Annotated in this window: 108 protein-coding genes, 7 tRNA genes and 3 rRNA genes (1 of these 118 running past the window's edge); 57 read left to right on the forward strand and 61 right to left on the reverse strand. The window is 48.9% G+C overall.

Translation table 11 applies throughout. The features are described from left to right. Nucleotides 1-61 precede the first annotated feature (61 nt). The 9 genes from mreC to hisF all read right to left on the reverse strand — a co-directional run bounded on the left by mreC (nt 62) and on the right by hisF (nt 8,041). The gene (gene mreC / locus WS_RS00265; protein WP_011138025.1) at nt 62-838 is read right to left on the reverse strand and encodes a rod shape-determining protein MreC; all 777 of its coding nucleotides are present in this window, start codon (nt 836-838) and stop codon (nt 62-64) included. Nucleotides 839-848: 10 nt separating this feature from the next. After that, a complete protein-coding gene (locus tag WS_RS00270; protein WP_011138026.1) occupies nt 849-1,883 on the reverse strand; it encodes a rod shape-determining protein in 1,035 nt (344 codons plus the stop codon). Nucleotides 1,884-1,910: 27 nt separating this feature from the next. After that, nucleotides 1,911-3,164: an ATP-dependent protease ATP-binding subunit ClpX gene (gene clpX, locus WS_RS00275; protein ID WP_011138027.1), complete on the reverse strand. Its 1,254-nt coding sequence runs from the start codon at nt 3,162-3,164 to the stop codon at nt 1,911-1,913. Continuing rightward, nucleotides 3,157-3,957, reverse strand: coding sequence for an acyl-ACP--UDP-N-acetylglucosamine O-acyltransferase (gene lpxA, locus WS_RS00280; protein ID WP_011138028.1), 801 nt, complete (start codon nt 3,955-3,957; stop codon nt 3,157-3,159). Before lpxA ends, clpX begins: the two co-directional genes overlap by 8 nt. Further along, nucleotides 3,954-4,409, reverse strand: coding sequence for a 3-hydroxyacyl-ACP dehydratase FabZ (gene fabZ, locus WS_RS00285; protein ID WP_011138029.1), 456 nt, complete (start codon nt 4,407-4,409; stop codon nt 3,954-3,956). The genes lpxA and fabZ overlap by 4 nt, the downstream gene beginning before the upstream one ends. A gap of 81 nt (nt 4,410-4,490) precedes the next feature. After that, entirely contained in the window at nt 4,491-5,603 is a 1,113-nt protein-coding gene (locus tag WS_RS00290; protein WP_011138030.1) for an epoxyqueuosine reductase QueH, read from the reverse strand. A 62-nt stretch (nt 5,604-5,665) separates the two neighbouring features. After that, nucleotides 5,666-6,745: a dual-specificity RNA methyltransferase RlmN gene (rlmN, locus tag WS_RS00295; RefSeq protein ID WP_011138031.1), complete on the reverse strand. Its 1,080-nt coding sequence runs from the start codon at nt 6,743-6,745 to the stop codon at nt 5,666-5,668. Beyond that, nucleotides 6,729-7,277 carry a phosphorylase family protein gene (locus tag WS_RS00300; RefSeq protein ID WP_011138032.1) on the reverse strand — a complete coding sequence of 183 codons (549 nt, stop codon included), beginning with the start codon at nt 7,275-7,277 and terminating at the stop codon, nt 6,729-6,731. The genes rlmN and WS_RS00300 overlap by 17 nt, the downstream gene beginning before the upstream one ends. Further along, nucleotides 7,277-8,041, reverse strand: coding sequence for an imidazole glycerol phosphate synthase subunit HisF (gene hisF, locus WS_RS00305; protein WP_011138033.1), 765 nt, complete (start codon nt 8,039-8,041; stop codon nt 7,277-7,279). Before hisF ends, WS_RS00300 begins: the two co-directional genes overlap by 1 nt. Nucleotides 8,042-8,235: 194 nt before the next feature. On the opposite strand from hisF, the gene rsmA reads away from it, so the two are divergent. The 6 genes from rsmA (at nt 8,236) to rimI (ending at nt 13,799) form a co-directional block, all read left to right on the forward strand. Next, nucleotides 8,236-9,054, forward strand: a complete 819-nt coding sequence (rsmA, locus tag WS_RS00310) for a 16S rRNA (adenine(1518)-N(6)/adenine(1519)-N(6))-dimethyltransferase RsmA (RefSeq protein WP_041571660.1) — start codon at nt 8,236-8,238, stop codon at nt 9,052-9,054. Next, on the forward strand, nt 9,029-11,074 hold the full coding sequence (locus WS_RS00315; RefSeq protein ID WP_011138035.1) for a ribonuclease J: 2,046 nt from the start codon (nt 9,029-9,031) through the stop codon (nt 11,072-11,074). The genes rsmA and WS_RS00315 overlap by 26 nt, the downstream gene beginning before the upstream one ends. Before the next feature lie 10 nt (nt 11,075-11,084). After that, a complete protein-coding gene (locus WS_RS00320) occupies nt 11,085-12,053 on the forward strand; it encodes a KpsF/GutQ family sugar-phosphate isomerase (RefSeq protein ID WP_011138036.1) in 969 nt (322 codons plus the stop codon). A 16-nt stretch (nt 12,054-12,069) separates the two neighbouring features. Further along, on the forward strand, nt 12,070-12,309 hold the full coding sequence (locus tag WS_RS00325; protein ID WP_011138037.1) for a DUF2443 domain-containing protein: 240 nt from the start codon (nt 12,070-12,072) through the stop codon (nt 12,307-12,309). Between the two features lie 69 nt (nt 12,310-12,378). Further along, complete coding sequence (locus tag WS_RS00330; RefSeq protein ID WP_011138038.1) at nt 12,379-13,359, forward strand: DUF2156 domain-containing protein; 981 nt, start codon at nt 12,379-12,381, stop codon at nt 13,357-13,359. Nucleotides 13,360-13,388: 29 nt separating this feature from the next. Beyond that, nucleotides 13,389-13,799 carry a ribosomal protein S18-alanine N-acetyltransferase gene (gene rimI / locus WS_RS00335; protein ID WP_011138039.1) on the forward strand — a complete coding sequence of 137 codons (411 nt, stop codon included), beginning with the start codon at nt 13,389-13,391 and terminating at the stop codon, nt 13,797-13,799. 5 nt (nt 13,800-13,804) lie between these two features. On the opposite strand, the gene rny is transcribed toward rimI, so the two are convergent. Together rny and WS_RS00345 are read right to left on the reverse strand one after the other, a co-directional pair. Beyond that, the gene (rny, locus tag WS_RS00340) at nt 13,805-15,376 is read right to left on the reverse strand and encodes a ribonuclease Y (protein ID WP_041571662.1); all 1,572 of its coding nucleotides are present in this window, start codon (nt 15,374-15,376) and stop codon (nt 13,805-13,807) included. Continuing rightward, on the reverse strand, nt 15,285-15,947 hold the full coding sequence (locus WS_RS00345) for a 5-formyltetrahydrofolate cyclo-ligase (protein ID WP_011138041.1): 663 nt from the start codon (nt 15,945-15,947) through the stop codon (nt 15,285-15,287). The genes rny and WS_RS00345 overlap by 92 nt, the downstream gene beginning before the upstream one ends. 85 nt (nt 15,948-16,032) lie before the next feature. Between WS_RS00345 and WS_RS00350 the strand changes: the two genes are divergently transcribed. The 7 genes from WS_RS00350 (at nt 16,033) to WS_RS00380 (ending at nt 21,881) form a co-directional block, all read left to right on the forward strand. After that, nucleotides 16,033-16,590, forward strand: a complete 558-nt coding sequence (locus tag WS_RS00350; RefSeq protein ID WP_011138042.1) for a TlpA family protein disulfide reductase — start codon at nt 16,033-16,035, stop codon at nt 16,588-16,590. Further along, the gene (ftsY, locus tag WS_RS00355) at nt 16,591-17,493 is read left to right on the forward strand and encodes a signal recognition particle-docking protein FtsY (RefSeq protein ID WP_011138043.1); all 903 of its coding nucleotides are present in this window, start codon (nt 16,591-16,593) and stop codon (nt 17,491-17,493) included. Further along, nucleotides 17,468-18,811, forward strand: coding sequence for a DNA repair protein RadA (radA, locus tag WS_RS00360; protein WP_011138044.1), 1,344 nt, complete (start codon nt 17,468-17,470; stop codon nt 18,809-18,811). Before ftsY ends, radA begins: the two co-directional genes overlap by 26 nt. A 65-nt stretch (nt 18,812-18,876) precedes the next feature. Then, nucleotides 18,877-19,353, forward strand: a complete 477-nt coding sequence (locus WS_RS00365) for a DUF1104 domain-containing protein (protein WP_011138045.1) — start codon at nt 18,877-18,879, stop codon at nt 19,351-19,353. 39 nt (nt 19,354-19,392) lie between these two features. Further along, on the forward strand, nt 19,393-20,061 hold the full coding sequence (locus WS_RS00370; protein ID WP_011138046.1) for a response regulator transcription factor: 669 nt from the start codon (nt 19,393-19,395) through the stop codon (nt 20,059-20,061). Continuing rightward, nucleotides 20,051-21,283: a sensor histidine kinase gene (locus WS_RS00375; protein ID WP_011138047.1), complete on the forward strand. Its 1,233-nt coding sequence runs from the start codon at nt 20,051-20,053 to the stop codon at nt 21,281-21,283. Before WS_RS00370 ends, WS_RS00375 begins: the two co-directional genes overlap by 11 nt. Then, complete coding sequence (locus tag WS_RS00380; RefSeq protein ID WP_049770601.1) at nt 21,276-21,881, forward strand: DUF4405 domain-containing protein; 606 nt, start codon at nt 21,276-21,278, stop codon at nt 21,879-21,881. Before WS_RS00375 ends, WS_RS00380 begins: the two co-directional genes overlap by 8 nt. Here WS_RS00380 and WS_RS00385 read toward each other — a convergent pair. Both WS_RS00385 and WS_RS00390 read right to left on the reverse strand, forming a co-directional pair. Continuing rightward, on the reverse strand, nt 21,868-23,112 hold the full coding sequence (locus WS_RS00385) for an apolipoprotein N-acyltransferase (RefSeq protein ID WP_011138049.1): 1,245 nt from the start codon (nt 23,110-23,112) through the stop codon (nt 21,868-21,870). The genes WS_RS00380 and WS_RS00385 overlap by 14 nt on opposite strands. After that, on the reverse strand, nt 23,078-23,581 hold the full coding sequence (locus WS_RS00390; RefSeq protein WP_041571946.1) for a YajQ family cyclic di-GMP-binding protein: 504 nt from the start codon (nt 23,579-23,581) through the stop codon (nt 23,078-23,080). Before WS_RS00390 ends, WS_RS00385 begins: the two co-directional genes overlap by 35 nt. Before the next feature lie 120 nt (nt 23,582-23,701). On the opposite strand from WS_RS00390, the gene WS_RS00395 reads away from it, so the two are divergent. Genes WS_RS00395 through WS_RS00420 form a run of 6 tightly spaced genes read left to right on the forward strand, consistent with a single transcriptional unit; the run spans nt 23,702 to nt 29,873 of the window. After that, on the forward strand, nt 23,702-24,259 hold the full coding sequence (locus WS_RS00395; RefSeq protein ID WP_011138051.1) for a CvpA family protein: 558 nt from the start codon (nt 23,702-23,704) through the stop codon (nt 24,257-24,259). A gap of 24 nt (nt 24,260-24,283) precedes the next feature. Next, the gene (lysS, locus tag WS_RS00400) at nt 24,284-25,807 is read left to right on the forward strand and encodes a lysine--tRNA ligase (RefSeq protein ID WP_011138052.1); all 1,524 of its coding nucleotides are present in this window, start codon (nt 24,284-24,286) and stop codon (nt 25,805-25,807) included. Continuing rightward, entirely contained in the window at nt 25,804-27,054 is a 1,251-nt protein-coding gene (locus WS_RS00405) for a serine hydroxymethyltransferase (RefSeq protein WP_011138053.1), read from the forward strand. Before lysS ends, WS_RS00405 begins: the two co-directional genes overlap by 4 nt. A 42-nt stretch (nt 27,055-27,096) precedes the next feature. Further along, on the forward strand, nt 27,097-27,642 hold the full coding sequence (locus WS_RS00410) for a DUF1882 domain-containing protein (RefSeq protein ID WP_011138054.1): 546 nt from the start codon (nt 27,097-27,099) through the stop codon (nt 27,640-27,642). Nucleotides 27,643-27,667: 25 nt separating this feature from the next. Next, on the forward strand, nt 27,668-28,447 hold the full coding sequence (locus WS_RS00415) for an SPOR domain-containing protein (RefSeq protein WP_011138055.1): 780 nt from the start codon (nt 27,668-27,670) through the stop codon (nt 28,445-28,447). A 7-nt stretch (nt 28,448-28,454) separates the two neighbouring features. After that, the gene (locus tag WS_RS00420; protein WP_011138056.1) at nt 28,455-29,873 is read left to right on the forward strand and encodes an anthranilate synthase component I family protein; all 1,419 of its coding nucleotides are present in this window, start codon (nt 28,455-28,457) and stop codon (nt 29,871-29,873) included. 10 nt (nt 29,874-29,883) lie between these two features. On the opposite strand, the gene WS_RS00425 is transcribed toward WS_RS00420, so the two are convergent. The 8 genes from WS_RS00425 to WS_RS00460 all read right to left on the reverse strand — a co-directional run bounded on the left by WS_RS00425 (nt 29,884) and on the right by WS_RS00460 (nt 39,200). After that, nucleotides 29,884-30,417, reverse strand: a complete 534-nt coding sequence (locus WS_RS00425) for a DUF2393 domain-containing protein (RefSeq protein WP_011138057.1) — start codon at nt 30,415-30,417, stop codon at nt 29,884-29,886. Nucleotides 30,418-30,423: 6 nt separating this feature from the next. Beyond that, the gene (gene hisIE, locus WS_RS00430) at nt 30,424-31,113 is read right to left on the reverse strand and encodes a bifunctional phosphoribosyl-AMP cyclohydrolase/phosphoribosyl-ATP diphosphatase HisIE (RefSeq protein WP_011138058.1); all 690 of its coding nucleotides are present in this window, start codon (nt 31,111-31,113) and stop codon (nt 30,424-30,426) included. Between the two features lie 4 nt (nt 31,114-31,117). Further along, a complete protein-coding gene (locus WS_RS00435; protein WP_011138059.1) occupies nt 31,118-32,263 on the reverse strand; it encodes a prohibitin family protein in 1,146 nt (381 codons plus the stop codon). Nucleotides 32,264-32,278: 15 nt separating this feature from the next. Further along, complete coding sequence (locus tag WS_RS00440; RefSeq protein ID WP_011138060.1) at nt 32,279-33,196, reverse strand: branched-chain amino acid transaminase; 918 nt, start codon at nt 33,194-33,196, stop codon at nt 32,279-32,281. Nucleotides 33,197-33,386: 190 nt separating this feature from the next. Beyond that, on the reverse strand, nt 33,387-34,238 hold the full coding sequence (locus WS_RS00445; protein WP_011138061.1) for a TIGR01777 family oxidoreductase: 852 nt from the start codon (nt 34,236-34,238) through the stop codon (nt 33,387-33,389). Between the two features lies 1 nt (nt 34,239). Beyond that, complete coding sequence (locus WS_RS00450) at nt 34,240-36,234, reverse strand: methyl-accepting chemotaxis protein (RefSeq protein ID WP_011138062.1); 1,995 nt, start codon at nt 36,232-36,234, stop codon at nt 34,240-34,242. A gap of 12 nt (nt 36,235-36,246) precedes the next feature. Beyond that, nucleotides 36,247-36,729 carry a chemotaxis protein CheW gene (locus WS_RS10515; RefSeq protein ID WP_011138063.1) on the reverse strand — a complete coding sequence of 161 codons (483 nt, stop codon included), beginning with the start codon at nt 36,727-36,729 and terminating at the stop codon, nt 36,247-36,249. 77 nt (nt 36,730-36,806) lie between these two features. Beyond that, complete coding sequence (locus WS_RS00460) at nt 36,807-39,200, reverse strand: FtsK/SpoIIIE family DNA translocase (RefSeq protein WP_011138064.1); 2,394 nt, start codon at nt 39,198-39,200, stop codon at nt 36,807-36,809. A gap of 221 nt (nt 39,201-39,421) precedes the next feature. Between WS_RS00460 and WS_RS00465 the strand changes: the two genes are divergently transcribed. Both WS_RS00465 and WS_RS00470 read left to right on the forward strand, forming a co-directional pair. Further along, nucleotides 39,422-40,129: a phosphate signaling complex PhoU family protein gene (locus tag WS_RS00465; RefSeq protein WP_011138065.1), complete on the forward strand. Its 708-nt coding sequence runs from the start codon at nt 39,422-39,424 to the stop codon at nt 40,127-40,129. A gap of 81 nt (nt 40,130-40,210) precedes the next feature. Continuing rightward, a complete protein-coding gene (locus tag WS_RS00470) occupies nt 40,211-41,131 on the forward strand; it encodes an AEC family transporter (protein ID WP_011138066.1) in 921 nt (306 codons plus the stop codon). Here the strand turns inward: WS_RS00470 and WS_RS00475 are convergent. The 5 genes from WS_RS00475 to WS_RS00495 form a co-directional block, all read right to left on the reverse strand. After that, nucleotides 41,128-41,361, reverse strand: a complete 234-nt coding sequence (locus WS_RS00475; RefSeq protein ID WP_011138067.1) for a hypothetical protein — start codon at nt 41,359-41,361, stop codon at nt 41,128-41,130. The two genes, WS_RS00470 and WS_RS00475, sit on opposite strands and share 4 nt — an antisense overlap. Beyond that, a complete protein-coding gene (lpxD, locus tag WS_RS00480; protein WP_011138068.1) occupies nt 41,358-42,314 on the reverse strand; it encodes a UDP-3-O-(3-hydroxymyristoyl)glucosamine N-acyltransferase in 957 nt (318 codons plus the stop codon). The genes WS_RS00475 and lpxD overlap by 4 nt, the downstream gene beginning before the upstream one ends. A 20-nt stretch (nt 42,315-42,334) precedes the next feature. Then, on the reverse strand, nt 42,335-42,805 hold the full coding sequence (gene ilvN, locus WS_RS00485; RefSeq protein ID WP_011138069.1) for an acetolactate synthase small subunit: 471 nt from the start codon (nt 42,803-42,805) through the stop codon (nt 42,335-42,337). Nucleotides 42,806-42,808: 3 nt separating this feature from the next. Beyond that, complete coding sequence (locus WS_RS00490; RefSeq protein WP_011138070.1) at nt 42,809-44,497, reverse strand: acetolactate synthase large subunit; 1,689 nt, start codon at nt 44,495-44,497, stop codon at nt 42,809-42,811. A 72-nt stretch (nt 44,498-44,569) separates the two neighbouring features. Continuing rightward, nucleotides 44,570-45,475: a Ppx/GppA phosphatase family protein gene (locus WS_RS00495; RefSeq protein WP_011138071.1), complete on the reverse strand. Its 906-nt coding sequence runs from the start codon at nt 45,473-45,475 to the stop codon at nt 44,570-44,572. A gap of 100 nt (nt 45,476-45,575) precedes the next feature. Here WS_RS00495 and WS_RS00500 point away from each other — a divergent pair, with 100 nt between their 5' ends. The 4 genes from WS_RS00500 to WS_RS10520 are packed head-to-tail and all read left to right on the forward strand — an operon-like array spanning nt 45,576 to nt 50,193. Next, nucleotides 45,576-46,364: a pyridoxine 5'-phosphate synthase gene (locus tag WS_RS00500; RefSeq protein ID WP_011138072.1), complete on the forward strand. Its 789-nt coding sequence runs from the start codon at nt 45,576-45,578 to the stop codon at nt 46,362-46,364. After that, nucleotides 46,361-47,284 carry a 4-hydroxythreonine-4-phosphate dehydrogenase gene (gene pdxA / locus WS_RS00505; RefSeq protein WP_011138073.1) on the forward strand — a complete coding sequence of 308 codons (924 nt, stop codon included), beginning with the start codon at nt 46,361-46,363 and terminating at the stop codon, nt 47,282-47,284. The genes WS_RS00500 and pdxA overlap by 4 nt, the downstream gene beginning before the upstream one ends. Nucleotides 47,285-47,324: 40 nt before the next feature. Further along, the gene (locus WS_RS00510) at nt 47,325-48,089 is read left to right on the forward strand and encodes a hypothetical protein (RefSeq protein ID WP_011138074.1); all 765 of its coding nucleotides are present in this window, start codon (nt 47,325-47,327) and stop codon (nt 48,087-48,089) included. Nucleotides 48,090-48,096: 7 nt separating this feature from the next. Beyond that, nucleotides 48,097-50,193 carry an EAL domain-containing protein gene (locus tag WS_RS10520; RefSeq protein WP_011138075.1) on the forward strand — a complete coding sequence of 699 codons (2,097 nt, stop codon included), beginning with the start codon at nt 48,097-48,099 and terminating at the stop codon, nt 50,191-50,193. A gap of 24 nt (nt 50,194-50,217) precedes the next feature. Here WS_RS10520 and WS_RS10955 read toward each other — a convergent pair whose 3' ends face one another. The 3 genes from WS_RS10955 to prfB all read right to left on the reverse strand — a co-directional run bounded on the left by WS_RS10955 (nt 50,218) and on the right by prfB (nt 52,310). Beyond that, the gene (locus WS_RS10955; RefSeq protein WP_158305193.1) at nt 50,218-50,364 is read right to left on the reverse strand and encodes a hypothetical protein; all 147 of its coding nucleotides are present in this window, start codon (nt 50,362-50,364) and stop codon (nt 50,218-50,220) included. Between the two features lie 77 nt (nt 50,365-50,441). Then, entirely contained in the window at nt 50,442-51,194 is a 753-nt protein-coding gene (locus tag WS_RS00520) for an ABC transporter ATP-binding protein (RefSeq protein WP_011138076.1), read from the reverse strand. 9 nt (nt 51,195-51,203) lie between these two features. Next, on the reverse strand, nt 51,204-52,310 hold the full coding sequence (gene prfB / locus WS_RS00525) for a peptide chain release factor 2 (RefSeq protein WP_011138077.1): 1,107 nt from the start codon (nt 52,308-52,310) through the stop codon (nt 51,204-51,206). Between the two features lie 107 nt (nt 52,311-52,417). Between prfB and panC the strand changes: the two genes are divergently transcribed. Both panC and WS_RS00535 read left to right on the forward strand, forming a co-directional pair. Continuing rightward, on the forward strand, nt 52,418-53,242 hold the full coding sequence (gene panC / locus WS_RS00530) for a pantoate--beta-alanine ligase (RefSeq protein ID WP_011138078.1): 825 nt from the start codon (nt 52,418-52,420) through the stop codon (nt 53,240-53,242). Between the two features lie 98 nt (nt 53,243-53,340). Then, on the forward strand, nt 53,341-54,693 hold the full coding sequence (locus WS_RS00535) for a coproporphyrinogen III oxidase family protein (RefSeq protein WP_232013699.1): 1,353 nt from the start codon (nt 53,341-53,343) through the stop codon (nt 54,691-54,693). 7 nt (nt 54,694-54,700) lie between these two features. Here WS_RS00535 and WS_RS00540 read toward each other — a convergent pair whose 3' ends face one another. Next, nucleotides 54,701-55,702: an AraC family transcriptional regulator gene (locus WS_RS00540; protein WP_011138080.1), complete on the reverse strand. Its 1,002-nt coding sequence runs from the start codon at nt 55,700-55,702 to the stop codon at nt 54,701-54,703. Between the two features lie 188 nt (nt 55,703-55,890). Here WS_RS00540 and phsA point away from each other — a divergent pair, with 188 nt between their 5' ends. Genes phsA through psrC form a run of 3 tightly spaced genes read left to right on the forward strand, consistent with a single transcriptional unit; the run spans nt 55,891 to nt 59,723 of the window. After that, a complete protein-coding gene (gene phsA / locus WS_RS00545; RefSeq protein WP_129545342.1) occupies nt 55,891-58,182 on the forward strand; it encodes a thiosulfate reductase PhsA in 2,292 nt (763 codons plus the stop codon). A gap of 15 nt (nt 58,183-58,197) precedes the next feature. Further along, entirely contained in the window at nt 58,198-58,773 is a 576-nt protein-coding gene (locus WS_RS00550; RefSeq protein WP_011138082.1) for a 4Fe-4S dicluster domain-containing protein, read from the forward strand. Continuing rightward, nucleotides 58,770-59,723 carry a periplasmic polysulfide reductase anchor subunit PsrC gene (gene psrC / locus WS_RS00555; protein ID WP_011138083.1) on the forward strand — a complete coding sequence of 318 codons (954 nt, stop codon included), beginning with the start codon at nt 58,770-58,772 and terminating at the stop codon, nt 59,721-59,723. The genes WS_RS00550 and psrC overlap by 4 nt, the downstream gene beginning before the upstream one ends. Before the next feature lie 59 nt (nt 59,724-59,782). On the opposite strand, the gene WS_RS00560 is transcribed toward psrC, so the two are convergent. The 6 genes from WS_RS00560 to WS_RS00585 all read right to left on the reverse strand — a co-directional run bounded on the left by WS_RS00560 (nt 59,783) and on the right by WS_RS00585 (nt 66,584). Beyond that, a complete protein-coding gene (locus WS_RS00560) occupies nt 59,783-60,454 on the reverse strand; it encodes a response regulator transcription factor (RefSeq protein ID WP_011138084.1) in 672 nt (223 codons plus the stop codon). Then, nucleotides 60,454-61,626 carry a PAS domain-containing sensor histidine kinase gene (locus tag WS_RS00565; RefSeq protein WP_011138085.1) on the reverse strand — a complete coding sequence of 391 codons (1,173 nt, stop codon included), beginning with the start codon at nt 61,624-61,626 and terminating at the stop codon, nt 60,454-60,456. The genes WS_RS00560 and WS_RS00565 overlap by 1 nt, the downstream gene beginning before the upstream one ends. Before the next feature lie 9 nt (nt 61,627-61,635). Then, on the reverse strand, nt 61,636-62,277 hold the full coding sequence (locus WS_RS00570; RefSeq protein ID WP_011138086.1) for a NapC/NirT family cytochrome c: 642 nt from the start codon (nt 62,275-62,277) through the stop codon (nt 61,636-61,638). Continuing rightward, nucleotides 62,274-62,714 carry a cytochrome c3 family protein gene (locus WS_RS00575; protein WP_011138087.1) on the reverse strand — a complete coding sequence of 147 codons (441 nt, stop codon included), beginning with the start codon at nt 62,712-62,714 and terminating at the stop codon, nt 62,274-62,276. The genes WS_RS00570 and WS_RS00575 overlap by 4 nt, the downstream gene beginning before the upstream one ends. Next, nucleotides 62,714-64,261 (reverse strand): flavocytochrome c, encoded by a 1,548-nt coding sequence (locus tag WS_RS00580; RefSeq protein WP_011138088.1) that lies wholly within the window; start codon nt 64,259-64,261, stop codon nt 62,714-62,716. Before WS_RS00580 ends, WS_RS00575 begins: the two co-directional genes overlap by 1 nt. A 91-nt stretch (nt 64,262-64,352) precedes the next feature. Further along, complete coding sequence (locus WS_RS00585; protein ID WP_011138089.1) at nt 64,353-66,584, reverse strand: EAL domain-containing protein; 2,232 nt, start codon at nt 66,582-66,584, stop codon at nt 64,353-64,355. 125 nt (nt 66,585-66,709) lie between these two features. On the opposite strand from WS_RS00585, the gene WS_RS00590 reads away from it, so the two are divergent. Together WS_RS00590 and WS_RS00595 are read left to right on the forward strand one after the other, a co-directional pair. Further along, the gene (locus WS_RS00590; protein WP_011138090.1) at nt 66,710-68,773 is read left to right on the forward strand and encodes a molybdopterin oxidoreductase family protein; all 2,064 of its coding nucleotides are present in this window, start codon (nt 66,710-66,712) and stop codon (nt 68,771-68,773) included. A 1-nt stretch (nt 68,774) separates the two neighbouring features. Next, on the forward strand, nt 68,775-69,677 hold the full coding sequence (locus WS_RS00595; RefSeq protein WP_011138091.1) for a DMT family transporter: 903 nt from the start codon (nt 68,775-68,777) through the stop codon (nt 69,675-69,677). 2 nt (nt 69,678-69,679) lie between these two features. Here the strand turns inward: WS_RS00595 and WS_RS00600 are convergent, their stop codons facing one another. The 6 genes from WS_RS00600 to WS_RS00625 form a co-directional block, all read right to left on the reverse strand. Beyond that, a complete protein-coding gene (locus tag WS_RS00600; protein ID WP_011138092.1) occupies nt 69,680-70,759 on the reverse strand; it encodes a methyl-accepting chemotaxis protein in 1,080 nt (359 codons plus the stop codon). A 102-nt stretch (nt 70,760-70,861) separates the two neighbouring features. Then, a tRNA-Ser gene (locus WS_RS00605) sits at nt 70,862-70,949 on the reverse strand. Between the two features lie 44 nt (nt 70,950-70,993). After that, a tRNA-Cys gene (locus tag WS_RS00610) sits at nt 70,994-71,067 on the reverse strand. A gap of 23 nt (nt 71,068-71,090) precedes the next feature. Continuing rightward, nucleotides 71,091-71,178 (reverse strand) — tRNA-Leu (locus WS_RS00615). 80 nt (nt 71,179-71,258) lie between these two features. Continuing rightward, nucleotides 71,259-71,333: transfer RNA gene (locus tag WS_RS00620), tRNA-Gly, on the reverse strand. Between the two features lie 86 nt (nt 71,334-71,419). Then, nucleotides 71,420-72,718, reverse strand: coding sequence for a Na+/H+ antiporter family protein (locus WS_RS00625; RefSeq protein WP_011138093.1), 1,299 nt, complete (start codon nt 72,716-72,718; stop codon nt 71,420-71,422). Nucleotides 72,719-72,865: 147 nt separating this feature from the next. On the opposite strand from WS_RS00625, the gene ilvD reads away from it, so the two are divergent. The 11 genes from ilvD (at nt 72,866) to WS_RS00680 (ending at nt 84,264) form a co-directional block, all read left to right on the forward strand. Beyond that, complete coding sequence (gene ilvD / locus WS_RS00630; protein ID WP_011138094.1) at nt 72,866-74,545, forward strand: dihydroxy-acid dehydratase; 1,680 nt, start codon at nt 72,866-72,868, stop codon at nt 74,543-74,545. A gap of 5 nt (nt 74,546-74,550) precedes the next feature. Next, nucleotides 74,551-74,988 (forward strand): CoA-binding protein, encoded by a 438-nt coding sequence (locus tag WS_RS00635; protein ID WP_011138095.1) that lies wholly within the window; start codon nt 74,551-74,553, stop codon nt 74,986-74,988. Further along, nucleotides 74,985-76,196 carry a threonine ammonia-lyase gene (gene ilvA, locus WS_RS00640; protein WP_011138096.1) on the forward strand — a complete coding sequence of 404 codons (1,212 nt, stop codon included), beginning with the start codon at nt 74,985-74,987 and terminating at the stop codon, nt 76,194-76,196. Before WS_RS00635 ends, ilvA begins: the two co-directional genes overlap by 4 nt. A 6-nt stretch (nt 76,197-76,202) precedes the next feature. Continuing rightward, nucleotides 76,203-77,396, forward strand: coding sequence for a hypothetical protein (locus WS_RS00645; RefSeq protein ID WP_011138097.1), 1,194 nt, complete (start codon nt 76,203-76,205; stop codon nt 77,394-77,396). Further along, the gene (locus WS_RS00650) at nt 77,380-78,072 is read left to right on the forward strand and encodes a type II secretion system protein (RefSeq protein WP_041571665.1); all 693 of its coding nucleotides are present in this window, start codon (nt 77,380-77,382) and stop codon (nt 78,070-78,072) included. The genes WS_RS00645 and WS_RS00650 overlap by 17 nt, the downstream gene beginning before the upstream one ends. Nucleotides 78,073-78,512: 440 nt before the next feature. Then, nucleotides 78,513-80,012: ribosomal RNA gene (locus WS_RS00655) — 16S ribosomal RNA — on the forward strand. A 109-nt stretch (nt 80,013-80,121) separates the two neighbouring features. Continuing rightward, nucleotides 80,122-80,198 (forward strand) — tRNA-Ile (locus tag WS_RS00660). Between the two features lie 2 nt (nt 80,199-80,200). Next, nucleotides 80,201-80,276: transfer RNA gene (locus WS_RS00665), tRNA-Ala, on the forward strand. A 290-nt stretch (nt 80,277-80,566) separates the two neighbouring features. Beyond that, a 23S ribosomal RNA gene (locus WS_RS00670) occupies nt 80,567-83,448 on the forward strand. A gap of 130 nt (nt 83,449-83,578) precedes the next feature. Beyond that, a 5S ribosomal RNA gene (rrf, locus tag WS_RS00675) occupies nt 83,579-83,694 on the forward strand. Together the 16S, 23S and 5S rRNA genes with 2 tRNA genes alongside form the textbook arrangement of a ribosomal RNA operon. Before the next feature lie 327 nt (nt 83,695-84,021). Further along, nucleotides 84,022-84,264 carry a ComEA family DNA-binding protein gene (locus WS_RS00680; protein ID WP_041571666.1) on the forward strand — a complete coding sequence of 81 codons (243 nt, stop codon included), beginning with the start codon at nt 84,022-84,024 and terminating at the stop codon, nt 84,262-84,264. Between the two features lie 30 nt (nt 84,265-84,294). Here the strand turns inward: WS_RS00680 and larB are convergent, their stop codons facing one another. From larB to WS_RS00700, 4 genes are read right to left on the reverse strand one after another with little or no spacing between them, the layout of a single operon-like run. Continuing rightward, nucleotides 84,295-85,041, reverse strand: coding sequence for a nickel pincer cofactor biosynthesis protein LarB (larB, locus tag WS_RS00685; protein ID WP_011138100.1), 747 nt, complete (start codon nt 85,039-85,041; stop codon nt 84,295-84,297). Beyond that, nucleotides 85,020-85,835 carry an ATP-dependent sacrificial sulfur transferase LarE gene (gene larE, locus WS_RS00690; RefSeq protein ID WP_011138101.1) on the reverse strand — a complete coding sequence of 272 codons (816 nt, stop codon included), beginning with the start codon at nt 85,833-85,835 and terminating at the stop codon, nt 85,020-85,022. Before larE ends, larB begins: the two co-directional genes overlap by 22 nt. Then, nucleotides 85,811-87,001 (reverse strand): nickel pincer cofactor biosynthesis protein LarC, encoded by a 1,191-nt coding sequence (gene larC / locus WS_RS00695; RefSeq protein WP_011138102.1) that lies wholly within the window; start codon nt 86,999-87,001, stop codon nt 85,811-85,813. The genes larE and larC overlap by 25 nt, the downstream gene beginning before the upstream one ends. 9 nt (nt 87,002-87,010) lie before the next feature. Next, a complete protein-coding gene (locus tag WS_RS00700) occupies nt 87,011-88,267 on the reverse strand; it encodes a lactate racemase domain-containing protein (RefSeq protein WP_011138103.1) in 1,257 nt (418 codons plus the stop codon). 253 nt (nt 88,268-88,520) lie between these two features. Here WS_RS00700 and WS_RS00705 point away from each other — a divergent pair, with 253 nt between their 5' ends. Beyond that, nucleotides 88,521-89,444 carry a bile acid:sodium symporter family protein gene (locus WS_RS00705; RefSeq protein WP_011138104.1) on the forward strand — a complete coding sequence of 308 codons (924 nt, stop codon included), beginning with the start codon at nt 88,521-88,523 and terminating at the stop codon, nt 89,442-89,444. 2 nt (nt 89,445-89,446) lie between these two features. Here the strand turns inward: WS_RS00705 and WS_RS00710 are convergent. Then, nucleotides 89,447-89,523: transfer RNA gene (locus WS_RS00710), tRNA-Ile, on the reverse strand. Beyond that, nucleotides 89,514-90,626 carry an FtsW/RodA/SpoVE family cell cycle protein gene (locus tag WS_RS10795; protein ID WP_011138105.1) on the reverse strand — a complete coding sequence of 371 codons (1,113 nt, stop codon included), beginning with the start codon at nt 90,624-90,626 and terminating at the stop codon, nt 89,514-89,516. Before WS_RS10795 ends, WS_RS00710 begins: the two co-directional genes overlap by 10 nt. A 99-nt stretch (nt 90,627-90,725) precedes the next feature. Here WS_RS10795 and WS_RS00715 point away from each other — a divergent pair, with 99 nt between their 5' ends. The 11 genes from WS_RS00715 (at nt 90,726) to WS_RS00765 (ending at nt 100,860) form a co-directional block, all read left to right on the forward strand. Beyond that, entirely contained in the window at nt 90,726-91,688 is a 963-nt protein-coding gene (locus WS_RS00715) for an RluA family pseudouridine synthase (protein WP_011138106.1), read from the forward strand. Then, on the forward strand, nt 91,636-92,880 hold the full coding sequence (locus tag WS_RS00720) for a fibronectin type III domain-containing protein (RefSeq protein WP_011138107.1): 1,245 nt from the start codon (nt 91,636-91,638) through the stop codon (nt 92,878-92,880). Before WS_RS00715 ends, WS_RS00720 begins: the two co-directional genes overlap by 53 nt. Further along, nucleotides 92,880-94,046, forward strand: coding sequence for a tRNA (guanosine(46)-N7)-methyltransferase TrmB (gene trmB / locus WS_RS00725; protein WP_011138108.1), 1,167 nt, complete (start codon nt 92,880-92,882; stop codon nt 94,044-94,046). Before WS_RS00720 ends, trmB begins: the two co-directional genes overlap by 1 nt. After that, the gene (locus WS_RS00730) at nt 94,043-94,714 is read left to right on the forward strand and encodes a cell division ATP-binding protein FtsE (RefSeq protein WP_011138109.1); all 672 of its coding nucleotides are present in this window, start codon (nt 94,043-94,045) and stop codon (nt 94,712-94,714) included. Before trmB ends, WS_RS00730 begins: the two co-directional genes overlap by 4 nt. Beyond that, complete coding sequence (locus WS_RS00735; protein ID WP_011138110.1) at nt 94,701-95,507, forward strand: FtsX-like permease family protein; 807 nt, start codon at nt 94,701-94,703, stop codon at nt 95,505-95,507. Before WS_RS00730 ends, WS_RS00735 begins: the two co-directional genes overlap by 14 nt. 5 nt (nt 95,508-95,512) lie before the next feature. Further along, complete coding sequence (locus tag WS_RS00740; RefSeq protein ID WP_011138111.1) at nt 95,513-96,739, forward strand: murein hydrolase activator EnvC family protein; 1,227 nt, start codon at nt 95,513-95,515, stop codon at nt 96,737-96,739. Nucleotides 96,740-96,800: 61 nt separating this feature from the next. Beyond that, entirely contained in the window at nt 96,801-97,187 is a 387-nt protein-coding gene (locus tag WS_RS00745; protein ID WP_011138112.1) for a FlaG family protein, read from the forward strand. 37 nt (nt 97,188-97,224) lie between these two features. Beyond that, the gene (gene fliD, locus WS_RS00750) at nt 97,225-99,273 is read left to right on the forward strand and encodes a flagellar filament capping protein FliD (protein ID WP_011138113.1); all 2,049 of its coding nucleotides are present in this window, start codon (nt 97,225-97,227) and stop codon (nt 99,271-99,273) included. Nucleotides 99,274-99,291: 18 nt separating this feature from the next. Further along, nucleotides 99,292-99,681: a flagellar export chaperone FliS gene (gene fliS / locus WS_RS00755; RefSeq protein WP_011138114.1), complete on the forward strand. Its 390-nt coding sequence runs from the start codon at nt 99,292-99,294 to the stop codon at nt 99,679-99,681. Further along, a complete protein-coding gene (locus WS_RS00760) occupies nt 99,659-99,910 on the forward strand; it encodes a hypothetical protein (RefSeq protein ID WP_041571668.1) in 252 nt (83 codons plus the stop codon). The genes fliS and WS_RS00760 overlap by 23 nt, the downstream gene beginning before the upstream one ends. Nucleotides 99,911-99,960: 50 nt before the next feature. Then, on the forward strand, nt 99,961-100,860 hold the full coding sequence (locus tag WS_RS00765) for a DUF2156 domain-containing protein (RefSeq protein WP_011138116.1): 900 nt from the start codon (nt 99,961-99,963) through the stop codon (nt 100,858-100,860). Here the strand turns inward: WS_RS00765 and WS_RS00770 are convergent. From WS_RS00770 to WS_RS00790, 5 genes are read right to left on the reverse strand one after another with little or no spacing between them, the layout of a single operon-like run. Continuing rightward, nucleotides 100,857-101,867 (reverse strand): hypothetical protein, encoded by a 1,011-nt coding sequence (locus WS_RS00770; protein ID WP_011138117.1) that lies wholly within the window; start codon nt 101,865-101,867, stop codon nt 100,857-100,859. The two genes, WS_RS00765 and WS_RS00770, sit on opposite strands and share 4 nt — an antisense overlap. 22 nt (nt 101,868-101,889) lie before the next feature. Beyond that, complete coding sequence (gene dksA / locus WS_RS00775) at nt 101,890-102,240, reverse strand: RNA polymerase-binding protein DksA (RefSeq protein WP_011138118.1); 351 nt, start codon at nt 102,238-102,240, stop codon at nt 101,890-101,892. A gap of 33 nt (nt 102,241-102,273) precedes the next feature. Beyond that, a complete protein-coding gene (gene rlmH, locus WS_RS00780) occupies nt 102,274-102,738 on the reverse strand; it encodes a 23S rRNA (pseudouridine(1915)-N(3))-methyltransferase RlmH (protein WP_011138119.1) in 465 nt (154 codons plus the stop codon). After that, complete coding sequence (gene accD, locus WS_RS00785; protein WP_011138120.1) at nt 102,710-103,579, reverse strand: acetyl-CoA carboxylase, carboxyltransferase subunit beta; 870 nt, start codon at nt 103,577-103,579, stop codon at nt 102,710-102,712. The genes rlmH and accD overlap by 29 nt, the downstream gene beginning before the upstream one ends. Before the next feature lie 2 nt (nt 103,580-103,581). Continuing rightward, nucleotides 103,582-104,316, reverse strand: a complete 735-nt coding sequence (locus tag WS_RS00790) for an inositol monophosphatase family protein (RefSeq protein ID WP_011138121.1) — start codon at nt 104,314-104,316, stop codon at nt 103,582-103,584. Nucleotides 104,317-104,426: 110 nt separating this feature from the next. On the opposite strand from WS_RS00790, the gene recO reads away from it, so the two are divergent. Further along, nucleotides 104,427-105,050, forward strand: coding sequence for a recombination protein RecO (gene recO / locus WS_RS00795; RefSeq protein WP_081454332.1), 624 nt, complete (start codon nt 104,427-104,429; stop codon nt 105,048-105,050). Here the strand turns inward: recO and WS_RS00800 are convergent. From WS_RS00800 to WS_RS00815, 4 genes are all read right to left on the reverse strand, one after another. Continuing rightward, on the reverse strand, nt 105,047-105,886 hold the full coding sequence (locus WS_RS00800) for a peptidylprolyl isomerase (RefSeq protein WP_011138123.1): 840 nt from the start codon (nt 105,884-105,886) through the stop codon (nt 105,047-105,049). The two genes, recO and WS_RS00800, sit on opposite strands and share 4 nt — an antisense overlap. Nucleotides 105,887-105,894: 8 nt before the next feature. Then, complete coding sequence (locus WS_RS00805; protein WP_011138124.1) at nt 105,895-106,662, reverse strand: 2,3,4,5-tetrahydropyridine-2,6-dicarboxylate N-succinyltransferase; 768 nt, start codon at nt 106,660-106,662, stop codon at nt 105,895-105,897. A 48-nt stretch (nt 106,663-106,710) separates the two neighbouring features. Then, nucleotides 106,711-107,679, reverse strand: a complete 969-nt coding sequence (locus WS_RS00810) for a tRNA dihydrouridine synthase (RefSeq protein ID WP_041571670.1) — start codon at nt 107,677-107,679, stop codon at nt 106,711-106,713. 80 nt (nt 107,680-107,759) lie between these two features. Further along, the gene (locus tag WS_RS00815; RefSeq protein ID WP_011138126.1) at nt 107,760-108,971 is read right to left on the reverse strand and encodes an FprA family A-type flavoprotein; all 1,212 of its coding nucleotides are present in this window, start codon (nt 108,969-108,971) and stop codon (nt 107,760-107,762) included. Nucleotides 108,972-109,087: 116 nt separating this feature from the next. Between WS_RS00815 and ppnP the strand changes: the two genes are divergently transcribed. Further along, nucleotides 109,088-109,402 (forward strand): pyrimidine/purine nucleoside phosphorylase, encoded by a 315-nt coding sequence (gene ppnP, locus WS_RS00820; RefSeq protein WP_041571671.1) that lies wholly within the window; start codon nt 109,088-109,090, stop codon nt 109,400-109,402. On the opposite strand, the gene WS_RS00825 is transcribed toward ppnP, so the two are convergent. The 4 genes in view from WS_RS00825 to WS_RS00840 are tightly spaced (at most 37 nt apart) and all read right to left on the reverse strand, a layout consistent with a single transcriptional unit that may run on beyond the window. Further along, a complete protein-coding gene (locus tag WS_RS00825) occupies nt 109,390-109,725 on the reverse strand; it encodes a GlpM family protein (RefSeq protein ID WP_011138128.1) in 336 nt (111 codons plus the stop codon). The genes ppnP and WS_RS00825 overlap by 13 nt on opposite strands. Then, nucleotides 109,726-110,865: a carboxynorspermidine decarboxylase gene (nspC, locus tag WS_RS00830; protein ID WP_011138129.1), complete on the reverse strand. Its 1,140-nt coding sequence runs from the start codon at nt 110,863-110,865 to the stop codon at nt 109,726-109,728. Continuing rightward, nucleotides 110,862-112,055 (reverse strand): saccharopine dehydrogenase family protein, encoded by a 1,194-nt coding sequence (locus WS_RS00835; protein WP_011138130.1) that lies wholly within the window; start codon nt 112,053-112,055, stop codon nt 110,862-110,864. Before WS_RS00835 ends, nspC begins: the two co-directional genes overlap by 4 nt. 37 nt (nt 112,056-112,092) lie before the next feature. Further along, nucleotides 112,093-114,556, reverse strand: partial view of an efflux RND transporter permease subunit gene (locus tag WS_RS00840; protein ID WP_011138131.1) — the 3' portion only. Its footprint extends 686 nt past the window's final position; 2,464 of the gene's 3,150 nt are visible here — the last part of the coding sequence; the start codon falls outside the window, past its right edge — the gene reads right to left on this strand; the stop codon is at nt 112,093-112,095.

A 114,556-nucleotide genomic window follows, 5' to 3' on the forward strand; every position in this document is an offset into this window, starting at 1 on the left:
ACCTTTGCCGCGAAATGGAGAAAAATCGCTAAAGGATAATAAATTTTCTATAAAGTCTGGATTAAGGCTGGGGGGGGGTGTCGATGAGCCAAAAGTATCGAGGGTGGAGCGAATCGGCATAGGGACGAATCTCTGCCACTAAATAGCCTTGGCTTTGACGGATGGAGGTGACTCTGCCCACTTTGATGTTTTCAAAAAAGATTCCATCTAGGCCGCTAGTGACGACTTCGTCGCCCTCTTTAACGTCAAGCCATGAGGGAATAAAGTCCGCTACGATTCGACCTTCTCCTAGAGCTTTGATGATTCCGGGGGCTTTGAGCTCACCCACATAGACGCTATAGCTACACCTTTCATCGCCATTGAGCAGACCCATGGCGCGACCTTTGTGGTTGGTTACGATGCCTGCGGCAAAGCCGTTTTGGATGAGTCCAAAGATCTTTTCGGGCGGGAAGAGAGAAAGGTCGTGCTCCAGCCATACCTTGTGGTAGTCTCCAATCTCGGCGTAAGAGAGGGTTCGGACGAGTTTAAAATCGGGATAGCGCACCTCAAGATTGGAGGCAAGGAATCGGAGCAGTCTTTTTAGCTCAGAATCGAGTGCCATGACGGTCATTTGGAGTTTCTCTTTATCATGCAACTCTTTGGTGAGGAGCTTGATCTCTTCGACTTGGTCAAAGTGTCGACGAGCGTGCCGTATGACTCCTTCGCTGGCGTTAAGAAATCCCACCTTGATGGCATCGCTGAGATAGAGAAGACGGGGGTGAATTTCGCCGCTAAGCTTGAGGGAGCCAATAAAGACTCCCGCGAGGAAAAGCAACCAAAGTAGCGGCTTTTTGATCATCGAAGGAGACTTATTCGTAGGCTAGTTGCTGGAGTAGATCGATCTCTTCGAGGGCTTTGCCTGTTCCCTTGGCGACGGCTAATAGGGGCTCTTCGGCGACATAGACAGGGAGCTTGACAATATCAGAGAGGTATTTATCCAATCCTCGAATAAGTGCTCCGCCGCCAGTGAGGACAATTCCATTCTCTACAATATCGCCCGCCAGATCAGGGGGCATCACCTCTAATACATCCTTGAGGCTATCGCTAATCTCTTTGAGGGGCTCTTTCATTGCCTCGCGAACATCTTCACTGGTGAGCTCAATGGTATTGAGGAGTCCGCTCACCTGATCGCGCCCTTTGACCTGCATGGTGAGGGGCTCATCGAGGCTGATGGCTGAACCGATTTGGATTTTGATCTCTTCGCCCGTTCTTTCGCCGATGAGAAGGTTGTATTTGCGCTTCACATAGTCCACAACCGCCATATCAAGCTTGTCTCCAGCGGTTCGGATTGATTTGCTGATGACAAGACCCCCTAGAGAGACCACACCAATTTCCGTTGTTCCTCCGCCAATATCGACCACCAAGCTTCCTTTGGGGTCTTTGATGGGTAGTCCCGCACCAATGGCCGCTGCCATGGGCTCTTCGATCAAGAAGACCTCTCTAGCGCCAGCGCTCATAGCCGATTCTCGAACCGCTTTTCGCTCAACGCCTGTGAGACCATACGGAACGCAGACGATAATACGAGGGCGCATGAGGGCTTTGCGTTTGTGTGCCTTTTCGATGAAGTGGCGAATCATCTTCTCGGTCATATCAAAGTCCGCAATGACGCCATCTTTCATGGGGCGGATAGCATGGATGCTGCCGGGGGTTTTCCCAACCATCTCTTTGGCTTCCTTGCCCACCGCCAAAATTTTGCTTTTGCCATACTTGTCCGTCTGCACCGCAACGACCGAGGGCTCGTTGATGATGATTCCCTGTCCTTTGGCGAGCACGATGGTGTTGGCGGTGCCAAGGTCAATGGAGATGTCATGGGAAAACCAGCCGATAATCTTATCTAGTATCATTTCTTGAAGCCTTCGTTGTTGGGATTTTTAGGCGCTTTTTTTGCCGTTTTTTTTCTTCTTGATGAGGAGGGGCTTGGCGTCACGATTCTCAACGCACTCTTTCGTAATTATAACCTCATACTCTTTAAGCTCAGGAAGGTCATACATCAAATCAAGCGTCACTTCTTCAATGATGGCTCTCAAACCTCTTGCACCCGTTTTTCGCTTGATGGCTAGCTCAGCGATCGCCTCGAGCGCCTCAGGCTCAAAAGAGAGCTCCGCTTCATCCATTGTAAAGAGTTTTTGATATTGTTTAACAAGGGCGTTTTTGGGCTTGGTGAGAATCTCTAGCATCGCCTCTTTGGTGATCTCATCCAGCGTGGTGATGACATGGAGGCGGCCGATGAGCTCGGGGATGAGTCCATAACTAACCAAATCATCAGGCTCGACAAGATGCAACAAGGCACTCTCTTCGCTTTTGCCCTTTTTGTCTCCATGAAAGCCTAAGCTATTACCCCCCATTCTTCGTTTGATAAGTTCGATCATGCCATCAAAAGCACCACCGCAGATGAATAGAATCTGGCTGGTGTCGATCTGGACAAAATCTTGGTTGGGGTGTTTGCGACCCCCTTTGGGAGGGACATTGACCACGCTCCCTTCGATGATCTTCAAAAGAGCTTGCTGGACACCCTCGCCTGAAACATCTCGCGTGATGGAGCGATTCTCCGAGAGGCGAGAGATTTTATCAATCTCATCGATAAAGACGATTCCTCGTTCTGCTTTTTTCACATCACCCTCGGCCGCTTGAAGGAGTCGAGTGAGGATATTTTCAACATCTTCACCCACATAGCCTGCCTCCGTGAGGCTGGTGGCATCGCAGATGGCGATGGGAACATTGAGGAATCGGGCTAAAGTCTGCGCCATGAGTGTCTTGCCGCTTCCTGTGGGCCCAATGAGAAGGATGTTGGATTTGGAAATTTCAGTCTCATCCTCCTCCTCAAGAAGCTCTTTTTTGAAGATTCGCTTGTAGTGGTTATAGACCGCTACAGAGAAGACTTTTTTGGCGCGCTCTTGTCCGATGACATATTCATCTAGAGCACTTTTGAGTTCTTTGGGTGTAGGGATGTAGTCTATACCCTCTTCCTCTTCAGGCAGAGGATCGCTCTCTCGTTCCATCTCTCCAAAGAGAATCTTATAGGCGGAGATGACACAATTTTTACAAATATAGACACTGTTGCCCGCGATGAGGGGATTGGTTTTGGTCTCTTTGGCGCGGCAGAAGCTGCATTGTCGGCTATTCATTGGAGTTCCTTGCAAAGGGGATGCCTCTTTTTGATTCTAAAATAAAGCGGCACATATATTCGACATTGGGATCTTGTCCTGCATTTTTCTCTAGTTCGGCTTGGGCAATCTCTTTGAGGGGAGCAGAACCCGAGAAGAGTCTCTTGTAGAGTGAGGAGATTCGATCAATCGATTCTCTATCCATGATCTGTCTTAGGCGATGGCGATTGAGACCACGGACGATGGCTCGATTTCCTTCAGCCATACAAAAAGGGGGAATGTCTTGGGAGAGCGCGGAGGCTCCGGCAACCATGGCGTAATCTCCGATGTGGACGAATTGGTGCACGGGGGTGAGTCCTCCAATATTGACGAAATTGCCCACATGGATGTGCCCCCCAAGGGTCGCTCCATTGGCAAGAATGCAACGATCTCCTACGACACAGTCATGGGCGATGTGAGTATAGGCCATGAAGAGGTTATGATTCCCGATGATGGTTTTGCCAAGATCGCCTGCGGTGCCTGGATTGAACATGGCAAACTCGCGGATGAGATTTCCATCCCCAATAATGAGCTCGGTTTGCTCTCCCGCGTATTTGAGATCTTGAGGTTGAGTTCCTAGGACGGCTCCTGGAAATATGGTGTTATTCTTGCCGATTGTGGTTTTCCCTGCGAGGGTGACATGGTTGTGCACTTTTGTCCCTTCACCGATCTCTACATCGGCTCCAATAACACAAAAGTGACCGATTTCGACATTGTCAGCGATTTTGGCGCCCTCTTCTATGATGGCGGTGGGAGCTATTTTTTTCAAGATCATTTTTCCTTGTCAGCGACCATGGCTTTGAGTTCGGCTTCGGCGACGAGTTTGTCATCAACATAAGCGCGTCCTTCGAGAATCCAAATGCTCCCTTTGTGCTTAAGCACATTGAGGCGATAGACGAGTTTATCTCCTGGGGTGACGGGCACGCGAAACTTTGCCTTGTCAATACTCATGAAGTAGACGATTTTTTCATCGTGATTGCTCGCCTCTTCGCCAAACATACTTACAAAAGCCAGCACGCCTCCTGCTTGAGCCATACCTTCAATGACGAGTACGCCAGGATAGACAGGCTTGATGGGGAAGTGGCCTTGAAACACCTCTTCGTTGATGGTGATATTTTTGTAGGCCTCGATGCTCTCTTCGGAGGTGAGTGCCGTAACTCGATCAACCAATAAGAAAGGGAATCGATGGGGAAGAATCTCTTTAATCTTTTGCACATCGTATAGCATGATATAAAACCTTCGGGGAGAGTTGGAATCGTTTTAAATGGTTCGATTCTAACAAAAAGTAGCTAAAGTTTACAAGCCGTCTTAAAGCTTCCAAACCTTTTCGACACTTTCCTCTTGCCAAAGGGAGTGTATCGTGAGTTTGCAAGACTCTCCTAGGGGTGGAAGCTCTTTGAATACAAGCAGGGGTGAGGTGCTAAGAGGAGAGTCACCGAGCTCTTCTCTTAGTCGTAGCTCCTCTTTGATGGAGAGCGGGTGGTAGATGAGCTCTTGGATGGAGCTCTGTTTTTGGAGGGTGAGTCGTCTCCAAAGCTTTAGATCCATCGCTCTTACTCCCTCTTTGTCAAAGTAGGCCATTCCTTTATGGTGGAGTTCAACTCTAAGAGAGAGGGGGCGAGAGAGGAGAGAGGGAGCGAGAGCATGGCAGGGAATCGATGCTCCTTTAGAATCTTGGAAACGCGTGAAGAGATTTTGCCAAAAGATTCTCTTCTCTTTGCCAAAGAAGTAGGGCTGCCCACTCTTTTCAAAAAAATCTCGCCTCTCTAAAGCGTGACGCCTTTGGGCAAAGATTCCCTCTTTGGCTCTTTGAGGGCTGAGGGGAGAGAGAAGCTCTAGGGGGCGTTTTTGGAGTTGTTCTCGCTGGGCTTTGAGTGCGTAGAGGCATCCGCAGTAATTTTGGCGATAGAGGTGGCTGGCTTTGGCAAGCTGCTGTTGGCGTGCACTTCCTCCGTGAGATCGAGTGTCTAGAGGATAGAAACGAATCCCCCATGTTTGCTCTAGCTCTTTTCCTTGAGAGAAAAGTTGGGGAATGGATTTCATGGGGCTGGCAAGCAAGGTGGTGGTGAAGGAGTCGCATCCAAGTTCAAGTGCTTTTTGTGCGGATCGGTTGAGGCGGAAGTCGAAGCAGAAACTGCAACGCTCACCCTTTTCGGGACAGTGTTCCATTCCAATGCTTTCATGCAGCCAATTTTTGGGGTCATAAGATTCTTCTAGAAGGGGAATTCCTAGCAATTGAGAGCTTCGTCTGACATCCATGAGGCGAAGCTGATACTCCTCTTCGGGGTGGATATTGGGGTTGTAGAAATAGGCAATCAATTTGGTTTCGGGAAGTAGGGCGCGAAGTTCGCTTAAAAAATGATGACTGTCCACACTGCAGCAGATGTGGACGAATAGGGTGCGGGGATCACTTGTAGGCATAATAGAGGAAGGCTCCCATGCCAATAATGACCACTAATGCTAAAAAGATGGTTAGGCTCCAATCAACGATTCCCACAATTTTCCTCCTTGATGATTTTCTCTCTCAATTGCCCACAGGCGGCGCTGATATCGATTCCTTTGGATTCTCGAATCGTGCAAAGCAATCCTCGATCGGTCAAATACTTTTGAAAAGCGACCATCTTGGATTCAAGCGGGCGTTCAAATTCGCTCCCTTCGTGGGGATTGAAGTAGATTAGATTCACTTTGGACTTGATTCCATTGAGTAGCTTGAGTAGGGTTTTGGCGCTCTTTTCATCGTCGTTTACTCCTTTGATAACAAGATACTCAAACATCACACGCTTGCGACTGTCGATGGGGAATCGCCTCACGGCCTCAATAATACTGGCGATATTGTAGGCTTTATTCATGGGGATGAGGCGCGTTCGCAACTCATCATCGACTGCATGAAGAGAGATGGCGAGTTGCACTCCTAGGTCAAGTGCACCTAATTTTTCAATCTTGGGGGCGATTCCGCTAGTGGAGATGGTTTGTCTTTTGGTTGAGATGGAGAGGCCATCAAGTTCTGAGAGAATGCGAATGGCTTGGATGAGGTTTTCGAAGTTATCCAGCGGCTCGCCCATCCCCATATAGACAATATTGACTCGTTTTTCGGGAGCCAAAGCATTGAGACGCTTGAGGGCGACGATTTGATAGACGATCTCTCCCGCACTTAGATTCCTTACGAATCCTCCCTTGGCCGTGAAGCAGAAACTGCATCCCACCTTGCATCCCACTTGAGAAGAGACGCAGATAGTGTATTTTTCTCCTTCGACGATTCGTCCCTCTTCATCCTCTTTTTTCTCTTTCATCTTAAGGAGAACGGCTTCGTAAGTGAGCCCATCGTGGGTTTGGAAAAGGTATTTTCGGCTGCCATCCTCGCTCACCTCTTCTCTAACCACTTTTGTGAGAGTGGCGGAGTAGTCTTGGGTGAGCTTTTGGCGAATCTCTTTGGAGAGGTTGTGCATCTTCTCAAATTCCTCTTCATATCGGTGGTAGAGCCAATGGTAGAGCTGTTTTGCACGAAAAGGAGGATGAAGGCGCCTCTTAAGCTCCTCTAGGGTGTAGTCATAAATATTGAGCATAGCGTTCTCTCACATAAGATTCGAGGCGCTGAAGTGCCTCTTGGTGATGGGCAATGAAGCTCTCGTGAGCTTTTTCGTTGGTGTAATTGGTGATGCAAAAAATTCCTTTAGCGCTTAGGTGAAAGTGCTTTGCCACCTCCAAGAGGGCGTAAAATTCCATGTTTTCTAGGGAGATTCCCATCTCATGTAGACGCCTACCCAGTCGCGCATTGGTAGTGATGTAGTTGCTAGAGTTGACAATCAGGGGTGAGATTGTTTCATGTGAAACATCTTCTAAAGAGGTAACATTATCCAGAGGGGTATAGGAGTGATTCTCCAAACAGGAGAGCTCGATTTGTGAGGCGGCGACACTCTCTTTGATGGAGAGCAGGGGTGTGTCAGGATCGTAACTTCCTGCGGTTCCGATAAAAATGAGCCAAGAAGGATTCTTCTCTAGCACCAACTGAGTCAGCCCAATAGCACTCTGAATGAGTCCAATTCCTACGGGTTTGGCAAAAGAAAAACTTTCCATGGAGCCAGTACAGACAAACATTAGAGTCTCACCTCGATTCCCTCGGAGCGAAGATAGCGCTTGAGATCCATGATATCAATCTCTTTGTAGTGAAAAATGGTCGCAGCAAGGGCGGCATCGGCTCCACTCAAAAACGCCTCTTTGATATGCTCCATTGTGCCTGCTCCGCCGCTAGCAATCAGGGGGATATCGACTAGCTTGGAGAGTGTCTGGAGCTGTTCACAGTCATAGCCTGCCTTTGTTCCATCGGCATCCATGCTAGTGAGGAGAATCTCTCCTGCGCCTCGCTCATAGACCTCTTTAGTCCATTCAAGAAGATCGATTCCTGTGTCGATTCTTCCGCCATTAATATAGACATTCCAGCCACTCTTATCCGCCCTAGACTTGGCATCAATGGCTACAACAATGCATTGGCTCCCAAAACGCTTCGCCCCTTCGTCAATAAGCGAAGGATTCTTGATGGCCGAGGAGTTAATGCTCACTTTGTCGCAACCCGCGTTAAGAAGTGTGTACATATCTTCAAGTTTGCGGATGCCTCCTCCAACGGTCAATGGGATAAAGACCTCTTTGGCAACCGCCCTTACAATATCACACATCGTGTCACGCCTCTCGTGAGTGGCAGTGATGTCGAGGAAGGCGATCTCGTCTGCCCCCTCTTCATTGTATCGCCTAGCCACTTCAACTGGGTCTCCCGCATCCCTCAATCCAAGGAAATTGACTCCTTTCACGACTCGACCCTCTTTGATATCAAGACAGGGAATGATGCGTTTGGCGAGTGGATTCATGGGTGGAGCTCCTTTTAGCGTTGATGCCTCATGGGTAACCCCCGAAAGAGTCCCCAGAGAGTCTAGGATTTGGAGGGGAATCATAGCCCAAGGATAGAAAAAAAGCCCTGAATTTAAGAAGAAAAAGCGACTTGTTGTGCTACAATCGAGAGATTTCCTGTTGGGTTTGAGTTCATCAGAAGAAAGGGTTTCCTATCACGCATAAGGCGAAAAAACAGTTCGGACAAAACTTCCTTAAAGATGAGCACTATCTCCATCAAATCATCGAATCGATTCCCGAAGAGGCACGCAAAGTGGGCGTGGTTGAGGTCGGGCCTGGATTGGGTGATTTAACCAATAAGCTGCTTGGCTTTTGGGATGTTTTAGCTTTTGAAGTGGATACGGATTTGCGTCCGCATCTAGAAAAAAGATTCCAAAAAGAGTTGTCCATCGGACGCTTTGAGATTCGCTTTGGCGATGTGATGGAGGAGTGGAGAGAGAAGAGGAGTCTTATCCCAAGACCCTACGTGCTTGTTTCCAATCTCCCCTATTATGTAGCTACGGCGATTATCCTCAAAGCCCTTAAAGATCCGATGTGCCACTCTTTGGTCGTGATGGTTCAAAAAGAGGTTGCAGAGAAGTTCTGTGCCCGAAGCGGCGAGAGTGACTTCTCTGCTCTCTCTGTAATCACGGAGAGTTATGGGGAATCGGAGCTTCTTTTTGAGGTTCCTCCTCAAGCCTTTGAACCTGCACCCAAAGTGACCTCGGCTGTGTTTCGTGTTGTGAAACACCATGGAGAGGTTGCCGAAGGATTGGAAGAGCTGCTGCGGCTGGCGTTCTCCGCTCCTCGCAAAAAGGTGTTAAAGAATCTAGCCTCAGGCTATGAAACTTCACGATTAAAGGAGGCTTTTGGCGCTTTGAATCTCAAAGAAGAGGCGCGCGCCCATGAGCTAGAGACATCCCATTATCACCGACTTTTGAAAATTTTGAATAAAGGCGGAAACCATAATGGAAGAGAAGAACAGATCAAGTAATCCTGAGCGAGAGGAGCCTAGGGAGCCTAGGGAACCCCGAAGAGAAGAGGGAGCGGGAGCTCCTGCAGAGCCTCGCAAGGAGGGGCAGGAGCAGAGAAGTCGCCCCCGAAGACGAGGAGGGCGCAATCGCTCTAGGACACCTAGACCCGATCAGCCCAATGGTGAACGGCCCAGTGGCGAAAATCCTCAGCCAGAGGGGCAAGAGGGGAATGGGGAGCGCCGCGATAGGGGCGAGAGGAATCATTCCCAAAATCAAGGGGCTAACGCGGGGTTTTATAAAGACTTAAAGCGTGGCGTGGAGGTGAATGACCGCATCCAGAAGAGCCGTCTTAATCCCCATCATAAGCTTGATTTGCAAACCAAAGCCAAAGTGAGAATCACTCCTCTTGGAGGCTTGGGAGAGATTGGCGGGAATATCACCGTCATTGAGACCGAAAATAGTGCTATCGTTGTGGATGTGGGCATGAGCTTCCCTGATGATGAGATGCATGGCGTTGATATTTTGGTGCCTGATTTTAGCTATCTTGAGGCAATCAAGCATAAAATCGCAGGAGTGGTGATCACTCACGCCCACGAGGATCACATCGGAGCGGTGCCCTATCTTTATAAGCAGATGCAATTTCCCCTTTATGGAACCCCGCTGCCTTTGGGGATGATCGGAAGTAAATTTGATGAGCATGGACTTAAGCGATTCCGTTCACTTTTCCGTGTGGTGGAGAAGCGTAAACCGATCAAAATCGGCGATTTTGAGGTGGAGTGGATTCATATGACACACTCCATCATTGATGCCTCTTCTTTGGCGATCAAAACCGAGGCGGGAACCATCATTCATACGGGAGATTTTAAGATCGATCACACTCCTATTGATGGCTTTGCGGCTGATTTGCATCGTCTGGCTCACTATGGCGAAGAGGGAGTGATGCTAATGCTAAGCGATTCGACGAACTCTCATCGCCCTGGGCATACCGAAAGCGAAGCGACCGTAGGACCCACTTTTGATAAGCTCTTTATGTCGGCTGAGGGGCGAGTGATCATGTCCACCTTCTCTTCTAACATACACCGCGTCTATCAGGCGATTCAGCATGGAATCAAATATGGTCGTAAAGTGGCGGTGATCGGTCGCTCCATGGAGAAAAACCTTGAAATCTCCAGAGAACTAGGCTATATCTCTATTCCTCAAAATGTCTTTATTGATGCACACGAAGTGGCTAAATACGCGGACAAAGAGGTGCTTATTGTGACCACAGGAAGTCAAGGGGAGACCATGAGCGCTCTCTATCGTATGGCAACCGATGAGCATCGCCATATCAAGATTAAGCCCACGGATACGATCATTCTCTCAGCCAAGGCGATTCCAGGGAATGAAGCCTCCGTCTCTTCGGTGCTCAACTTCCTCCTTAAGGCGGGCGCTAAAGTTGCCTACCAAGATTTTAGCGAGATCCATGTGAGCGGACACGCCGCTCAAGAGGAGCAAAAGTTGATGCTAAGATTGGTCAAGCCCAAATTCTTCTTGCCTGTGCACGGAGAGTATAACCACCTCGTCAAACATAAAGACACGGCAATGAGATGTGGAATCCCAGAGAAGAATATTTTGCTCATGGAGGATGGGGATCAAATCGAAGTGGCCCCAACCTACATTCGCAAAGTCCGTAGCGTGAAGACGGGCAAAGTCTTTATCGACAATCAAATCAATAAGCAGATTGACAATGATGTCGTGTTGGATCGTCAAAAGCTTGCCACCGATGGTATCGTCTCCATCATCGCCCAAGTCTCCCCCGCGCAGCAAAAGGTGATTGACAAGCCGAGGGTGACTAGCTTTGGAATTGTGGGTGATCGCGAGTCTCGAGCTTTTGCCAAAGAGATGGAAGAGGTGCTAGAGCATTTCCTTAAAAACTGTAAAAAAGAGTTTTTGCAAAGCTCACGAGCCGCGGAAAATGAGATTCGTCAAGTGGTACGAAAGCATATTTTCCGAAAAACCAAAAAATACCCCATGATTGTGCCCACTATCTTTTTCGTGTAAGGAGTGAGATTTGAACATCGATGATATCAAGCAGGCCAAGGCGGTTTTGCAGTTAGAAGCTCAAGAGATGCTAAGGGCGGCAGAGGGAATCTCCACAGACTTTAGCAAGGCGCTTGATCTGATGCAGTTCTGCCGAGGCAAGGTGATCATCATGGGGGTGGGCAAATCGGGGCTTATTGGTGCCAAGATCGCCGCTACGCTGGCGAGTACGGGGACTCCGAGCTTTTTTATTCATCCCACTGAGGCGATGCATGGCGATTTGGGAATGATTGGCAAAGAAGATGTAGTGTTGGCGATCAGCTATAGCGGCGAAAGCGGTGAGTTGGTGGCGATTCTCCCCCATCTAAAGCGCTTTGGGATTCCCCTCATTACGATGAGTCAAAATCCGCAAAGCTCACTCTCTAAAGTCGGCGATGCCTTTATCTCCATTTGGATTGAGCGCGAGGCTTGTCCGCTCAATGCTGCCCCTACCTGCTCCACCACGCTCACGCTTGCACTAGGTGATGCGCTTGCGGTCTGTCTTATGGAGAGGCGAGGATTCAAGGAGTGTGATTTTGCCTCTTTTCACCCGGGGGGCTCTTTGGGGCGGCGCCTCTTTGTGAAAGTGACCGATTTGATGCAGAGTGAAAACCTTCCTCTCATCCCTCCTCATCTTCCGCTCAAAGAGGCGATCGTGAAGATGAGTGATGGTCGATTGGGGAATGCGATCATTGTTGATGAGGAGGGGCGACTCACTGGAGTGCTTAGTGATGGGGATTTACGGCGTGCAATGATGAGAGAAGAGTTTAATCTCTCCGCTAAAGCGATTGATTATGCGACAAAGAATCCTAAGTATTGTGACGATGAAACTATTCTCGCTAGCGAAATTTTACGCTATATTGAGGAGAACAAAATCCAACTGCTTGTCATCACCGACAAAGAGAAGCGCGTGAAGGGAGCTGTTCATCTCCACAAGCTGATTGAGGCGGGAATCAAGTGAGAGAGAGGAGCGATTGATGTTTGAGAAGATAGATCTTATTTTGCGAGGAATCGAAGCTTCAAGAGAAGAGATTGAGATATTGCTTAACATGGCAAAAATCTCTTTTGTGGACTATATCATGATCAAGCGCGGATCGATGGATATGCCTGAGCATCTAGGGGTCTGGAATCTCCAGCAGATCGACACAGAGGTCGCCAAGCTCAAAGAGCACATTGAGGCGCTCAACAAAATCAAAAAAGAGGTCTTGAACTGGTAAAAAAGGAGTATAATCCCACCGCTTAAATCCAGCGCCCCCTAAAGACGCTCAAGAAAAAGAGGTGGGAATATGTCCGCACTCACGATTCTTAGCCACAAACTCAAGCACTTCGACCTCTCCGCCAAAGAGAAGATGGAGCGCTACCTCCAAGAGGTGCATGTCGATGTCAGCGACTACACCTTTGCTGCCAACTATATCTGGCTCTCCAAATCTAGCGGTTTTTTCACTATTATTGATGACACTTTTTGTCTCTTTGTGTTGAATGGAAGCGAGCTCTCCATGCTTCTGCCGCCTTTAGGGAGGAGTGAAAATGTCTATCGAGCCATCTTTAAATGTTTTGATATCATGAATCAAAACAACTCTTCTAACTACTACTCCAAGATCGAATATGTTCACGAGACTATTCTAGAGGGCTTCATGAATTATATCGAGGAGGGCGCTATGCTCTTTGATTCGATGGAGAGCTATGTGGTGGAGAAGAAGCTGGTTGATTATGTCTATCGGTGTGATGATTTGATTGAGCTCAAAGGAAACGCTTTTCACGCCAAGCGCAATGAGATCAATAAGTTTAAAAATGCCAACCCTGATTTTCGAATCGAGCGACTTGATAGTCGCAAGCATGAAGAGGAGATCACGCTACTTTTCAACAAGTGGGTGGGGGATCGAATCAAATATATGCCCAAAGAGGAAGCGGATATCTTTTTGGATGGAATCTATCAAGAGAGACTCGCTATCAAACGAATGCTCAAAGATTACTCGGAGCTGGAGCTTTTGGGGATTGTGATCTATATTAAAGAGGATCTCAAAGGTTTCACGGTGGGCGAAAAAATCGATGAGAGCACCGCCAGTATCCTTGTGGAGAAGACCGATTTTGAGGTTCTAGGATGCGCACAGTTTATCTTTAGAGAGTTTTGCAAGCTCCTTAAGAATGAATTCCGTGTGGAACATATCAATGTAGGCGATGACATGGGCTTTGAGAATCTCAAAAAAGTGAAGATGTCCTATCGTCCTGAACGCCTCATTCCTAAATACACTCTTTACCAAAAATGATCTCTTTAAAAAGAGCTTCGCGCGAGGATTTGCCAGCGCTAGAGCGTCTAGAGCAGGAATCTTTTAGCGCGAGCGACTATCCTTTGAGTCGTGCCAATTTCCTCTACCACATCAAGCGAGAAAACCCCCTCTTTCTTGCCTATGAAGAGGGATGGGTTTTGGGGTATGCCCTAGGCCTTCTTCGTCCTAAAAGTCTTCGGCTCTATTCACTGGCCGTAGGGATTGAGTATCGCCATCAAGGGGTGGGCAAAAGGCTTTTAGAGGGAGTCATGGAAGAGGCGATGAGGCTTGGCAAAAAAGAGGTGACCCTGGAGGTGCGAGAGAGCAACCAAAGGGCGAGGATTCTCTATGAAAAGGCGGGCTTTGAGCTTTGGAAGCGGCTGGAGGGATATTATCCTGACGGGGAGGCGGGGGTGAGGCTGAGAAAAGCCCTCTCTTAAGAGGGCTACTTCGCAAACTCCACTGCCCGAACCTCACGAATCACGCTCACTTTGATTTCGCCTGGATATTGGACTTTGGTCTCAATCTCTTTGGCGATCTCTTGGGCAAGCAAAACGCTCTCTTCATCGTTGATGAGGTCGGCGTTGACGATGACTCGAACCTCTCTTCCTGCATTAATCGCGTAGGCTTGGCGCACACCCAGCTTCTCCATCGCAATCTTTTCAATCTCTTGAACACGCTTAAGGAAGCTCTCTAGCACCTCGCGTCTAGCTCCAGGTCTAGCCGCTGAGAGGGCATCAGCCGCGCAGACAGCGGCACTCTCGATGCTCTTGGCCTCTTCGTGACCATGGTGGGCAAAGATGGCGTTGATCACCACGGGGTGCTCTTTGTAGCGACTGCACACCTCCGCGCCCAAGTCGACATGGCTTCCGCCAAAGTCATGGGTTAGAGCCTTGCCAATGTCATGCAACAAACCTGCCCTTTTGGCGAGTTTCACATCACCTCCAAGCTCTCCAGCGATCACACCAGCGAGGTTAGCGACTTCGAGGGAGTGGCCTAGGGCATTTTGCCCATAGCTGGCGCGATATTTGAGGCGGCCAATGAGCTTTTTGAGTTCGGGGTGAACATAGCCAAGCTCCATATCCAAAACAATACCCTCACCCTCTTCGAGGACCTTCTCTTCAAACTCTTGTTCTACTTTTTTATAGACCTCTTCGATTCGAGCAGGCTGGATTCTTCCATCTTCCACCAACGCCTCAATGGTGCGAGTGGCGATGGCGCGCCGATAGAGGTTGAAGCTGCTAAGCACGATCGCCCCAGGAGTATCATCGATGATTACATCCACGCCTGAGAGCATTTCGAGGGTCTTGATGTTGCGCCCCTCTTTCCCAATGATGCGTCCTTTGAGTTCATCATTGGGGAGATTCACCACATTGATGAGGCGCTCAGCGGCAAACTCTCCAGCAAAGCGGGTGGTTGCCTGTGCCAAAATATAGTTGGCGCGCTTGCGCCCCTCTTCTTTGGCCTCGCTCTCATATTTTCGTACGATCTGCGCGATCTGCGCTCTTGATTCTTCGGTGGCTTTGGCAAGGGCAAGCTCTTTAGCCTCTTCCTGGGTGAGGCCTGCAACGCGAGAGAGAATCTCTAGCGATTCGGTGAGTTTTGACCTGTAGTCGCCCTTGAGCTTCTCTAGCTCTTCAATCATGCCAGAGAGAGAGGCTTGCTTGTGATTGATTCTTCGCCGCTCCTCTTCAAGCTGTTGCGTTTCACGCTCTAGGCGTTGTTGATTTTTTGCCTCTTGTTTCTCTAGCTTGATGAGATAGCTCTCGTACTCCTTGATGACCTTGGAGGTCTCGTTTTCATATTTGCTTTTGGCGCCAATCTCTAGCTCTTTGGCGCGAATCTTTGCCTCTTGGAGAATCATCTCCGCTTCATGCTCTATCGCTCTTGCCCTAGCTTTGGCCTTTTCAAGATGAATCTTGTAGTTAGCATTGCTTACCTTTTTGTAAACAAGGTAGGTTCCGCCCCCTGCTAAGAGCGCGGAGGCGAGGGAGCTTAATATAGTCCACTCTATCATGTTGATTACCCTTTAAAAGGGCTCCATCGCCGGTGATGATTATGTCGGCTTGAACGTCATATCCTTGCGTGATAATCTGGGGAGAAAAAAAGAGGCTACGGGCAATGAAAATAGTGATTGGTTTGTTCTGGAGGCGGGAGAAGAATCGATCATACATCCCCTTTCCGTAGCCTATTCTTCGTAAACTTCGGTCAGTCCCGACTATCGGAACCACGACGACTTCAACCCTGTGATGATTAAAATGTGAGAAAGAAGGCTCTTTTACGCCGAATTTTTTAGTGAAAAGCGGCAACCTCAATGGTACCATCTTAAAGCTGACATCTTGCATAAAGGGAAGATAAAGGCGCACGCGCTTTTGGCGGCGAAAAAGAGCGATGGTGGGGCGAATGTCTGGCTCTAGGGGCAAGGGATAAAAAAAGAGAATCGAATGGGGATCAAGCTCTTTTAGGAGAGTTTTTAAGGCATGGTTGACCTTGGCGTCTAGCGCCCTTTTAGAGGGAGAGAGGGCGGCCTTTTTGAGGCCTTTGAGGGCGAGGGTCCTGAAGGCACTTTTGAGCTGCTCTTTTTTCATGCAAAGCCTCTATGGGGTGGAGGATTAAACTCTTTTTATTATAATACAGGCGAACCAATTTTGCCTAGGCGACAAGGAATAGATGATGACAAAAACGCTACTAAGCTCCCTGGCGCTGGTCACCCTTTTGGTGCTGGCGGGGTGTGATGACAAAGAGGGAATCAAGAGTGAAGTGATCTCTCAAAAGCGTGACACTGAGGCGACTAAATTCTCTTTGGAGCTCACCGATGGACACAAGCTCAAAGTGGATCGACACGAAAAAGGACTCCATTTTGAGGGCGAAAAGGGAAAGGTGGTGCTCTTGAACTTCTTTGCGACTTGGTGCCCTCCTTGCAAGGCAGAGATTCCTCATCTTGTCAATCTCAAGAGCAACTATAAAGACCAATTTGAGGTGGTTGGAGTGCTTATGGAGGATAGCAAGACCAAAGGCGAGATTCAAAAATTCATCGATACTTTTGACATCAACTTCAAAATCGCCATCTCTAATGAGAATCAAAAGTTAGCCAAGGCACTTGGAGGAGTCAAGAGCATCCCCTTTATGATTCTCTATGACCCTCAAGGGAACTATTTCACCCATTATGTGGGGGCGGTTCCTGAAGAGATGATTGAGTTTGATATCAAGCGTGCGATGGAGAAGCAGTAGATGATTTCATTACTCAAAAAAACCCTTGGCAAGACGATTGAAGCGATCGAATTGCTTGCCCCTAAGCGCGCTTCAAAGATTTCTAAAGAGCTTTTGGAAGAGATTCTTATCACTTCAGATATGGAGTATGAGCTTGTCGAATCGCTCCTAGAGCCTCTGGGTGAAGAGGTGAGCCAAAGGGAGCTTGAGGTGGCGCTGCATCGATTCTTTCGAGGAGAGAGCTATTATGATCGAATCGCCCCCAAAAGGATTGAGGCAAGACCCTGCATCACCTTGGTGATGGGGGTCAATGGTGCGGGCAAAACCACCACGATCGCCAAGCTCACCTCGCTCTATCAAAGAGAAGGGAAGAGTGTCCTTTTGGGTGCAGGAGACACTTTTAGGGCGGCGGCAATTGAGCAGCTCAAGCTTTGGGCGGAGCGCCTCAATGCAGGGATCGTCTACACTCAACAAGGGCATGACCCCTCCGCCGTCGCCTACGACACGATCATCTCTGGGGTGGCTCGCAAAGTGGATCATGTCATCATCGACACCGCTGGACGACTTCATAACCAGACCAACCTCAAAAATGAGCTCATCAAAATTGCCAAGACTTGCGATAAAGCGTTCTCTGGTGCTCCCCATCAGAAGCTTTTGGTGCTTGATGGCACCCAAGGGAGCTCCGCCATCGATCAGGCGAAGATTTTTCATGAGACGCTTGGCGTGGATGGAATCATCATCACGAAGCTTGATGGCACCTCCAAGGGGGGCGCACTCTTTTCGATTATGCAACGCCTCAGAGTGCCGATTCTCTATATTGGCGTAGGGGAGAGAGCGGAGGATTTGATTCCTTTTAGCGAAGAAGAGTATGTTAAAACCCTGCTAGGGGCGATTTTTGATGAAGAAAAAAAATCCACTCTTTGAGTGCCAGCACTGTGGATTCCAAAGCCCCAAATGGCTAGGGAAATGCAGTCAGTGTGGGGCATGGGAGAGCTTCATCGAGCTTAGCGCCTCTCAAATCTCCACCCTTAAATCCCTCTCGCCCTCCTCGCCCAAATCGACTCCGATTCCCATCACACAGATCGAGCAAGAGAGAGTGGATAAATTCTCCTCCTGTGAGGAGGAGCTGGATATTGTCCTTGGCGGAGGAATCGTTCCCGGAGGGCTCTATTTAGTGGGAGGAAGTCCGGGGGTGGGCAAATCGACGCTACTGCTTAAAATGGCGGGAAATCTCGCACGCTCGGGGCGACCTATCCTTTATGTGAGTGGCGAGGAGAGTTTGGGGCAGATTCGAGCGCGCGCTGAGAGGCTAGGCGTGATGAGCGATGCGCTCTATCTGCTCAATGAGATCGCTTTAGAGAATATTTTGGAGGCGCTAGAGACAAGAAGTTTTGAGCTGATGGTCATTGATTCGATTCAAACGCTCTACTCCCAAAAAGTCTCCTCCGCTCCTGGAAGCGTTTCGCAGGTGCGTGAGGTGACTTTTGAGCTGATGCGACTGGCTAAAGAGAGGGGAGTGAGCGTTTTTATCATTGGTCACATCACCAAAGAGGGCTCCATTGCAGGGCCTAGAGTGCTAGAGCATATGGTTGATTCGGTGCTCTATTTTGAGGGCGATCCCTCTAGAGAGCTAAGGATGCTTCGGGGATTTAAGAATCGCTTTGGCACCACCAGCGAAGTGGGAATCTTTGAGATGACCCAAGGGGGATTGGTGAGCGCTAAAGATGCCTCTAGACTCTTTTTTAAAAAGCGCGCCCCTCAAGCAGGAAGTGCAGTGACGGTAGTGATGGAGGGGAGCAGGGCGCTGGTTTTGGAAGTGCAAGCGCTGGTGGGCGAATCAAGCTTTGGTGCACCCAAGCGGGTGGCTACAGGATTTGATGGGAATCGACTCAATATGCTCTTGGCGCTTTTGGAGCGGAAGCTAGAGATTCCCCTCAACCGTTATGATGTTTTTGTCAATATCGCTGGAGGAATCAAGATCATGGAGACTTCGGCGGATTTGGCGGTGATCGCGGCGGTGGTTTCAAGTTTTAGGAATCGTCCCTTAAGCCACACGACCGTCTTTATCGGCGAGGTGAGTCTCACGGGGGATGTGCGTGAGGGGAATCGAATCGATCTTAGGCTCAAAGAGGCAATCTCTCAAGGATTTGAACGCGCTCTAGTTCCCCAAAAACCGCAACAGCCCTTGGGAATTAAATGCTTTGAGGTGAACGAGGTGACCAAAGTGATTGATTGGATGTGACTTCACGGAGGTTTCACATTGGGGCTTTACAATGGGGATTGAAATTCAATCACAAGGAGCATCCAATGAAAAAGTTAACAACCCTATGCCTTGGAAGTCTTTTGGCTTTCTCTACCCTTATGGCGGCCGATTTCTCTAAAAAGAGCAATGCTGAGCTTCAATCTATGGCGGGGAGCGTCGCTCCTAAAGAGGTTTTGGATTTTAAATCTGAAATCCATAAACGAACTCAAAAGATGACGGTGGCTGAGGCGCGAACCTTCCATCAAGGAATGCAGAAAGCCATGCAAGAGAAGATGAGCAAGATGACCATGGAAGAGGCGCAAAAATATCACAATGAAGTGCGCCTTGAGGTGCAAAAGCAACTCGATTCCATGACCGTAGAAGAGGCTCAAAAACGAGGTTTTCTAGGGGGAATGATGGGCGGTGGTATGGCCATGATGGGTGGAGCGCCTATGATGGGCGGCAAACAAGGTCATGGGCACAAAGGTGGAATGAAGGGACAAGGTACGGGCTATCCTTGCATGATGATGCCCCCCTCCTGAGGTCAGTAACTAAAACTCGTGAAATCTTGGGGGTGGAATTTGGCGGTTAGAATCCTCGTGGTCGAAGATGACCCTCTGCTAGGGGAGATGATGGAGGAGTTTTTGAGTGAGCAAGAGTTTGAAATCACTCTTGCCTCAAACGCCAAAGAAGCCCTCGATTTGGCCTATGAGAGGCCTTTTGATCTTTGGATTTTAGATGTGAAACTCCCTGGCGGGGATGGGTTTAGCCTGCTTAAAAGCCTTCGAGAGGCTGGCAAAACCACCCCCGCTATCTACACCACCTCGCTCCACACCCTCCAAGACCTAGAGAGTGGCTATGAGAGCGGATGTGATGACTATCTCAAAAAACCTTTTGAGCTCAAAGAGCTTCTGGTGCGCATCAAAGCGTTGCTCAAGCGCCGCTTTGCTCACAAACAGGAAGAGTTTGAAGAGCTTGGAGGGGGATGGAGATTCTGCCTAGGGAGCAAACGGCTCTATCAAGGTGAGGATCTCTATTCTCTAGCCTCCAAGGAGATCGAGCTTTTGAGTCTCTTCCTCCAAAATAAAAATCGGCTCCTCTCTCATGAGGAGATTTTCGATCGGCTCTGGAGCTATGGGGAGAGTCCTAGTGAGATGAGCCTTCGCGCCTATGTCAAAAATCTTCGCAAAATCCTTGGCAAAGAGAGAATCCTCAACCAAAGGGGAGAAGGGTATCTCTATGTCGGATAACTCTAGGGGCGTCATTGCCAAAATATTAGCCCTCTACCTAATCACTTCAGGAATCTCTCTTTTGCTCTTCTTGGGGCTCTTTTATGCCAAGCAAGAGGAGTTGTTGTTATTGGAGGGAGCGGAGAGGCTTAAAGAGGCTCGTGGCGCCATCTTTGTCACGCTCAGAGAGAGGGGCGTGGAGGGATTAGCCCCTTTGAGTGAGGATTTGGGACTCAAAATGGCTCTTTTGCATCCCACCAAAGGAATCCTCTACTCCAATCTCAAAGAGATTCCCCTATTTGAGCGCGAAGGATTACAGGAGCGCTCAGGCAAGGTCTATCTTCACCTCCGATTCCCTTTGGGACGCGAGGGGATGATGAAGGGAGGGGGAAGACATCATGACGAGATGGTGGAGCGCTTTCGTAGGGGAGCGGGAGAGGCGGTCTTGATTTTGGAGGGGGAGGATATTCAAAGGGCTCTCCTTTGGCTTAGATGGAAGCTTTTAGGTGTCTTTTTGGGCGCATTAGTGATGATTGGTGCTGTGGCCTATTTCCTTGTGAAGCTCTCTTTGCGACCCCTCCATGAGAAGATTGAGACGCTCAATCGATTCATCAAAGATTCCACGCATGAGATCAATACTCCTTTGAGCGTGATCATGATGAGCATTGAAACGATGGAGCGCGAAGGACTCTCGGCTAAAAACGAGAAGAAGATTCGTAATATTGAGCTAGCCGCCAAAAGCCTCTCGCATCTTTATGAAGATCTAGTCTGTCTCAACTTTCCTCACGCCATTCCTCAACACCGTGAAGAGATTTTCATGGAAGGGCTATTGAGAGAGCGCGTGGATTACTTTGCACCCTTTGCCTCTAGGCGTCAAGTGCGATTCTCCTTAGAGATTGCCCCTGCGACCTTAAGAGGAAATCGATATAAAATTTGTCGCATGATGGATAATCTCATCTCCAATGCGATTAAATACACTGGAGCTGGAGGGGAGATTACGCTTAGGCTCTCGAGTGGAAAATTAGAGATTATCGATGAGGGAGAGGGGATGAGCCAAGAGGAGCGCTCCAAAATGTTTGAGCGATACACACGGTTTAATCGTGATCAGGGTGGCTTTGGCATCGGGCTCTCCCTTGTGAGGGAGGTCTGCTTGGAGCATCAAATCTCGCTAGATTGCGAAAGCGAAAAAGGAAAAGGAACCAAATTCACCCTAGCATGGGAAGAGGAGAAAAACAATGGTTAGAAAAGTGACTTCACTAGTGATGTTGTGGTCGTTTATCGCTCTCACTTACACAGGAATCGGGCTCTATGTGGCTCCGCATGGGAGGACATCAGGTTGGATCGCTTGGAGCTTTTTGGGGCTGGATAAGAAGGGACACGCCGAGATTCATACCACCTTCATGGTGCTATTCTTCGTGGCTACTTTTTTGCACCTCTACTACAATTGGCGCCCCTTTATTGGCTATCTCAAGAATCTGAGCCGGCGCGTGGTGATTCTCACTAAAGAGATGCTCATTGCGACGGGAATTTCCCTCCTTTTTGTGTGGGGCACGCTCGCTGGATGGCATCCTTTTAGCGATGTAGTGGAGCTTGGAGCGACCCTTAAAGAAGGATGGGAGAAGAGCTATATGCAACCCCCTTTTAATCGCGCCGAAGCCCTTCCCCTCAAACAGCTTGCCACTAGGGCTAAACTAGAGCTCTCTAGTGCTCTAGAGAGTTTGGAGGCATCAGGCTACAAGGCTTCTGGAGAGGAGAGCCTTGAAGAGATTGGCTTGCGATACAAAGTGGCTCCCGCGAAGCTTTTTGAGATCATCAAAAAGGGAGAGGCTAAGGGGCAATGATTCCACTAGGGGAGCGATTAGCGGCATGGAGGATGGTCGTGCGGTGTTCTCTGGCGTAGTAGCCCAGCAAAAGGCGTTGCAAGGCGGGTTCGATGCTTGGATAAAACCAAGCGTTGTTGCTCCCCACGACCATAAACTGAGGCGAGCCCTCATAAAGAATCGCACTAGTGGCCTCATAGCAGATTGCATTGCGAAGCTTCACCCCATGGAGCTCAAAATCCACAGGCTTAGAAGCGCTCGCCCTATAGTCCTGTGCCCCGCCAAAAAAGAGCCGATTGAGAGGTTTGACCAGAAAGTCTGGCAGGGGAATCTTCTCTCCAAAAGGGACTAAGACGATCTTATCGGCCACTTCGATTCGGCCTTGGTGAAAAAAGTAGGTGGAGTTATAAATCTCTCCCTCCTCCGCCCTTAGTGCACCCGTGATGATAGCGATCTCTTGGCTCTTTTGCGCCAGATGCTCCAAAACCCAATCCTCCTTGTTAAGAAGCAAAGGGAAAGCGGTCTCAGGAAAGAGAATGAGTGCCTTTCCTTCTAAAATCGCTGCGTCGATTCTCTTTAGATTCTCTTCAATGATTCTAGCTCTCGCCTCCCTCTCCCAACGAATCTCTTGGGGGATGTGCGTCTCAATGATCTCCACCTCAAAAGGGGGCAAAGAAGGCGAGAAGGGCTTGGAGTAGAGGGTGAAGGGGAGCAGAAGAAGGGGGAGGGGCTTGAGCCATCTTTGAGGCAAAAGCCAAAAAAGGCTAAGCGAGAGGAGAATGAGCCCAAAGGAGAGCTTTGAACTATCCAAGAGGCTAGGAACAAGCATCACCTCAGGCACCATCCAGTCAAATCCAAAGGGTTGCACATGACTCAAAAGCCAAAGCAAGAGGGCTCGAACCAAGGGATTTTTGAGGTAGAGAGCCATCGAAAAGAGCACCCCATAGACTCCCCCGATTCCCAAAAGAATGAAGGGGATGAGGTAGGTGAGCTCATAGTAGCGAAAGCTAAGTGCCATCCAATAAAACCACGCGATTCCGACCCAAAAGCCAAAGGCAAACCCCGATTCTCTGGGGAGTTTGAGATAGAAGGCGAGGGCTAGGAGGGCAAGAAGGGAGTAGAGGAGGGGCGAGGTGATTCCAAAGTGATGGAGATAGATAAAAAGAGAAAAGAGAATCGCACCAAAGAGTGCGATTCCTAGGCTTTTGGGGCGAAAATCACCGAAAATTGCCAAAATGGAGCGGAACTTCAAACTCTAACTTCCTTAAGTGGGTGATGACTGCTTGGAGATCATCAATATTTTTGGACTTAACCCGAATCTCATCCCCTTGGATGGCGGTCTGGACTTTGAATTTTTGATCTTTGATGATCTGCACGATCTCTTTGGCGATCTCTTGGTTGAGCGTGTCGTTGATGGTGTAGATCACTCTCACGCTCCCGCCTGTAGCGCTCTCTTTGCGACTCTTTTTGAGGCATTTGATGGGGAGCTCTCGCTTGATGAGTTTGCTATGGAGCACGTCTTTGATTGCATCGATTTTGTTGTCGCTGCTGGCGTGCAGAGTGAGCGTCTTCTCTTTTTCATTGAGGGTGAGCTCTTTGAATTTATCCTCTTTGAAGTCAAAGCGGGTGGAGATTTCGCGCTGGGTTTGATCAAGAGCGTTTTTAAACTCTTGTATGTCGAGTTTGGCGGAGATGTCAAAGATGTGTTCTTTGGCGGCCATGCTAGACTCCTTGAGAGCGGTTTTTTGTGTCAAAAGCTTGATTTTATCATAAAACATTTTAGGATAGATGTAGTAGAATCGCCCCTATCACCTTTTTTATCTTCTTCATAAAGCGGGTTAATGGAAGGAATCAATTATATCGACATTGTCGTGTTGGCATTAGTGGTCTTGCTCGGTCTCAAGGGAATCGTCAATGGCTTCATTCGTGAATTTTTTGGGCTGAGCGGGATCATCGGCGGCGTCTATGTCGCCTCTCGATACGCCGATTCCATGGGAATGTGGGTGAGCAAGAATCTCTACGCTTTTGAAAATCAGGCTGCCATCTCCTTGGCGGGATTCGTGCTGATTCTTGCCTCAGTCTGGATTGCTTCGCTGATTTTTGCCGAGATTGTCGTGAGGCTAGTGAAGCTGAGCGCTCTTGGCACGGTGGATCGGATATTTGGTTTTATCTTTGCTTCGGGGAAGATTTTTATGATCTTCTCCATCATTGCCTACGCCCTCTCTAGCGTGGAGATCGTCAGCTCTAATTTGAAGCGCTACACTGATACAAGTTTTGTCTACCCCCTTCTAGTGAAGGCAGGCGGAGAGGTGGTGAAAATCGATTCGGTGAGCTCTTTGACTCAAAAAGTCCAAGAGAGCGAGCTTCCCACATTGGATGAGCCCAAAAGCGCGAATTAGCATTTGATCACAAAGGATTGAATTTTGTTTTTTTCTAATCAGTATATCAAGCAGAGAATCCAAAAAGGGGAGGAGCTAAGGGAGCTTGGACGCAACCCCTATGATAATCAACTCATGCGCACTCTCACCCATGCGCAATTTTTGCAAAAGTTTGAGGCGCTTAAGAGCTTAGAGAGTGAAGAGAAGCGCGATGAAAGCGCCAAAGAGAGCATCGCGGGTCGGATTAAATTTCTTCGTCATATGGGAAAGGCGGCCTTTGCTAAAATTGAGGATGAGAGCGGAATCCTTCAGATTTACTTCTCCCAAAATGAGCTTGGCGAAGATTTTAAGATGCTCAAAAAGCTGGCCGAGGTGGGTGATATTGTGGCGGTGAGTGGCTTTCCTTTTGTCACCAAAACGGGCGAATTGAGCCTCCATGCGTTGGAGATGAAGATTCTCACCAAAGCCATCGTTCCTCTGCCTGAGAAGTATCATGGGCTCGTGGATGTAGAGCTTCGCTATCGTCAGCGCTATCTTGACCTCATTATGAACCCTGAGGTCAAAGAGACCTTCAAGCTCCGCAGTCAAGTCGTCTCTAGTGTGCGAAGATTCTTTGAGGAGAGGGGATTCTTGGAGGTGGAGACTCCCATGATGCACCCCATTCCTGGTGGCGCCAATGCCAAGCCCTTCATCACGCACCACAACGCCCTAGGGGTTGATAGGTATCTAAGAATCGCTCCAGAGCTCTACCTTAAACGCCTTGTCGTGGGGGGGTTTGAGGCGGTTTTTGAGATCAATCGAAACTTCCGTAATGAGGGGATGGATCACTCTCATAACCCTGAATTCACTATGATTGAATTCTATTGGGCCTACAAAACCTATCACGAGTTGATGAGCCTCACCGAGGAGCTTTTTGGCTACCTCTTTGAGCGCTTGGGCTTGCCCAAGATTCTTCCCCATGGTGAGGAGATGATCGACTTCTCCCTTCCCTTTAGGAGGATTCCCTACAAGAAAGCGCTTCATGAGATCGGAGGGGTGCCTTTGGAGGTGATCGAGGAGAAGGAGAAGCTTCGAGCCTATTTGATCGAAAAAGGGGTGAGGCTAGAGGGCGAGATGGGAATTGGAAAGCTTCAGGCGGAGGCGTTTGATGCCTTTGTTGAGGAGAAGCTTATCAACCCCACTTTCATCACTGAATTCCCCATCGAGATCAGTCCACTAGCTAGAAGAAGTGATGAGAATCCCCAAATTGCTGATCGTTTTGAGCTTTTCATCGGCAAAAAAGAGATCAGTAATGGCTTTAGCGAGCTTAATGATCCCCTTGATCAGCTTGAGCGTTTCAAGGCGCAGGTGGCGGCCAAGAATGCGGGTGATGAAGAGGCTCAACATATGGATGAAGACTATGTTTGGGCTCTAGGACATGGACTGCCTCCCACGGCGGGAGAGGGGATCGGGATCGATCGCCTTGTGATGTTGCTCACCAATAACCGCTCCATTAAGGATGTAATCCTATTCCCTGCGCTCAAAGTTCAAAAGAGCGACTACACCATTTTGAAGGAAGAAGAAGCATGAATTACGCACTAGAAACCAATGACAAAGAGATTTTTGACCTCATTCATGAAGAGCTTGATCGACAAAACACCCACCTTGAGATGATTGCCAGCGAAAACTTCACCTTTCCTGCGGTCATGGAGGCGATGGGGAGCGTGCTCACTAATAAGTATGCTGAGGGCTATCCCTATAAGCGCTATTACGGCGGTTGTGAGTTTGTTGATAGAGTCGAAGAGATTGCGATTGAGCGAGCCAAGAAGCTCTTTGGATGTGGTTTTGCCAATGTTCAGCCCCACGCGGGGAGCCAAGCCAATGTCGCAGTCTATAATGCTCTACTTAAGCCCTACGACAAAATTTTGGGAATGGATCTAAGCCATGGGGGACATCTCACGCATGGAGCCAAAGTGAGTGTGACGGGTCAGACCTATCAGAGCTTCTTTTATGGGGTGGAGCTGGATGGCTATATCAACTATGACAAGGTTGAAGAGATCGCTAAAATCGTGAAACCTCAGATGATTGTCTGCGGATTTAGTGCCTATGCCAGGGAGCTTGATTTCAAACGATTCCGAGAGATTGCCGATAGCGTGGGCGCTCTGCTCTTGGGTGATGTGGCGCATGTGGCGGGATTGATTGTGGCGGGTGAGTATCCCAATCCCTTCCCCCACTGCCATATTGTCACCACCACCACCCACAAGACGCTTCGAGGACCTAGGGGTGGGATGATTCTCACCAACGACGAAGAGATCGCCAAGAAGATTGACAAGGCGGTATTCCCTGGAATGCAAGGGGGGCCTTTGATGCATGTGATTGCAGCCAAGGCGGTGGGCTTTGGAGAGAATCTTAAGCCTGAGTGGAAAGAGTATGCCAAGCAGGTCAAAGCCAATGCCAAAGTGCTCGCTAAAGTGCTCATGGCCAGAGGCTACACGCTCGTGAGTGGAGGCACAGATAATCATTTGATTCTAGTCTCTCTGCTGGACAAAGAGTTTAGCGGCAAAGATGCCGACAGGGCACTAGGCGAGGCAGGAATCACGGTCAACAAAAACACCGTTCCTGGAGAGACTCGAAGTCCTTTTGTGACCAGCGGAGTGAGAATCGGAAGCGCCGCGCTTACCGCTAGGGGCATGAGAGAGAAGGAGTTTGAGTTCATTGCAACCAAAATTGCCGATGTTCTAGATGATGTCAATAACGCCGCTAAACACGCGGAGATCAAAAAAGAGATCGCTGAGTTTGCCAAGGGATTCCCTGTCTACACCAAGGCTATTTTTTAAGCAAGGGATTGAAAATTTACTTTAAGGGGGCGTGGGCATTCAATGGTTAGCGAAATGGATTTGAAACTCATCAAAATGATCGAATCTCACTATTGGGTCAAAAAAGAGGGAATCGGTCAAAGAGTGCTCTTTAATGGGCGCACTTTTTACAACAAATTCGAGCGCGTGGATGCCCCCTTGACGCGAAGCGTGATCGCACAACACCTCAAGGGTGAGATCACGGTCGCCCACTCCCTTATCAATGATCGAGACAAGGTTGAAAATATTGTCATCGACTACAACGGACGCAACACGGAACGATTTTGGCATAGGGCTCAGTTGTTGCTTAGAGAGGAGGGCTTTATGAACTTCACCGCCTACAACTCTAGAACTCCAGGGAGATTGCACCTCTATATCCACAAAGGGCACACAACCTTACAAGAGGCTTATCAGCTGGGCAAAATGCTCTCCATGAAGCTCTCCCAAAAGATGCCAACAGAGTGGAGGATGTTCCCCAATCAAGAGTTGCCGCGAGAGTTTAATATTTTAGCCATCCCCTATGAGGTCTACGCCAAAGAGCGTGGGGCTTCATGGGTAAGACACATGTGAGAATCTTTGGACAAAGGAGAAGATGATGGAAGAGAAAAAAGAGTTAGGTGATATTCTCATTGGAGATGAAGAGGCACTCAAGTCGACGCAGTCCAAAAAGATGATTCTAGTCGCCGCCGCTGCGGTGGTGCTCTTTTTGATGGTGATTTTCTCTATCTATGCCCTCACGCGCGAAGAGGAGAAGAAGCCTGCTCCTATTCAAAGTAGCGCTCTGGAGAAGGCTGACCAAAACGTTCCCCTTGCCCAAGGGGCAGCCGAGGAGAATCGATTCCAGCAGGTTCCTTTGCAGTCTGAAGAGAATCTCAGTAGTGATGATAAGTTTGAGAGAATCGTCAAGGAGATTAAAGCCAAGCAGTCCGCTGGAGCGACGCTTCCTACCCCTCCTAGTGAGGCTGCCCCTCTTCTCCCTAAGTCTGTTGAGCCCAAGAGGGAAGAGCCCAAGCCTGCTACGGCTCCAGCCACCGCACCCAAGAGCTCTGGCGCAACCCACCCCAAAAGTGCAGCAGATGCTTTTAAGAGCGTAGGAAGTGCCCCTGCAACCTCCAAGAGTGTCTCAGGGGGAGACCTTCCCAAGGGGCTTTATGTGCAAGTGGGCTCTTTCTCGAAATTTTCACCCACAAGCGCATTTGCTCAGAAAATCGAGCAGAATCGATTCGCCTATAAGACCCAGCGCGAGGTGGTGAATGGCAATGAGATCGTTCGCGTGCTCATTGGGCCCTACGCTAGCCGTGCCGAGGCCAATAATGCGCTTAGGGATGCGAGGGAGAAGATCGAGCCCAAAGCCTTCATCAAGCAAGTGGATTGATCACTCCATGGAGATTTTTCACGAAAGACTCTTGGTCGATCAGCTCACTCCCGTCTCTCTTTATGCAAAATTGCGTGAATTTTTTGCGGGAGAGACCACTTTTTTGTTCGAGAGCGCCGCTAGCAGTAGCGAGAGTGGGACTCACAGCTTTATCATCATCGGAGCCAAAGAAGAGGTAATCTCTCAAGGGGGCGAGAGTTTTTATATCGATTCTAAAGGGAATCGCCAAAACATCGGCGCTAATCCCTTCCCTTTTCTCAAAGAGTACTACGCGAGATTGGACCAGAGTGCCTATCGGGCGTGGGGTGAAGAGAATGGCGTGGGATTTGTGGATGGATTTATCGGCTATATCGGTTATGATATCGTCAAATTTTTTGAGCCCTGCCTCAAAGAGGCGATGGATGCGCTAGAGGATCAGACTAAGATTCCCGATATGAGATTGATTCGCCCTCGATGGATCTTCTGCTACTCCCACAAAAACGCTCATCTGAGTATGCTCACCCAAGATCCCCAAGAGGCAAAACGCTTTGAAGCGCTCAAAAGCACACTTCACTCCAAGGAGCCCTTTAGAGAGCTGCTTCCGCTCAAAAATGCTAAATCTGGCTCTTTCTATCATGATAAAGAGCGATTCTTTGGGATGGTGGATGAGTCGTTGGAGCGTATTCGATCAGGAGATGTGTTTCAGATTCTCATCTCTAACCGTTATATCCAAGAGGCAGAGATCGATCCTTTTAGTTTCTATCGAATCTTGCGCGGCAAAAACCCCTCTCCCTATCTCTTTTTACTCGAATTTCCAGATTTTGCCATCGCGGGAAGCTCGCCTGAGGTGATGGTGCGTCTGCAGGAGAATTCGATTCTTTTGCGCCCTATTGCAGGAACGAGAAAACGGGGTAAAAATCGCCTGCGCGATAGAGAGCTGGAGCTGGAGCTCAAAAGTGACACTAAAGAGTGTGCTGAACACGTGATGCTCATTGACTTAGGGCGAAATGATGTGGGTCGAGTCGCCAAATCAGGAAGCGTGAAGGTGGGAGAGGTGATGAGAATCGAGCGCTATTCCCATGTCATGCATATGGTGAGCGATGTGGAGGGGGAACTAAAAGAGGGCAAAGATATGTTTGACCTCTTTGCCGCAACCTTCACGGCGGGCACCATGACGGGAGCCCCCAAAATCAAGGCAATGGAGATCATTGCAGAGCTAGAGGGACTCAAGAGAGGATTTTATAGCGGTGCGGTGGGGTATTTCGGCTTTAGCGGAGACATGGATAGCGCGATTACGATTCGCACTGCCCTGATCAAGCCTGATAAGATATTCCTCCAAGCAGGGGCTGGAATCGTCGCTGACAGTCAAAAAGAGTTGGAGCACCTTGAGGTGACCAACAAGCTAGGCGCCCTCACTAGCACCCTCCAAGAGCTCGCTAAGCTCTAAAAGTCTCTTCTTAAAAGCAGCTCGCCTCAATTTTGGAGGTGAGCGCTCCTTCATAGTTTAAATTATCCACCGTGTATTGAAAAGTGAGGCTCTCTCTAGGAAAGAGAGGTCGTAGAATCGTCTCTTTTTTAACCACCAAAGGCTTCAGGCGATAGCGGATCTCATCCATGGGCTTTGAGCTAGGGGGGGCGAGTTTGATGGTCACCACACAACCTCTAAAGGTTCGAGAGCTTTGGTTAGTGATGACTCCATCGACAAAGAAGGCTTCCGTGAAAGAGAGGCGCTGGTTGAATCCTAGGTTTATTTCGATGGGGTGAAAAACCTTTTTCATGGCCATCTCTACTATCCAAGGCGAAGAACCCAGGAGGGAAAAGGCAATACCAATGGGTAAAAAAGCCCATCCTCCTCGATCTTTAATAAGAATCCCTAGCACAAAAAAGAGGATGAAGAGGATGAGGATGAAAGCCAAAAGGAGCATCTCAATGAGAGAGAGGCGCATGGCGTAAGGGGTGAAGAGTGCGATATAGTCGCCTAGCTTCTCCATGAAGGGTTAGGAATCCTTCCTCGAATTCTTCTCGGCGATTCCGCTCACCCCTTGACGCCGCTGCAGCTCTTGCTTGATTTTATCAGGATGAATACCTCTAAAGGCCAAGCCCACAAGCGCATGATAGAGAAGATCGGCGGCCTCATAGACGATCTCGCTTTCGCTAGAATCTTTGATCGCAAAGCTTAGCTCGGCGGCCTCTTCGACGATCTTTTTGCCGATAGTGTTTTCACCTTTGGAGAAGAGTTTGGCGGTGTAGGAGCTTTGAGGGTCGGCTCCTTGGCGAGCGAGGAGTTCGTGGTAGAGGCGATCCACCACTCCATAGAGCGCACTGGTATCGGGAGCCTCAGAAGTGAGAGAGAGGGAGGAATCGAGCTCCACTTTTTGGAAAAAGCAGCTCTTTCGCCCTGTGTGGCAGGCGACTCCGACCTGTTCAACTTGGAGCAGAATCGTATCGCTATCACAGTCAAGGAAGATCTCATGGATCTTTTGGATGTGTCCACTGCTCTCGCCCTTTTTCCAGATTCTTCCTTTGGAGCGCGAAAAGTAGTGAGCCACTTGGGTGGAGAGGGTGAGGTTTAGCGCCTCTTGGTTCATGTAGGCTAGCATCAAAACCTCCCCGCTTCCCCTCTCTTGGACAATGGCGGGGAGAAGAGGGTGCTTCTCCCAGTCGATTCCATCAAGAAGCGTGTTCACTCTTTCACTCTCCCTTGGAAGAGGATTTTTGGCGATCTTTGGTGTCTAGCCAAAGATTGGGAGTGGAGCCTCCAGGGGTGAGGAAGATTTTAGCATCCTGATTGACTTTGAGGGCTTCATTGAATCTGCCTTGGACTTCGATTTGGCGAAGCTCAAGCAGTCTGGCGCTGAGACTCTCGGCGATGGATTTGTTGGCTTTGGATTGAGCCTCTGCCTCAATGAGGGTTGCATCGGCTAGACCTTGAGCGTTGATTCTCTTGGCGTCCGCTTCACCCTTGGCTAAAGCCACCTGCTTCTCCGCCTCTTGTCTGGCACGCTCTACTTCATATCTTGTTCGTTCCGCCTCTTGTCTGGCCACTTGAACGCGTTCGATTTGCTCTTTAATCTTCACGGGCAAAACGATCTCTCGTAGCTGGATAGAGCTTAGCTGAACGGGTGAATTGTCAAGTCTATCGACATTCTCGCGGACGAGAGTGTCAATCATATCAGCGATCTCATTTCGTCTAGTGGGGAGCTCTTCAGCGGGGAATCGACCCACCACATTACGCACCACATCGCGCACCACGGGATTGATGATCTTCTGCTCCCAAGTGAGTCCCCATGTAGCGATCGTCTGAGGAGCGCCTAGGGGGTTTAGCTTGTATTGGACGGTGATCTCAATGGAGACGGGAAGACCTCTAGCATCAAGCACGGAGATGGCATCATTGGAGAGGATACCTTCGCTTCGCCCTCTAATTCCCATATCTTCGGTGCTAGAGAAGTTGATGATTCGGACTTTGGTGTCCACCAAAATAATCTTTTGGAGTACAGGAATAAAGAAGTGGAGGCCAGGCTGAAGCGGGATGTTGTCAAATTTACCTGCGGTTACCTTGATACCCACTTCACCTGAATTGATAATCGTGAAAGGCTTGGTGAGGGCAATAAGGACGATGGCAATAATGAGCGCATAGATAAATCCCGCTTTTTTACCCATTCCTTTGAAGAGGTCAGGGGTTTGAAAGGGGGGCTGGAAGCCACCACCACCGCCTCCTCCACCAAAACCGCCGCCTTTGCCTTTGCCTTCAGAATCGTTACGATCCTCGCCTCGGTTTTCATCGGGGTTAAAGGTGCGATTCTTTTTTCGCAAATGTTCGTTTAGGTCGATGGGCATGATTCTCCTTTGAATTTATTGGATATAGGCGAGATATTTGGCGAACTTTGGATCTCGTCCGTTCACCACATCAAAATAGGTTTTTTGCAAGAGGGTCGTGAGGGGCCCTCGTCTTCCTTCTCCGATGATTCGGAAGTCAAGTTCCCGCACGGGAGTGACCTCGGCGGCCGTGCCAGTGAAGAAGGCTTCATCGGCGATATAGACCTCATCTCGTGTGATTCTTCTCTCAATCACCTCGTAGCCAAGGCTTCGAGCAAGTTCGATCACCGTGGCTTGGGTGATGCTCTCTAGAGAGTTATCATGGGGCGGAGTGATGATCACGCCATCGCGCACGATGAAGAAGCACTCCCCGCTTCCCTCGGCCACAAAGCCGTTGTCATCCACGAGCAAAGCCTCTTCAAATCCACAAGAGATCGCCTCATATTTGGCCATCTGGGAGTTGAGATAGTTGGCACTCGCCTTGGCCTTTCCAAAGCTTGATTTGATAGAGTTTCGCACAAACGAGGAGGTTTTGACTCTAATTCCCTTCTCTAATCCCTCATCGCCTAAATAGGCGCCCCACTCCCAAGCGGCAATAGCCACGTTTACGGGAGCTTTTTTATGGTAGACCCCCATCACGCCATATCCGAGGAAGATGATGGGGCGAAGATAGACATTTCCCTCAAAGGTATTGTGGCGCAGAAGCTCCACTTGGGCTTTCTCTAGCTCCTCTTGAGTGTAGGGGCAGTCGATAGCGACAATTTTAGCGGAATTGAGAAGTCGCTTGGTGTGATCTTGGAGGCGAAAAATCGCCAATCCTTTGTCTGTCTTGTAGGCTCGAGTGCCCTCAAAAACGCCGTTTCCGTAGTGAAGGGTGTGGGAAAGGACATGGATTTTGGCCTCATGCCAAGGGATAAGCTTCCCATCCATCCAAATAAATTGCGATTCTTTCATGCTGGCTGACTCCAAATGTTGGCGTAAAATGGGGTTATTTTATCCAAGCTAAGATAAAACTAGAACCTATTGCATGAATATTCTTCAGGCGCACTAGTTTAAAAAGAGAGAAGGAGAGGGGAGGGAGAGAGTGCTAAACAAATCAAGCCCAAAAGCAGAAGCACCCCAAAAAAAGGGGCTCCTGCAAGGACTAAGAGATGATCTCTTTGAGGGCTTTCTCTAGGGTTGGGTACTCAAACTCAAACCCTGCCTGAAGGAGGCGTTCGGGAATGGCGGCTTGACCATCGCTTAACACCTTCGCCCCCTCTCCAAAGAGAATCTGAAGCGCCCACAAGGGCACAGGGAGTAGAGTGGGGCGATGGATGAGTGAACCATAGAGCTTGGTGAAGGCTTCGTTGGTGGTGGGGCTGGGGGCAGTGAGATTGTAGATGCCAGAGAGAGAGGGGGTACTCCATGCAAACTCCATGGCTTTGGCAATGTCATGGAGGTGAATCCACGAAAATTTCTGCTTTCCATCGCCAATCACCCCTCCAAGCCCTAGAGAAAAGGGGAGGCGAAGCTTCTCCATCATTCCGCCCCCCTTTCCAAGAACCACTCCAAAGCGGAAGACTACCGTCCTTATTCCTAAATCTTGGGCTTTGAGCGCCTCTTCTTCCCAATCTTTAGCGAGTTTGCCAAGAAAATCTTGAGCCAAAGCCAAATCGCCCTCAGCGTAGGTGCCTTGATTATCATAGATTCCAATAGCAGAAGTGGAGGTGAAGAGAGAGGGCTTGGTGGGGCACTCCTTTAGGGCTAGGAGGAGGGAGCGTGTAGTCTCGATTCGGCTGGAATAGAGGACTTTTTTGTAGCTTTCGCTCCATTTGGCGATGATAGGAGCGCCTGCTAGGTTGATGATCCAATCAACCCCCTCAAGCAAGGAAGAGAGCTTAGTTGGATCGCTAAGCTCTCGCCTCCCCAAGGGGAGAAGGGTGTGGGAGCCGCCAAATTGGGAGGAGAGGTGGCTTCCGACAAAGCCTGAGGCTCCAGTGATGGCGATTTTCATATTAGAACTCCTTCAGGTCATCGGCATCCAAAGGGAAAATCTCATCCTCTTTGGAACGGCGCTCCTTTTTGGGGAAAGAGGGAACGCTTCGTTTGAGCTCAGTCTTAGCGTGAGGAATCTGTTTGAGCTTGGGGCTTATAGAGGAGGAGGGCTTGGTGGGGGCGGCCTTAGTGTGAGTGGTGAAGAGATTATCCATGGCTAGCCCCACGATCTTGGCGATATTTTGGGTGCTCTGCATCATAGCGATGGCCTGAGCGTTGAGCTCTTCGGCAGCCGCCGCGGCTTCTTCAGAATTGGCGGCATTTTGCTGGGTGACTTGATCAACCTGGCCCATAGCCGTGGCGATCTGATTCATCCCCTCGGCCTGTTCTCTGATGGAGATAGAGATCTCACCGATGAGATCGGAGGTCTTTTTCACCTTATCAAGAATCTCAGTGAAGCTCTCATTGGTCTCTTTGGCAATCTGATTCCCGCCCTTGATTTCCTCGATCGCATCCTCAATAATGGCGGCGGTCTCTTTGGCGGCTTCAGCGCTTCTTTGGGCGAGATTCTTCACTTCATCAGCGACCACGGCAAAGCCCAAGCCGTGCTCACCTGCTCTGGCGGCTTCAACGGCTGCATTGAGGGCAAGAAGATTGGTTTGGAAAGCAATCTCGTCAATGGTCTTGATGATTTTGGCGATTTTTTGACTCGAATCGGTGATTTTATTCATCGCGACCATGAGCTGTTGGACTCGCTCATTGCCTCGCTTGGCCGATTCGTTGGCCGATTTGGCAAGCATATCAGCCTCTTTGCCATTCTCAGCATTTTGGTTGTTGATGGCGGTGCTCTCTTCAATCGTAGCGCTCACCTGCTCCACGGCGCTTGCCTGTTCACTAGAGCCTTCGGCTAGCGAGGTCGAAGAATCAGCGATTTGATCGGAGGCACTGACCACCTGAGAGTTGGCGTCGCTGATGGTGCGGACGGCTTCGATGATGGGTTTGGTGATGCTTCGGACAATAAAGAAGCTTAAGGCTATGCCAAGGAGGATGGCGATCACTAGGCCAAAGATCATAATGCTCGAAGCCACCGTGAGGGAGCTGGCGGTCTCGTTGCTTAAGCTGGTGGTCTCTTGGAGGGATGTGGTCACAATCTCTTCAGAGAGGGTTGCCACTTCATCAGCCAAATTGATCATCACTGTGCGTTCGTTGGTGACCTCTTGGTTGATCACGATAAAATCTCGAATGGCTTGCTCATAGCTTTTGGCCGCACGCTCAATCGTTTCTAGCTGTCTTTGGTTCTCGATTCGGTGGGTGTCTCGCTTTAAGGAATCAAGCAAGCCATAGACGGGGGCAAACTGGGAGGCGGCAGTCTGGAGGACGCTAGGATCTCTAATCACCTGAGCGCGCTGGCCAAGAACTCTGGCGTTGGTGATATAGGCGACCATCTGAGAGATCTCTTGGATTTTTTGGAGGCGGTTTTGGGTTTTATCCCTAGAGGCTCCCTCGCCCAATTCTTGGCGCATGAGTTGGAATTGAGCCTTGGTGTAAGCGTCGATATTTTCGGTCAAGACTCGTGCGCTCTCAACCATGGCGTTATCGGCATTAAAGCGTCTCTGCGCTAGAGCCTCTATCTTTTCGGTGGCTAAGCCAAAACGCTTTACGGCCTCAGAGGCGGTTACCTCCTTTTTGAGAAGCTCAGAGAGATGATATTTTTCACCCAATGCTTTGGCTCCCGCAAGAGCCTTTTGGAGGGCGACAAAACTCTCCTTGGCGCGCTTTAAGTCAGCGGCGTTATCGCCAAGAAGATATCCCCTCATGTGATAGCGCAAAGCGTCGGTTGCGACTAAGACTTGCACCGCCCCGTTGGCTTCGGGCACTTGAATATTAGCCAATTCGTTGGCAATACGCTCGCCACCTTTCATGTTGTAGATTCCGATCATTCCGAGTAGAAGAGTGATGGCAAGAATCAGTCCAAAGCCCAGCTTGATTTTGGCCCCTAGTGTCATATCATTCATAGTGCAGACCCCCTAAAGTGGTGATGTGGTTTGTTTTGTATCTAATGCGAGATCTTCTAATAGAGCCTCGGTTTTGAGTAGGATGACCGCCTTTTGGAGGTGTTGATCCTTGGCGATTCCTTGGGTGAATGTTTCACAAAGGGAGTGGATTGTCCCTTGGGAGAGTATCTCTTCTCCCACTCCTCCAACCTCATCCACGCGATCCACCAAAAGCCCCGCCTCTTTGCCTTGAAGTTTGGCAAGAATCACCACAGGGTGATCATGAAGAGCCTCGTGGGAAAATCCAAGTCGCTTCGCAAGATGGAGAATTGGAATGTTTTTGCCTCGGAGATTCATCATCCCCAAAAAATAGTCGGGAGCTTTGGGCAAGGGGATGCAGTTTTGAAAGCGTACAATCTCCTGAACAAAGGAGATATCCATGCCAAAACGCTCCCCTTCCAAGAAGAAGAACAGGTATCGTTTGGAGTCTGAGAGTTCTCCATGGAGGCTCTTCATAATTCATCCCTTTGTGTGAGCAAGGTGAAGAAATCCAAAAATCATAGCATAAAACCCCCTCAAAAAGGAGTCGAGTGCTAGCTTCCTAGAATCTCTCGATTCCCCTTGCTGTTGGGAGGAGAGAGGAATCCTCGCTTCTCCATCTGCTCAATGAGAGTGGCGGCTTTGTTGTAGCCGATTCCTAGGCGGCGCTGGATGTAGCTGATGGAGGTCTTTTTGTCGCTCAAAATGACTCTTTTAGCCTCTTCATAAAGATCATCCCCGCCCCCCTCATCCATTCCCATGGAGGACTTGCTAAAGCTAGAAGAATCCTCCTCTTCACTCAAAAAGCTCTCATCATATTCGGCCGTGCGTTGGGATTTGAGATACTCGACAATCTCTTCAATCTCCTCTTCGGTGCTCCAAGGAGCGTGCAAGCGCACTAAACCACTAGAACCAGGAGGAGTGAAGAGCATATCCCCTCGCCCGAGAAGCGATTCGGCGCCAAAGCTATCTAGAATCACCTTGGAATCAATCTTTTGACCTACTTTGTAGCTGATTCGAGAGGGGAGATTGGCCTTAATAAGCCCCGTGACAATATCCACGCTGGGGCGCTGAGTGGCAACAATGAGGTGGATTCCGCTAGCGCGTGCCATCTGGGCGAGACGAGCGATGGAGTATTCGACTTCTTTGCCACCCGTCATCATCAAATCCGCCAACTCATCGATGATCACCACGATATAGGGGAAAGGAGCAAAGCCCTCCTTTTGGGCTTTTTCGTTGTAGTTTTCGATATTTTTAGTCTTGGCCTTGCTCATTGCCTCGTAGCGTCTCTCCATCTCAGCGACCGTGTTAGAGAGGGCTGCAATTGCCTTTTTGGGCTGGGTGATCACAGGAGTAAGGAGGTGGGGAATGTCGTTATAGATAGAGAACTCCAGCATTTTGGGGTCAATCATGATGAGTTTGAGATTATCGGGAGAGTTTTTGTAGAGGAGCGAGAGAATCATCGCATTGATTCCTACGCTCTTGCCACTCCCTGTGGTGCCTGCGATGAGCAGGTGAGGAAGCTTTTTGAGATCCGTGATGAAGGGCTTGCCCACGATATCTTTGCCAAGGGCGAGCGTGAGGGGCGAGGCGGATTTTTGAAAGAGCTCACTCTCTAGCACTTCGCGCAAATAGATGGTCTCCACCGTGCTATTAGGAATCTCAATTCCCACGACATCCTTGCCCGGCACAGGAGCTTGGATACGAATCGTTTTGGCCTTAAGCGCCATGGCAAGGTCATCTTCAAGGGTGAGAATCCGCGAGACTTTGACATTGGGCGAGGGGCGAAACTCAAAGGTGGTGACGATGGGGCCTGAGTAGGTGCGAGCGATATCGCCCTCAATTTTGAACATCCGAAGCTTGCCGAGTAGATCTTGAATTTTGCGATCAATCTCAGCCTCATCCACCTCGATTCTCTGCTCTTTAGGCTTTTGGAGGAACTCAAACCGAGGGAGCTTGAAATCTTTGGGCTTTTGAGAATCGCCAAACTCCAGCGAGCGCAAAAGAGCGATATTCTCCTCCAGCTCTTTAATGATCACAGGAGAATCCACGCCTTTGGTCTCCAAGGCGATCGGGGTGGGGGCGACCCAAGGCTCCTCTGCTTTAGCTAAAGAGGGTGATTCTTCGAGGGGGGATTCGGGCTTGAGCTTTGGCTCCAACGGGGGGGCAAGGGGTGCAGGAGTGCTTGGAGTGGGCGTGGAGATACGCGAAGGGCGCATATGAGTCGAGGCTTCGACAATTTTGGCGCTACTGCTGGGTTTTAGGCTCTCGCCCTGCTCTTTGGAGGGGTTTTTGACGAGACGGACAAGCTTGGCGTAGTTGTCTTCGCTTGGAAGCGATTCTTCTGAAGAGAGTGTGGCGTAGTCATCGCCTCTCTCTTCATTTTTGGGTTTACTGGGGGAATTTTGGGGCAGTCCAAGATAGCGCTCAAGGTCGCTTAGAGGAGGATTTGACTCGTTTAAAGGAGCGCTCTTTGGGGGGTTTTGACCCTTTGCTTCTTGGGCTTGATTCTCCTTGGGGGTCACTTTTTTTTTAACGCTTAAAAGTGCACCAAGAGCACTCCAAAAAGAGGCGATGCGGGAGGCAATCGCATGGTAGATCTCATCGGTGCTTTTGTCAAAGAGAATCACTAGCGAGAGGAAAAGAGCGGTGAGGATGAGAATCCAAACTCCAAAAAGACCAATGAGGGGACGAAGCGCCTCTAGCACAATGATGCCGATTTTACCCCTAAAGAGGGGTTCGGCAAAGAGGGCCTGCAAAACCAAAAGGCAAGCAAAAAAGAGGAGGCTCGCAAGAATGAGCTCAAAGCGCCGCAAGGAGAGGGTGCTCTCTTGGTAGAGGCGATAGAGAGGATAGAGGAGCGCTAGCAAATAGAGGTGAGCGATATACCCAAAATAGTGAATGTTGATCTTGGCAAACGTCGTCCCATAGCTTCCCACAAGACCCATGTCTCCGAGCGTGGTGGCGAGACTCAGGAAGATGAGGATGGCGGTGGCCGTGATAAAAACGTATTCTCTTCTAATGACAGAATCCTTTGATGGGGTGGCTTGAAGAAAAATAGGCTGATTAAAAGCGCATTATATCACAGCTTTAGGGCGCTATTATTGGGGCTGGATCTCTGGATTGGATTACCAATTGGAGACACCCATGCAATGGTTAAGGGGTTATAATGGCAGACTTTATCCCCATGAATTTTACGAAGGTAGCCTTGAACATGGATAGCCAATCTTTTGAACAGCACAAGAAGGCGTTGCAAGCCAAAATCGTCGAGCTAAGCGGCTCAATCGTCTCTCACTATGTCGAATTGGTGAGCGCACTAGAAGAGGTTGATGGCGAGCGCCTCAAGCGTCTAGGCGAACAGAGCGGAGCGATCAAGCAGATGGCGGATGATCTTGATTCGATCATTATTTCGGCTATCCCTGAAATTGAGCTCCTTCCTGAGAATCTCCACCGTATGATTGCTTTTTTGAAAATCTCTAACAAGCTTGCCAAGGCCTATGATATTGCCAAAAAATTTGGCAAACGCGTCTCTCCGATGCTGGATAAGGATTTTGCGGGACTTAAAATCTACAAAGATATGCTAGAGCTTGCTAGGAGTTCCCTGAAAACGCTAGAGATCGCCCATCAAGTCTGCCTCAATGAAGGGGTTTTTGATCTAGACACCACTCTCTCAAGGGCGATTGCAGAGGAGAGCCGAAGCGATGATCTTTTCTCGATGATCCACAAAGATATCATCATCAGCAACTACAAAGAGGAGGTCTATGTCAAGGCCTCTATCGAGCTTTTTAATGCAGGAAGACGCTTGGAGCGAGCGGCGGATGTGGCGCTAGATGTTGTGAGGCTGGTCTGCTATATTCGTACAGGCAAAGAGGGCTGAGTAACTTTTATTTCTACATCCACCCCGCTGCAAGGATAGTTTGGCTATAATAACGCATTATGGACTGAATAAGGAATCCTAATGCAGGCAGCCCTGGTGACGATGGGCATCATCTATCTATTTGCGGTTCTGGGGTTTTGGGCGAAAAGGCGTTTTAAAGAGCGTTTTCATGAAGCAACACTGACGCTGGTTGTGGTCTATCTTCTGCACCCATTTTTGGCGTTTTGGGGGCTGACACGTCAAAGTCTTTCCTACGAATCTTTTTCGTTGCCAGTTATCTATTTTGTGATCATCACAGTGGTCTCTTTTCTCTCGCTTGGGCTTGGCAAGATATACCTTCAAGACCCTAAAGATCAATCCATTCTCGCAGTTAATTCGGTGGCTGGAAATGTGGCAAATATTGGGATTCCATTGGTCTTGGCTGTGCTTGGAGAAGAGGGGGTCTATCACGCCAGTCTCTTGACGATCGCGAATATCTTCTATCTTTATACTTTTGGCGTATTCTTTTATTCTAGAGGAAGCTTTTCTCTCAAAGAATCTTTTTTTAATATCTTCAAGCTCCCCGTGATTTGGGCTTCTATGGCGGCAATTTTTGTCAACTATTTTGAGTTACCCATTCCCTCATCGGCTCAAGCGCCTTTACAGATGGGCGCTTATGCGGGACTCGTGATTCAACTTATTTTATTTGGGGCGTATTTGTGCCGTATCGACTTTCAACAAACAAATCAGCAGCTTCTTTGGATGAGCACGGGAATTAAAACATTTGTTTTGCCATTGGCAAGTTGTTTTATTATTGTACTCTTGCCCCTTTCTCCTGTGGCCAAAGTGGTGCTTTTTTTAGAATTAGCGGTTCCGATGGCGGTCAATAATGTGAATCTAGCCTCTTTGTATGATTGCAAGCCCAAACAGGTGGCTATTGGGGTTTTGGCAAGTTCGGTTCTTTTTGCGGTATTGCTACCCCTCTACCTTTGGGTGGCGCATCGTTATATCGGGGATTTTTAGGAGCGATTCTTTTTGGCAAGCTCTAGGGCTTGGATGAGGTTGTCAATTTGAGAGTAGGGGATATGCACTTTCCAGTCGGGCGATTCCTCTTCGCCCCCCAGTGAGATTCCGATGCTCACCACAGACTCGCTATTTTTGCCATAGGGCGCTTCGAGGTGAGAGACGGAGATGATTCCTCGCTTGGTTCCTTCTAGGGGAAAGGAGGCAAGAGGAGTGGATTTCCCACTCATTGAGACTTCTTTAGTTGGTGTTTGAGTGAGGCTTGAAGCTTAAGCCACTCCTTGTGCTCCATGAGGGGAAAACCCGCGTAAGTCTTCTTTCCTTCGATGCTTTTCGAGACACCTCCGCGAGCAGCAATCGTGGCGAAATCACCCACATGGAGGTGTCCTGAGGTGGCGCTTTGGCCTCCAAAGATCACGTTTCTTCCTGTGGTGGTGGAGCCAGCGAGTCCCACTTGGGAGACTACGATTGAATGCTCCCCTAGCACGCAGTTGTGAGCGATTTGAACGAGATTATCGATCTTGGTTCCGCGCTTGATTCGGGTCTCCCCAAAGACGGCTCGATCGATGCAGTTGTTCGCTCCGAGCTCCACATCATCTTCTATCACCACGATCCCATTGTGATGGATTTTGATATGCTCTCCCCGCTCGGTGTGGGCATAGCCAAAGCCATCGCTCCCAATGACGCTGCCTGCATGGATAAAGACACGATTCCCAATTTGTGTGTCGCGATAGATGACCACATTGGGGTAGATGAGACAATCCTCTCCAAGGCACACCCCTTCACCAATCACCGCTCCTGCCATCACAATCGTGCGCTCACCAATCACCGCTCCCTTGCCAATCGTCGCGCTAGGGGCAATCTGGGCACTGGGGGCAATCTGGGGCTCTTGGGCGTTGAGCCCCAAAGGAGGCTTGGCAAAAAGTTTGGAGAGCCGAGCCATATCCAAATAGGGATGGGCGCTCACTAGCGGGGTGCACCCTTGGGGGACCAAGGAGAGGAGCGAGGCTCGGATGAGCACCGCTCCTGCGCGACTCTCTTTTAGGGAAGAGGCATAGCGATCCTGCTCCACAAAACTGATCTCATCGGGGGTCGCCCCCTCTAGGGAGGAGATTCCGACAATCTCTTTCTCGATGGAGGGGAGAGGGAGTTCTAAAAATTGGGCAATCAAGGAGAGCTTCACGCGATTCCTTTGAGGGGGGATTAGAGGCGTTCCATTGCGACCACGCCGCTACGAATCATATCTTTAGGATGAAATCGCTTGATGGCGTGGAGGAAGTGGGTGATGCGCGTGGGGTTATCCGTGGCCATGACGATGACATACTTGTCATTGGTGCTGGTGATCTCCCCGTGATAGGCGCGACAAAGGGCTTCAAGCTCGGCCAGATTGGTCTCTAGAGGGAGCTTGACCATGGCCATCTCCTTCTCAACCATCTCGTTGTGTTCCACGACCGTGAGAACGGGGATGAGCTTATGAAGCTGTTTGATAATCTGCTCCAAAACACGCTCATCCCCATAAGTGGAGATGGTGATTTTGGAGAGATCGCTCTCAGGCAGGGGTGCCACGGTGAGTGATTCGATGTTGTAGCCCCGACCTGCGAAAAGCCCAGAAATCCTAGAGAGGACGCCGTGTTCGTTGATGACGGTGACGGAGATAATTCTTCTAGTTTCCATGACTTAATCCTTATACTCAAGCATCATATTAAAGAGCGACCCGCCACTAGGAACCATTGGCAAAACATTCTCTAAGCGATCGACTTTCACATCAATCATCGTGACGCGTCCAAGCTCAACGGCCTTTAAAAGGGCAGTGTCAAACTCCGCTTTGGTCTCACATCTAAACCCCACTCCGCCAAAAGATTCGGCAAGCTTGACGAAATCGGGCTGGCAAGAGAGATCCGTTTCGGAGTAGCGTTTGTCATAGAAGAAAGTCTGCCACTGTCGCACCATGCCTAGGTAGTTGTTGTTCAAGATGACATTGATGACAGGGATTTGCTTCTCCACAGCGGTCATGAGTTCTTGAATATTCATAAGAATCGAACCATCGCCCGTGATATTGATGGAGACCTTCTCAGGTGAGCCCATCTTTACGCCCATCGCCGCAGGAAATCCAAAGCCCATCGTGCCCAAGCCGCCGCTAGTCATGAATTGTCTAGGGCGAGTGAAAGGGTAGAATTGAGCACTCCACATTTGGTGTTGACCTACATCGGTGGTGATGTTGGCCTGATCACCCAAAAGTTCACCGATTCGCTCAATGACCCATTGGGGCTTGATGGAGAGATTAGAATCCTCATATTTTAGAGGGTGGAGCGCTTTGTATCGATCCAACTGCGTGAGCCACGATTGGGTGGCTTGGGGATTGATATCCTTCAAAAGGGGCAAGAGCTCTTTAAGGACTTCGGAGATGTCGCCTACGATGGGGTAGTTGATCTTGACAATCTTCCCAATGCTGCTTGGGTCAATATCGATATGGATGATCTCAGCGTATTTGGCAAACTCGCTGAGCTTCCCTGTGACGCGGTCATCAAAGCGCGCACCAAGCGCGACGATGAGATCTGATTCGCTCATGGCCATATTGGCGGCATAGGTCCCATGCATCCCTACCATGCCAAGCAAAAGAGGATCGTTGTGCTCCATGGAACCACGCGCCATCAAGGTTTCCACTACGGGAATAGAGGTGGTGTGCGAAAGCTCCCTTAAAAGTCCTGAGGCTTCCGAAGCAATCACGCCTCCGCCGACATAAAGAAGAGGCTTTTTGGCATGCTTGATCGATTCGGCTGCTTTTTTGATCTGTCTAGCGTTCCCGCGATAGGTGGGTTTATAGGTTTTGAGTTTGATCTCTTCAGGGTAGAAAAACTCTCCCATGGTGGCGCTAATATCTTTAGGCAAGTCCACATGAACGGGTCCAGGTCGTCCGCTTCTGGCGATATAAAAGGCCTCTTTGAGAATTCGGGGCAATTCAGAGATATCTTTGACTAAATAGTTGTGTTTTGTACAGGGGCGAGAGATTCCCACCGCGTCAATCTCTTGAAATGCATCCGTTCCGATGAGAGTGATGGGGACTTGACCGCTTAGGATGACCATCGGAACCGAATCCATGTAAGCCGTGGCAATTCCCGTCACCGCATTGGTGAATCCAGGGCCGCTGGTGATAATGGAGACGCCCACTTCACCCGTAGCTCGGGCGTAGCCATCCGCTGCGTGGATGGCGGCCTGTTCGTGGCGCGTCAGGATATGCTTGAAGTAATTTTGTTTATAAATTTCATCATAAACATTCATGATCGCACCGCCTGGATAACCGAAAACGACTTTGACGCCCTCATTCTTAAAGGCTTCGATGACCATTTCCGAGCCGCTCAGTCTCATGGTTTCTCCTAGTGCTTGACTTTAATTTTTCTTATCGAAAGGGTGTAATTATATTGACAAAGGGTCGCTTTGTCAATTTTGTTGAGTGGCCTTTTTTAGGGCGGAGATCGCCACTCCTTCCCTTAGACTATCATCCACAATCAGACACTCTCTAAAGCCTAAAGCGAGGAAAAGCGTCTCAAAAATTTTCACCCCTACCTCAAGGAGTTCTGATTTTCCCGCTCCAGCGAGGCGCTCTCGCTCTTTGAGGGGGAGCCGAAGGAGCTTCTCTAGCTCCTTTTTGATTAAGGGGGGCGTGAGCTTCATCCCTTCGATTTTTTGATAGTCGTAGCTTGCGTAGCTCATTCCCGCTTTGAGGCTTGCCAGAGTTGCAGGTGTCCCCCCTACGCCCACAAAAAGCTCAGGTTTGAATCCGCTATGAATCATATCCCTAGCAAACTCTTTGATCTCAGAGCCGATTTCATAGAGCTTGCTCTCTAGTCCATGGGAGATTCCATAACGCTCTTTGAAGGTGAGAATTCCCATCTCAAAGCTTTGAGAGATCATCTCTCCTCGCCGAAAAAAGAGAACTTCCGTCGAGCTCCCGCCGATGTCGACCATGACAAATTCTTGCTCAATCCCTAGGCGCTTCAAAGCTCCTTGGGCAGCTAGAGCGGTGAGGGTTGCCTCCTCTTGGGCGTCAATCACGCGAAAGGCGATTCCCCCTCTTTTTTCTAGGGCTAGGAGAATCTCTTTTTGATTCTTTGCACGGCGAAGTGCGGCGGTGGCGACCGCTTCATAGGGCTCGCTTAGGTCGAAGCGCTCGCGAAGCTCAGCGAGGGCACTTAAGATTCTCTCTAAGGCGTTAGGGGAGATAAGGCCGCTTTGATCGAGTCCCTCGGCGGTTCTCACGATTCGTTCAAAGGCACCTTTTCGCTCGAATTTGGCGTCTAGAGAGACCGCCCTTAGTGTGTTGCTTCCTAGGTCAATGCCAATCAAAAAAACTCCTTGGTGATTCTTGGGGCGTATTCTATATTGGGCGGGCTTTAACGATTATTGCTATAGAATCTTAAGCAATAAAAAACAGGGAGGTGAGTGCATGCTTTTGGGTGTGAATATCGATCATATTGCTACGCTTAGAGAGGCGCGCAAAATCAATGAGCCCGACCCTCTAGAGGCGGTTTTTTTGGCCAAGAGGGCGGGAGCCTTCCAGATCACGATTCATCTAAGAGAGGATCGACGCCATATCCACGACTATGATGTGGAGCGGATCGTGGAATCCTCGTTTTTGCCCGTGAACGTGGAGTGCTCCACGGATAAACAGATTGTTGATCTGCTCTGTGAGCTAAGACCCCATCGGATCACTTTGGTGCCAGAGAAGCGCGAAGAGGTGACCACGGAGGGGGGGCTTGATCTTTTGGGGCGCTTTGAGATTTTGAAGTCTAGAATTGCCCAGTTTAGAGAGAATGATATTGCGGTATCCCTCTTTGTTGACCCCGACATCACCTCTATCGAGCTCTCCAAGGAGCTAGGGGCGGATATGGTGGAACTTCACACGGGCACTTTTGCAAATCTTCATCTTATGCTAAGAAGCAACCTCCCTAAAACCCCTCACGCCATCCCCGCTCTAGAGATGGATCGCCGTTCTTTGAGTCTCGCCTATCGCGAAAGCCTCCTAACCCTTCAAAAGGCAGCGCAAAAGGCCAATACCCTTGGAATCGAAGTGGCAGCAGGGCATGGACTCAACTATCAAAATGTGAGCGAGATTGTGAAGATTCCCGAAATCATCGAACTCAATATCGGTCATAGTCTCATTGCACGCTCCATCTTTACGGGATTTGAGGCGGCGGTGAGGGAGATGGTGGAGCTGCTTGGGAGAGGCGATTGAAAATCTTCGTCTCCATCGGCGACCCCAATGGGATTGGCCTAGAGATTGCTCTTAGATCTCACTCTGGGGTGAAAGATTGGGGTGAGATCATCTATGGAGTGGATGAGAGGGTGCTATTTGAGGCGAGCCAAAGGCTTGGGATTGAGGTTCCTCAAGATATGGAGTGCGATCCTTTGGGGCTAGAATCTCCCATTGCACCAGGCGTGATCTCCAAAGAGGCAGGACGCTACTCTTTTGAGAGCTTTAAAAAGGGCGTGGAGCGCGCCAAAAAAGGAGAGGTGCAGGCAATCGTGACTTTGCCTGTGCATAAAAAGGCGTGGAGTCTAGCGGGAATTCCTTATGCAGGTCACACCGAGGCACTTCGGGAGATGATGGGGGAAGAGGCGATCATGATGATGGGCAAAGAGGGTTTTTTCATTGCGCTCTACACCGATCATCTCCCCCTCTCTGAGGTGCCCCAAAGAGTACATGAGAGAGGGGTGGAGGGGTTTTTGCGCCGGCTCTCTCATGCGCTTCCCGCCATGAAGGCGTGCGGAGTGCTGGGGCTCAATCCTCATGCGGGTGACCAAGGGGTTTTGGGCAAAGAGGAGGAGGGAATCAAAAGAGCCATAGAGAGGGCTAATCAAGCCTTAGGGCGTGAGCTCTTTTTTGGACCTTTGGTGCCTGATGTCGCCTTTATCCCTTCTTGGCGCGCTAAATTTGATCACTATGTGGCGATGTATCATGATCAGGGGCTCATTGCGCTGAAGATTCTCTATTTTGAAGAGAGTATCAATCTCTCTTTGGGGCTTCCCTTTGTCCGTACTTCAGTGGATCATGGAACGGCCTTTGATATCGCCTATAGAGGGGGGAATCCAAGCCTGCTTAGTTATCAAAACGCTATAAAAATGGCCCTTAAGCTTGGAAGTGACAAAAGATAGTAAAATTTTAGGAAACGGGAATCTAGAAGAGAGGATAGGAATGGCGATCAAGCCTAAAGAGCAGAACTACCTACTGTCCATCAGCGAGGAGCTCAAGCACGCCAACGAGAAGCTCAAAAAAGAGAATCTCGACCTCAAAAGTGAAAACCTCCATCTCCAAACCGAACTTGACCTCGCCATCAAAAAAATCCAATCAATGAAAAACTACACGCTAGAGCTTGAGGCTGAGATCAACAATACCAAGGTCGAAATTGAACAAAAAAATGTTGCTTTAGAGCAGGTCAATGAGGATATTGATCGCTTCAGCTCCCAAGTGGATGAGCTTATTGGGCTTATTATGGGGCTGGAGATGGAGAAGCAAGAGGGGGTTTACCCTCAGAGCTCTATGGAGTTTTTGCAAGATGTGGAGTTACAAAATGACAAGGATTTGATCTTTGGAATCAACATCAAGCAGGAATTTTTGCAAAACAACAGTGCCAATACCATAAAATACTATCTGTTCGCGTGCGAATGCAAAATAAGAGAGAGCTTTGAGGTGATCAACCTCCAAATCCGCTCCAAGGAAGATTTGGCTCTTGTGGGGGAGGCATTCGCCCAATATGTGCGCGTTGCCTCTTTGAGCAAAGGAGAGAGCTTGCAAGGGTTTGTCGAGATATTGCCCGCAACGATTCTTGATAATCCGATCATTCGTTATTACGGTAGCGTTAGCGTGACAGACTATTTTGACGAGTTTGTCCGCGTCTATAGCCACCAGCCTAAGACCAAGGCGACACAGACTCCTTTGTCTGTCGGCGCAGAAACATGAGGGAACAATGCACAAAGAAGAGTTAGAGCAGGAGTTTTTCAAGTCCTTCACCGTCCTTTTCGTCGAAGACGAGGAGGATGTCCGAGAGGCGTTTGTTAATTTTTTGAAACGCCGATTCAAAGAGGTCTATCTGGCCAAAGATGGAAAAGAGGGTTTTGAGGCTTTCCAAAAATATGCCCCTGATGTGATCATCACCGACATTATCATGCCTGAGCTCAATGGTCTAGCCATGAGCGCCATGATCAAACAGATCGAACCCGATGCTCCAATTATCGTGGTCACTGCGCATGATGATGTAAATCTCTTGGTTGAAGCGATTGGCATTGGAATTGATGGCTATGTGATGAAGCCTATCAATGATAAGCTTTTGGTTCAGACGATCAAAAAAGCGCTCTTTGGTCTGCGCTACCAACGAGCCAAGAAAGATATTCAAGAAAAAGACACGATGATCTCTGTGGTGGCGGATAACTCTCCCGCGGGGATCTGTCTCTTTGGCGATAATGGAATCATCTATGCCAACAAAGCCCTAGAGACCATCACGGGCTACTCCAAGAGCGAGCTTATCGGCGGCTCACTCCTAGATATCATCCAGAGCGATTCCAAGCGCCTCTCGGAGCGAATCAACCTCTCTTTAGATAGTGCCTGCAATCTTGAAAAATATTCAGAGATTCGGATTAAAACCAAAACAGGCAAGATTCGCTACATTGACCTCATCGCCAATTCGGTGGAGTTTAAAGAGGGGTATGTCTGCATCGCCAACATGATCGATGTGACGGATAAGAAGTGGTTCAAAGAGGAGCTGGAGCACAGCCGAGCCAAGCTAGAGGAGCTCAATCGTGAGCTCAAATATAATATGCAGGTGATCCAGCAGAAGAATCGTCTCCTTGAAGATCAGCTCTACACTGATAAGCTCACCAGCCTTCCCAATCGGCGCAAGCTTCTTGAAGACCTCAAGCACGCCCCTTCTCCCTTTTTGATCCTGCTTAATATCGATTCCTTTAAAGAGGTGAATGACTTCTATGGGACGGAGATCGGCGACTTTGTCCTCAAAGAGATTGCCAAGCGCTTAGGACTTTTTGTTCATCAGGGGCGCTTCAGGCTCTACAAGCTTCAAGCCGACGAGTATGCGCTTTTGGATATGGAGTGCTCTAGGGATGAAGATCTAGAAGGCGTGGGGCAGAAGGTGCATGATGATGTGGATAGTCACCTCATCTTTCTCAAAGAGCAGGAGATTCATATCCAAATCTCAGCAGGAATGGCCTTTGGCGAGAATGAGACGGTGATGACTCGTGCCGATATTGCGCTCAAGCTTGCCAAAAAGCACAACAAGCCCTTCCTTATCTATAATGACACCATGATGGTCATGAAAGAGTATGAGGAGAATTTCCGATGGATTCGGATGCTCAAAAATGCACTGGATGACAATCGAATCATCTGCTATTTCCAGCCCGTATTCAACAATAAAACCAAAGAGGTCTATAAATACGAGTGTCTCGCGAGGCTTCTTGGTGAGGATGGCAAGGTCTACTCTCCCTTCTTTTTTATCGAAATCTCCAAAAAAGCGCGACTCTATCATCGAATCACTCAAGCGATCGTCTCGGACGCCTGTAGGGTTTTTAAAGAGGTCAACTGTAAATTCTCCATCAACCTCTCTATTGATGACATTCTTGATCACCACACCATTAACTTCATCATCGAAGAGCTGGAACGACACGGGGTTGCACACAAGGCGATCTTTGAGATTCTAGAATCAGAGGGGATTGATAACTACGAAGAGGTGGATGCTTTTATTCAACGCGTTAGGAAGCTTGGCTGCCAAATCGCTATCGATGACTTTGGAAGTGGATACTCCAATTTTGCCCATATTTTGCGACTCAATGTGGACATCATCAAAATTGATGCCTCCATTATCCAAAACTCTGACACGGACAAAAACTCCCAAATCATTGCTAAAACCATTGTGGAGTTCTCAAGAAAATTGGGAATCAAGACCGTGGCAGAGTTCGTCCACAGCAAAGAGATTCTAGAGACGGTGAAGAGCTTTGGGGTGGACTACTCGCAGGGCTACTTTATTGGAGAGCCCTCAAGGGAGCTGCTCTCTTAAAAGAAGTCCAAGAGGAAGCCTTTCTCACTCTTTATCGAGGATAGAGTAGCGGAGATTGGTGATGGAGAGTCCGTTTTTGGAGGATCTTCTAGATCGCTTCTGGCTTCCAAAGGAGAGTTTGATGATGAGGGCAATGACGATGATCGCCAAAGCCAATGCGGCTAATTCCATAATGAGACCTTTCTAAAAGCGCCAAAAAGCATAGATGAGAACAAGGGTTCGCGGAGTGATTCTATAAAAACTTATTTTTAATTTAGATTAATGGGGCCAGCGGAACTCCCTTCGAGGAACTGCCTCACTCTAGGATTTTCGCTTTTGGCGAACTGCTCTTTGCTGGAGCACTCGATGATTCTACCCTCAAAAAGCATTGCCATGTAGTCGGCCGCTTTGAAGCTCTCTTTGAGGTCGTGACTGATGAGAATAGAGGTGGTCTGGAGCTCTTTTTGAAGATGGATGATCATCTGGGTGATGAGGTCGCTGGTGATGGGATCAAGGCCGCTGGTGGGCTCATCGTAGAGAATCACCTTGGGGTCAAGGATGATGCTTCGAGCCAGCCCCACCCGCTTTTTCATCCCGCCACTCAGCTCATCGGGATACAAAAGAGCAACCTCATCGGGCTTGAGGCCGACCATCTCAAGGCGAGAGAGCACTTTGGCGCGAATCTCTCTTTCGCTTAAACGTGTGTGCTCGCGAAGAGGGAAAGCGACATTTTCATAGACATTCTTGCTATCAAAAAGCGCCCCGCTTTGGAAGAGAAATCCAATCTCTTTGCGAAGCTCATAAAGGCGCTTGGGTGAAGCAGATAGAATGCTCTCATTGTGGAGGAGAATATCTCCGCCATCAGGCTCTAGGAGTCGAACAATGAGCTTGATGATGGTTGATTTTCCGCTTCCAGAGAGGCCAAAAATCACCGTGGTTTTCCCCTCTTTGGCCTCTAGGGTGATGTCGGTTAGAACCTTTTTAGCGCCAAACGATTTTGCCACCCCTTTGAGCTCTAGCATAGGCTTAAATCACTCCCCTGGTTGATCAAATTGGCTGATGAGCACCCCTTCAAGTAGCTCATCCAAATCGCCATCAAGAATTGCTTCAATATTGCTGTAGGCAATGTTGCTACGAGTGTCTTTGACCTGCTGATAGGGGGCGAGAACATAGCTTCGTATCTGGTGCCCCCAGCCAATCTCGCTCTTCTCCATCGAATCGTATTCAGCACTTCTTTTGGCGAGCTCTAGCTCATAGAGCCTGCTTTTGAGCATCTTGAAGGCGGTGGCCTTGTTTTTGTGTTGGCTTCGGTCATTTTGGCACTGCACCACGATACCTGTGGGGATGTGAGTGATTCGTATCGCGCTCTCAGTCTTGTTGACATGCTGCCCCCCCGCCCCGCTGGCACGATAGGTGTCAAGACGAAGATCTTTCTCTTCGATCTCTATATCGATATCATCATCCACTTCAGGGCTCACCATGACGGAGGTGAAGGAGGTGTGACGCTTAGCGTTGGCATCAAAGGGAGAGATCCTCACAAGACGATGGATTCCGTTTTCCACTTTGAGATAGCCATAGGCATTCTCCCCTTTGATGATGAAGGAGGCGTCTTTGATTCCCGCCTCTTCACCCTCTTGGTAGTCGAGCACCTCCACCTTGAAGCCTCTTCGTTCTGCCCAGCGCAGATACATTCGATAGAGAATGCTCGCCCAATCTTGCGATTCGGTTCCGCCTGCTCCAGGGTGAATGGTGATAATGGCGTTTGAGCCATCATGTTCGCCGCTTAACATCACCTCAATCTCGACACTTTTGATCTCTTTCTCTAGGTGTCCCGATTCTTCAAAAAGGAGTCCAAGGGTCTCTTCGTCGTTGTCTTGCGTGGCAATCTCAAAGAGCTCTTTGGCGTCATTGATCGCTTGATTAGCCTCTTCATATTTTTTCAAAATGCGCTCTAGTTTGCGCTTCTCTTTTTGAACCTCTCCAGCTTTGGTGGCGTCATTCCAAAAGCCCTCAGAGTGTTCCAGCGCTTCAATCTCTCCAAGTCGATTCTCTATGGAATCGGGCTTGATGATTTTAGCGATGTTGTCGCGCTTGGTTGAGAGCTCTTTGAGAAGTTCCCCATATTCATAACTATCCAAGAAGATTCCACCCTTGTTTTAGAACTTTTTTGTCACCAAAGGGGTTTAGCTAACCCTGACTTTGATATAATCCGTGTTTATTATTCTACAGAAGCGAGGCTTAATAGATGCAAATAGTGACCTCTCCCAGCGAGCTTCGGGCTCTAAGGAGGGAGTGGAAGGGGACGGTAGGATTTGTCCCAACCATGGGAGCGCTCCACAAGGGGCATCTCACTTTGATTCAAAAATCCAAAGCGCAAAACGAAAAAAGTATCGTCTCCATTTTTGTCAATCCGACCCAATTTGGGGAAAATGAAGATTTTGCTCACTACCCGCGAAAGCCCGAAGCGGATGCGAACATCTGCCAAAAAGCGGGTGTGGACATTCTTTTTATGCCTAAGGCTGAAGATATCTATTTTGAAGGAGATGAGGTGCTCCTCAAAGCGCCTCAAAAAAGTGGATTTGTTTTGGAGGGGGCGGCGAGGCCAGGGCATTTTGATGGAGTGCTTCGAGTGGTTCTCAAGCTTCTCCATCTCACCTCGCCCACGCGAGCCTATTTTGGGCAAAAAGATACACAGCAGCTCCTGCTCATTCAAAAGATGGCGCGCGAACTCTTTCTGCCCTATGAAATTGTGCCTTGTCCTACGGAGCGCGATAGCGATGGATTGGCGCTTAGCTCTAGAAATGCCTACTTATCTGAAGCTGAAAAAAAAGAGGCACTCAAGATTTCCGCTTCTTTAAAAGAGGCAACCAAGCATATCATGACGGGAGAGCTCCAATCCTCTCAAATCAAAGAGCGCGCATTGAAAGTGCTAGAGGGAGTTGAGGTGGAGTACTTTGAGATTGTGGATAGAAATCTTATGCCACTGGAGCGCATCATCAAGGGAGAGACCATTATCTTGGTGACGGCGAGAGTGGGTAAGGTGAGATTGCTCGACAATCTTTGGATTTGAAAAGGGATAAAGGAGATTGCGACATCAGGAATCGACCAAACCGAGATGATGGACGCCGTTTAAACCAAATGACATTCTTTGAGGGAGGGATGGCAGAGATGAAGAAAATGGAATTAATGGAGGGAGAGGGTTTTAGTAGCCCCTCTTGTTTACTGCCTTCTTTGGAAGGCCTAGAGGAGATTAAGCCAGGAATGCTGGCGACTAGGATCGTCAATAGGGCGATGAGGCAGGCGAGTGGTAAATACCTCTCATTAAGGCCTATTGACAGAGATAGACTTCCCGCCCCTAGAGAGGGAAAGCACTATCTGCTCTATGCTCATGTGCCTTTTTGCTCCACGCTCTGCACCTATTGCACTTTCAATCGATTCTTGTTTGAGGAAGAGAAGGCTAGACGCTATTTTCGCTCTCTAAGGCAAGAGATGAAGATGGCGTATGAGCTTGGATATCGCTTTGATTCCATGTATGTGGGCGGCGGGACAACTTCGATTTTAGTGGATGAGCTCTGCGCGACGATTGATCTAGCCAGAGAGCTTTTCCCACTCAAAGAGGTCTCATGCGAATCAGACCCCAATAACATCGACAAAGAGACGATGGCTCACCTCAAAGGACGAGTGGATCGAATCTCTGTAGGGGTTCAGAGCTTTGATGATGATATTTTAAAGCGCGTGGGTCGTTATGAGAAGTTTGGAGGCGGGGAGGAGACCCTCTCTAAGCTTCAAGCCCTCATGGGGGCGCTTCCCGTGGTCAACATAGATCTTATTTTTAATTTTCCCACCCAAGATGAGAAGATGTTGAGGCGTGATCTAGAGATCATCAAGCGACTCTCCCCCACGCAGGTGACGGCCTATCCGCTCATGTCTTCTCCCTCGGTCAAAAGTCTCATCAAGCGTTCCATTGGCGATATCTCACTGGATAAAGAGGCGACGCTTTATAGGGTGATTTTAGAGGAGCTTTTGGGAGAGTACAATCAAATTTCCTCTTGGGCTTTTTCCAAAAAGGGAGATGATATCATTGATGAGTATGTGGTGAATCATGATGAGTATGTGGGAATTGGATCGGGCTCGTTTAGCTTTCTTGATGGGGTCCTCTACACCAATACTTTTTCTCTCAAAGAGTATGCCACTCGCATTGAATCAGGAAAGATGGGGCTCTCTAGAGCGCGAAAATATGGGCGTTTGAGCCAGATGCAGTATCGCCTCATGGTGGGGCTCTTTGGGGGAGGGGTGCACAAAGAGAGCTTTAGCCGACAGTTTAAAATGCCTATAGAGGTGGGGCTTTTTAAGGAGCTTCTCTTTTTGCGATGCGCGGGAGCGATCAGAGAAAAAGAGGGAGTTTTGTATCCCACGCTCAAAGGAAAATATCTCTTTTTATCGATGATGAAGGAGTTCTACATCGGGATGGACACGGTGCGCGAGGAGTCTCGCGCTCGCCTAAGCTCAGAGGATATGTAAAACTTCCCTAGGAGCCGCGATTTTTGCGGAACTCCCTAGGAGTGAAGTTGGTCCACTGCTTGAAAGCGCGATTGAAGGCGCTAGTCTCAGAATAGCCTAGCCTCTCGGCCACCTCTTGAATATTGATCTCTTTAGTCTTGAGGTAGTGACAGGCGAGCTGTTTTTTGGTCGAGATAATGAGCTCTTGAAAGGTTGTCCCCTCAACCTTGAGTCTGTTTTGAAGTGTTCTAGGTGTGATCTCTAGACGCTTGGCAACATCTTTGACTTCGGGTGCTTTATAGTGAATCATCTCAGAGAGGATTCTAGTCACCCGAATCGAATAACTCTCCTCCTCTTCATCCAAGATTCGATCCGCTTGCATCTTGAAAAATTCCAACATCGCTATATTGGGGCAGCAGACGGGATAACCTAGAATCTCTTTGGAAAAATAGATGAGATTATTAGGCGCTTCAAACTCTAGATTTTGCCCAAAAATAGGATAGTAGGCTTCGATATTTTCAGGGCGCCTGTGGGTGAATTTAACCACCTCAGGCCGAATCGTCTCTTTGGTGAGATCATTGAGAATCGCCACAAAGGCGCTCAGATTGACCTCGTTGGAGTAACGATCCATGGGAGGCTTTTCAGGGGGCGTGGTGGAGAGTGAGATCTTGACATAGCGACCCCCCTCGCTCTTCTGGACAAAGAAAGATCGGCTAAGAAGGGTGTGGTAGCGGAGGAGATTTTCTAGCGCCACAGAAATCGTGGGAGAGTTCTCTAGGATGTAGCCTAGAATCCCTAAGGCGTTAGGGCGAATATTTTCCCCGATATAGAGACCTAGATTTTGATTTCCCGTGATTTTTACCACTCGCAAGAAAATGTTCTTATAAGAGGCGATATCCACCGAGGCCTTTGCATCTCTGAGTTGGTCTAGAATCTCAGGCGAGAGCTCGGAGGAGGGGAATAGGCGCTGATTTCTCGTGAGGTGACCGAGGATGAAATTGATCGCGGCCGAGCTAACCTTTTGCCTCATGGATTCCTTTCAGTTAATATCGCCTCCAAAGCTCCTGTTAAGGGTGTTGGGAGGGATTCTCATAATGGCACAAAATATCAATTTTTTTGAAAACTTTGTCAAGAAAAAAAGTCGGATAAATTGTATCATGAAAGCGTGACTACAATCATTAAACGACTGTAATCTATATCGAATAAGGAGGGTGGCAAGTGGAAACAACTATGACACGTAGAGATTTCCTAAAAAGTGCCGGTGCTGCGGGCGCAGCGGGTCTAGTCTGGTCGCAGACGATTCCTGGAACGCTTGGAGCGCTGGAGAAACAAGAGATTAAAGGCTCGGCCAAATTCGTCCCCAGTATCTGTGAGATGTGTACAAGTTCCTGTACGATCGAAGCAAGAGTGGAAGGGGATAAAGGAGTCTTTATTCGAGGCAATCCAAAAGACAAAAGCCGTGGCGGTAAAGTGTGCGCGCGTGGCGGCTCAGGCTTTAATCAACTCTACGATCCCCAAAGGCTAGTGAAGCCCATCATGAGAGTGGGTGAGCGAGGCGAAGGGAAGTGGAAAGAGGTGAGCTGGGATGAGGCTTACACCTTTATCGCCAAGAAGCTTGATGAGATCAAGCAAAAGCATGGCGCTCATACGGTGGCTTTCACCGCCAGAAGCGGTTGGAACAAGACTTGGTTCCATCATCTTGCTCAAGCCTATGGCTCACCTAATATTTTCGGACACGAATCAACCTGTCCCCTCGCCTACAATATGGCGGGACGAGATGTGTTTGGTGGCAGCATGAACCGAGATTTTGCGAAGGCAAAATATATCATCAACATGGGTCACAATGTCTTTGAAGGAATCGTCATCTCCTACGTGAGACAATACATGGAGGCGATTGAAAATGGCGCCAAAGTGGTCACACTAGAGCCTAGACTCTCTGTCATGGCACAAAAAGCGAGCGAATGGCACGCGATCAAGCCAGGGCATGACCTTCCCTTTGTTCTTGGCTTCATGCACACGCTCATTTTTGAGAATCTCTATGACAAGAAATTTGTTCAAAAGTATTGCACAGGCTTTGAGGAGCTTAAAGCCTCTATCGAGCCTTGCACACCAGAGAAGATGGCGCTAGAGTGCGATATTCCCGCTGATACCATCAAGCGACTCGCAAGAGAGTTTGCCAAAGCAGCTCCCAAGGCGATTTTTGACTTTGGTCACCGTGTCACCTTCACTCCCCAAGAGTTGGAGCTCAGACGAGCGATGATGATGGTCAATGCGCTAGTGGGTAATATCGAGAGAGATGGGGGAATGTATTTTGGCAAAAATGCAAGCTTCTACAACCAATTCCTAGGTGAAGAAGACCCCAAAGCCAAAGGACTTAAAAAACCTAAAACTCCAGCCTACCCCAAGGTTGAAGTGCCTCGAATCGATCGCATCGGCGAAAAAGATGGAGAGTTCTTCTTGGCTAATAAGGGTGAGGGAATCGTGAGTCTTGTGCCAAAAGCCACGCTCAATGAGCTTCCTGGGGTTCCCTGTAAAATTCATGGCTGGTTTATCGTCAGAAACAACCCTGTCATGACTCAAACCAACGCAGACACCGTCATTAAGGCGCTCAAATCGATGGATTTAGTGGTGTGCGTCGATATTCAGGTCTCTGATACGGCTTGGTTTGCGGACGTGGTGCTTCCTGATACGACCTATCTTGAGAGAGATGAGGAGTTCACCGCAGGTGGAGGCAAGAATCCTAGCTTTGGAATCGGGCGCCAAAAAGTGGTCGAGCCCCTAGGAGATGCAAAGCCTGGATGGAAGATTGCCAAAGAGCTGTCTGAGAAGATGGGTCTGGGTGAATATTTCCCATGGAAAGATATCGAGGATTATCGACTGCAGCAAGTTGATGGCGACCTTGATCTTTTGGCCAAACTCAAAAAAGATGGAAGCGCTAGCTTTGGCGTGCCCCTCATGCTTCAAGAGAAGAAGAGTGTGGCAGAGTTTGTCAAGAAATTCCCTGGCGCTGCTTCCAAGGTCAACGAAGAGGGTTTGATTGACTTCCCTAAAAAGATTCAGCTCTTTAGTCCCAAACTAGAAGAGGTTTCAGGGAAGGGAGGGCTTGGCTATGAGCCTTTCAAATACAAAGAGGAAGATGAGCTCTACTTTGTTCAAGGGAAAACCCCCGTGCGAAGTAACTCTCACACAGGTAATGTGCCTTGGCTCAACAACCTCATGGAGTATGACGCGATCTGGATCCACCCCAAAACCGCAAGCAAGCTGGGAATTAAAAACGGGGATGCGATTGAGCTTTATAACAAATTCAGCTCGCAAAAGTCCAAAGCGCTCATCACCGAAGGGGTGCGCGAGGATACACTCTTTGGATATTTTGGCTTTGGTCATGTCAGCAAAGACCTAAAGAGGGCTTATGGCAAGGGAGTCAACTCCAATGCTCTAATGCCCAGCTTCACTTCGCCTAACTCAGGGATGGATCTCCATGTCTTTGGCGTCAAAGTGAAGAAAGCGTAAGGGGAGGGAAGAATCATGGCAAAAAAATATGGAATGATCCACGATGAGAATCTATGCATCGGTTGCCAAGCGTGCAATATCGCCTGTCGATCTGAAAACAAGATTCCTGATAGTGTTTACCGATTGCAAGTCTGGGTGCAGGGCCCCAAGAAGCTACCTGATGGAACACTCAGCTTCAACTATCACCGACAATCTTGCGTTCAGTGTGAAAACACCCCCTGCGTGAGTGTCTGCCCCACCAAGGCCTCTTACGTGAATGAAGATGGGATTGTGAGCGTCAATGTCGATCTTTGCGTTGGATGCCTCTATTGCATCGCGGCGTGTCCCTATCAGGCGCGATATGTGGATCCTGTGACCAAGGCTCCCGATAAGTGCAACTTCTGTAAAGATACGCGTCTAGCGCGTGGCGAAGAGCCTGCGTGTGTGACCGTCTGCCCTACAGATGCGCTTACTTTTGGTGATATGAGTGATCCCAAAAGCAAAATCAATAAAGTGTTGGCGTCCAAGCCGACCCTTCGCCCCAAAGAATCCTTGGGAACTAAACCCAAGCTCTTTATCGTGCCTAACAAGAGAGGAGGAATCGAGTCATGAACCAAATGTGGGGATCAATCGAACAATACAACACAGTCGTATGGCATTGGCCTATCGCGGTCTATCTCTTTTTGGCGGGTCTCTCGGCTGGAGCCATCATCTCAGCGATTATCATCAAATGGATGAAAGGCAATGAGAGCTCTCCTTGGGATGGAATCATCAAAGCGGGCGCGCTGATTGCGCCTTTGACGATCGGAGCAGGACTTTTGCTCTTGATTTTTGACCTAACGCGACCGCTTCATTTCTGGAAGCTGTTGATTTTCTACAATTTCAGTTCTGTAATGACCTTGGGCGTTTTGGCGCTTTTTGCCTATTTCCCCGTGGTGCTTATCTTCTTGTTGGGTGTATTCAAAAAAGAGCTTTGCGATGAGGGACCCTTTGGCTTCCTTGCACCCCTAGCCAATATCGCCTATAGCATGGCTAGACCTCTTGAGATTGTCACTTTTGTTTTGGCCATTGGCGTAGGAGCTTACACAGGATTCTTGCTCTCAGCGATGTATAGCTATCCGTTGCTCAATACGCCTATCTTACCTTTGCTTTTCCTCGCTTCAGGAATCTCAGCGGGAATCTCAGGCAACCTTCTCATCGGTCTTCTCTTCTTTGGTAAGAGCACCAAAGGTGAGAATGTAGGCTATCTTCATGGGCTTGACTTCAAGGTTATCTTGTTTGAGGCCTTTTTGCTCTTTATTCTTTTTGTGGGAATGTATTACCAAGGTGGAAGCACCGCTGAAGTCGCCAAAGCGGCGCTGACCACAGGAGGGCTGGCTTCACTCTTCTGGCTTGGTGTGGCTGGGATGGGCTTGGCGTTGCCTGTAGTGCTCAATGTCGCGCTTCCTCATGGAATCAAGCACTCCAGCGGCTTTGTCATGCTCAACGCGCTCATTGTGCTAGCGGGTGTGATGGCACTTCGCTTCTATATCCTCTACGCGGGACAGACTTTCGTAGGCTGATCCCTCTACTTTTTGATGACCCTTGGAGGAAAATCCTCTGGGGGTTCCCCTTTATAATCTCAATCTATGGCTGTTGGAGCTGAGGATAAATCGACAATGAGGCGATAACCTATTCCTTTGTGCGTTTGGATAGAGCTAGCAGGAATCTTTAGACGCAATTGTCGAATCATGGAGCGAATATTCTCCCTAGGCACCTCTCCCTCTTCCCAAACATACTCTTCAATCTCCTCAAAACTCACAAGTAGGCCTCTTGCCCTCACCAAAAGCTCAAGCAGACGCTTCTCTTTGGGGCTAAGGAGAAGGCTTTGGCCTTCACGCAAAATCAAAGCGTTTTCTAGATCTAAAAATGTCTCTTCACCCAAAGGAATGAGAGGGTGAAGTTTGCCGCAGAGGCGGTGGGTTTTAAAAAGAAGCTCATCCAAAAAGAAGGGTTTTTTGAGAAAGTCCGCACATCCATGGCGATAGGCTTGGCGGATCACATCTAGATCGACAAAAGAGCTGATGATGATCACAGGGGCCTTGATGAAGCGTCCTTGAATCAGCGCGAGCAACTCTAGACCATCGATTCTGGGAACATGAATATCAAGAATGTAGAGCAGATGGCTACCATCTAGGTGTTCTAGCGCCTCTTGCCCATCCTCAAAAGAATCGACTCGATAGCCGTTTTCGCTCAAGGTCTCTTCGATCGCCTCGCGAAGTTTAGGGTTGTCTTCTAGCAAAAAAATCTTCATCATCCCTCCATGGGAAGCAAAATTTCAAATCTTGCCCCTCCTCCTTTGGGCGGAGGAAGCAGAGTGAGAGGAGCGTTAAATTTTTCCAAAAGAAACTCTTTGGCGATGGAGAGTCCTAAGCCATGGCCATGAGGCTTGGTGGTGAAGAAGGGATAAAAGATGCGCTCCCTCTTCTCCTCGCTCACCCCCAGGCCATTGTCGCGTATGATGAATCGACAGGAATCTCCTCTAAAGCAGAGGGTGACAAAGATTTTGCCCTTAGAGGCGGGAGAAGAGGAGTGCGATTCGACAATTGAATCGCACGCATTGTTGAGAAGCGTGCACAGTGCCTGTTTTAAAAGTCCCTTGTGCCCGCAAAGGCGCTTAGGTTTTCCGATGAGTCGGAGGTGGCACTGGATGAAGTGGTAGTCAAAGCGTCCCTGAAGAAGAGCGATGGATTCAAGCAGGGCTTCATAGGGGCTAAACTCTCTCTTTTTGAAGTCAGGTTTGATGAAAGAGTAGAAATCTCCAATGGTGTTAGAGAGGTGGTGGAGGGTTTGAATGCTCCCCCTTGCAAAGTCGGCAAATTTTTCAGGAGTGAGGCTCTCTTGGTGATACTCCTTTTGAAGGCGCTGAATATCGATAGAGAGATCGACGATGGGTTTGTTCCATTGATGCGTGATGGCAAGGAGAATCTGCCCTAACTCAGCTAGTTTGCTCTGTTGGGCGAGATAGCGATCAAGGTGACGATTCTTTTCATGAAGATTCAAATAGGATTCCATATCAACAATCTCGCAGATGATTCCATGGCGTTTTTTGGAGGGACTCCATCGTCTTTTGTGGACGAGGCAACGATGCTTGATTCCTTTGGAATCGACAGGCTCCCAAAAGAATGCCATGGGAATACCGCTTTTTAAAAGCTGTTCATCTGTCTCCTTTTTGAAAGCAGCCGATTCTTTAGAGAGGAGTTCAGGGAAATATCTTCCCTCTAAAGAATCGGTAATGGAGCAAGCAAAGAGTCGCATGGGCTCATTGCAGCGGATGCAAAGAAGGTGCTCATCGGTGTAGTAAAGGGGCGATGAAACCGTCTCTAAAACCCCTTGGAGCAGTCGCTCACTGGCACGCCAGCGGCGATAGAGCCAAAGGGCAAGAAGAGAGGAGATGAGAAAAAGGGAGTAGCCCAAAGCGAGCAAGCTCTCTCCTTAGGGAAGGATGGGCGCTGGTTTGCGCAAGGATTTCATAAAACGCTCCTTGTCCTCTTGGAGGGCATCCTGATAGATCTCAAACTCAGGCTTATAGTAGTTGAGTATCGTTCGAAGGGATTGATGACCTGTGTCGGTATGGCATGAGGCGCAGGCAATCTTTTGGGGGGTGTTGAGCAACTTTTTGTAGTGCTCATGCATCCTTACTGCCTGTGTCTCTCGCCCCTCTCTTGGATCGATTATCTCCCTGTGGCACTCAAGACAACCTGAATCGAAGACAAACTGGTCTCGATTGGCGCGATTCTTCACCCAATTGATATGGTCTGTTCCATGGAAAAATTTGATACTCCCCTCGACCACGCCGTTTTTCGCCTTGGTGAAGATATAGCCAAGAAGGGATTCGTGTGGCATATGGCAAGCAACACAATCTACTTGAATGCCTGTGCGCCCTGCTCCTCCATGGACATCTTGATGGTAAGAGAGAATCATTGGCTCCATCTCATGGCAGAGGGCACAAAATTTTGCATCACTCGTCTCTTTGAGTCCAAAGTAGACCGCGTAGGAGAAGAGCAGGCCGATCAAAGTTCCTACAAAAGTGAGCCCTAGGGCGAATTTGGTTGAGTTATTCATCGGATTTCTCATGGAGTCTCTCCCATCCAAAGTGGAACCTCTCTCTCGTGGCATTCGCTACACATATTGACTGAAGGTCGATGCTCCATGTGGCACTCATCACAATGGAGGCGCTTTCCGTCGTGGATTGAGTTGTGAGGACTCGCTTTTTTGAGCTCCATGAACGCAAGCCTAGAGGCCATCTTGTCTCGACTTTGGTGACAGGAGAGGCAATCATCATCTTTGAGGCGTTTGAGGCTAGCGAGATTGCTCCCCTGGTTGGTGTGGCAATCCAAACAGGCAAACGAAAGCTTGGCATGGTGGGATTTGAGGGGATATTTTTGGGCGAGTTCTGCTGAAACCTCCATGGCAGGAGGGGAATCGACCTCTTGCGCATGGAGTGCCACCGCCCCCAAGAAGAGCCAAAGCCATCCTAGGATGAGAGTGAAGGATTGAGAATAGGGACGCATTAGATATTTTCGCCTGCGATCATTCCAAAGGTCAAGCAATCAGTGATGGCTACTGAGCCTAGGCGACTCGCCCCATGCACCCCGCCTGTGACCTCGCCAGCCGCATAGAGCCCAGGGATGGGCTGATGGGTTTTGGAGTGAATCACTTGCGCTTGAGTGTTGATTTGCAACCCTCCCATGGTGTGGTGGAGTTTGGGTGTGCCTCTCATAGCGTAAAAAGGTGCTTTGGAGAGTGTGATGCCATCAACCATGTTGGTGGGTTTGCCAAATTCAGGGTCTTTGCCTGCTTTGACATAACTGTTATAGTCGGTGACTGTTTTTTTGAATGCCTCGACGGGCATTTTGTAGTGCTGAGCGAGCTCTTCAAGTGTGTTGAATTTTTTGAGGATTCCCGCTTTGAGTGCTTTTTCGTAGTGATCAGGAAGGAGGCGCTCAATGGCTTGAGAATCACAAAGGTTAATGGGATAGTTTTCGTCTTTTCCAATGACGGCAAACATATGGTCGGCTCGGATTTTTCGATCGGCTAGCTCATTCATGTAGCGTTTGCCTGTTTTGGGATCGACTGAGATTCCATAGCGGAAGCTAGCGTTCACATTGAACATTGAGCCCACGCCAAAACCTTTCTCATCAGGGCAAGCCCAAGGTCCAAACTGAATCCATGAAACCTGAACAGGCACTGCTCCGATTCCAAATGCTTTCAAAAGTACACCCGCGGTTGCTCCAGGATGATTGGTGGAATCGGTGCTTGGGGTGAGTCTTGGATCTTGAACGGCTCGATAATATTTATCTTGGCAGAAGCCTCCGCTGGCAAGCATGACCGCTTTGGTTGCTTTGAAAGCTTTGGGAGTGCCGCCCTGGTTTTCGAGGTCATCGCTGAAGAGTTTTGAGTCAAATCGATAATCTTCTCTCGCCAAAATTCCTATCACGCGCCCTGCGTCATCCATGACAAAATCATCAAATTTGGTACGGGTTTTGAGGGCGACACCCGCCATTTTTTCAAAACGCTCCATGAGGGGGAGGACAATCCCCGCTCCGCTTCCCACGGCGGTCTGATAGGTTCGAGGCACAGAGTGACCCCCTTCGTGCACGAGAGAGTCAAGGTACTTGGCTCCATATTTTAGGGTGAACTGATAGGTTTCATGGGCGCGTTTAGCGAGGGTTTCAAGAAGCTCTTTGTGATTGATGCCAAGCCCTGCTTTCATGCAGTCGGCGATAAAGAGCTCATTAGAATCTTTGATTCCCGCCTTTTTTTGGAGATCGTTTTGAGGGACGCAGAAGATTCCTCCATTAATGACAGAGTTTCCGCCGATTCTTCCCATCTTCTCAATCATCAGGGTTTTGTATCCTTTCTCAGCGCACTTGATTCCGCACGCAATCCCTGCAAACCCGCTCCCCACGATAATTACATCATACTCTTCGTCAAATTTGACCCCTTTCTTAGGCTCAGCCAATGCCTGTTCGCCAAGCAAGACCACTCCCATTCCTGCGGCTCCAAGCTTGATTAAGTCTCGTCTTCCATGGTTGATTTCTGGATGAACGCTTCCCATGATTTCCTCCTTTGGTTTTGTGTAGGAGTAGAGTTTAGGAGGGGATCGTGAGATTTGCGTGAGATGAACGAGAAAGGTCGTCTATGTGGGGTTAATGGCGGATTTCGTGGCTTGGTTCGTAGAAGTAGAATCCTTGTTGAAAGTCAATCCCCATTTCAGAGGCTTTGTGGGAGAGAGGCTCGTTGTCGATGAACTCGGCAATGGTTTGGATGCCAAGTCTTTGGCAGATCTCTACAATGGAGTGGACGATGATCTCCACTTCGGAATCTTGTCCTAGTCCTTGGATAAGCGAGCCATCGATCTTGATAAAGTCCACGCGGAGTTTGGCTAGATGAAGGAAATTGGAGTAGCCGCTCCCAAAATCATCAATCGCGACCCTGGCGCCAAAGCGTTTGATCTCCTTGATGAAATCCTCCAAAAGTTTGTAGTTGTGGATATTTTCAGTTTCAACAATCTCAAAAATCACCTGCTTGGCCTTGGGATAGTCTTGGAGGGATTTAAGGATGAAATCGCGTGTTTTAGTGTGGGCAATATCCTCAAAAGAGAGATTGATAGAGAAGTCATGATCGCTTTTTTCAAACGCCTTGAAGCTTTTTTGGACCATCTTTTGAGTGATTTTGGGATAGAGCTTGCTCTTTTTGGCAATTTGCAAAAAGAGGTAGGGCGAGAGCACCTCGCCATTGGATTCGATGATTCGGGCGAGACACTCATATTTTTGAATGTGCCCTTTAGAGTTGACGATGGGCTGAAAATAGGGAATCAAGCGATCTTCTCTAAGCGCCTCTTTGAGGCGTTTGGTGAGGGTGATGTGCTGGCGAAGCTTGTGGTGATTCTCGAGCTCAGGCGCGTAAAGTTTATAGGAATCATTGGAGCTTTTGGCAAGATTAAGAGCGATATCGGCCTGCTCTAGAGCTTGGGGCGAGGCTTTGGCTGCACCGATGGAGAGGCTTAACATAATTTCAATTCGGTGGCGGTTTTCGCGATAGGGGCCTTGAGTCATGAAGCGATGGGTGAGGGTGAGCAGCTTCTTGATCTCCATTGATTCGCTAGAGAGCAGGGCAAACTCATCGGCGTGCAGGCGATAAGCCTTGAGTCCTGTGTGCTTTTGCTCTAGCATTTTGAGGCGTTTGGCAAACTCGATCAGTAGATCATCGCCCACATCGCTTCCGTAGAAATCATTAAGGGTGCGGAATGAATCGATATTGAGCAGGAGGAGGTGGGCATAGGATTGGTTTTGCATCTCTAGGCGAATGGCATGACGATTGGGAAGGCGCGTGAGGGAGTCGGTGCGCGATTCTTCTACAAGTCTTTCATAGAGATTTTGAATGGAGCGGAACTCTAAGCGGGCAGAGCGGGCGTATCCCCAAAAGAGCAAAAAGAGCAGGGCGCTAGCAAGCGTAAGGACAAAGATGAGTCTGGAGAGAGGGGCGAGATTTTGCTCTAGCTTGGCACCTAGCTCCTTCTCGTCTAAGAAAAAGACAAGATAGCCTAGGGGTGCACCAAAACTATCCCTAAGACAGCTTGCGCCAAAGACTACCCCCTCTTTCTCCCAGGAGAGATTCTTTTGACATGCCAAGGAGAGAGGGAGCCCCTCTAAAAGAGTCAAATTCCTAGAATCGGTGGCATAGAGGAGGGCGTATTGATCGCTGATGAGGGAGTAGGGTTGTTGGGTTACCTTGGCGGCTAGGGAGGCATTCACTAAAAGTGCACTCTGAATGGAGTGCTTCTGAGAGAAACGGAGCATTGTCTCTTGAAGGGGGGCGATCACCTCTAAGAAGCCCAAGAGTTTACCCTCCTTTTGAATGGGGTGGGTGTGCTTTAGGGAGAGGGTGAAGATGCCCAAACTCATCTGCGCCAAAGGGGTAGGATTCTCAAGGAGCAAAGAGAGCTCAGGGCGAACGATGGATAGATCATCACCTCGCTTGAAAGACCAGCTTCGATAGAAGGAGTGCAGAGAAGAATCGATGAGGTGAATCCAAAGATTTTCTACGGGGCGATGGAGTTTTGATTCTTCTAGGGTTTGATAGACGAATCGCTCCGCTAAGGCGGGATTTTGAGTCTCTAAACTTTGGATGAGATCAGGATGGATCGCCAAGGAGGAGGCAAAGAGGCTGTAGCTCTGCAGTTCCGATTCCAAAAGCAATTCAAAGCGTCGATGCATCTCTTGGGTCTGCTCGGCATAAAAGAGCCGCCCGCCCGCCTCGCGCTCATTTTGAAGCTCAAATACTCCAATAAAAGAGGCGATTCCCATGAAGGCCGTGAGCAAAAGAATCGCCACATAACGAATCGTCGAACGGCTGAATGGAAAATCAGTTTGGCTCACCCATCCCTCTCTTATGTGTGGCGTTTCGCAACGGGGCTCATTCTATCGAAAAAATAAAATAAAGGGAATATCAAAAACCCGCTATAATTTTCCCCAACCATCCCTCCTAAAGGACTCCTCTCTCCATGGAAAATCTCCAAATCATCGACACGGTTTGCACCTATTGCGGTGTGGGTTGCGATATCGCGGCGAGCGTCTCAAATAATCGAGTTCAAAGCATCTCGGCCCACCCTGAAGGGGTGGTCTCAGAGGGTAAGCTTTGCGTCAAGGGCAAGTATGGATTTGGCTTTTTAGAATCACCTGATCGACTGAAAACCCCCCGAATCAAGCGCCGATTCTTAGAGGAAAATCCAGAGATTTTGAAAGCCATTGAGCCAGATTTGATCGAGTTAGACGAACGCTGGTATGAGTGCTCGCTAGAGGGCGCGATCAAGGCAGCGGCACTAAAGCTTCAAGAGATTAGAGATCGGCATGGTGCGCGTTCTTTAGCCTCTATTGGCGGAGCGAGAACCTCTTGCGAGAGTGCTTACTTGCTTCAGAAATTCACTCGGGAGACGCTTGGCTCTCCCCATGTGGATAACTGTGCGAGGGTCTGCCACGCCCCAAGTCTCAAAGGGATGCGCACCACCATCGGCGAAGGAGCGGCGACCAACCCTTATAACGACATCTATAACACAGAATTCATGATAGTGCTTGGCTCTAACACCACGGAGGCGCATCCCATCATCTCCAACCGAATCGTGGATATGGCGAGCAAGCATGATAATCTCGCGGTCTTTGATGTGAGAGAGATCACGCTCCATCGTTTCGCCAAATACAAGGGAATCATCCCTCATGAGTGTAATCTCCTTATTCTCAACATGATGGCCTATGTGATCATCACTGAAGAGCTCTTTAGCGAGTCATTTATTCAGAATCGCACCGCGGGGTTTGAGGAGTTTAAGGCGCAGATTTTGAGTGATCCCCTCGCTAATCCTCGCTATTTTGAGGAGATTGAAGGGTATGAATATTTAAGCAAGCTCATCCCCAAGGTTGCTCGCGAATACGCACTTAAAAAATCGATGATCTTTTGGGGGCTTGGGGTGACGGAGCATGTGGATGGCTCCTATTCGGTGATGGCGATTGTTCATCTAGCGCTCATGACGGGAAATGTAGGCAAGAGCGGAGCGGGGCTCATGCCATTGCGAGGGCAAAACAATGTTCAAGGGGCGTGCGACATGGGGATGCTCCCCTATTACGCCCCTGATTATCAATCCCCCAAAGAGGAGGGGCTGGCTACTCCAGAGCTTATTGATGAGATGCTAGAGGGGCGAGTGAAGGGAGTTTTGAATATGGGTGAAGATCTGATGCACATCCACCCCAACCTCAACAAGATGGAGCGCGCCCTAGGGAATCTTGAGCTTTTGGTGGTGCAAGAGCTCTTTGAGACAGAAATTGCCAAACGGGCAGATATTCTCATTGGGGTGAAATCAGCGTATGAGAAGACGGGTGTTTATATCAATGCGATGCGCCGCCTCCACCTCTCTCAGCCTCTGGTGCAGAGCGAGCTTCCTGATGATTGGGAGGTGATTTCGCGGCTGGGCAGGGAGCTTGGGGGGAGCTATGAATATGGCGATTCAAAAGCGATTTGGGATGAGGTGCGCGAAGTGGCTTATCGGAGATTTTCGGGGGCAAGCTATCAAAGGCTGGAGCGCCACCGCGTGAGGGGATTGCAGTGGCCTGTGCACACAGAAGACACCCCGATTCTTCATCAGCTTGATTTTAGGACAGAGGATGGCTGTGGACACTTTTTTTATCACGCCTATAAGCCGCGCGGGATGCTCCTAGAGATCTCCCAAAAGAGTCTAAGCGGCTACTATTTAACCACAGGCAGAACCCTCGCTCAATACAACAACGCCTCCCAGACTAAGCGAAGCGAGAAGCTTCATCGGCGCTATGAGGAGGATATCCTTCTTATGAATGACAAGGAGGCGAGTGCCTTGGGGGTGAATCGCGTGATTCTTCGGAGTGAACATGGGCAAAGCGCCCCTCTTTGGGTGAAACCAAGCGACAAGATTTCCCCTAAGACGCTCTTTTGCACCTTTCACCATGCCTCCTCAAGAATCAACCATCTTTTTGGGGATCGGCGCGATGAATTTACCCTGACTGCGGCTTTTAAATCAATCAAAGTGGAAATTATCAAGGCGTGAAATGAATCAAAAAATTGGCGATAAAAATCTCTTCTACCTTCTGCTTTTTCTTGCGATGGTGGCTTGGGGCGGTTCGTGGGTGAATGTGAAGGTGCTAAGCGGCTATATTGATGCTTTTGAGATGATTTTCTTTCGTTTTGGGATCACGGCTATCACGATGATTCCTCTCATTTGGAAGATGGGCTATTCATTTAAAATCGACAAAAAGAGCCTGGGATTGGCGTTTCTAGTGGCGGTGATTCTCATCCTCTATAATCGTTACTACTTCCTTGGTACCAAGCTTGGAACAGCCTCTCTTGGGGGTGCGATGGTCACGACCCTTATCCCGATTCTCACCTTTGTTATTTTAGCGATTTTGGGGGTAAGGCGTGTGGGGGTGCGCGAGGGGATCGCCCTCTGCCTTGGGGCGGTGGGAGTCTTGACGATGCTTCATGTTTGGCGTTTTGATTGGGAGAAGATCGCCGTGATTCACAATCTCTACTTTTTGCTAGCAGCGATTCTTTGGGCTTTGCTAACGATTTTAAGCGCTAAATCGACGCGAGTTTCACCCTTGGTTTTCACTTTTTATCTCTATGGAATCACAACGATTCTAGATGGGCTCTTTTGGGTGGAGCTTGGCACGATTTCCTGGGAGCGATTGGATGCGATCTTTTGGCTTAATATTGCACTCATTTCATTGGCGGCTTCGACCTTTGCCAATACGATCTACTTTCTTGGAATCGAGAAGCTTGGCGCAGCCGAGGTGAGCTCTTTTGTCTTTTTTGTGCCCTTTTCGGCGATTCTTTTGAGTGCGATCTTTTTGGGCGAGGAGATCGATCTTTTTATTGTTTTAGGAACGATTTTGACCTTAGGTGCGGTGAAAATCCTGAACAATATTCGGCTATTTAGGAGAAAACACGCCTAGCTTCAGGCTTTCCGAATGGCCTTAGAGGCATCAATGAGCTTCTCAAAGCCGTGTTTACTAGAAGATTCTACGGATTGGAAGAGCGCGATTCCTTGGGCGGGATTTTCTTGGCCAGCAAAGAGATCGACCGCTTTTTGGAGGCCTTCGTGCACCTTTGCATGGTGCTCGCTCACTTCGCTCACGGTAGCAGGAGCAAGGAGCTCTTTAACCTTGGAAAACCACTTCCCAAAGCGGCATGAGTATTGATCGAGAATCTGAACCGATTCTTTGGCAAGAGCCGCATTGTAGCCTTTAAGTTTGAGCAGGATGTGATCAATCTTGCCATTGCTCACCGAAATCTCATTGGTGACATTGGCGCATTTGTGGGTGATGCTGGTGGAGTTGGCGAGCATTTGGGCGATCTCGGTGGAGAAAGCCTCTAAAATCTCCATAGAGCTGTTTGATTCTTTTTGAAAGGCCTCACTAGCGTCTGACATGGAGCTAGTGTTTTGCTTCAAGATGCTTATGTTGGTCTCAATCTCCAAAGTTGCCTTTTGGGTGCGCTCAGCAAGCTTCCTTACCTCATCAGCCACCACTGCAAAGCCTCGACCATGCTCGCCCGCTCTTGCGGCTTCGATGGCGGCATTGAGCGCGAGGAGGTTGGTTTGATCAGAGATGTCTTTGATGAGGTTGATAATATCCCCAATGGTGGAGACGCTTGAGGATAGATTTTTCACATCATGGCCGAAGTTTTGGGTCAGCTCTTGAATTTTTTGCATGGAGTTTGAAATCTCTTGCGTCTGCTTCTCAACATGGTGACCACCTGTCATGGAGGCGTCATTGAGGAGATTGATCTCATTGAGCATGGCAAGGCTCTCTTCGATAGTGTTTTGTAAAAAGTTCATTCCATCTTCATAGCTGGCCAACAGAAGAGAAAGGAGCTCTTCTTTAGTCGAATCGCCTGAATGCGGGGAGGCTTGGAGTTCACTTTTTTGGTGGGCAAGGCGAAGAGATTCTAGCTCTAGCTCTTTTTTCTCCAGCTCGGCTTGAAGATTTTGGTTGAGACTTTCTAACTCGGTGATGCGCTTTGAGGAACCAAACATAAGACAAACCTTTTGTAATTTAAAGTGGTTGATCAAGTTCGGGCAAGATTATAACGGAAAATTAGATGAGTTAAAGAAGGGGATGTTTTTAGGATTTTGTAGTGGCCGGGAGAGAGGGATTCGAACCCCCGGAGGCTCTCACCTCAACGGTTTTCAAGACCGCCGCTTTAAACCGCTCAGCCATCTCCCGAAACAGTAGCATTAATTTTAAAAAGCCCCACAGAAGAGACTTTTTGGAGGCGACACCCGGATTCGAACCGGGGATCAAGGCTTTGCAGGCCCATGCCTTACCACTTGGCTATGTCGCCATGAGAATTTTAGAGAGTCATTGTGGTGCCCGAAGCCGGACTTGAACCGGCACGGACGCAATGTCCGAGGGATTTTAAGTCCCTTGTGTCTACCGATTTCACCACTCGGGCATGAAACTCTCAAAAATCGTCTTAAATCTTAATCAAATGGCGGACAACTTTGGAGAACACATTTGGTGAAGTGAACGAAGTGGAGCGGGAGACGGGGATCGAACCCGCGGCCCCGACCTTGGCAAGGTCGTGCTCTACCACTGAGCTACTCCCGCACTTGTTCAAGTGAGGGTGGAATTATAGCAACGCTTTTTCAAAAAATCAAGACCCAAGGGGTTTGGGTCTTGAAAAAGAGCCGATTCTAGAGCCACAATGCCCCAAAAACCCCAAAAATCATCAAAGGAATGCTATAAAAGAGGAAGGTTGGCACGCAGGTATCCCAGATGTGGTCGTGCTGACCATCGGCATTGAGTCCTGAAGTAGGCCCCAGGGTGCTATCAGAGGCGGGTGAGCCAGCATCGCCCAAGGCGGCTGCAATCCCGATGAGAAGGATAATCGCAGGGACGCTAAAGCCAAGTTCAAGGGCGAGGGGGCAATAGATCGCGGCAATGATGGGAATCGTCCCAAAAGAGGTGCCAATCCCCATGGTGACGAGCAAACCGATAAGAAGCATGAGCATCGCCCCTCCAAGCTTTCCGCCCGCTAGAGCTGAGGTGGCGCTCACTAAAGCCTCAATGGCGCCTGTTTCTCGCAACACACTCCCATAGCCTGCTGCCACTAGCATGATGAAGGCGATGAAGGCCATCATCTTCATGCCTCCCTCCATGACGCTATCAATCCCTTTCCATGGGATTCCGCCCAAAATCACCATGACAGCGAGTCCGAGCAATCCACCTAGAGGAAGAGAGTTGGTCGTGAGCTGGACAATAAATGCCACGAGCGCTCCTGCGAGCGTTGCCCATTCGCGCTTGCCCATGGAAGCCGCCTCTTCGCTCATTTCACAAAGATTTTGGCTGGTTGCATACTCTCTGGGGCGAGCGTAGGCAAAGAGCACGGCTGCCAAGAGCCCCACGACCATAGCGACTCCACCAATCCACATGACGCTTGAGATATCAGCGATTTCCACAGGGATTCCATTTTGTGCCATCTGATCTTTGAGAAATCGTGTGAAAATAAGACCAAATCCGACTGAAAAGGCAACATAGGGGGCTTTGAGTCCGAAAGTAAGGGCGCAAGCCACCGCACGGCGGTCGATTTTGAGACGATTCATTAAGGGAAGAAGAGGGGGGATGAGAATGGGGATGAAGGCGATATGCACAGGGATGAGGTTTTGTGAAAAACAAGCGATAAAGGCGATGCTTAGCGTGAACATGATCGCTTTGTTGCTGATGGTTCGAGCTAGAGTGCGAATCAAAAAAGTGGTGAGGTGCGTCTGGCTGATTGCCACCGCTAAGGCCCCTAGAAGAATATAGCTAAGGGCGGTTTCAAGGTTTCCTTGCATCCCTTGGATGAGAATCTTGATGGTTTCAGGGAGTGACATTCCAGCGGCCAAACCTGCGCACAGAGCGGCGATAAGAATCGCAAGTAGGACATTGAGCCGAAAGAGACAAAGCACCGACATAATGACGACGGAGAGCAAGACGGGATTGGTGAGCAGCATTTTGAAAAAATCCTTCTAAAAATTTTTGGAGACAAAAGGGATATTATACAAGGGATTTTTGTGAGTTTAAACCTCGCTCAGGTATAATCGACCCCTGTGCTTTTTAAGCTTTCAACCATTTTTCTTTATCGATAAGGCGAGCCAATCATGAGAAGTAGCATCATTAAAGAGGGGTATCAAAAGGCGCCACACCGAAGCTTGCTGAGGGCAACGGGGCTCAAAGACGAGGATTTTGGTAAGCCATTCATTGGCGTGGCCAACAGCTATATTGACATCATTCCGGGTCACTTTTTCTTGCAAGAGTATGGCCGAATCATTAAAGAGGAGATTAGGGCCGCGGGCGGAATCCCTTTTGAGTTTAACACTATCGGGGTGGATGATGGAATCGCCATGGGGCATGATGGAATGCTCTATAGTTTGCCCAGTCGAGAGCTGATTGCTGATTGTATTGAGACGGTGATGAATGCCCATAAACTGGACGCCATGATCTGTATCCCTAATTGCGACAAGATTGTCCCTGGGATGCTTCTGGGGGCACTCAGAGTGAATGTGCCCACGGTGTTTGTGAGTGGCGGACCGATGAAGGCAGGTCGCCTCAAGGATGGCACCAAAGTGGATTTGGCGAGTGCTTTTGAGGCGGTGGGTAAACGCGCGAGGAATCAGATTAGCGATGAAGAGCTCCGCGAGATTGAGTGCGCCGCCTGTCCGGGGGGAGGAAGCTGCAGTGGAATGTTCACGGCGAACTCCATGAACACACTCTGTGAAGCGATGGGAGTGGCGCTTCCCGGGAATGGGACGATTCCAGCCCTCACCAAAGAGCGTGAGGAGCTCATCCGAAAAGCCGCAAGAAGAATCGTAGAAATCGCACTAGATGAGCGCTACGCCTTCCGCAATATTCTCAACAAAGAGGCGATTCACAATGCTTTTGTTGTGGATATGGCGATGGGGGGAAGCACCAATACCGTACTTCATATGATGGCCATTGCCAAAGAGAGAGAGGCGGATTTTGATTTGCGCAAAATCAATGAGATCGCCAAAGAGGTGAGTCATATCGCCAAAATCTCCCCTGCACTCTACACTGTCCACATGGAAGACATCAATAGAGCCGGGGGCGTGAATGCGGTCATGAATGAGATCAATCGCCGAGGCGGAGTGCTCAAGACAGAGGCGCTCACCGTGAGTGGCGAGAGCATGGGTGAGAGGATCGCGGGGGCGAAGATTTTAGATACGCAAATCATTCACACGCTTGAGAATCCCTATAGCGCGGTGGGGGGATTGAAGATTCTTTATGGAAATCTTGCCGAGCAGGGCGCTGTGCTCAAGACCGCTGCCATGGACGCTAAGATGAGAAAATTCACTGGAAAGGCAGTCTGCTTTGATTCTCAAGAGGAGGCGATCGCAGGTATTGTCGGGGGCAAGGTCAAAGAGGGGGATGTGGTGGTGATCCGCTACGAAGGACCCAAGGGGGGACCGGGAATGCAGGAGATGCTAAGTCCCACAAGCCTCATCATGGGGATGAATTTAGGAGACAAAGTCGCGCTCATTACCGATGGCCGTTTCAGCGGCGCCACGCGTGGCGCTTGCATCGGGCATGTGAGTCCCGAAGCGGCCGAAGGGGGAATGATCGGACTGCTTCAAGAGGGCGATCTTATTCGAATCGATGTCGAAGAAGGGGTTTTGGAGGTGTTGCTTGAGGAGGCGGAGATCCAAAAGCGACGCGCCTCCTTTAGTCCTAAAACTAAAACCGTTGCCTCCAAGTGGCTCAAACGCTACCAGCTTCTCGTGAGCAATGCCGCTTCAGGCGCTATTTTGAAAACGGAGCTATAAGAATCATGGAATGCCCCCTGCCAAGCCGAGGAATCTACCCTGATTCTTGGCTTAAAGAGATTCTCCTCTGCGCCAAACGAATCGCCATCATAGGGCTCTCGCCCGATGAAGATAAAGATAGCCACAAAGTGGCGCGATACCTACTGGAGCAGGGTTATGAGGTGATTCCTATCTACCCCAAAGAGGAGACTATCTTAGGGCAAAAAGTCTATAGAAACCTTGGTGAGGTTCATGGCTTTGTCGATATTGTGGATGTTTTCCGCAAAAGCCAAGCCCTCACCCCTATCGCCATAGAGGCGAGAGAGCGGGGAGGCATAGATGTGCTTTGGGGGCAGCTTGGGGTCCAAAACCAAGAGGCGGAGCAGATTTTGGAGCATAGCGGCGTGAGGGTCGTCCAAAATCTCTGCATTAAGCTTGAACATCAAAGGTTGTTTTCAAAATGATTCCATTATCTAAAATCGTTGAGGCGCATGAGCGTGTCAAAAAAGTGATCCAAAAAACCAAACTCGCCTACGCGCCAAGACTAAGTGAGTTAAGCGGAGCCAATGTCTATCTCAAAAAAGAGAATCTCCAACACACGGGCGCCTACAAGCTAAGAGGCGCTTATAATAGAATCGCCACCCTGAGCCAAGAGGAGCGAGCCAAGGGAGTGATTGCCGCTAGTGCGGGGAATCACGCTCAAGGAGTGGCCTATAGCGCCAAACAATTTGGGATTCGTGCGGTGATTGTGATGCCTGAGGCAACTCCATTGCTTAAAGTCACGGGTGTGAAGCGCTTGGGGGCTGAGGTGATCTTAGCGGGCAACAACTACGATGAGGCCTATGCCCATGCACTAGAGTGCGCCAAGGAGCAGGAGCTGTGCTTTATCCACCCTTTTGCTGATGATGAGGTGATCGCAGGGCAGGGGACGGTGGCTTTGGAGATGATCGAGGAGAAGAGCAACATCCAAACCGTAGTGCTTCCTATCGGGGGCGGGGGGCTCATCTCGGGCGTGGCAGCGGCGTATAAGCAGATGCTTCCCAATGTGAGAATCATTGGTGTGACGGCCAAGGGAGCGCCAGCCATGCACGATTCTTTCCATGCCAAGAAAATCGTTTCTGTCAAAGGCGTGAAGACAATCGCCGATGGAATCGCCGTCAGAGATGTCACTCCTAGAAATTTTGAGTACATCTTAGAGGGCGTGGATGATGTGGTGCAAGTGGATGATGAGGAGATCGCTAACGCGGTCTTGTATCTATTAGAGAATCAAAAGCTTGTTGTTGAAGGCGCAGGAGCGGTTGGTGTGGCGGCTTTGTTGCACGAGAAGTTGCCCGTGAGCAAGGGTGAGAATGTCGCTATCGTGCTAAGCGGCGGGAATATCGATGTGACGATGCTCAGTGTCATCATCGAGAAGGGTCTCATCAAATCCCAGCGCAAGATGAAGTTTAGCGTCATCTTGGTGGACAAGCCTGGAAGCCTCAAAGGGCTCACGGATATTCTCTCGCAAGTGGGGGCTAATATTGTGCGAATCGACTATGATCGCACCTCTACCTCTTTGGCTTACGGGGATGCCAATGTCACTATCGCGCTAGAGACCAAGGGGGGAGAGCACCAGGAGGAGATTCGCCAAGAGCTCTGGAAATATCACTATCGATTCGTCGAAATCGATTAGAGTCTAATGCGACGCCTCGATAGGGTTGATGCGGCTTTTTTTGTTCTTTGGCTCCTTGATGCGGCCTTTGTTTTTTGGGCAGTTCAGGGGCTTAGCATCAGCGTCTATGAGGCGAGAATCTACTGGGGCGAGAGCTCTATCGCCTCTTTTTTGGCACACCTTTTTGTCCCCTTTTGGGGCGAGAATAATCTAGGGCTGAAGTTCCCTTTTCTACTCCTTCACCTCTTCAATCTCTTTCTTTTTTATGAAGTGTCGCGCCATACGCTAAAGCGTCCCTTTGACGCGTTTTTTAGTGTGGCTCTTTTTGCTTTATTGCCAGGAGTGAATGCCTCAGCCCTTTTGATTGGTGAGAGTGGAATCATCATGAGCGCGGCGCTTCTTGTCTGCTACATTCATCTGAAATACAAAGTGATTCCCTATCCTTTGCTAGCGCTGGCGATTTTGATCGATTCGGGGATGGCAATTCTCTTCTTGGCTCTTTTCTTTTATGCGATCAAAGAGAGACAAAACCGTCTGCTCCTCTTCTCTCTGATTGCCTTTACGGTGAGTATGTATCTTTGGGGGATTGATGTAGGAGGAAAGCCTAAGGGGCATTTTCTTGATACACTTGGAATCTTTGCCACTCTCTTTTCGCCCCTGCTCTTTCTCTATTTCGTCTATGCGCTCTATCGGATTTTGATCAAAGAGGAAAAACCTCTTTTGTGGTATATCTCCTTTTCAGCACTCATGTTCACCCTCCTGCTCTCTTTTAGGCAAAAGGTGAACATTGAAGAGTATGCTCCGCTAGTGCTTATTGGATTGCCGCTAGTGGTGAAGGTCTTTCTCTCAGGACTTAGGGTGCGTCTGCCAAGATTTCGACGAAGCTATCAGCTTTGGTTTTATATTGCGGTGTTCACGCTTGGAATCAACTCTTTGGGACTTGTCTTTAATAAGCTCTTTTATCGAGTGATCGAGAATCCCAGAGAGCATTTTGCCTATCGATTCCATATAGCCAATGAATTGGCTTTGGCGCTCAAAGAGAAAGGAATTAGGGAGGTTAAGATCAAGGATGAGGCGATGAGGTTGCGCTTGGCGTGCTATGGGATTGGCTCTAGTGAGGCCTTGGAGCTTAAAGAGGGGCGAGGGAAGCGCACGATATTAGAGATTCCAATTCGCTACTTTGGATATGAGGTGGAGCGATACCATGTGCAGAAGCGATAGAGGAGGTTTTAGCCTCATTGAGGTGGTTTTTGTGCTGGTGATTCTTGGAATCATCACGACCCTAGCCATGCAAAAAAGCAGCGATACCTCTTTGTATCAAGCCCGAGATCAGATTATCTCTCATATGCGATATGCCCAGCATTTAGCGATGAGTGATGATAAGTACATTGGAGGAACGCAATTAGCGCCTGGAGTCAATCGTCGGGCCGAGACCGAAGAGTGGCCAAAACGGCTTTGGAGAATCCAGTTTCACACTATTAACAATGCTGCTGAAGGCAATATAGGAGAGACCTATTCCGTGTATAGCAATTCTCCCACGGCCTCTGGGGCATACAATAATAATCCCATGGGGTATTCATCGATTGCACGAGACCCTATTAGTCAAAAATGTCTTAGCTACTACAATAAAAATAATCTTCCAAGTAAATGTGAAGATGAGCGGGATAATCGCTTGAGACTTCAAAAGAGCTTTGGAATCACTAGTGTCAGCATGAAGTCTGATTGTGCCGCGAATCAGCGCACCATTTATTTTGACTATCTTGGCGTTCCTTATTGTGGAGGAGGCTCCCCCAAAAAACTTAATTCGAGAGCACAAATCACTCTAACCAAAGGAGGGCAGAGTGTAGCTATCTGTGTAGAGCCCCTCACGGGTTATGTCCACTCTTGCAATAACTAAGCTATATTTAAGCCTCTTTCGCTATACTTCCACTCCCGATTGACAACGACCCCAACGGACTTTCAACCTCCTTGGATCTTCAATCACTTAGGGCCTTTTCATCTAGGATAAGATGAGTGTTTGTTCTTTAAACCAATAACTGTTTTGTTATCTCAAAGCACTTATCGGTTACGATCTTTGACAACTAAGCAAGATAGCGGTTATCTCTTCTTGTTCTTCCACTTGTCTTCTTTATAGAAGCTTGATGGACCTTTATACCTCTTTGTCTATCACGGACAAGAGTCTAAAAGAACATGAATTTTTCGCCATCCTTTTTTAAAGGTGGCAATTATAGCTTATAGCTAGAGATAACCTCTTATGTTAATTATATCTATTACGTCATTTCTTTGTCGTTTTTTTGATTGATTAGCTAAGGGTTATCCTCTCCTAATAACTAAACTATTATGGAGAGTTTGATCCTGGCTCAGAGTGAACGCTGGCGGCGTGCCTAATACATGCAAGTCGAACGGTAACAGGGTGTAGCTTGCTATACTGCTGACGAGTGGCGCACGGGTGAGTAATGCATAGGTTATGTGCCCCATAGTCTGGAATAGCCACTGGAAACGGTGATTAATACCGGATATTCCCGAGAGGGGAAAGTTTTTCGCTATGGGATCAGCCTATGTCCTATCAGCTTGTTGGTGAGGTAATGGCTCACCAAGGCTATGACGGGTATCCGGCCTGAGAGGGTGATCGGACACACTGGAACTGAGACACGGTCCAGACTCCTACGGGAGGCAGCAGTAGGGAATATTGCTCAATGGGCGAAAGCCTGAAGCAGCAACGCCGCGTGGAGGATGAAGGTCTTCGGATTGTAAACTCCTTTTCTAAGAGAAGATTATGACGGTATCTTAGGAATAAGCACCGGCTAACTCCGTGCCAGCAGCCGCGGTAATACGGAGGGTGCAAGCGTTACTCGGAATCACTGGGCGTAAAGAGCACGTAGGCGGCCTTGCAAGTCAGATGTGAAATCCAACGGCTTAACCGTTGAACTGCATTTGAAACTGCAAGGCTAGAGTATGGGAGAGGTAGGTGGAATTCTCGGTGTAGGGGTAAAATCCGTAGAGATCGAGAGGAATACTCATTGCGAAGGCGACCTGCTGGAACATTACTGACGCTGAGGTGCGAAAGCGTGGGGAGCAAACAGGATTAGATACCCTGGTAGTCCACGCCCTAAACGATGAATGCTAGTTGTTGCCCTGCTTGTCAGGGCAGTAATGCAGTTAACACATTAAGCATTCCGCCTGGGGAGTACGGTCGCAAGATTAAAACTCAAAGGAATAGACGGGGACCCGCACAAGCGGTGGAGCATGTGGTTTAATTCGAAGATACGCGAAGAACCTTACCTGGGCTTGACATTGATAGAATCCTATAGAGATATGGGAGTGCCAGTTTACTGGAGCTTGAAAACAGGTGCTGCACGGCTGTCGTCAGCTCGTGTCGTGAGATGTTGGGTTAAGTCCCGCAACGAGCGCAACCCTCGTCACTAGTTGCTAACGGTTCGGCCGAGCACTCTAGTGAGACTGCCTTCGCAAGGAGGAGGAAGGTGAGGACGACGTCAAGTCATCATGGCCCTTACGCCCAGGGCTACACACGTGCTACAATGGTGTGTACAAAGAGAAGCAATACCGCGAGGTGGAGCAAATCTTTAAAACACATCTCAGTTCGGATTGTAGTCTGCAACTCGACTACATGAAGCTGGAATCGCTAGTAATCGTAGATCAGCAATGCTACGGTGAATACGTTCCCGGGTCTTGTACTCACCGCCCGTCACACCATGGGAGTTGTATTCGCCTTAAGCCGGGACGCTAAACTGGCTACCGTCCACGGCGGATGCAGCGACTGGGGTGAAGTCGTAACAAGGTAACCGTAGGTGAACCTGCGGTTGGATCACCTCCTTTCTAGAGAGAGGCCGGAGTCATTCGTTTGGCTCTGGCGGGACAAGAAGATAATCGCTACTTGCTTAGTTTTCAGAGATTGTCACCCGATACGCACGCTTCAAAGATATAGGGGCTTATAGCTCAGGTGGTTAGAGCGCACCCCTGATAAGGGTGAGGTCAGAGGTTCAACTCCTCTTAAGCCCACCATTGGGGAATTAGCTCAGCTGGGAGAGCGCCTGCTTTGCACGCAGGAGGTCAGCGGTTCGATCCCGCTATTCTCCACCAAAGCCTTTAGAAGAAGAGTCGTATCGAGAGATAAGACAAAGTCAAAGAGATAAAAGAATAGAAATTAACACCGCTTAGAATCCCTTAGGTCTAATGCAAGCTCTTTTTTAAAGAGGGTTGGCATTAGACTTCACTCTTGAGTTGATCAAGAGAGATCTCTAAATGTTATTTAACAATTAATTGTCAATAGCCTAAAATAGTAAAAACTACAATCACGCAACTATCTTGTTGTAACGGAGACGTTCAGCAAGGCAGTGGCGCCAAAGAATAACTCATTGGAATAGAAGTAGAAATAAGCTTTTAAGGGCAGATGGTGGATGCCTTGGGTAGTAGAGGCGATGAAGGACGTACTAGGCTGCGATAAGCTTCGGGGAGTTGCCAAGAGACTTTGATCCGAAGATTTCCGAATGGGGCAACCCAATACATAGAGATATGTATTACCTTTAATGGAGCGAACCTAGTGAAGTGAAACATCTCAGTAGCTAGAGGAAAAGAAATCAAATGAGATTCCGCTAGTAGCGGCGAGCGAACGCGGAACAGGGCAAACCAGTAGCTTGCTACTGGGGTTGAGGACTGCAACATCCACTTGGAACATCTAGTAGAATCTTTTGGAAAGAAGAGCCATAGAGGGTGATAGCCCCGTAGATTAAAGATGTTTCATAGGTAGCAGTATCCAGAGTAGGCCAGGACACGAGAAATCCGGGCTGAAGCAGGGGAGACCACTCTCCAACCCTAAATACTCCTACTACACCGATAGCGAACCAGTACCGTGAGGGAAAGGTGAAAAGAACTGAAGCGATCAGAGTGAAATAGAACCTGAAACCATCTGCCTACAATCATTCGGAGCCCTATGGTTTATCCAGGGTGACGGACTGCCTTTTGCATAATGATCCTGCGAGTTGTGGTATCTGGCGAGGTTAAGCGAACGCGTAGCCGTAGCGAAAGCGAGTCTTAATAGGGCGCTTTAGTCAGATGCTGCAGACCCGAAGCTAAGTGATCTATCCATGGCCAGGTTGAAAGTGAGGTAACACTCACCGGAGGACCGAACTCGTGCCCATTGAAACGGGCTGGGATGAGCTGTGGATAGGGGTGAAAGGCCAATCAAACTTAGTGATAGCTGGTTCTCTTCGAAATATATTTAGGTATAGCCTCAAGTGATAGTAATAAGGGGTAGAGCTCTGATTGGGCTAGGGCTGCTCACCGCGGTACCAAACCCTGTCAAACTTCGAATACTTATTACCGTATCTTGGGAGTCAGGCGGTGGGTGATAAAATCAATCGTCAAAAGGGGAACAACCCAGACTACCAAATAAGGTCCCAAAGTCATACCTGAGTGGAAAAAGATGTGGAGTTACTCAGACAACCAGGAGGTTGGCTTAGAAGCAGCCATCCTTTAAAGAAAGCGTAACAGCTCACTGGTCTAGTGATTCTGCGCTGAAAATATAACGGGGCTAAGGTATGCACCGAATTTGTAGATTGTGCTGATGCACAGTGGTAGAAGAGCGTTCTAGTCAGCGTTGAAGGTATACCGGCAAGGAGTGCTGGAGCGGCTAGAAGTGAGCATGCAGGAATGAGTAGCGATAAAAGTGGTGAGAATCCACTTCGCCGTAAATCCAAGGTTTCCTACGCTATGCTCGTCATCGTAGGGTTAGTCGGGTCCTAAGTCGAGTCCGAAAGGGGTAGACGATGGCAAATCGGTTAATATTCCGATACCGACCGTGGTGTGCGACGGGGGGACGCATAGGGTTAAACGAGCCAACTGACGGAATAGTTGGTCGAAGGGCGTAGGTTGGGGGATAGGCAAATCCACCCCTGTATCCGAAACCTCACAGGCTCTTTGAAGTCTTCGGATGGATAGGAGAATCGTTGATACCGTCGTGCCAAGAAAAGCCTCTAAGTTTAGCCACGGTCGCCCGTACCGTAAACCGACACAGGTGGATGAGATGAGTATTCTAAGGCGCGTGAAAGAACTCTGGTTAAGGAACTCTGCAAACTAACACCGTAAGTTCGCGATAAGGTGTGCCCCGCAAGGGGTCTCAGCAAAGAGTCCCTCCCGACTGTTTACCAAAAACACAGCACTTTGCCAACTCGTAAGAGGAAGTATAAGGTGTGACGCCTGCCCGGTGCTCGAAGGTTAAGAGGATCTGTCAGCCGCAAGGCGAAGCTTTGAATTGAAGCCCGAGTAAACGGCGGCCGTAACTATAACGGTCCTAAGGTAGCGAAATTCCTTGTCGGTTAAATACCGACCTGCATGAATGGCGTAACGAGATGGGAGCTGTCTCAACCAGGGATTCAGTGAAATTGTAGTGGAGGTGAAAATTCCTCCTACCCGCGGCAAGACGGAAAGACCCCGTGGACCTTTACTACAGCTTGGCACTGCCGATGGGAGCATTATGCGCAGGATAGGTGGGAGGCTTTGAAATCTTCACTCTGGTGGAGATGGAGCCACCGTTGAGATACCACCCTTAATGTTTCTGTCTGCTAACTGGCTTGAGTTATCCTCAAGCAGGACAATGCCTGGTGGGTAGTTTGACTGGGGCGGTCGCCTCCTAAAAAGTAACGGAGGCTTGCAAAGGTTGGCTCAGAATGGTTGGAAATCATTCGTTGAGTGTAATGGCATAAGCCAGCCTGACTGCGAGACAAACAAGTCGAGCAGAGTCGAAAGACGGTCATAGTGATCCGGTGGTTCTGTGTGGAAGGGCCATCGCTCAAAGGATAAAAGGTACCCCGGGGATAACAGGCTGATCTCCCCCAAGAGCTCACATCGACGGGGAGGTTTGGCACCTCGATGTCGGCTCATCGCATCCTGGGGCTGGAGCAGGTCCCAAGGGTATGGCTGTTCGCCATTTAAAGCGGTACGCGAGCTGGGTTCAGAACGTCGTGAGACAGTTCGGTCCCTATCTGCCGTGGGCGTAGGAAAGTTGAGGAGAGCTGTCCCTAGTACGAGAGGACCGGGATGGACATGCCACTAGTGTACCAGTTGTTCTGCCAAGAGCACCGCTGGGTAGCTACGCATGGTCGTGATAACCGCTGAAAGCATCTAAGCGGGAAGCCGACTCCAAGATGAACTTTCCCTGAAGGTCGCAGGAAGACTACCTGCTTGATAGGTTGGGTGTGTAAGCATGGTAACATGTTTAGCTGACCAATACTAATAGACCGTTTGGCTTATTATTTATCTACTTCTATAAACGCCACTGCCTTGTTGAGCGTCGTTTTTACTAGGGCTATTGACTATTCATTGATCCTTCTTCACTAGCAAGAGGGAATAGAGGATATATTCTTATCTATCTTCTCTTCCCTTTTTCTCGTGCCTATAGAGGAGAGGCTACACCCAGCTCCATTCCGAACCTGGCAGTTAAGCTCTCCATCGCCGATAATACTGCATCTTTCAGGTGTGGAAACGTAGGTTGGTGCGGGGAGGGGGATAACACCTTCTTTGACCTCAATAGAGACTCTAATCCCTTCTGTTTTTATACTCTTTGAACTCAATCAAATAGATTTTAGAAATCAAATATAAACATCATTGCCTTCTTTTAATCCAATACTCGCTCAATTAAATCCAATAGAAACCCACTCCTTAAATCCAATGTTCAATAGAAGCCCGCTTATGGCTCTGCTGTTGTGATGGTTTGGATTGCAGATTCTCGAAAACCCCATGCTCTTTCAAGCTCTTTAGTCTAATTTTATTCTTTCTTGAACATAATAAGAATCTATCTTATGTTGATACCTAATCCAAAGGAGAGATGATGAAGAAGATTTTTATGGCTCTACTTTTATTGAGTGCTTGGTTGATGGCAGCGGTGAATATCAATACAGCCACCAAAGAGGATCTAATGAAGGTCAAGGGGATTGGAGAGAAGAAGGCGGAGGCAATCATTGAGCATCGCACCAAGAATGGAGCCTTCAAGAGCCTAGAAGAGTTAAAGAGTGTCAAAGGGTTTGGGGAGAAGAGTGTGGAGGGATTAAAGAGTGAGCTTAGTGTGAAGTAGGGGGAGGGTAAGTCGCCCCCCTACTTTTAGTTAGAGATGGTTGATGATGCTGGCATTATAGCCTGCACCAAAACCATTATCAATATTGACCACACTCACACCGCTAGCACAACTATTGAGCATACACAAAAGCGCGGATAAGCCCCCAAAGCTTGCACCATAGCCTACGCTTGTGGGCACGGCAATGACGGGTTTATCCACCAACCCTCCTATAACACTAGCGAGGGCTCCTTCCATTCCCGCAACCACAATGAGCACCTTGGCTTGACGGATTACTTCTATGTGGGCCAATAAGCGATGAAGACCCGCTACGCCGACATCAACAATCTTCTCGACTCTATTTCCAAGAATCGTGGCCGTCTCATAGGCCTCCTCCACTACGGGCAGATCAGAAGTCCCTGCGGCCACAATAGTGATGTGCGTAGGGGGCGGGGTGATCTCGCGCCGCTTGATGGTGATGGTTTTGCCTAGGGCATTGTATTTTGCCTCAGGACAAAAAGCAAGAATCGACTCATAGGCGGCCTCACTAGCTCTAGTGGCGAGAATATTGTTTCCTCGTTCTAGAAGATGTTTAGTGATTTCGCTGATTTGCGCAGGGGTTTTCCCTTGGGCGTAGATCACTTCAGGGTAGCCATTTCGTATCTCTCGATGGTGATCAATTTTGGCAAAGCCCAAATCTTCAAATGGGAGTTTTTTGAGCTGCTCTAGTGCCCCTTGAATATCAAGATTCCCCTGTTGCACCTGCTCTAAGAGGGTTAAGATCGCTTGGGTTTGCATGAGATTCCTTGGTGTAAAGCTTCATCTTTATAGCCTGCTATATCTAGGGCGACGTGGGAAAAGCCCAAAGTTCTAAGAAAGAGGGTCACCTTGGTGCGCTCCTCTTGGCTTGAGATGAGCCTCTCCATCATTTTAGGTTCTAGTTCGATCTTGGCGAGCTCCTCATGGAATCGAACCCTCACCCTGCCATAGCCCAAAGAGATAAGAAACTCTTCGGCCTGCTCGACCATCTCTATCTCCTCTTCTAAAAGGGGTCGATTATGGGGAAATCGTGTGAGGAGACAAGCATAAGAAGGCCTATTCCAGCTCTTTAGGCTCAGCTCTTTAGAGATTTGTCGAATCTCATTTTTGCTCAATCCCAAAGAGAGCAAAGGGGTGGCGATTCCCAGCTCTTGGAGGGCGATTCGACCAGGACGCTCCTCTTTGGTGTCATCAAGGTTGCTTCCCTCTGCAATATGGGCAAACCCTCTTTGATACGCAAGCTTCTTTAACGAGGAGAAGAGGGCATGCTTGCAGAGGTAGCAGCGATTGGTCGGATTCTCCTTGAGGGTTGGAATCCATGGAAAAGAGAGCACCTCGTGCCTAGCGCCAATCTCCTTGGCAAAAGCGATGGCCTCTTTGATCTCTCGCTCGGCCATGTAGGGTGTGGTGACGGTGATTCCAAGCGCCTTCTCGCCAAGCGCATCGTGAGCCGCCTTAAGGAGGAGTGAGCTATCCACGCCTCCAGAAAAAGCCACTATGAGGCTCTCTAGGGCTTGAATCTCTTTTTTTAGTGATTCGTATCGTTCAAGCATGATTCAACCGCCTTATCAATAGCTAAATAGAGGGTGTGCAATGGCACAGAGTGGGTCATGGCGAGGCGCCTACACTCTTCATATTCTGCTTTATAGCGTACCACTTTTTCCCCTTGCATGGAGAGCTTCACGCTCACCTCCCCCCAAGGAGTGGGGACTTGAATGAAGCGCCGCGCAAGAGCTATCTTCTCCACTTCAAGGCGGCGCAAGCCAATAGAGCTCGTCTCCTGAAAGAGAATTTGTGTGAGCTCTCTCTCCTTATCCAGCAAAGAGAGAATGGAGAGCTTGGTGGCGAGGCGATTCTTTTTAGTCGTGATGGGGGTCATATAGACATCTAGTGCGCCTGCCTCAAAGAGTCGTTCGACGGCATAGGCAAGGTGCTCTGGGCTCATGTCGTCAATGTTGGTCTCTAAAAGCACCTCTTTTGGTGAAGGCTGCACAGGCTCATCCGCTAGGATTAGTCGCAAAATATTGGGGATATCGACTCCCTCTCGCTCTCCTGCACCATAGCCGATTTTTTGCGGAGAAAGAGGAAGCGAACCAGAGAAAGAATCTACATTACAAGCTAGAATCGCCGCACCCGTGGGCGTGGTCGCCTCAAAAGGAACCCCGTGGAGCCCTATGGGGAGTCCTTGAAGTATCTCCAAGGTGGCGGGCGCAGGGACAGGGAGCAGTCCGTGCGCGCATCGGACAAACCCCCCTCCAAGCTCGATTCGAGAGGCGTAGATCTTCTCAACACCAAGCGCTTCAAGTCCGATCGCTGACCCCACAATATCAATAATTGAATCGATTGCACCCACTTCATGGAAGGCAACCTGTTCAAGGGGCTTGGCATGAATTCTTGATTCGGCCTCGGCGATTTTTTGAAACATTTTCAATGCTCGCTCCTTAATGCGCAAAGAGAGCGCGCTGGAGAGAATCATGGCGCGAATATTTCCAAAGGTGCGATGGTCATGATGATGGTGTTCGCGCAGCTTTACCTTGACTTGGGTGGCACGGATGCCACTTTTGGATACAGTCGTGGCTGAGAGCTCATACTCGCCCTCAAGGGGGAGCTTGGCGAGCTCTTTTTGGAGGTATTCAAGCTCCACGCCAAGATCAACAAGGGCGCCAAGGTGCATATCGCCACTGATTCCGCTGAAACAATCGTAGTAGAGAATCTTCACGCCAGCTCCCTAAGAGACCACTTTGGGGACGGTGATGGAGCCAAAGGGAAGCACGATGACGCTAGCTTCAGGGCCTTTTTGGGCGATAGCCTCTTTTAGGGCTTGGTGAAGATCGTGATAGGGCTTAAGGTGGACCGCTCTCATCTGCTCATCACTTAGGTCGCTCACTGCCCAGCTCTCTGCCCAAAGATTGATCTCGGCCATCTTGGCTGCCTTGTGGTAGCCGAGCCGATACTCCTGCTTGATTTTATCCAAAACCGCTTGGGCGGAGTTGGCTGAACTCATGAGTTTGAAGAATCCCTCCTCGCCAATTCCCGTGCGACACTTGGCGACCATGATCAAGATTCCGCCTTCATTGAGCGCGAGCTTGCCATTATCGAGCGCTTTTTGGGATTGGTAGAGATCAATATCCATCGGGTAGGGAGCGACAGAGATAACAATGTCGGCTTTTTTGGGAATATTGACGCAAAAAACTTCGTCGGCTTTGTCGATTCCTGCATAAAAAGAATCGCTCAAATCTCCTGCCCTCACGGCGCAAATATCATGATCGCTATCCAAAACTGTCATGATTGCAAAAACATCGATCTCTTTTAGCACCTGCATTGCATCCATCATGTCTTCGTGGACAGGATTCCCTTGGAGGGAGAGTGCTTGGGCATTTTCGTGGAGGGCTAGAAGATGGTTTTGTTGGATTGTCTCATAGGCAGCGACTCCAGGTAAGAAAGCTTTTCTTCCTCCTGTGTATCCTGCAAAATAGTGAGGTTCGACCGAGCCAATCGCACACACTTTTTTGGCATTGGCGACTATCTTATTCAGATACATCTCGGTGCCATTGGTTGATTTGCCTAGATAGACCATCTCATCTTTGCGAGAATCATGGCTCCAAATGCGATTTTGGCGCGCCAAGTCTTCATAAATCTCTTTCCCAAAAATAAAGTGATACTCCTCTTGGGTGGGAGCTCGATGGCAGCCTGTGGCGATGATGAAGAAGATATCTCTGTTTTTGATTTTGGGATAGATTTGGGCAAGAACCTTGCGAGTAGGGGTGGGACGAGTGCCATCATTAACAATAAAGACGATGCGCTCACTGGTATTGATAAAATGGTCAAAAGAGTCCTTGCCAAGAGGCTTGGCTAGTGCCTCATCAATCGCTTTGGCGTAGTCGATCTTTTCGACGCTGTTGGGTTCATAGACTCCAATGAGTTGAGAATCGGCAATCTCTAAATGAATTTTTTCTTCTTTTCCGTAGCCCACCGTTACTTTCATACTTCATCCTTGTTTAGGTTTATTTTTATTTTTACCTTCGACTCTCTCGAAAGAACTCCCCCTGATAGCCTATAAAGAGTCAGTTTATCGGCTCTTTTGAAAATGTTATCACTTATTAAATAATCGAGGGGTTATTTTTTGAGCTATTTGTTTTTTGTAAGGAATCCTTTTTGGATATGGAAAATTCTCCAAAGGATTTTTGAGGAATCTTGAAGTATCATAATCCCTTTATTTCGGTTTTTGGAGAAGAAGAATGGATCGTATCAATGCTCTATTTCCCTTGTGGGCGATTCTCTTTTCGGCCCTAGCATATGCGATGCCATCGCTATTTGTGCCGCTTAAGGAGATGATCGTTCCCTTGCTTGGGTTTATCATGTTTTGCATGGGGATGACACTGTTGCCCAAGGATTTTAAAGAGGTGGTACGCCGCCCTAAGGTGATTGCACTAGGAATTGTTTTGCAGTTCACCCTGATGCCTTTGGGGGCTTATGTGATTGCCCATCTGCTTGGATTCCCTGCACTTTTGATCGCGGGCTTTATTTTGGTGGGAACAGCTCCTGGAGGAACGGCCTCCAATGTCATGGCATTTTTAGCCAAAGGAGATGTTGCGCTCTCCATCACGCTCACCGCCTGTTCGACGCTTCTTGGGGTGATTCTCACTCCCTATTTGACCCTCTTTTTAACTCAAGAGGTGGTCGAGGTCAACGCGCTAGCCATGCTTATGAGCATTGTGAAGATCGTCTTTTTCCCTGTGGCACTAGGGGTAGGGGTGAACTATTTTTTGTGCCAAAAAGTTGAAAAAGTCCAACGCCTTCTTCCCACGCTCTCTATTGTTGGAATCGTGCTCATCATTGCTATCGTGGTTGCGCTCAATCAGAGCAAGATTCTCGAAGTGGGTGCTTGGGTGGCTCTTGGGGTGGTGATGCACAATACGCTAGGGCTTGTGCTCGGATATTTTTTGAGCAAAATGGCGGGATTTGAGGAGAAGATTGCGCGAACCATCGCTATTGAGGTGGGGATGCAAAATTCAGGGCTTGCTGTGGCACTGGCGGCCAAATATTTTGGCGCACTCGCGGCACTCCCTGGGGCAATTTTCTCGGTCTGGCATAATGTCTCAGGTTCATTGATTGCTTCTTATTGGGGCAGCAGAAGTGAAAAAGAGCAGGAGCAGGGGTAAGGTGGTGGGCCCTGTAGGACTTGAACCTACGACCGATCGGTTATGAGCCGAGTGCTCTAACCAACTGAGCTAAGGGCCCCTGCCAAAAGAGGTGAAATTATACATAAAATTAAACCTAAAAGCAAGCAGATTCTCTAGCATTCCAAGCAGAACCATAAAGGTGACAAAGCTGCTTCCTCCGTAGCTAAACATCGGCAGAGGCAAACCCACAACGGGGGCTAGGCCGATGGTCATAGCGACATTCACCGCCGCGTAGATGAAAATCAACATAGCTAATGAAATAGCTACTACTTTTAAAAAGTAATCATTTTTATTCATGACACTCAGCGAGAGGAGATGGAGAATCAAGGAGAGGTAGAGGAGGATGAGGCCAACAGCCCCCCAAAAACCAAATCGCTCCACATGATAGGCAAAGATAAAGTCGCTCGTGGCGATGGGGAGGAATTTGAGCTGGGCTTGAGTCGCCTCATCTTTGGCCTTTCCCGCAAGTCCTCCTGAGCCAATTGCAATGATCGATTGCTGGACGTGATAGCTTGGCTTTTCGCTCAAAAAGTCGGTGATTCTCTTGCGCTGATAGTCGTGGAGACTGGAGTAGAGTACAGGAGAAGCGATGCTGATGGCAAGAAGAATCCCTAGCCAAATTTTGTAGTGCACTCCAATGAGAAAGAGCATCCCATATCCCGTCAAAAGAAGCACAAGGGCCGTGCCTAAATCAGGTTGTTTGAGGATGATGACAAAGGGGAGGAGAATATAGAAGCTAATTTTGGCGAAACTTTTGAAGCGATAGCCATCCTTGGGCGGGGGAGTGTGGCGAATGATGTGGGCTAGCATCAAGATAAAAGCGGGCTTCATGAGTTCAGAGGGCTGAAGGGTGAAGTGAATAAAGGGGATCTCAATCCAGCGCTGGGCCCCTAGTTTGGTCGTGCCAAAAATTTCGACGGAGATAAGAAGGGCGATATTGATCCAATAAAAAAAAGGGATACTCCAAGAGAGTTTGCGGATGGGCACCAAAAAAGCGAGAAAAAAAGAGATAAACCCGACAATGACATAGGTTGCTTGTTTGTCTGCTAGGCGGTCGTTCACCTCTCCAATAAGGATATAAGAGACGATCACCAAAGGAAGAATCATCGCGAGCAAGAGGAAATCAAAATGTGTTAAAATCCGTCGGTCGATGGCGATCATGCTGCGTAGACTCCAGAATCGAGGCTGCTTTTTAAGAGGTACCTTGTGTATAGAGATGATTCTAGCTAAAGAAACCCCAATCCAACTTTTAGGCCCTTCATGAACGAAAGAAAAATTTTTCACAACACCGAGATGGCAAGACTCGATCAAGCATTAGCCAAGCTCCTAGGCGAGAGTCGCAATCAAGTGGAGGCGCTGGTTAGAGGGGGGAATGTTTGGGTTGATGGAGAGAAGAGCTCCAAAGGAGGGGTGAAGCTCAAAGGCGGCGAGCGAATCGAGGTGGAGATCCCCCTCTTGCGTGAAAATCCTGCCATGGAGGTTGAGTTTGAGGTGGAGATTCTTCATGAGGAGGAGCACTTCATAGTGCTCAACAAGCCCTCAGGAGCAGTGGTTCATGGAGCGCCAAGTGTGAAAGAGGCCACGCTGGTGGACTGGCTGAAGAAAAAGGGAATCTCTCTCTCCACCCTCAATGGAGAGGAGAGGCATGGAATTGTTCACCGACTTGATAAAGAGACCAGCGGAGCGATCGTGATTGCCAAGAGCAATGAGGCTCACCGAAGGCTTTCACTCCAGCTCCAAGAGAAGAGCATGGGGCGCTACTATCTAGCCATCATTGACCATCCCCTCAAAGAGGATCAAAGGGTGGAGTGCTATCTAGGGCGCCACCCCCACCATCGCCTCAAAATCGCCAAGGTACCCGTAGGAAGGTATGCCAAGAGTGCTTTTGTGAAGCTAGAAGAGAGTATTGATGGCTCCAAGGAGCTCATTGCGGCGAAGCTTTTCACAGGACGCACCCATCAGATTCGCGCTCACTTGGAACTTTTGGGACGCCATATCCTTCATGATGAGCTTTATGGCTACAGGGGCACATCAGAGGGACGCATCTTTTTACATGCCTACGGGCTCTATTTTGACCACCCGATGACGGGAGAATCGATGTTCTTTAAAGCCCCGCTTTTTGAAGATATGATAGGATACTTGCAACAAAATTTTCCATCGGAGCGGCTGCATGAAACACTTCTTCCGGATGCTATTGTGGAGCGCTTTAGCGCTTTGGGTTAGCGGATGCGCGGTGAGCAATCCTTTTGGCTCCAGCGAATTTGTGGATGGGAATCTCCCTAGGGTCTCCTCGATAAGGACTCTGCCTGATGTGAGCTCGGTCGCTTTTGAGTGGAATCTCATCAATGATCCGAGAATTGATGGCTACTACCTTTACCGCAAAGAGGTCGGTGCAAGCGGGGATTTTGAGCGCGTAGGAAGAATCGAATCGCGTTTTGGGGCCCATCATGTTGATAGGGAGCTAAAGCCTGGCACCACCTATCTCTACAAGATGAACACTTATAACAAAGCCACAGGGGGAGTTTCGCCTGATAGTGAGGTGGTTGAGGCAAAGACGATCGCCTTAGAGCCTTTAGGGTTTGTTCAGGCGATGAGTGGCTACCCTCGAAAGGTGAAGATTCTTTGGGGACCACACAATGATCCTAGGGTCTCTGGCTATGTAGTTGAGCGAGAAGAGAGCGGCAAATGGAAGAGTGTGGGCAAAACCGATAGCCGACTTTTGGTCGAATATCTTGATATGAAGCTCGAAGATGGAAAAGAGTATCGCTATCGTGTTCTTGCCAAAACTCACGAAGGAGCCCTCTCAACACCCAGTGAAGTGGTGAGTGCAATCACTAAGCCCAAGCCCCCGATGGTGCAAGGGGTTGTCGCGAGTGTGGATATTCCCAAGCGAATTGAGCTCTCTTGGGAGAAAAGCACGCAAGCGGATGTGGTGAATTATAAGGTTTATCGAGCCCCTTGGGAGAAGTGGAACTACTCCGAGTTGACGCAAACGCAGGGAGAGACGAGCTATGTTGATAATATTGATGGAGATGGAAAGGAGTATTATTACAAAGTGAGCGCGATTGATGTGGATGGAATCGAGAGCCTTTTGCCAGAATCGCCCATTTATGGAACCACGCTCAAGCTTCCTGCTACGCCTGTGATGGAGTATGCAAGAATCGAAAATGGGCAGGTGGTTTTGCGCTGGGCACCGACGGATGATCGAAGCGTGGAGTATGTGGTCTATAAAAGCGATGGCTGGTTTATGCCAAAGACGGAGCGATTTGTTGGAATCAAAGATGTCAATTTTTATGATCGAGAGATTGTCCCGGGTAAAAAATATTACTATTCTGTGGCGGCGGTTGATCGTCATGGACTCGAATCAAAGCGAAGCAACGAAGTGGTTCTCCTGCTCCCCCAAGAGGCTCGCTAATGCCCCATTTTATTGCCTCTTCGTTCACGCATCCCGACTATCCTTTTGAAGAGGAGGGATATTGCTTTAGCGATTCTCTCTCCAACCTCCTTCACCCCCACGAAGAGCTCGTGAGGGTCGAGGTGGAGGGGAAAGAGTTTTTCCTTCGCATCAAACATCGCCTCAAAGAGAACGACTTCATTATTCGATTTGACAAGTCCACGCGAGTCTCCCCTGTGGGAATTATCAAAAAAGCCCTTCGAATCTTTGCCCAAAAAAGCCAAGCCCAAATCCTCTCTGACAACCTCTCCGAAGAGGATTCGATTCGCCAAAAGAGACTCACTCCTTTTTTAAAAACTCCCGAGTTTTTTATGCACGAGGCACACCAAGGGCAATATTGGGTGGAGATTGGCTTTGGGAGCGGGCGTCACCTCCTCCATCAGGCCAAAGCCCATCCAGAGAAGCGCTTTATTGGGCTTGAGATTCACACCCCCTCCATCGAACAGGTCTTAAGACGGTTGGAGCTAGAAGAGATATCCAATGTCTCCATCGTCTCTTATGATGCGAGAGTTTTTTTGGAGCTCCTCCCCTCTAACGCTATTGAGCGGCTTTTTGTGCACTTTCCCGTCCCTTGGGATAAAAAGCCTCATCGTCGAATCTTTAGTCGAGCTTTCCTTAATGAAGCGATTCGTACGCTAGGGGTGGGGGGGGTATTAGAGCTAAGAACGGATAGTGAAGACTATTTTCTCTTTGCCAAAGAGCTTCTTTTGGAGCTTAACCGCGTCCATTTTTCCATCCGCAAAAATTTTGATGCGCCCATTAGTAGCAAGTATGAAGATCGCTGGAGAAAGCAAAATAAAAATATCTACGACCTTTTGCTTCATAACGACCAGCACTCTCCTGACCCCCTCCGCCCTAGTGATTTCTCCTTCAAGCCGCTAAAGCGATGCGATGCGGCGGAGCTTAGAAGGGAGATTCGCGAGGGGTGGTTTGCAAGTATCGAGCGACTCTATCGCTCCAAAGATGGCAAGAGCATGGCGATACGGAGCTCTTTTGGTGATTTCGCCTACCCTGAGAAGAAGTATCTTTGGATTAAGGGGGAAGAGGCGCGCTACTTTGGCTCCTCGCCCATCCCCTCTCTTGCGAATCATCAGGCCCATAAACTCCTAGAGGAGTGGCTTTCATGAGCAAAATCATCTCCGCCTCCAAGCTCTACTTGGGTTACAAAAAAGAGGAATCGGTGATCAAAAATGCCGCTTTTGAGATCAAAGCTAAAGAGTTTGTCTTTATCAGTGGTCCTAGCGGAAGCGGCAAGAGCACCCTTTTAAAGTCTCTCTATGGGGCGCTTTGTGTTCATTCGGGGAGCCTCAATGTCTGCGGAATCGAGATGCTTGAGGTCAAAAAGCGCAAGATTGACTTTTTGCGCCGCCATATTGGAATCGTCTTTCAGGATTACAAGCTGATCAAAGAGTGGACGATCGAGAAAAATGTGATGCTCCCCATGATCATCAACGGATTCTCTAAAGAGGCTTGTCAGGCTCAAGCGGAGAGGCTTTTGGCGCACATCAAGCTCTCGCACAAGGCGGGCAAATATCCTCCTGAGCTAAGCGGAGGCGAACAACAAAGAGTGGCTATGGCGAGGGCTTTGGCCCACAATCCTCTCCTTATTCTCGCGGACGAGCCCACAGGGAATCTAGATGACTACTCTAGCGATGTGATCTGGAATCTTCTCAAAGGGGTGAATGAGCAATTGGGGATTAGTGTGGTGGTGGTGACGCATCGAATCCCTGACAATCTCAACATCCCCTATCGTCACCTCTATATTGAGGATGGAGTGGTCTATGAGCTCTCTTAAGCATCACCTCTCTCTCATCATTCCGCTCATCGCGCTACTTTTTAGCTTGGAGAGCATTGTGCTCATTCAGCGCGCGGTGGCAGGATATGAGGCCAATCTTGGCAAGAGCTATTCGATTGTTATCGCCACACGCAAAGAGGTTTCTCTCGAAGAGATCAAGAGGGTTGTGAAGGAGGCAGAGGGGCTTAAGGCAATTGCTCCTGATGCGGTGCTCGAGAAGCTCCAAAAAGATATTAGCAGTGCCAATCTAGCTCTCCTTAAAGATTCTCTTCCGCAGTTCTACTCACTCTCGCTTGATTCCTTCCCCGACAAGAGTCGTTTGGGGGCGATTGATGCAGCTTTAAAAAAGATGAATGGGGTCGAGCGCGTGGAATCGTTTGTCAAGTCACACGACCAGATCTATCGCCTGCTGTTGCTTCTTAAAAGTAGTGTGATGGTTTTTGCGGGGCTCATCTCGATCATCAGCCTTTTGTTGATGGTGAAGCAGATTGAGATTTGGCGCTTTGAGCATAGCGAACGCATGGAGATCATGGGTTATTTTGGAGCTCCTTCATGGATGCGCAATGGTCTTTTATTCCGCTTGGCGTTGGTCGATTCGCTTATTGCGGCGGGAATCATTGGCGCAGGGATGATCTACCTGAGCCAAGATCCTACCACACTCACTCTCATTGGTGATGTGGGGCTTGATGGGTCCATCTTTGCCCCAGAGCATGATTCGCTTCTTTTGTTGCTGGGCGGCGTAGGCGTCTCCATCCTCTCGGTGTGGATGGTGATTTTGCGTCCAAGGGGGTAGCGATCTTGCATTCACTCCTCCTCCTCTTCTTCTTTTTGGGCGCCCTCTCTCTTGAGGCGGCCTCCATTCAGACCCAAATCAACACCAAGAGCGGGGAGCTCAAAGAGAGTCTTCAAAAAGAGCGCACTCTTAGCCAAAAACTAGAGACGCTTGGGGCTGAGGTCAATAAGCAGAATCAAAAGATCACTCAACTTGAAAAGAGCATCCAAGAGGCGGGGGAGAATATCGCCAAGAATGAGGGAGAGTTCAAAGAGCGCGAAAAGGAGCTTGGGGAGCTAGAGAGGCGCCAAGAGGAGATTGAGCAAGCCAAGAGAGAGATTGAGCAACAGCTTCTTGAGGTGATCGCGCAAGATGTCTCTTTTGTGATGATTCTTAATGATCATCATCCCAAGTCGGCCGAGGATTTGGTGTTTGAGGAGGTTTTTAAGGCGCTCAGTCAAGAGATGAAAAAGCGTGTGGACGGATTGACTTTAAAGCAGTCAGAGTTGGCCAAAGAATCGCAAAGGGTGGGGAGCACCATCGCTGGAATTAAAAAATTTATTCAAACGGAGAATGAGAAGCGACGGCGACTGGATGAGATGAAGAAGAATCAAAAAGAGCTGGTCGCCTCTTTGGCCAAAGAGATGAAAGAGTATGATGCCGAGCTCAAGCGAGTGGTGCAAGAGCGTGAGAGCCTCAAAGGGATCTTGGCCAAGCTTAATATCACCAAGGAGCAAGAGGAGGCCAAAAGGCGCGCTAAAGAAACTACCTCCAAAAAGAGTGATCCCAAGGAGGAGAGCGTGGAGGGGGCGTTAGAAGTGAGGCAAGTGGCCACTTCCTATCACGATGTGAGCACCGTCAAGTACACAGGAGAGAGAACGATTCCCCCTTTAGAGCGTTTTGAGATAGAGCGAAAATTTGGCCCCTATTATGACCCTGTTTATAAAATGAAAGTGTTTAATGAATCGGTTATTTTCAACGCTTTGGAGAGCGATGCGAAGGTGAGGAGCGTGATGGATGGCAAGGTGGTCTTTGCCAAAGAGACGCCTATGCTAAAGCGGGTCGTGATCATTGAACATAAAAACAGCCTCCATACCATCTATGCCCATTTAGACAAGATCGCCCCCACGATTAAGCCTGGAAGTCCTGTCAAAAAAGGCTATATTATCGGGAGGACTGATGGCAAGCTTATGTTTGAGGTGACGCAAAAAGATCGTCATATCGACCCCATGGAGTTCATTACAGTAAAATAATTTTTTGTCGATATTTGGGCTAGGAGTTTATAAATCCGATTCATTATCTAAGGGGACGAGGATGATTGAGATGATTGGGCAGACAGGGGCTATCACCACAACCCCCGCAACAGGAGCTTTGGTAAACACTTCCAAGGGAGAGGGAGCGGGAGTTGCTTCTTCTTCAACGCAACAGATTCAAAAAGAGGTGCAAGAGCTTCAGGATAGCAAAAATGTCGAGGATCTCAAAAAAGAGCTCATGCAGCTCACTGAGGAGCTCAATCGAGAGTTCAATCCTCTTAATATGAATATAAAGTTTGGCTTCAGCGATGATATTGAGAGCCTCTATGTGACCGTCAGCGAGCGAGACAGTAATCGTCTCATTCGCAAAATTCCCAGTGATGAAGCGATTGAGTTGATGGTCAAGATGCGTGAGATCGTTGGAATCATCTTTGACAAAAAGGGCTAGAGCGTAGCCCAAAGAACTTTTCCCAAGGAGAATCGCTATGGCAACAGGAACTATTACTGCTCTAGGAATCGGTAGCAATGTTTTGACAAGTGATGTGATTGATAAGCTAAAAGACGCCGAAACAACCGCCAAAATCAACCCCTTTACCAAGAAGATGCAAGACAATCTTGATAAACAGACAAGCCTAACGCAGATCATGACGCTCTTTGGCACGCTCAACAGCAGCGCCAAGAAGCTGGCGGATACCTCCAGCTATCTAGAGCGTTCTAGTAGCGTGACGGGCAATGGCGTAACCGCCACTATAGGCGCAGGTCTTCCTGTGCAGGATATTTCAGTCAAGGTGAACCAGTTGGCCACGGGAGATATCAATCAGGTGGGCACATCCTATGAGTCGAGAGATTCGGTCTTTTCAACCACCAATACCGTACTAAAATTCAATGCAGGCGGCAAAGACTATTCCATCAAAATCGCCGCAGGAACGACCGTGGGCGATGTAGCCCAAAGTATCACTGACGCAACCAATGGAGCGGTCACAGGGGTTGTCATGAAGACAGGAGGGAGTAAGCCTTTTCAGCTCATGATCAACTCCAAAGAGACAGGAGCGGGCAATAAGATCTACTTTGGAACAACGCTTACAAGCTCTAATGTTAAAACAGGTTCAATTGAGGCTAGCGGAAGTGGCGATCTAACGGTCACCCTCAAAGACAAAAATGGCAATGACAAGACGCTTGATATCACAATACCTCCAACTGCTTCGGGAGCCGATTCTCAAAGCAATGCCGCAGCTATCCAAAAGGCTATCAAAGAGGCTGTGAGCGCTGATTCGGATTTTGCAGGCCTTGAAGAGGATATCAATATTGGTCTTAGTAGTGATGGCAAGCAGGTGATCGTCAATGATCGGCGAGGCAACGATGTGAGCGTAGGAGGAGCTAAAGCAAGTGACTTTGGTTTTAAAACTACAACGAAAACGGCTGCCAATACAATCGAAGGATCGTCGGTGGCCAGCGGACAGCTCAGTGGCACGCTCACTATCGGTAATATTGATCTTGACCTCTCCACGCTGAGCGCGGCAGGCAACTCAGGCACTCAAAATGCCCAAGCGGTGGCCGATGCGATCAATACGGCTGCTAGCGGCTATAGCGCCAGCGTGGAGAATGGCAAGCTTATTATCAATAAAAATGACGGGGGTAATGTTCAGGTGACGCTCAAAGGGGCGGATGGAAGTGCTGAGCAGTCAGCCAGTAAGAAGGCGATCGCCGCTCTTGGGCTTACCGCAGGAACGCATCAGTCCTATGTTGATTTCCAAACCAATACGCTCAAGCTTGACAATATTCAAAGCGCTCAAGACGCGAAGCTCACCTATAATGGAATTGCTATCACGCGGCCCACTAACTCCATCAATGATATTGTTTCTGGCGTAAGTCTAGAGCTCACTGCGGTGCATAAAGAGGACGATTCTCCTGCGGTGATTCGTGTCACACGAGACAATAAGGCAATCTATGATGAAGCTCAAAATTTTGTAGATTCTTTTAATGCCTTAATGGATCAGCTAGAGCAAGATACAAAATATGATGTAGATACAAAGATTGCGGGGGTTTTTCAGGGAGATAGTGATATTCGGAGCATTAAAAATGCACTCAACAATCTCCTCTCCTACACTGATGGAGACAAGAACAGTCTCTATAAATATGGAATCTCACTCAATGAGAGCGGCCGCTTGACACTTGATTCAGAGAAGCTCCAGAAGGCTTACGAGGAGGACCCCGATATGGCGATGGCCTTTTTCAAAGGCACCGCCAAGACCATCGGAGGTAAAGAGACTGAGGTGAAGGGAATTTTCACGCAATTTAATGAAACAATTGATGATTACATAACAGGAAGTAATGCTAGGCTCAAGTTGCTTGAAACTTCGCTCACCGATGAATCAAAGCGACTAGAGGAACAAAAGACCAAAGCTCAAAAGGATTTAGACGATCGCTATGATATCATGACGGCGCGATTTGCGGCCTATGACTCGATGATTGCCAAAATTAACCAAAGCTTTAGTTCTCTCAATATGATGATTCAACAAGCCTCAAACTCGTAGTGTAAAAAAAGGATTTTTATGAGAAGTAACGCCGCCTATAGCTCCTATCAGCAAAACTCTATCACCGTGGAATCTCCCGCTAAGCTGATAGAGATGCTTTATGAAGGGATTCTGCGCTTCACAGCCTTGGCGAAACGAGCAATGGATGAAGAGGATATTGAGAAGAAGATCTACTACGTCAATCGAACTACGGATATTTTCACTGAGCTTTTAAACTCTCTTGATTATAAGCGTGGGGGGGATGTGGCGCATTATCTTACGGGACTCTACACGCACCAAATCAAGCTTCTCACACAAGCTAATGTGGAAAATAACAAAGAGAAGATCGATATTGTCATCAAGGTGACCCGCGGTCTTTTGGAGGCATGGAAGGAGATACACCAAAATGAGTTGGCTAAGGGAGTTTAAAATCGCCCTAGTGGAGCAAGACTTGGCGGCGCTAGAGAGAATCATCTCTCAAATGCCCGATTCTTTTGAATGCCTTGAAGAGATGCAAGAGGCTCAGGCCTACATGGAGCAGGCGCGCGAGATATTTCTTATCGAACGCGAGAAGGTCTCCGTGGAGCTAGAGAGATTGAGTAAGATGAAAAAGTTTGTCCAAACTGAGAGGAAAAAGTCAATTAATACCCATTTTTAAGTTTCTGCACTACAATAAGCCCTTCAAAACTTTTCAATAAGAGAAACTTTATGCAATGGAAGCCGATCGATATTGAAGATCGAGAGACTTTGGAGGGCTTTTTCCGCTCCGAGGAACTTTCGGTCTCTGATTTTTCCTTCACTAATCTTTACCTTTGGCACTTTTCCCGCTCTATCTCCTACGCGATTATTGAGGACCTTTTGTGCATCAAAACTCAATACCACGGTGAACATCCTTTTCTTTTTTTCCCTCTTGGCAAAGGAGAGAAGAGAGGCGTGATTGAGCGCCTCATGGAGTGCTTTGAATCGCGGGCGATTCCTTTTACGATGCGCTCTTTGGGCGAAGAGATGAAAGATGAGCTTGAGCGCCTCATGCCAGAGAAATTTGAGTTTATCTACAATCGTGACCGCTCCGACTATGTCTATTTAACGGAAGAGCTCATTGAGCTTAAAGGGCGTAAATTTCACAAGAAAAAGAATCATCTTAATCGATTCTTTGAGCTCTACCCCGATTTTAGCTACGAAAGCCTCTCAATGGAGAATGTCGATGAGTTGCTAGAGGCATGGAAGCTTTGGTTTGGAAGAATCGCTGATGAGGCCAACGAGGGGCTCAAAAATGAATATATTGGAATCGTGGAGACGCTCAAGCATTTCGGCAAGATGAGCTACAAAGGGGGAATTTTGCGCGTGAAGGGCAAGATCGTGGCTTTCACCCTAGGGGAGCAGCTCAATAGCGACACGGTGGTGGTGCATATCGAAAAAGCAGACACAGAGTATCACGGAGCCTATCAAGCGATCAATCAGCAGTTCTTGGCTAACGAATGGAGCCATCTCACCTATGTCAATCGAGAAGAAGATTTAGGAATTGAAGGGCTCAGGCGCGCCAAGCTCTCCTATCAGCCCTCTCATCTTATCGACAAATATAACGTCACCCCCAAACCCCAAAGCTAGAAGAAAAATATCTCCGCAGGATAGGAGAATCCGCTCTTTCGGAGCTCCAAGAAGGCTCGAATCTTGGGGAAATCCTCTTTGGAGTGAGCGCTTAGACGCTCTTTGGCCACCTCAATCATCTCAAGCTCTAAAAGCACATAGAGATAAGCCTCCTCGGCTCCTTCGTGTTTCTCGGCTAAAACCTCAAAGAGCTTGAGCCAGCTATCAGGCTCCAAAGAGCCTTTGAGCTCTTTGGCTAGTCCAAGATAGTCTCGTGCTTCAAAAACTGCCTTTTCGCCTAGTGAGGCAATCTCATCAAAACCAAGCTTCAAGCGCTTGGCCTCATAGGCCCCAAGAAGGGCTTTGGCGAGTTCTTTATCTAGCGGGATGAGGTTTTGATATTTTCGTATCTCTTTCTCCTCTCCAGACTCAAAGAGTGAAAGCAGCGCAACCTTTTTCAAAGAATCGGGTGCCTCTGTTTTTTTGAGAATCTCTAGAGCGGATTTAGGATCGATCTTGAGACGATTGAGTTGATTTTGGAGGTTGAGAGAGGCGGTGTAGGGGAGATGGAATCGCTTCAAATCGACCACCTCACCTTGGGTAATCTTGGAAGAGGCTTCAATGAGCGAATCAATCTCTTCGTCATCACTGAGGGGGGTGTGAGGTTGAGCGATGAGTTTGAAGCGTCGAAGAATCTTGGAGATTGACTTGAAAGTATGAGTTTTAAGCTCACCTTTGAACTCTTTTTCGGAGGCTTGAGCTAAAATCTGCCGCAATAGAAGCTCTCGATCTTTTTTGGAGTGGTACTCCTCCCAAAGGCTCTGCGCCTTGCCAAGCAGAATGAGGCATAGACTCAAAACAAAGAAGAAGAAGAGCGGCACTAGACTCCAAATGGCTACGGGAAGGCTCAAAGAGGTTTCGCCAAAGGGCGGGGTGTAGGTGTATATCTCGCTGTTGAAACTGTAGATATAAAGACCCGCGGCGATACTAAAGAGTAGCCAAAATAGGGTGTAGTGTTTCGCTTTCATCTTAAATCCTTGTGTGATTGAGTTATCGATTTTTCTCGACGATTTCTCGACAAACTATACAATACTTCGCGTGTGGTTTCACTTTGAGTCGTTGGATGCTGATGGGATCCTCGCACATCTCGCAGATTCCATAGGTTCCGCTTTTGATTTTGGCCAAAGCCACCTCAATCTCTCTCAACTCTTTTTGCTGCTGCAAAGAGATGGAAGAGCCCACGAGACTCTCGGTGCTGGCACTTGCGTAATCAAGCTCATCGCTAAGGCTCTGATCTCCTAGCACCTCTAGGTCTTTGGCGTTGCTCTCGATATTTTGCAGAATCTGCTTTTGGCGATCGCTTAAAAGCTCTTTGAAATATTTCAATTCACTGTCTCGCATGATTTGGCTCCTTCGTCATCCTACTTTCAGAAATTACTTGTGATAGGGGTGATTGTGCATAATCGTAAGCCCCCGGTAAATCTGCTCGCATAAAACCACTTTAGCGACCTTGTGTCCTAGGGTGAGAGGACTCAGGGAGAGGCTTTGGTGGCAACTTTTGAGGAATCCTGGTTCAAAACCGTAAGCACCGCCTATAAAGAAGTTCACCTCCTGTTTGTGATGGAAGATTTGAGAGAAAGCATGAGAATCATAGAGCTTACCCTCAGGCGTGAGTGCGATATTGTGAGCTCCTGAGAGATAGCGCTGCAAAGCCTCTTTGTAAGCCAAAGAGGATTCGGCTTCATTGGCCGCTTTTTGAGCTTGGGCGATCTGCTTGTTGAAAATATCCAAAATCTCAAGCTCGACATTAAAAGAGCGAGCGAGCTTTTTGAAATGCTCTCCCAGCTCAGCATAGGCATCCTTTTCAGGCTTAGAGATGCAATAGACACGGATTTTCATCGTAGGGGTTGAAGAATCTCAAAAGGTCGCCCAAGGTCTTCTTCATCTCCTTGCGTGGGGTGATCATGTCAATGAGCCCATGCTCAAGCAAAAATTCCGCCGTTTGGAAGCCCTCAGGCAGATCCGCTCCAATGGTCTGTTTGATGACCCTCGCTCCAGCAAAGCCTACCATGGCTCCGGGTTCGGCGATAATGATATCGCCCAAAAAGGCAAAAGAGGCGCTCACGCCCCCCATGGTAGGATCAGTGAGGAGAGAGATAAAAGGAAGCTTGGCCTGAGAGAGTCGCGCCAAAGCCGCGCTTGTCTTGGCCATCTGCATCAAAGAGTAGGTGCTCTCTTGCATTCTAGCGCCTCCGCTAGTGCTGAGAATCACGAGTCCTTGGTGTTTTTCGAGGGCACGATTGACCGCGCGAACGATTTTTTCACCCTCCACCGAGCCAAGGCTTCCTCCCATAAAAGCAAAGTTAAAGAGCACGATTTGGGTGCTAACCCCATTGATTCGACACTCTCCGCTTAGAACAGAGCTGGCGCGCCCTGTTTTTTGTTTTCCCTCTTCGATTCTTTTTTTGTAGCTCTTCTTGTCTACAAAAGTGAGCGGATCAGTGGGCTCTAGGGAGGCGTCGTGCTCAATGAGAGTCCCCTCATCGCAGAGCATCTCAATGCGATCTTCGAGGGCGATGCGCATATGGAAGTTGCACTTAGGGCAGACATGATGTTGCGCGATCACCTCCTTGTAATACATGAGGGCGCTACAACTAGGGCATTTGATCCAGTGACTAGGGGATTCCCCCTCTTTGGCGCGTTCTCTAGTGAAGGTTTTAAAAAAGTCGGCAAAACCCATCTCTATCCTTTCTGGCTAATAAGCTCTAAGAGGTTTTCAAAAATGATCGGGTCACGGCTGATAAGCAGGGCTCGCTCGTCGTGATGGATGTGGAGGTCAGAACAGAGGAAAAGTCCCGCCTTCGTGTCATACTCTCGAATCTCCCCATCAAAAAGGACAAAGCTGACGTTGTGTGCGTAGGCCATGGAGAGGGCGATTGCTCCGGGAGAGCGAAATTTTAGACCCTTTTGATGGAGACCCAAGACCCACGGAGCGTTTCGATGGGAGCCCTCAAAGATTCCAATCTTGCTCGCATGCTCTAGGGGGCGAATGGGAACAAAGGTGTCGATGGGTTGCCAAATGCTTCCGTGCAGGGCGAAAGCGTCTGTTTTGATGAAGGTTTCACCCGAGCAGAAGTTGATCACTGCCGCCGCTTTGGTGCGCCCCTCGGGATCACAGAGTGCTACAGAAGTGCCGTAATAGGGAATAAGAGAGGAGAGGTTGGTGCTTCCATCTAAGGGGTCAAGATAGATGATGTCTTGACTCTCTCCTTCAATGAGGCCGCTCTCTTCGGAGTGAATGTGGCCAAAATGGCGAAGTCTAGCGGAGAGGATCTCTTCGCACATTAGGTCGGCCTTGAGGCTCACATCACCCCCCGCTCCGACCATAAGCGATTCGTAGATGGTGGAGTTTTGTGGGTTGAGAGCCCTAATGGCTTCTTTGGTGGCTTCTAAGACACTACCGACAAAGTTGGTCAAGCGTAGCCCTTTAATCCCCCTTTATGCCCTCAGGGCATAGAATAGGGAAAATTTGAGGGGAATTATAAGAAAAAACGAGTTAATTCTTGTTTATGGCAGCTTAACCCCCAATGGAGCGTGGTTTGCAGGGTTATGTTTTAGATATCAATGTCGCAAGAGATGAAGATCTTTGGGTGGGGGTGCTCACCTCCTCCAAGATGGCGAGGCTCTATCGATTTTATGGGGCGCGTCATAGCGTGATACAGATTGGGCATAAAATTGACTTTGAAGAGGAGCAGGGGGGAGCGATTCCCCGCTTGCGCAGCGTGATGCATTTAGGATTTGTCTGGGAGCGCGACAATCATAGGCGCTACTGGTGGCAGCAATACCTTCGCCTGCTCTATCGGCATCTTCGTGATGTTGAGGAGATGGAAGGATTTTATTATGCGCTTTTGGATCAGGTCTCTAGGCGCCTAGAGAGACAGGATGCCAAGAGAGCGATTTTAGAATCTCATGCCGCGCTTTTGGAATATGAGGGGCGAAGCCATGGGCTGGAACGCTGCTTTTTGTGCGAGGGGGAGTTGGGCGACGAGGTGGCTCTGGCGCGAGGGTTTATTGGGGCACACCCTGAGTGTGTCTATGGTCGGGGGATAGAGAGGGCGAGAATCGAGTGGTTTTTAAGAGAGAAAAACTCCACCCACCTGAGCGATTTAGAGGTGGAGGAGTTGTGGAAGATTCTTTTGCAGGGAATTTAGTCGAGTCGAATCACTTTCACTTTGGCGCTGGCACGGAGCTTCTCAAAATGCTCGCGAATCACCTTGTCCTCTTTTTCCATCATGAGGCGATGAAAGACTGCCTCTTTGGCGCTTTCAAAAGGAATCAAAACGAGATCCCCCTTGCTTTTGACCAAGAAAGTGAGGTGGTCCTCGCCAATGGTGAAAATTTGGGTGAATTGCCCCAGGGGAGTCTCTTGCAAAAGGGCGGCGAGCTTGGGATTGATCTTTTGAGTGAGAATCGTCTCAGGCTCAGAGATTAAGCCTTTGGGCTGGCTTAGAGGATTTTTGAGGAGCGACACAAGCGCCTCTTGATTTTTGGAGCTATATTTGATCGTCTCGATTCTTGCGGGAATGGAGAAGAGATTTTTGTTGGATTCGTAGTAGGCAACTAGCTCGCGCTCATCAGCCATACGGAGGTTATTGGCGACGATCTTGTCATAGAGCTTGTCTTTGAGTACTTTCTCTTTGAGGTCCTCTTTGTAGCTCTCCCAATTCACCCCTTTTTGATCTAAAAAGGATCGGAATTGCTCTAGTGTTGCCCCATTGGACTTGGCGATTCGCTCGACTTCTTGATTGACCTCGATCTCATTGGTGCTGATTCCATAGCGCTCAATCTCATCTTGGTGGAGCATTTTGTCAATGAGCATCTCCATCGCACGCTCTTTGCTAACATTGGCTAGTTGGGCGGTTTTGTAAAGCTCCAAAAGGGTGACGGGCTGGTTATTGACATAAAAGGAGATCCCATTGACAAGCGTGGGGGCGGCCAAGACCATAGAGGCGCATAGGCCAAGGGAGAGAAAGATTCTAGAAAGCATGAAACTCCTTATTCTTTTCGTTCTAAAATGATGGCGGCGTAGCTTGAACTTCGGCCATTTTCATCCAGCAGAGTGCCAGGGGAGACAACGCTATAGGGAGGGATACGCCCATAGGTGATACGCTCGGTCTCTACATCAAAGATGCGCGTGGTGGGCGAGAGATAGACGCCATCAAGCAGCTCAGCATTTTTCTCGATCCAAACCCCCGCGCCAACCTCGCACTTCGCTCCGATGTGGCAACCCTCTTCGATAATGGCGGGAAGCTTGTGAAGAGGATTGAGCGTACCCTCGATGGAGCTATGATTCCCGATGGTGCAACCTTCGCCAATTTGAACGCAAGGACCGATATGCGCCCACGAGCCGACCTTGGTGCCTCGCCCTAAATAGGCGCCAATGTCGACAAAAGAGGGCATGAGCTTGCTGTGTGCCCCAATAAAAGAGCCTTTACGCACGACACTGCCCGGAAGCACAGTGATTCCAGCATTTTTGAATCGGCTCTCATCCCAGCCATCAAGCTTCATGGGAATCTTATCGTAGTAGCGCAATACTCCTGCGTTGGTAGGATAGCAGGAGGTGGTCTGGATGTAGATGAGAATCGCCTTCTTCACCCACTCATTAATCACAGGAGTGCCATTTTCCATGCTAAGGGCGCGCACCTTTCCTGTATCTAGCAGGTCGATCGTGTCTAAAATTGCCTTTTTGAGTTCGGGCTGAGAGAGGCTATCAGGCCCCAGAGTGTCTCTAGCCTGCCATAACTCTTCGACAAATTCTTTCATGAAGCGCTCCTTGGGGTGGGGGCGAAGATGGGGTAAGCGAAGAAGATTTTATCCAAAAGATTCTAAAACTTGTGAAGCCAAAAAGAATTCTTCTATCGCTTCGCGCATGAGTACTGGAGAGGTGAGGTGATTGACCTTGTCGCGAAAATCGCTCGCACCAGCGAGGCCTTTGGAATAGGCATGGAGATTCTTGCGAAACATCACCGCGCCAAACTCTCCTCTAAAGGCGATGGTTTTATCAAAATGTTCCAACGCCACCGCCCTTCTGAGCTCCAAATCGGCCTCGTGGATTCCCTCCTTGATTTGGCGAAAAATCCAAGGCTTGGCCACGGCCGCCCGCCCGATCATGAGACCATCCGCACCCGTGTGGGCGAGCACCTCTTGGGCTTTGGAAAAGGAATCGATCTCTCCATTGGCGATCAAAGGGACTTTGAGGATTTTTTTCATGAGTGCAATGGAATCATAATCGATTCGCTCTTTTTTGTAGCCATCGCTCTTGGTGCGCCCATGCACCACGACAAAATCAATGGGGGCGTCATTGAGAGCATGGGCGATCTCGGCGGGGATTTTGGTCTCAAAACCGATTCTCACTTTGACGCTGGTGTAGGGAATCGTGGTGGTTTTTTTGATGAGACGCAAAATCTCTACCATCTTATCCAAATCCTTAAGGAGCGAGCTTCCACTCCCATGTCCTGAGACCTTGGGGGCGGGACAGCCGCCATTTAAGTCGAGGATGTCGATTCCTTCAAAGGCGTTAAGAACCTCGACTGCCCTTTGGATGATATCGAGGTGATTTCCCGCAATCTGAACACTGTAGGGATTCTCGTTGGGGGCTTTTTCGACCATTTTGGCAGTGCGCCGATTCTTGTAGGCCAGCGCATGGACGCTGATCATTTCGCTCACGGTGATATCCGCGCCAAAGCTTTTGGCCACGCTTCTAAAAGGGAGGTCGGTGTAGCCAGCCAAAGGGGCTAGCATGAGAAGATTTTTGAACGAGAGAGATTTTGGGTGTTGCATCGATTCTTTATTTTGGGGGTGGATTTTGGGCGCGATTATAGCAAAAAATTTAGAGTGCCCACGAGGGGGCACTCTAAAGGCTACTCAATGATTTTGAGTCCGAAGTTATATCCCCACTCTCGCCCCTCTTCAAGCTGAGCGCTAGAGGGCGCCATTTGGACTTTGTAGGGTTCTTGGACGATCTTCATCTTCATCACTTCGCAGATCCGCTCCGTCATCGCAATCCCCTCTCCGCTCCAGCCAAAAGAGCCAAAGACCCCTGCTTTGCGACCATTCATGCTCAAGACAACAAGATTGGCGATGAGGTGAAGAATGGGCTCGGGTGCTTTGGCATTGATGGTGGAGGTGCCAAGCAAGATTCCCGTGGAGAGCTCGATGCTATCGATCATCTCCGCCATTGCACTGCTGGAGGCATCAAAAACAGCAACCTCTACTCCTGCATCAAGCAACCCCGCTTTGACTGATTCCATCATTTTGGCGGTGTTTCCATAGGCGGAGGCGTAGATGATGGTCACCTTCTGCCCATTGAGGCGCAGGAGGTAGTTTTTGGCACGTGCTCTATACCAGTCAAAGAAGAATCGAGGCTCCATGTCCAAAATCGGTCCATGAGAAGGGGCGATCATCTGAACATCAAGCTTTTCAAGAAGCTCAAACGCCTTGATGATATGCTCTTTGTAGGGGCGCATGATCATAGCATAGTAGTATTTGAAGGCTTCGATGGAGGCGAGATAATCCTTCTCATCCAAAAGGGAGTTGAAGATTTCGGGATTGGTTTCGCTGGTGAAATGGGAGCCCATCACATCGCAAGAGAAGAGAATCTTATCTTCCACTAAGTAGCTCATCATCGTGTCAGGCCAGTGCAAGAAAGGAGTGGAGAAGAATCGTAGCGTCTTGCCGCCAAGATCAAGCTCATCTCCGCTTTCAATCGCCATGGAGTTGAAGGGGAGATTGGTGAGGGTCTGGATGAAGCGCTTACAGGGTTTGGAGTGGATAAGCGTGACCTCTGGATGGCGCTCCAAAAACTCCCTCAGGCACCCTGCATGATCAGGTTCGGTGTGTTGGACGACGATGTAGTCGATTTTTTGGAGGGGAAGGTGCTTTTCAAGGTGGGTGAAATACTCTTTGGAGAAGTTGGCTTTGGAGGTGTCAATGAGCGCACACTTTTCGCTGCCTTGGATTAGATAGCTGTTGTAGGTGGTTCCATGTTCGGTGGGGACTACAATGTCAAAGATTGCCAATTCAGGGTCTTTGACGCCGACCCAGTGGACGGAAGGGGCTAGAAGGGTTCTCATGAGGCGCTCCATTTTTAAGATGTTTGAGAGATTGGAATGCATAATTCATTCTATCTAAGAGGAGAAACTTTTCGGGTATAATCTCGCCATTTTCCCTAAAATCCAAGGAGAGAGTGATGCAGAGTTTTGAAAATGTAACAGTCGTGAAAAAAGCCAATCGCTACTTTGATGATAAGGTGACAAGCCGCACGGTGATCTTCCCTGATGGAAGCAAAAAGACCCTAGGAATCATGCTTCCTGGAAGCTATGAATTTGGCACGGACAAGGCTGAAATCATGGAGATTCTCGAAGGAGAGCTTGAGGTCTTTTTGCCCCAAGAATCAAAGTGGCGCACCCTTAGGGGCGGAGAGAGTTTTGATGTACCCGCCCATTCACGCTTCAGCCTCAAAGTGAATGAGACGGTCGATTATTGCTGCTCTTATGTGGGGTAGCTATAGATAAGAATCGAGGCGGCCAAAATCCAGACCAAAGAGGCGCCCAAAAGGGTCGCCTCTAGCCTCCAATAATCGATGAGCCAATAGACGCAGAAAAGATAGAGTGCATAGGGGATCATCGCCCACGCGCCAAAAATCACCGTCTTTTTAAGCTCCTCGACTCCTCGCTCGCTTCCCACGATCCAATGGGCCATGAGTGCAAAAGTAGGAAAGAGTGGAATAAGCCCTGCAATGTAGTAGTTTTTGCTCCTAGCCAAAAGGGCCATGATCAAGACGACTAGCGCCCCTAAAAGGGCTTTGAAGCCTAATGAAGAGAGCAACTAGCTGTTTCTCCTTTTGTACTCATCATATCCATACTCATGCCAAAGCTCAAACTCTCCCGATTCTCTAATCACGCCAATGCTTGGAAGGGGAACGCCGTTGAAAGTATTGTTTTTGACGATGGTGTAGTGAATCATGTCCTCAAAGATGAGCTGATCCCCCACTTTGAGGGGCGAATCAAAACTGTAGTCTCCAATGACATCGCCCGCCAAGCAAGTAGGTCCACCTAGGCGATAGGAGTAGCGTTTTTCTCCTGCTTCCGCGCTTCCGCGCACCATTGGCCGGTAGGGCATCTCAAGACAATCAGGCATATGGGCTGCCGCACTAATATCAAGAATAGCGATCTCCATCCCATTGCGCACCACATCCACCACTTCGCCAAGCAAAAATCCACTCTGCCAACCCACTGCCTCGCCCGGTTCCAAATAGACGGGAATGTTGTTATGGCGTTTCCTAAACTCTTGGATGATTTGAATGAGGCGATCCACATCATAATCGGCTCTTGTGATGTGGTGTCCTCCGCCAAAATTGACCCATTTCATGCGCCCAAGAAGCTCTCCAAAGTGGCGCTCAAAGTGCTCTAGGGTGCGCTCTAGTGCATCGCTATTTTGTTCGCAATGGGTGTGAAAGTGAAGTCCATCAATTCCCTCTAACGCCTCTTGGCTGAGCTCACTAGGAGGGATTCCAAGTCTAGAGCCTGGAATGCAGGGGTTGTAGATGGGGGGTTCCACCTCAGAGTAGAGGGGATTGAGCCTAAGACCGCATTCGATGGGTCTGGGGGCATTTTTGACCTGATCTTTGAAGCGTGCCCATTGAGTGGGAGAGTTGAAGATGATGTGATCAGCGAAGGTGATCAGCTCTTTGATCTCAGGCTCTTTAAAAGCGGGAGAGTAGACATGAACCTCTCCCCCCCTAAACTCCTCTTTTCCAAGTTTGGCCTCATGAAGTCCGCTGGCGGTGATTCCTTTGAGATAGGAGGAGACCAAAGGGAAGCTTTTCCAGAGGGCAAACCCTTTGAGGGCAAGGAGAATCTTGGCTCCACTCTCTCTCTGCACGCGATCAAGAATCTCCAAATTGGCACGGAGTTTTGCCTCTTCTAGGACATAGCATGGAGTGGGGATGTGGGGGTAGGGCTTCACGCCTCCATCTCCTTGACTTCCCATGGCAAGCCCTGCTTATTGAGCTCATCCATGAAGGGATCAGGATCAAGCTCTTCCATATTGAAGACCCCTTTGCCGCTCCATTTGCCCTCCAGCATGAGTTTGGCTCCAATCATCGCAGGCACGCCCGTGGTGTAGCTGATCGCCTGGGCATTGACCTCGCGGTAGCAGGACTCATGGTCGCAGACATTATAGATGTAGATGGTGCGCGCTTTCCCCTCTTTGATTCCCTTGATGTAGCAACCAATATTGGTCTTGCCTTTGGTGCGGCTAGCCAAAGAGGCGGGGTCGGGGAGGAGGGCTTTGAGCACTTGGATGGGGACGACTTTGCAGCCATTGACCTCGATCTCATCGATTCTTAACATTCCCACATTTTCTAGGCAGCGCATATGGGTGAGATAGCTCTGTCCAAAGGTCATAAAGAAACGAATCCGCTTTAATCCTTTGATATTTCTCACTAGCGATTCGAGCTCTTCGTGGTAGAGCAGATAAGAATCTTTGGGGCCCACTTCGGGGTAGTCCCAAACTTGCATGATCTCCATGGGTTCGGTTTCGATCCATTCGCCATTTTCCCAGTAGCGCCCCTTGGAGCTCACCTCGCGGAGGTTGATCTCAGGGTTGAAGTTGGTGGCAAAGGGATAGCCATGATCGCCCGCATTGCAATCAAGAATGTCGATCTCGTGAATCTCATCAAAATAGTGCTTTTGAGCGTAGGCGCAAAAGACATTGGTGACACCCGGATCAAAGCCGCTTCCTAGAAGAGCCATAACTCCCTTCTCTTTGTAGCGATCGTGAAATGCCCACTGCTCTTTATATTCAAACTTGGCTAGATCGGGGTGCTCGTAGTTGGCCGTATCCAGATAGGGCACGCCTGTGCGGAGGCACGCTTCCATGATGGTGAGGTCTTGGTAGGGGAGGGCGATGTTGAGTACGATTTGGGGTTTGACTTCGTTGATGAGCGCAACTAGCTCTTCGATGCTGTCGGCATCCACGGTCGTGATATCGATCTCGCCATAGCCTTTGGCTTTGATGCTTTGGGCGATCTCTTGGCACTTAGAGAGGGTTCGGCTAGCGAGCGTGATGTGAGAAAACACCTCGCGATTCATCGCCATTTTGTGAGCGACAACTCCGCCTACGCCACCTGCGCCAATCTGGAGGACTTTTGCCATATTGTTTTCCTTGGGTTTTGAGGTAAATATGGCGAAATTATAGTGGTTTTTTGTTTAAGGAGGGGAGGCGAATCCTAGAAGCCATGTTGCTAAAAAGCAACCGTAGCTTGAGGCGTAGCTTAGGCCGTTTAAATTGGCTCAAGAAGGCAAAGAGCAGGGGGAGATAGTAGAGGTTTAAAATGGTGCCCCACAATAGTCCAAAACCTAAAGAGGTGGCGAGGGGCTGGAGGGTTTTGGCTTGGCCTGAGGGGAAGAAGATAAGCGTGGCAAGACCGATAAAAGTGGTGATGGAGGTGAGAAGGATGGGGCGCAATCGCTTCGTGGCGCGCTTGAAAAAATCCTCATTATTTTTGGCCTTGCGGATGAAGTCCACCATCACGATTCCATCATTGATCACCACTCCAGCTAATCCTAAAATTCCGACAATGGAGGGCATGGAGAGGTTGAGCCCTAGAAGAGAATGTCCCAAAATCACGCCCAAGAATGAGAGAGGAATCACGGAGAGAATCATGAGGCTCACCAAGAAAGAATCAAACATCAATAAGAGCGTCAAGAAGATCAAAAAGAGCGCTAGCACGGAGGCAACAATCATATCATGAATGAACTGCTCGTTCTTCTCCCGTTCTCCTCCAAGCTTCAGGATGAGGCCTGATTCTTTGATCTTTTTGATCTCAGGTTCTAGTTTTTTGAGAAGCTCCATCGCGGTGAGCTCCTCAGGAATCACATCCGCATAGACCGTTCGCTGGCGATCACCATCTTCTTTGATGATCTTTTCGGGGGCCTCTTGGGTGTGAAAATCGACCACCTCTTCTAAAAGCACCTTTTGGGAGCCAAGCTGGAGGCTAAAATAGCGGAGGGTGGAGAGCTCGTCCTTGTAGATGTCTTCGATTCGAAGGTGCACCACCCCCTCTTCATCGAGGCTTTTGCCTTTCTTGGCAAAAAGAAAATAGTCGCTAAGAAGCGCGCTTAAGACCCCTTCGTTAAGTCCAAGCGATTCTCCGTAGGGATTGATAGCGAGCTTGATTTCAGAGATTCCCGCTTTCATGTCGTTATAGACGCTTTTGACTCCATGGGTCTGCTCGATCACTTGGGTGAGGTGAGGCAAGGCCTGCTTAAGAAGGGCTTCGGGGCCTATGAGGGAGATTTCGATATCGTGTTTGACGATTCCTGCTTTGGGGGCGGCGACACGAAGCTCCTCTAAGGCGTATGCTTTTTTGAATCCTTGGAGGTGCTCTTGGAGCATTTTCTCAATCTCAAAGCTTTTAAGGGGGCGAATTTTGGCGCTATCATCCCAGTCAAAAGAGAGAATTGGAGTGATGTAGCGCTCCACAAAGTTATCTTCAATCGCCTCTTCGAGCTCGGCAAAGATGATAAAGACATTCGAGGCGGTCTCGCTCTCGCCTGAGGCGTCCATCATCCAGCCTGAGACGGCCGAGGTTGATTTGATGAAGAACTCCCCTTTGTGCTCCAAAATCTCTCTCTCCAGTTCTTTGATGAGGGCTTGAGTCTCTTCGACTGTGTGGTTGGCGCTCAGTCGTCCGCTGATATAGACCTCTGTTCCATCAAATTCGGGGAAAAGCTGATACTTGGAGTGTTTGAAGCCCAAAAAGATAAGAATCGGAATGAGCAAGAGAAAGATTCCTAGCACGAGCTTTTTTCTCGCAAAGAGAAAGGCGAGAGAGTCGTGATAGAGTAGATTGGCGCGTGTCCAGCTTCGGGTGGGCTCTTTTTTGGAGAGGATGTGAGCGGAGTGGAGCGGGAGAAAGAGGAAAGATTCAATCAGTGAAGCAAGGAGCAAGATGGCAACGGCTAGGGGAATCATCTTGATGAATTTCCCTACCTCTCCGCTCATAAGGAGCATGGGCAAGAAGGCAAAAATGGTCGTGGCACTTGCAACAAGGACGGGGGCAATCACCTCTTTGACCCCTTCAACCGCCGCTTTTTTAGGCTTCATCCCCTCTTCGATATGGCGCTGGATATTTTCAGAGACGATAATGGCGTCATCAACTAGGATTCCCACGGCAATGAGTGCACCTAGGAGGCTGATCATATTGATGGTGTTGCCCAAGAGGTAGAAGAACATCGCGCCAAGTAAAAAGGAGAAGGGGATGCCCATCGCGACCACGAGAGAGATACGCTTGTTGATGAGCCAATACATCGACAAAGAGACGAGCAAGAATCCTAGGGTGATATTGGAGACGACCGTATTGAGGCGGCTTTTGATGTAGACGGAAGTGTCTGAGAAAGAGTCGATGGCTATCTCAGGATGGAGTTCTCGGAGGCGATCGATTTTGTGGTGGAGAAGCTTGGAAAGGGCGATTGCATCCCCTTTTTCATCTTTGGAGATGTTGATGGTGAAGGCTTTTTGACCATTAAAACTAGAGAGCGTGGAACTCTCTCCATAGCCATACTCAACACTGGCAAAATCTCTAAGTCTGAGGCGCTTATCTCCTATCTTGATGAAAGTTTCTAGGAGATCAGTAGGTTCTTTTTTTCCATAG

This window comes from Wolinella succinogenes DSM 1740 (assembly GCF_000196135.1).
In the GTDB taxonomy this organism is placed as follows: domain Bacteria; phylum Campylobacterota; class Campylobacteria; order Campylobacterales; family Helicobacteraceae; genus Wolinella; species Wolinella succinogenes.

Bases quoted from the DNA above. Each gene is read 5' to 3' on its own strand.
- mreC (WP_011138025.1), bottom strand. From the start codon at position 838: ATGATCAAAAAGCCGCTACTTTGGTTGCTTTTCCTCGCGGGAGTCTTT.
- WS_RS00270 (WP_011138026.1), bottom strand. From the start codon at position 1,883: ATGATACTAGATAAGATTATCGGCTGGTTTTCCCATGACATCTCCATT.
- clpX (WP_011138027.1), bottom strand. From the start codon at position 3,164: ATGAATAGCCGACAATGCAGCTTCTGCCGCGCCAAAGAGACCAAAACC.
- lpxA (WP_011138028.1), bottom strand. From the start codon at position 3,957: ATGATCTTGAAAAAAATAGCTCCCACCGCCATCATAGAAGAGGGCGCC.
- fabZ (WP_011138029.1), bottom strand. From the start codon at position 4,409: ATGCTATACGATGTGCAAAAGATTAAAGAGATTCTTCCCCATCGATTC.
- WS_RS00290 (WP_011138030.1), bottom strand. From the start codon at position 5,603: ATGCCTACAAGTGATCCCCGCACCCTATTCGTCCACATCTGCTGCAGT.
- rlmN (WP_011138031.1), bottom strand. From the start codon at position 6,745: ATGCTCAATATTTATGACTACACCCTAGAGGAGCTTAAGAGGCGCCTT.
- WS_RS00300 (WP_011138032.1), bottom strand. From the start codon at position 7,277: ATGTTTGTCTGTACTGGCTCCATGGAAAGTTTTTCTTTTGCCAAACCC.
- hisF (WP_011138033.1), bottom strand. From the start codon at position 8,041: ATGAATCCACTCGCCAAACGCATCATTCCCTGTCTTGATATCAAAGAG.
- WS_RS00315 (WP_011138035.1), top strand. From the start codon at position 9,029: ATGGAAGAGAAGAACAGATCAAGTAATCCTGAGCGAGAGGAGCCTAGG.
- WS_RS00325 (WP_011138037.1), top strand. From the start codon at position 12,070: ATGTTTGAGAAGATAGATCTTATTTTGCGAGGAATCGAAGCTTCAAGA.
- WS_RS00330 (WP_011138038.1), top strand. From the start codon at position 12,379: ATGTCCGCACTCACGATTCTTAGCCACAAACTCAAGCACTTCGACCTC.
- rny (WP_041571662.1), bottom strand. From the start codon at position 15,376: ATGATAGAGTGGACTATATTAAGCTCCCTCGCCTCCGCGCTCTTAGCA.
- WS_RS00345 (WP_011138041.1), bottom strand. From the start codon at position 15,947: ATGAAAAAAGAGCAGCTCAAAAGTGCCTTCAGGACCCTCGCCCTCAAA.
- WS_RS00350 (WP_011138042.1), top strand. From the start codon at position 16,033: ATGACAAAAACGCTACTAAGCTCCCTGGCGCTGGTCACCCTTTTGGTG.
- ftsY (WP_011138043.1), top strand. From the start codon at position 16,591: ATGATTTCATTACTCAAAAAAACCCTTGGCAAGACGATTGAAGCGATC.
- radA (WP_011138044.1), top strand. From the start codon at position 17,468: ATGAAGAAAAAAAATCCACTCTTTGAGTGCCAGCACTGTGGATTCCAA.
- WS_RS00365 (WP_011138045.1), top strand. From the start codon at position 18,877: ATGAAAAAGTTAACAACCCTATGCCTTGGAAGTCTTTTGGCTTTCTCT.
- WS_RS00375 (WP_011138047.1), top strand. From the start codon at position 20,051: ATGTCGGATAACTCTAGGGGCGTCATTGCCAAAATATTAGCCCTCTAC.
- WS_RS00380 (WP_049770601.1), top strand. From the start codon at position 21,276: ATGGTTAGAAAAGTGACTTCACTAGTGATGTTGTGGTCGTTTATCGCT.
- WS_RS00390 (WP_041571946.1), bottom strand. From the start codon at position 23,581: ATGGCCGCCAAAGAACACATCTTTGACATCTCCGCCAAACTCGACATA.
- WS_RS00395 (WP_011138051.1), top strand. From the start codon at position 23,702: ATGGAAGGAATCAATTATATCGACATTGTCGTGTTGGCATTAGTGGTC.
- WS_RS00405 (WP_011138053.1), top strand. From the start codon at position 25,804: ATGAATTACGCACTAGAAACCAATGACAAAGAGATTTTTGACCTCATT.
- WS_RS00410 (WP_011138054.1), top strand. From the start codon at position 27,097: ATGGTTAGCGAAATGGATTTGAAACTCATCAAAATGATCGAATCTCAC.
- WS_RS00415 (WP_011138055.1), top strand. From the start codon at position 27,668: ATGGAAGAGAAAAAAGAGTTAGGTGATATTCTCATTGGAGATGAAGAG.
- WS_RS00420 (WP_011138056.1), top strand. From the start codon at position 28,455: ATGGAGATTTTTCACGAAAGACTCTTGGTCGATCAGCTCACTCCCGTC.
- WS_RS00425 (WP_011138057.1), bottom strand. From the start codon at position 30,417: ATGGAGAAGCTAGGCGACTATATCGCACTCTTCACCCCTTACGCCATG.
- WS_RS00435 (WP_011138059.1), bottom strand. From the start codon at position 32,263: ATGCCCATCGACCTAAACGAACATTTGCGAAAAAAGAATCGCACCTTT.
- WS_RS00440 (WP_011138060.1), bottom strand. From the start codon at position 33,196: ATGAAAGAATCGCAATTTATTTGGATGGATGGGAAGCTTATCCCTTGG.
- WS_RS00445 (WP_011138061.1), bottom strand. From the start codon at position 34,238: ATGAAAATCGCCATCACTGGAGCCTCAGGCTTTGTCGGAAGCCACCTC.
- WS_RS00450 (WP_011138062.1), bottom strand. From the start codon at position 36,234: ATGAATGATATGACACTAGGGGCCAAAATCAAGCTGGGCTTTGGACTG.
- WS_RS10515 (WP_011138063.1), bottom strand. From the start codon at position 36,729: ATGAAGAGCCTCCATGGAGAACTCTCAGACTCCAAACGATACCTGTTC.
- WS_RS00460 (WP_011138064.1), bottom strand. From the start codon at position 39,200: ATGGGTCTTGTGGGAAGCTATGGGACGACGTTTGCCAAGATCAACATT.
- WS_RS00465 (WP_011138065.1), top strand. From the start codon at position 39,422: ATGGCAGACTTTATCCCCATGAATTTTACGAAGGTAGCCTTGAACATG.
- WS_RS00470 (WP_011138066.1), top strand. From the start codon at position 40,211: ATGCAGGCAGCCCTGGTGACGATGGGCATCATCTATCTATTTGCGGTT.
- WS_RS00475 (WP_011138067.1), bottom strand. From the start codon at position 41,361: ATGAGTGGGAAATCCACTCCTCTTGCCTCCTTTCCCCTAGAAGGAACC.
- ilvN (WP_011138069.1), bottom strand. From the start codon at position 42,805: ATGGAAACTAGAAGAATTATCTCCGTCACCGTCATCAACGAACACGGC.
- WS_RS00490 (WP_011138070.1), bottom strand. From the start codon at position 44,497: ATGAGACTGAGCGGCTCGGAAATGGTCATCGAAGCCTTTAAGAATGAG.
- WS_RS00500 (WP_011138072.1), top strand. From the start codon at position 45,576: ATGCTTTTGGGTGTGAATATCGATCATATTGCTACGCTTAGAGAGGCG.
- WS_RS00510 (WP_011138074.1), top strand. From the start codon at position 47,325: ATGGCGATCAAGCCTAAAGAGCAGAACTACCTACTGTCCATCAGCGAG.
- WS_RS10520 (WP_011138075.1), top strand. From the start codon at position 48,097: ATGCACAAAGAAGAGTTAGAGCAGGAGTTTTTCAAGTCCTTCACCGTC.
- WS_RS10955 (WP_158305193.1), bottom strand. From the start codon at position 50,364: ATGGAATTAGCCGCATTGGCTTTGGCGATCATCGTCATTGCCCTCATC.
- WS_RS00520 (WP_011138076.1), bottom strand. From the start codon at position 51,194: ATGCTAGAGCTCAAAGGGGTGGCAAAATCGTTTGGCGCTAAAAAGGTT.
- panC (WP_011138078.1), top strand. From the start codon at position 52,418: ATGCAAATAGTGACCTCTCCCAGCGAGCTTCGGGCTCTAAGGAGGGAG.
- WS_RS00535 (WP_232013699.1), top strand. From the start codon at position 53,341: ATGAAGAAAATGGAATTAATGGAGGGAGAGGGTTTTAGTAGCCCCTCT.
- WS_RS00540 (WP_011138080.1), bottom strand. From the start codon at position 55,702: ATGAGGCAAAAGGTTAGCTCGGCCGCGATCAATTTCATCCTCGGTCAC.
- WS_RS00550 (WP_011138082.1), top strand. From the start codon at position 58,198: ATGGCAAAAAAATATGGAATGATCCACGATGAGAATCTATGCATCGGT.
- psrC (WP_011138083.1), top strand. From the start codon at position 58,770: ATGAACCAAATGTGGGGATCAATCGAACAATACAACACAGTCGTATGG.
- WS_RS00560 (WP_011138084.1), bottom strand. From the start codon at position 60,454: ATGAAGATTTTTTTGCTAGAAGACAACCCTAAACTTCGCGAGGCGATC.
- WS_RS00570 (WP_011138086.1), bottom strand. From the start codon at position 62,277: ATGAGAAATCCGATGAATAACTCAACCAAATTCGCCCTAGGGCTCACT.
- WS_RS00575 (WP_011138087.1), bottom strand. From the start codon at position 62,714: ATGCGTCCCTATTCTCAATCCTTCACTCTCATCCTAGGATGGCTTTGG.
- WS_RS00580 (WP_011138088.1), bottom strand. From the start codon at position 64,261: ATGGGAAGCGTTCATCCAGAAATCAACCATGGAAGACGAGACTTAATC.
- WS_RS00590 (WP_011138090.1), top strand. From the start codon at position 66,710: ATGGAAAATCTCCAAATCATCGACACGGTTTGCACCTATTGCGGTGTG.
- WS_RS00595 (WP_011138091.1), top strand. From the start codon at position 68,775: ATGAATCAAAAAATTGGCGATAAAAATCTCTTCTACCTTCTGCTTTTT.
- WS_RS00600 (WP_011138092.1), bottom strand. From the start codon at position 70,759: ATGTTTGGTTCCTCAAAGCGCATCACCGAGTTAGAAAGTCTCAACCAA.
- WS_RS00625 (WP_011138093.1), bottom strand. From the start codon at position 72,718: ATGCTGCTCACCAATCCCGTCTTGCTCTCCGTCGTCATTATGTCGGTG.
- ilvD (WP_011138094.1), top strand. From the start codon at position 72,866: ATGAGAAGTAGCATCATTAAAGAGGGGTATCAAAAGGCGCCACACCGA.
- WS_RS00635 (WP_011138095.1), top strand. From the start codon at position 74,551: ATGGAATGCCCCCTGCCAAGCCGAGGAATCTACCCTGATTCTTGGCTT.
- ilvA (WP_011138096.1), top strand. From the start codon at position 74,985: ATGATTCCATTATCTAAAATCGTTGAGGCGCATGAGCGTGTCAAAAAA.
- WS_RS00645 (WP_011138097.1), top strand. From the start codon at position 76,203: ATGCGACGCCTCGATAGGGTTGATGCGGCTTTTTTTGTTCTTTGGCTC.
- WS_RS00650 (WP_041571665.1), top strand. From the start codon at position 77,380: ATGTGCAGAAGCGATAGAGGAGGTTTTAGCCTCATTGAGGTGGTTTTT.
- WS_RS00680 (WP_041571666.1), top strand. From the start codon at position 84,022: ATGAAGAAGATTTTTATGGCTCTACTTTTATTGAGTGCTTGGTTGATG.
- larB (WP_011138100.1), bottom strand. From the start codon at position 85,041: ATGCAAACCCAAGCGATCTTAACCCTCTTAGAGCAGGTGCAACAGGGG.
- larE (WP_011138101.1), bottom strand. From the start codon at position 85,835: ATGCTTGAACGATACGAATCACTAAAAAAAGAGATTCAAGCCCTAGAG.
- WS_RS00700 (WP_011138103.1), bottom strand. From the start codon at position 88,267: ATGAAAGTAACGGTGGGCTACGGAAAAGAAGAAAAAATTCATTTAGAG.
- WS_RS00705 (WP_011138104.1), top strand. From the start codon at position 88,521: ATGGATCGTATCAATGCTCTATTTCCCTTGTGGGCGATTCTCTTTTCG.
- WS_RS10795 (WP_011138105.1), bottom strand. From the start codon at position 90,626: ATGATCGCCATCGACCGACGGATTTTAACACATTTTGATTTCCTCTTG.
- WS_RS00715 (WP_011138106.1), top strand. From the start codon at position 90,726: ATGAACGAAAGAAAAATTTTTCACAACACCGAGATGGCAAGACTCGAT.
- WS_RS00720 (WP_011138107.1), top strand. From the start codon at position 91,636: ATGAAACACTTCTTCCGGATGCTATTGTGGAGCGCTTTAGCGCTTTGG.
- trmB (WP_011138108.1), top strand. From the start codon at position 92,880: ATGCCCCATTTTATTGCCTCTTCGTTCACGCATCCCGACTATCCTTTT.
- WS_RS00730 (WP_011138109.1), top strand. From the start codon at position 94,043: ATGAGCAAAATCATCTCCGCCTCCAAGCTCTACTTGGGTTACAAAAAA.
- WS_RS00735 (WP_011138110.1), top strand. From the start codon at position 94,701: ATGAGCTCTCTTAAGCATCACCTCTCTCTCATCATTCCGCTCATCGCG.
- WS_RS00745 (WP_011138112.1), top strand. From the start codon at position 96,801: ATGATTGAGATGATTGGGCAGACAGGGGCTATCACCACAACCCCCGCA.
- fliD (WP_011138113.1), top strand. From the start codon at position 97,225: ATGGCAACAGGAACTATTACTGCTCTAGGAATCGGTAGCAATGTTTTG.
- fliS (WP_011138114.1), top strand. From the start codon at position 99,292: ATGAGAAGTAACGCCGCCTATAGCTCCTATCAGCAAAACTCTATCACC.
- WS_RS00760 (WP_041571668.1), top strand. From the start codon at position 99,659: ATGAGTTGGCTAAGGGAGTTTAAAATCGCCCTAGTGGAGCAAGACTTG.
- WS_RS00765 (WP_011138116.1), top strand. From the start codon at position 99,961: ATGCAATGGAAGCCGATCGATATTGAAGATCGAGAGACTTTGGAGGGC.
- WS_RS00770 (WP_011138117.1), bottom strand. From the start codon at position 101,867: ATGAAAGCGAAACACTACACCCTATTTTGGCTACTCTTTAGTATCGCC.
- dksA (WP_011138118.1), bottom strand. From the start codon at position 102,240: ATGCGAGACAGTGAATTGAAATATTTCAAAGAGCTTTTAAGCGATCGC.
- rlmH (WP_011138119.1), bottom strand. From the start codon at position 102,738: ATGAAAATCCGTGTCTATTGCATCTCTAAGCCTGAAAAGGATGCCTAT.
- accD (WP_011138120.1), bottom strand. From the start codon at position 103,579: ATGGGTTTTGCCGACTTTTTTAAAACCTTCACTAGAGAACGCGCCAAA.
- recO (WP_081454332.1), top strand. From the start codon at position 104,427: ATGGAGCGTGGTTTGCAGGGTTATGTTTTAGATATCAATGTCGCAAGA.
- WS_RS00800 (WP_011138123.1), bottom strand. From the start codon at position 105,886: ATGCTTTCTAGAATCTTTCTCTCCCTTGGCCTATGCGCCTCTATGGTC.
- WS_RS00805 (WP_011138124.1), bottom strand. From the start codon at position 106,662: ATGAAAGAATTTGTCGAAGAGTTATGGCAGGCTAGAGACACTCTGGGG.
- WS_RS00810 (WP_041571670.1), bottom strand. From the start codon at position 107,679: ATGCAACACCCAAAATCTCTCTCGTTCAAAAATCTTCTCATGCTAGCC.
- WS_RS00815 (WP_011138126.1), bottom strand. From the start codon at position 108,971: ATGAGAACCCTTCTAGCCCCTTCCGTCCACTGGGTCGGCGTCAAAGAC.
- ppnP (WP_041571671.1), top strand. From the start codon at position 109,088: ATGCAGAGTTTTGAAAATGTAACAGTCGTGAAAAAAGCCAATCGCTAC.
- WS_RS00835 (WP_011138130.1), bottom strand. From the start codon at position 112,055: ATGGCAAAAGTCCTCCAGATTGGCGCAGGTGGCGTAGGCGGAGTTGTC.